The sequence below is a fragment of the Rothia sp. HMSC065B04 genome (assembly GCF_001812285.1).
Taxonomy (GTDB): Bacteria; Actinomycetota; Actinomycetes; order Actinomycetales; family Micrococcaceae; genus Rothia; species Rothia mucilaginosa.
The window spans coordinates 482,867-598,209 of record NZ_KV808406.1; the positions used below are offsets into that span (position 1 = coordinate 482,867).

The 115,343-nt window shown below is 58.3% G+C and carries 99 protein-coding genes (1 of these 99 cut by a window edge); 81 read left to right on the top strand and 18 right to left on the bottom strand.

Features of this window, described 5'->3' with window-relative positions; translation table 11 throughout:
* Positions 1 to 50: 50 nt before the first annotated feature.
* The 7 genes from HMPREF2845_RS02085 (at position 51) to HMPREF2845_RS02115 (ending at position 8,745) form a co-directional block, all read left to right on the top strand.
* Positions 51 to 1,025, top strand: a complete 975-nt coding sequence (locus HMPREF2845_RS02085; protein WP_070633770.1) for a TDT family transporter — start codon at positions 51 to 53, stop codon at positions 1,023 to 1,025.
* A gap of 100 nt (positions 1,026 to 1,125) precedes the next feature.
* Positions 1,126 to 2,241 (top strand): ABC transporter ATP-binding protein, encoded by a 1,116-nt coding sequence (locus HMPREF2845_RS02090; protein ID WP_070633771.1) that lies wholly within the window; start codon positions 1,126 to 1,128, stop codon positions 2,239 to 2,241.
* Between the two features lie 410 nt (positions 2,242 to 2,651).
* Positions 2,652 to 3,182 carry a 50S ribosomal protein L10 gene (gene rplJ, locus HMPREF2845_RS02095; RefSeq protein WP_005504882.1) on the top strand — a complete coding sequence of 177 codons (531 nt, stop codon included), beginning with the start codon at positions 2,652 to 2,654 and terminating at the stop codon, positions 3,180 to 3,182.
* A gap of 156 nt (positions 3,183 to 3,338) precedes the next feature.
* Complete coding sequence (gene rplL, locus HMPREF2845_RS02100; protein WP_005508362.1) at positions 3,339 to 3,713, top strand: 50S ribosomal protein L7/L12; 375 nt, start codon at positions 3,339 to 3,341, stop codon at positions 3,711 to 3,713.
* A gap of 322 nt (positions 3,714 to 4,035) precedes the next feature.
* Positions 4,036 to 5,577, top strand: coding sequence for a glycoside hydrolase family 32 protein (locus HMPREF2845_RS02105; RefSeq protein ID WP_070633772.1), 1,542 nt, complete (start codon positions 4,036 to 4,038; stop codon positions 5,575 to 5,577).
* Positions 5,578 to 5,819: 242 nt separating this feature from the next.
* Positions 5,820 to 7,817 (top strand): PTS sucrose transporter subunit IIABC, encoded by a 1,998-nt coding sequence (locus HMPREF2845_RS02110; protein WP_070633773.1) that lies wholly within the window; start codon positions 5,820 to 5,822, stop codon positions 7,815 to 7,817.
* Positions 7,818 to 8,091: 274 nt separating this feature from the next.
* Entirely contained in the window at positions 8,092 to 8,745 is a 654-nt protein-coding gene (locus tag HMPREF2845_RS02115) for a GNAT family N-acetyltransferase (protein ID WP_070506953.1), read from the top strand.
* A gap of 102 nt (positions 8,746 to 8,847) precedes the next feature.
* Here HMPREF2845_RS02115 and HMPREF2845_RS02120 read toward each other — a convergent pair whose 3' ends face one another.
* The 5 genes from HMPREF2845_RS02120 to moaA all read right to left on the bottom strand — a co-directional run bounded on the left by HMPREF2845_RS02120 (position 8,848) and on the right by moaA (position 13,805).
* The gene (locus HMPREF2845_RS02120) at positions 8,848 to 9,939 is read right to left on the bottom strand and encodes a LacI family DNA-binding transcriptional regulator (protein ID WP_049353358.1); all 1,092 of its coding nucleotides are present in this window, start codon (positions 9,937 to 9,939) and stop codon (positions 8,848 to 8,850) included.
* Positions 9,940 to 10,075: 136 nt separating this feature from the next.
* A complete protein-coding gene (locus tag HMPREF2845_RS02125) occupies positions 10,076 to 11,389 on the bottom strand; it encodes a molybdopterin molybdotransferase MoeA (protein ID WP_070633774.1) in 1,314 nt (437 codons plus the stop codon).
* Between the two features lie 141 nt (positions 11,390 to 11,530).
* On the bottom strand, positions 11,531 to 12,223 hold the full coding sequence (locus tag HMPREF2845_RS02130) for a molybdenum cofactor guanylyltransferase (RefSeq protein WP_049353356.1): 693 nt from the start codon (positions 12,221 to 12,223) through the stop codon (positions 11,531 to 11,533).
* Complete coding sequence (locus tag HMPREF2845_RS02135) at positions 12,223 to 12,489, bottom strand: MoaD/ThiS family protein (protein WP_049353355.1); 267 nt, start codon at positions 12,487 to 12,489, stop codon at positions 12,223 to 12,225. Before HMPREF2845_RS02135 ends, HMPREF2845_RS02130 begins: the two co-directional genes overlap by 1 nt.
* A 104-nt stretch (positions 12,490 to 12,593) precedes the next feature.
* Complete coding sequence (moaA, locus tag HMPREF2845_RS02140) at positions 12,594 to 13,805, bottom strand: GTP 3',8-cyclase MoaA (protein ID WP_049353354.1); 1,212 nt, start codon at positions 13,803 to 13,805, stop codon at positions 12,594 to 12,596.
* A 227-nt stretch (positions 13,806 to 14,032) separates the two neighbouring features.
* Here moaA and modA point away from each other — a divergent pair, with 227 nt between their 5' ends.
* The 23 genes from modA (at position 14,033) to tuf (ending at position 50,169) form a co-directional block, all read left to right on the top strand.
* Positions 14,033 to 14,839, top strand: coding sequence for a molybdate ABC transporter substrate-binding protein (gene modA / locus HMPREF2845_RS02145; RefSeq protein WP_049353353.1), 807 nt, complete (start codon positions 14,033 to 14,035; stop codon positions 14,837 to 14,839).
* Positions 14,840 to 14,882: 43 nt separating this feature from the next.
* Positions 14,883 to 15,755: an ABC transporter permease gene (locus tag HMPREF2845_RS02150; protein WP_049353352.1), complete on the top strand. Its 873-nt coding sequence runs from the start codon at positions 14,883 to 14,885 to the stop codon at positions 15,753 to 15,755.
* Positions 15,756 to 15,879: 124 nt separating this feature from the next.
* Positions 15,880 to 17,259, top strand: a complete 1,380-nt coding sequence (locus HMPREF2845_RS02155) for a molybdopterin molybdotransferase MoeA (protein WP_044150194.1) — start codon at positions 15,880 to 15,882, stop codon at positions 17,257 to 17,259.
* Positions 17,260 to 17,367: 108 nt separating this feature from the next.
* A complete protein-coding gene (moaC, locus tag HMPREF2845_RS02160; RefSeq protein WP_049353351.1) occupies positions 17,368 to 17,868 on the top strand; it encodes a cyclic pyranopterin monophosphate synthase MoaC in 501 nt (166 codons plus the stop codon).
* A gap of 52 nt (positions 17,869 to 17,920) precedes the next feature.
* Positions 17,921 to 18,439: a MogA/MoaB family molybdenum cofactor biosynthesis protein gene (locus HMPREF2845_RS02165; RefSeq protein WP_005508377.1), complete on the top strand. Its 519-nt coding sequence runs from the start codon at positions 17,921 to 17,923 to the stop codon at positions 18,437 to 18,439.
* Positions 18,429 to 18,935, top strand: coding sequence for a molybdenum cofactor biosynthesis protein MoaE (locus tag HMPREF2845_RS02170; protein ID WP_049353350.1), 507 nt, complete (start codon positions 18,429 to 18,431; stop codon positions 18,933 to 18,935). The genes HMPREF2845_RS02165 and HMPREF2845_RS02170 overlap by 11 nt, the downstream gene beginning before the upstream one ends.
* A gap of 120 nt (positions 18,936 to 19,055) precedes the next feature.
* The gene (locus HMPREF2845_RS02175; RefSeq protein WP_070633775.1) at positions 19,056 to 20,249 is read left to right on the top strand and encodes a ThiF family adenylyltransferase; all 1,194 of its coding nucleotides are present in this window, start codon (positions 19,056 to 19,058) and stop codon (positions 20,247 to 20,249) included.
* A gap of 78 nt (positions 20,250 to 20,327) precedes the next feature.
* Positions 20,328 to 24,047: a nitrate reductase subunit alpha gene (locus HMPREF2845_RS02180; protein ID WP_049353783.1), complete on the top strand. Its 3,720-nt coding sequence runs from the start codon at positions 20,328 to 20,330 to the stop codon at positions 24,045 to 24,047.
* Positions 24,047 to 25,660, top strand: coding sequence for a nitrate reductase subunit beta (narH, locus tag HMPREF2845_RS02185; protein WP_005504921.1), 1,614 nt, complete (start codon positions 24,047 to 24,049; stop codon positions 25,658 to 25,660). The genes HMPREF2845_RS02180 and narH overlap by 1 nt, the downstream gene beginning before the upstream one ends.
* 3 nt (positions 25,661 to 25,663) lie before the next feature.
* Entirely contained in the window at positions 25,664 to 26,404 is a 741-nt protein-coding gene (narJ, locus tag HMPREF2845_RS02190; RefSeq protein WP_005504922.1) for a nitrate reductase molybdenum cofactor assembly chaperone, read from the top strand.
* A 26-nt stretch (positions 26,405 to 26,430) separates the two neighbouring features.
* Positions 26,431 to 27,264 carry a respiratory nitrate reductase subunit gamma gene (gene narI / locus HMPREF2845_RS02195; protein WP_049347293.1) on the top strand — a complete coding sequence of 278 codons (834 nt, stop codon included), beginning with the start codon at positions 26,431 to 26,433 and terminating at the stop codon, positions 27,262 to 27,264.
* Positions 27,265 to 27,294: 30 nt separating this feature from the next.
* On the top strand, positions 27,295 to 28,515 hold the full coding sequence (locus HMPREF2845_RS02200; RefSeq protein ID WP_049353781.1) for an MFS transporter: 1,221 nt from the start codon (positions 27,295 to 27,297) through the stop codon (positions 28,513 to 28,515).
* Between the two features lie 286 nt (positions 28,516 to 28,801).
* A complete protein-coding gene (gene gcvP / locus HMPREF2845_RS02205; RefSeq protein WP_070633776.1) occupies positions 28,802 to 31,642 on the top strand; it encodes an aminomethyl-transferring glycine dehydrogenase in 2,841 nt (946 codons plus the stop codon).
* A gap of 172 nt (positions 31,643 to 31,814) precedes the next feature.
* Positions 31,815 to 32,933 carry a glycine cleavage system aminomethyltransferase GcvT gene (gene gcvT, locus HMPREF2845_RS02210; RefSeq protein WP_049338079.1) on the top strand — a complete coding sequence of 373 codons (1,119 nt, stop codon included), beginning with the start codon at positions 31,815 to 31,817 and terminating at the stop codon, positions 32,931 to 32,933.
* 275 nt (positions 32,934 to 33,208) lie between these two features.
* Positions 33,209 to 34,705: an L-serine ammonia-lyase gene (locus HMPREF2845_RS02215; RefSeq protein WP_070633777.1), complete on the top strand. Its 1,497-nt coding sequence runs from the start codon at positions 33,209 to 33,211 to the stop codon at positions 34,703 to 34,705.
* Positions 34,706 to 34,962: 257 nt separating this feature from the next.
* On the top strand, positions 34,963 to 38,469 hold the full coding sequence (rpoB, locus tag HMPREF2845_RS02220) for a DNA-directed RNA polymerase subunit beta (RefSeq protein ID WP_005504932.1): 3,507 nt from the start codon (positions 34,963 to 34,965) through the stop codon (positions 38,467 to 38,469).
* A gap of 110 nt (positions 38,470 to 38,579) precedes the next feature.
* Positions 38,580 to 42,482 (top strand): DNA-directed RNA polymerase subunit beta', encoded by a 3,903-nt coding sequence (locus HMPREF2845_RS02225; protein WP_070633778.1) that lies wholly within the window; start codon positions 38,580 to 38,582, stop codon positions 42,480 to 42,482.
* A 196-nt stretch (positions 42,483 to 42,678) separates the two neighbouring features.
* A complete protein-coding gene (locus HMPREF2845_RS09340; RefSeq protein ID WP_168165466.1) occupies positions 42,679 to 42,876 on the top strand; it encodes a hypothetical protein in 198 nt (65 codons plus the stop codon).
* 127 nt (positions 42,877 to 43,003) lie between these two features.
* Positions 43,004 to 45,109, top strand: coding sequence for a neutral/alkaline non-lysosomal ceramidase N-terminal domain-containing protein (locus HMPREF2845_RS02230; RefSeq protein WP_083308720.1), 2,106 nt, complete (start codon positions 43,004 to 43,006; stop codon positions 45,107 to 45,109).
* Positions 45,110 to 45,746: 637 nt separating this feature from the next.
* Positions 45,747 to 46,121 (top strand): 30S ribosomal protein S12, encoded by a 375-nt coding sequence (gene rpsL / locus HMPREF2845_RS02235; RefSeq protein ID WP_005504939.1) that lies wholly within the window; start codon positions 45,747 to 45,749, stop codon positions 46,119 to 46,121.
* Entirely contained in the window at positions 46,121 to 46,591 is a 471-nt protein-coding gene (gene rpsG / locus HMPREF2845_RS02240) for a 30S ribosomal protein S7 (RefSeq protein WP_005504941.1), read from the top strand. Before rpsL ends, rpsG begins: the two co-directional genes overlap by 1 nt.
* Positions 46,592 to 46,663: 72 nt before the next feature.
* Positions 46,664 to 48,778: an elongation factor G gene (fusA, locus tag HMPREF2845_RS02245; protein WP_049347282.1), complete on the top strand. Its 2,115-nt coding sequence runs from the start codon at positions 46,664 to 46,666 to the stop codon at positions 48,776 to 48,778.
* A gap of 200 nt (positions 48,779 to 48,978) precedes the next feature.
* Positions 48,979 to 50,169 carry an elongation factor Tu gene (gene tuf, locus HMPREF2845_RS02250; protein WP_005508397.1) on the top strand — a complete coding sequence of 397 codons (1,191 nt, stop codon included), beginning with the start codon at positions 48,979 to 48,981 and terminating at the stop codon, positions 50,167 to 50,169.
* A gap of 629 nt (positions 50,170 to 50,798) precedes the next feature.
* Here tuf and HMPREF2845_RS02255 read toward each other — a convergent pair.
* Entirely contained in the window at positions 50,799 to 54,128 is a 3,330-nt protein-coding gene (locus HMPREF2845_RS02255) for a Fe2+/Zn2+ uptake regulation protein (RefSeq protein ID WP_246823185.1), read from the bottom strand.
* 576 nt (positions 54,129 to 54,704) lie between these two features.
* On the opposite strand from HMPREF2845_RS02255, the gene rpsJ reads away from it, so the two are divergent.
* From rpsJ to glmM, 36 genes are all read left to right on the top strand, one after another.
* Positions 54,705 to 55,013 (top strand): 30S ribosomal protein S10, encoded by a 309-nt coding sequence (rpsJ, locus tag HMPREF2845_RS02260; RefSeq protein WP_004005287.1) that lies wholly within the window; start codon positions 54,705 to 54,707, stop codon positions 55,011 to 55,013.
* A gap of 13 nt (positions 55,014 to 55,026) precedes the next feature.
* On the top strand, positions 55,027 to 55,683 hold the full coding sequence (gene rplC, locus HMPREF2845_RS02265) for a 50S ribosomal protein L3 (RefSeq protein ID WP_005504955.1): 657 nt from the start codon (positions 55,027 to 55,029) through the stop codon (positions 55,681 to 55,683).
* 6 nt (positions 55,684 to 55,689) lie between these two features.
* The gene (gene rplD, locus HMPREF2845_RS02270; RefSeq protein ID WP_005504957.1) at positions 55,690 to 56,307 is read left to right on the top strand and encodes a 50S ribosomal protein L4; all 618 of its coding nucleotides are present in this window, start codon (positions 55,690 to 55,692) and stop codon (positions 56,305 to 56,307) included.
* Positions 56,307 to 56,609 (top strand): 50S ribosomal protein L23, encoded by a 303-nt coding sequence (gene rplW, locus HMPREF2845_RS02275; protein WP_005504959.1) that lies wholly within the window; start codon positions 56,307 to 56,309, stop codon positions 56,607 to 56,609. The genes rplD and rplW overlap by 1 nt, the downstream gene beginning before the upstream one ends.
* Positions 56,610 to 56,649: 40 nt before the next feature.
* Positions 56,650 to 57,486: a 50S ribosomal protein L2 gene (rplB, locus tag HMPREF2845_RS02280; RefSeq protein WP_005504961.1), complete on the top strand. Its 837-nt coding sequence runs from the start codon at positions 56,650 to 56,652 to the stop codon at positions 57,484 to 57,486.
* 12 nt (positions 57,487 to 57,498) lie between these two features.
* Positions 57,499 to 57,780, top strand: a complete 282-nt coding sequence (rpsS, locus tag HMPREF2845_RS02285) for a 30S ribosomal protein S19 (RefSeq protein ID WP_004005282.1) — start codon at positions 57,499 to 57,501, stop codon at positions 57,778 to 57,780.
* Positions 57,781 to 57,840: 60 nt separating this feature from the next.
* A complete protein-coding gene (gene rplV, locus HMPREF2845_RS02290; RefSeq protein WP_005504964.1) occupies positions 57,841 to 58,206 on the top strand; it encodes a 50S ribosomal protein L22 in 366 nt (121 codons plus the stop codon).
* The gene (rpsC, locus tag HMPREF2845_RS02295; RefSeq protein WP_005504966.1) at positions 58,207 to 59,004 is read left to right on the top strand and encodes a 30S ribosomal protein S3; all 798 of its coding nucleotides are present in this window, start codon (positions 58,207 to 58,209) and stop codon (positions 59,002 to 59,004) included.
* A complete protein-coding gene (rplP, locus tag HMPREF2845_RS02300; RefSeq protein WP_005504968.1) occupies positions 59,005 to 59,424 on the top strand; it encodes a 50S ribosomal protein L16 in 420 nt (139 codons plus the stop codon).
* A gap of 5 nt (positions 59,425 to 59,429) precedes the next feature.
* Positions 59,430 to 59,669: a 50S ribosomal protein L29 gene (rpmC, locus tag HMPREF2845_RS02305; RefSeq protein ID WP_005504969.1), complete on the top strand. Its 240-nt coding sequence runs from the start codon at positions 59,430 to 59,432 to the stop codon at positions 59,667 to 59,669.
* Positions 59,666 to 59,938 (top strand): 30S ribosomal protein S17, encoded by a 273-nt coding sequence (gene rpsQ / locus HMPREF2845_RS02310; RefSeq protein ID WP_005508401.1) that lies wholly within the window; start codon positions 59,666 to 59,668, stop codon positions 59,936 to 59,938. The genes rpmC and rpsQ overlap by 4 nt, the downstream gene beginning before the upstream one ends.
* A gap of 473 nt (positions 59,939 to 60,411) precedes the next feature.
* Positions 60,412 to 63,144, top strand: coding sequence for an LPXTG cell wall anchor domain-containing protein (locus tag HMPREF2845_RS02315; RefSeq protein ID WP_070633780.1), 2,733 nt, complete (start codon positions 60,412 to 60,414; stop codon positions 63,142 to 63,144).
* Between the two features lie 1,454 nt (positions 63,145 to 64,598).
* The gene (gene rplN / locus HMPREF2845_RS02320) at positions 64,599 to 64,970 is read left to right on the top strand and encodes a 50S ribosomal protein L14 (RefSeq protein ID WP_005504986.1); all 372 of its coding nucleotides are present in this window, start codon (positions 64,599 to 64,601) and stop codon (positions 64,968 to 64,970) included.
* A gap of 3 nt (positions 64,971 to 64,973) precedes the next feature.
* Positions 64,974 to 65,309, top strand: coding sequence for a 50S ribosomal protein L24 (rplX, locus tag HMPREF2845_RS02325; RefSeq protein WP_005504988.1), 336 nt, complete (start codon positions 64,974 to 64,976; stop codon positions 65,307 to 65,309).
* Positions 65,309 to 65,869: a 50S ribosomal protein L5 gene (gene rplE / locus HMPREF2845_RS02330; protein WP_005505001.1), complete on the top strand. Its 561-nt coding sequence runs from the start codon at positions 65,309 to 65,311 to the stop codon at positions 65,867 to 65,869. Before rplX ends, rplE begins: the two co-directional genes overlap by 1 nt.
* A 73-nt stretch (positions 65,870 to 65,942) precedes the next feature.
* Complete coding sequence (gene rpsH / locus HMPREF2845_RS02335; protein ID WP_005505003.1) at positions 65,943 to 66,341, top strand: 30S ribosomal protein S8; 399 nt, start codon at positions 65,943 to 65,945, stop codon at positions 66,339 to 66,341.
* A 27-nt stretch (positions 66,342 to 66,368) separates the two neighbouring features.
* Positions 66,369 to 66,905 (top strand): 50S ribosomal protein L6, encoded by a 537-nt coding sequence (gene rplF / locus HMPREF2845_RS02340; protein ID WP_049338084.1) that lies wholly within the window; start codon positions 66,369 to 66,371, stop codon positions 66,903 to 66,905.
* 2 nt (positions 66,906 to 66,907) lie between these two features.
* A complete protein-coding gene (rplR, locus tag HMPREF2845_RS02345) occupies positions 66,908 to 67,267 on the top strand; it encodes a 50S ribosomal protein L18 (RefSeq protein WP_005505006.1) in 360 nt (119 codons plus the stop codon).
* A gap of 29 nt (positions 67,268 to 67,296) precedes the next feature.
* Entirely contained in the window at positions 67,297 to 67,941 is a 645-nt protein-coding gene (gene rpsE, locus HMPREF2845_RS02350) for a 30S ribosomal protein S5 (RefSeq protein ID WP_171840195.1), read from the top strand.
* A 2-nt stretch (positions 67,942 to 67,943) separates the two neighbouring features.
* Positions 67,944 to 68,150 carry a 50S ribosomal protein L30 gene (gene rpmD / locus HMPREF2845_RS02355; RefSeq protein ID WP_004005265.1) on the top strand — a complete coding sequence of 69 codons (207 nt, stop codon included), beginning with the start codon at positions 67,944 to 67,946 and terminating at the stop codon, positions 68,148 to 68,150.
* A 2-nt stretch (positions 68,151 to 68,152) separates the two neighbouring features.
* A complete protein-coding gene (gene rplO, locus HMPREF2845_RS02360; protein WP_005505008.1) occupies positions 68,153 to 68,599 on the top strand; it encodes a 50S ribosomal protein L15 in 447 nt (148 codons plus the stop codon).
* A 281-nt stretch (positions 68,600 to 68,880) separates the two neighbouring features.
* Complete coding sequence (secY, locus tag HMPREF2845_RS02365; RefSeq protein ID WP_070633781.1) at positions 68,881 to 70,188, top strand: preprotein translocase subunit SecY; 1,308 nt, start codon at positions 68,881 to 68,883, stop codon at positions 70,186 to 70,188.
* On the top strand, positions 70,185 to 70,748 hold the full coding sequence (locus HMPREF2845_RS02370; RefSeq protein ID WP_070633782.1) for an adenylate kinase: 564 nt from the start codon (positions 70,185 to 70,187) through the stop codon (positions 70,746 to 70,748). Before secY ends, HMPREF2845_RS02370 begins: the two co-directional genes overlap by 4 nt.
* A gap of 120 nt (positions 70,749 to 70,868) precedes the next feature.
* Positions 70,869 to 71,708: a type I methionyl aminopeptidase gene (gene map / locus HMPREF2845_RS02375; protein WP_070633783.1), complete on the top strand. Its 840-nt coding sequence runs from the start codon at positions 70,869 to 70,871 to the stop codon at positions 71,706 to 71,708.
* Positions 71,709 to 71,830: 122 nt separating this feature from the next.
* Positions 71,831 to 73,045: a dual-specificity RNA methyltransferase RlmN gene (rlmN, locus tag HMPREF2845_RS02380; protein ID WP_044150213.1), complete on the top strand. Its 1,215-nt coding sequence runs from the start codon at positions 71,831 to 71,833 to the stop codon at positions 73,043 to 73,045.
* Positions 73,046 to 73,331: 286 nt separating this feature from the next.
* Complete coding sequence (infA, locus tag HMPREF2845_RS02385; protein WP_005505018.1) at positions 73,332 to 73,553, top strand: translation initiation factor IF-1; 222 nt, start codon at positions 73,332 to 73,334, stop codon at positions 73,551 to 73,553.
* A gap of 124 nt (positions 73,554 to 73,677) precedes the next feature.
* Entirely contained in the window at positions 73,678 to 73,791 is a 114-nt protein-coding gene (rpmJ, locus tag HMPREF2845_RS02390; RefSeq protein WP_004005257.1) for a 50S ribosomal protein L36, read from the top strand.
* Positions 73,792 to 73,970: 179 nt separating this feature from the next.
* Complete coding sequence (rpsM, locus tag HMPREF2845_RS02395) at positions 73,971 to 74,339, top strand: 30S ribosomal protein S13 (protein WP_005505026.1); 369 nt, start codon at positions 73,971 to 73,973, stop codon at positions 74,337 to 74,339.
* A 68-nt stretch (positions 74,340 to 74,407) separates the two neighbouring features.
* On the top strand, positions 74,408 to 74,815 hold the full coding sequence (gene rpsK / locus HMPREF2845_RS02400; RefSeq protein WP_005505028.1) for a 30S ribosomal protein S11: 408 nt from the start codon (positions 74,408 to 74,410) through the stop codon (positions 74,813 to 74,815).
* A gap of 138 nt (positions 74,816 to 74,953) precedes the next feature.
* The gene (locus tag HMPREF2845_RS02405) at positions 74,954 to 75,946 is read left to right on the top strand and encodes a DNA-directed RNA polymerase subunit alpha (protein WP_005505031.1); all 993 of its coding nucleotides are present in this window, start codon (positions 74,954 to 74,956) and stop codon (positions 75,944 to 75,946) included.
* Positions 75,947 to 76,051: 105 nt separating this feature from the next.
* On the top strand, positions 76,052 to 76,705 hold the full coding sequence (gene rplQ / locus HMPREF2845_RS02410; protein WP_070633784.1) for a 50S ribosomal protein L17: 654 nt from the start codon (positions 76,052 to 76,054) through the stop codon (positions 76,703 to 76,705).
* Between the two features lie 171 nt (positions 76,706 to 76,876).
* Positions 76,877 to 77,842 (top strand): tRNA pseudouridine(38-40) synthase TruA, encoded by a 966-nt coding sequence (gene truA, locus HMPREF2845_RS02415; RefSeq protein WP_070633785.1) that lies wholly within the window; start codon positions 76,877 to 76,879, stop codon positions 77,840 to 77,842.
* Between the two features lie 364 nt (positions 77,843 to 78,206).
* The gene (rplM, locus tag HMPREF2845_RS02420; protein WP_005505035.1) at positions 78,207 to 78,650 is read left to right on the top strand and encodes a 50S ribosomal protein L13; all 444 of its coding nucleotides are present in this window, start codon (positions 78,207 to 78,209) and stop codon (positions 78,648 to 78,650) included.
* A 32-nt stretch (positions 78,651 to 78,682) separates the two neighbouring features.
* Positions 78,683 to 79,174, top strand: coding sequence for a 30S ribosomal protein S9 (gene rpsI / locus HMPREF2845_RS02425; protein WP_005505036.1), 492 nt, complete (start codon positions 78,683 to 78,685; stop codon positions 79,172 to 79,174).
* Positions 79,175 to 79,353: 179 nt separating this feature from the next.
* Positions 79,354 to 80,421: a polyphosphate kinase 2 gene (gene ppk2, locus HMPREF2845_RS02430; RefSeq protein WP_070541458.1), complete on the top strand. Its 1,068-nt coding sequence runs from the start codon at positions 79,354 to 79,356 to the stop codon at positions 80,419 to 80,421.
* Between the two features lie 242 nt (positions 80,422 to 80,663).
* The gene (gene glmM / locus HMPREF2845_RS02435) at positions 80,664 to 82,022 is read left to right on the top strand and encodes a phosphoglucosamine mutase (protein WP_070633786.1); all 1,359 of its coding nucleotides are present in this window, start codon (positions 80,664 to 80,666) and stop codon (positions 82,020 to 82,022) included.
* Positions 82,023 to 82,194: 172 nt separating this feature from the next.
* On the opposite strand, the gene mscL is transcribed toward glmM, so the two are convergent.
* From mscL to coaA, 3 genes are all read right to left on the bottom strand, one after another.
* Positions 82,195 to 82,578 (bottom strand): large conductance mechanosensitive channel protein MscL, encoded by a 384-nt coding sequence (gene mscL, locus HMPREF2845_RS02440; protein ID WP_049349266.1) that lies wholly within the window; start codon positions 82,576 to 82,578, stop codon positions 82,195 to 82,197.
* Between the two features lie 292 nt (positions 82,579 to 82,870).
* On the bottom strand, positions 82,871 to 83,779 hold the full coding sequence (locus HMPREF2845_RS02445) for a M15 family metallopeptidase (RefSeq protein ID WP_070633787.1): 909 nt from the start codon (positions 83,777 to 83,779) through the stop codon (positions 82,871 to 82,873).
* Between the two features lie 168 nt (positions 83,780 to 83,947).
* Positions 83,948 to 84,904, bottom strand: a complete 957-nt coding sequence (coaA, locus tag HMPREF2845_RS02450; RefSeq protein ID WP_070633788.1) for a type I pantothenate kinase — start codon at positions 84,902 to 84,904, stop codon at positions 83,948 to 83,950.
* Between the two features lie 183 nt (positions 84,905 to 85,087).
* On the opposite strand from coaA, the gene glmS reads away from it, so the two are divergent.
* From glmS to HMPREF2845_RS02465, 3 genes are all read left to right on the top strand, one after another.
* The gene (gene glmS / locus HMPREF2845_RS02455) at positions 85,088 to 86,971 is read left to right on the top strand and encodes a glutamine--fructose-6-phosphate transaminase (isomerizing) (protein ID WP_070633789.1); all 1,884 of its coding nucleotides are present in this window, start codon (positions 85,088 to 85,090) and stop codon (positions 86,969 to 86,971) included.
* A gap of 265 nt (positions 86,972 to 87,236) precedes the next feature.
* Positions 87,237 to 87,677 (top strand): holo-ACP synthase, encoded by a 441-nt coding sequence (locus HMPREF2845_RS02460; RefSeq protein WP_049341794.1) that lies wholly within the window; start codon positions 87,237 to 87,239, stop codon positions 87,675 to 87,677.
* An 89-nt stretch (positions 87,678 to 87,766) separates the two neighbouring features.
* The gene (locus tag HMPREF2845_RS02465) at positions 87,767 to 89,353 is read left to right on the top strand and encodes a bifunctional ADP-dependent NAD(P)H-hydrate dehydratase/NAD(P)H-hydrate epimerase (protein WP_070633790.1); all 1,587 of its coding nucleotides are present in this window, start codon (positions 87,767 to 87,769) and stop codon (positions 89,351 to 89,353) included.
* Between the two features lie 223 nt (positions 89,354 to 89,576).
* Here HMPREF2845_RS02465 and HMPREF2845_RS02470 read toward each other — a convergent pair whose 3' ends face one another.
* The 3 genes from HMPREF2845_RS02470 to HMPREF2845_RS02485 all read right to left on the bottom strand — a co-directional run bounded on the left by HMPREF2845_RS02470 (position 89,577) and on the right by HMPREF2845_RS02485 (position 93,630).
* Positions 89,577 to 91,058, bottom strand: coding sequence for a sugar transferase (locus HMPREF2845_RS02470; protein ID WP_070633791.1), 1,482 nt, complete (start codon positions 91,056 to 91,058; stop codon positions 89,577 to 89,579).
* Positions 91,059 to 91,556: 498 nt separating this feature from the next.
* Complete coding sequence (locus tag HMPREF2845_RS02480) at positions 91,557 to 92,339, bottom strand: phosphatase (protein WP_070633793.1); 783 nt, start codon at positions 92,337 to 92,339, stop codon at positions 91,557 to 91,559.
* A 28-nt stretch (positions 92,340 to 92,367) separates the two neighbouring features.
* Complete coding sequence (locus HMPREF2845_RS02485; RefSeq protein WP_070633794.1) at positions 92,368 to 93,630, bottom strand: glycosyltransferase; 1,263 nt, start codon at positions 93,628 to 93,630, stop codon at positions 92,368 to 92,370.
* Positions 93,631 to 93,773: 143 nt separating this feature from the next.
* On the opposite strand from HMPREF2845_RS02485, the gene alr reads away from it, so the two are divergent.
* The 5 genes from alr (at position 93,774) to tsaD (ending at position 98,331) form a co-directional block, all read left to right on the top strand.
* Positions 93,774 to 95,087: an alanine racemase gene (alr, locus tag HMPREF2845_RS02490; protein ID WP_070633795.1), complete on the top strand. Its 1,314-nt coding sequence runs from the start codon at positions 93,774 to 93,776 to the stop codon at positions 95,085 to 95,087.
* On the top strand, positions 95,087 to 95,692 hold the full coding sequence (gene tsaE, locus HMPREF2845_RS02495) for a tRNA (adenosine(37)-N6)-threonylcarbamoyltransferase complex ATPase subunit type 1 TsaE (RefSeq protein WP_060824446.1): 606 nt from the start codon (positions 95,087 to 95,089) through the stop codon (positions 95,690 to 95,692). Before alr ends, tsaE begins: the two co-directional genes overlap by 1 nt.
* Positions 95,693 to 95,715: 23 nt before the next feature.
* The gene (gene tsaB, locus HMPREF2845_RS02500; RefSeq protein ID WP_070633796.1) at positions 95,716 to 96,567 is read left to right on the top strand and encodes a tRNA (adenosine(37)-N6)-threonylcarbamoyltransferase complex dimerization subunit type 1 TsaB; all 852 of its coding nucleotides are present in this window, start codon (positions 95,716 to 95,718) and stop codon (positions 96,565 to 96,567) included.
* Entirely contained in the window at positions 96,568 to 97,086 is a 519-nt protein-coding gene (gene rimI / locus HMPREF2845_RS02505; protein WP_070633797.1) for a ribosomal protein S18-alanine N-acetyltransferase, read from the top strand.
* Positions 97,087 to 97,230: 144 nt separating this feature from the next.
* Entirely contained in the window at positions 97,231 to 98,331 is a 1,101-nt protein-coding gene (tsaD, locus tag HMPREF2845_RS02510) for a tRNA (adenosine(37)-N6)-threonylcarbamoyltransferase complex transferase subunit TsaD (RefSeq protein ID WP_049356377.1), read from the top strand.
* Between the two features lie 157 nt (positions 98,332 to 98,488).
* Here tsaD and HMPREF2845_RS02515 read toward each other — a convergent pair whose 3' ends face one another.
* Both HMPREF2845_RS02515 and HMPREF2845_RS02520 read right to left on the bottom strand, forming a co-directional pair.
* Entirely contained in the window at positions 98,489 to 99,637 is a 1,149-nt protein-coding gene (locus tag HMPREF2845_RS02515) for a glutamate--cysteine ligase (protein WP_070633798.1), read from the bottom strand.
* Between the two features lie 298 nt (positions 99,638 to 99,935).
* On the bottom strand, positions 99,936 to 101,399 hold the full coding sequence (locus HMPREF2845_RS02520; RefSeq protein WP_246824586.1) for a class I SAM-dependent methyltransferase: 1,464 nt from the start codon (positions 101,397 to 101,399) through the stop codon (positions 99,936 to 99,938).
* Positions 101,400 to 101,625: 226 nt separating this feature from the next.
* Here HMPREF2845_RS02520 and groES point away from each other — a divergent pair, with 226 nt between their 5' ends.
* The 6 genes from groES (at position 101,626) to HMPREF2845_RS09295 (ending at position 108,902) form a co-directional block, all read left to right on the top strand.
* Positions 101,626 to 101,913, top strand: coding sequence for a co-chaperone GroES (groES, locus tag HMPREF2845_RS02525; protein ID WP_005505066.1), 288 nt, complete (start codon positions 101,626 to 101,628; stop codon positions 101,911 to 101,913).
* Between the two features lie 106 nt (positions 101,914 to 102,019).
* Positions 102,020 to 103,606: a chaperonin GroEL gene (gene groL, locus HMPREF2845_RS02530; RefSeq protein ID WP_049341811.1), complete on the top strand. Its 1,587-nt coding sequence runs from the start codon at positions 102,020 to 102,022 to the stop codon at positions 103,604 to 103,606.
* Positions 103,607 to 103,914: 308 nt separating this feature from the next.
* Complete coding sequence (guaB, locus tag HMPREF2845_RS02535; protein ID WP_049341812.1) at positions 103,915 to 105,432, top strand: IMP dehydrogenase; 1,518 nt, start codon at positions 103,915 to 103,917, stop codon at positions 105,430 to 105,432.
* Positions 105,433 to 105,577: 145 nt separating this feature from the next.
* The gene (locus tag HMPREF2845_RS02540) at positions 105,578 to 106,708 is read left to right on the top strand and encodes a GuaB3 family IMP dehydrogenase-related protein (RefSeq protein WP_049356381.1); all 1,131 of its coding nucleotides are present in this window, start codon (positions 105,578 to 105,580) and stop codon (positions 106,706 to 106,708) included.
* A gap of 220 nt (positions 106,709 to 106,928) precedes the next feature.
* On the top strand, positions 106,929 to 108,521 hold the full coding sequence (guaA, locus tag HMPREF2845_RS02545; RefSeq protein WP_049331985.1) for a glutamine-hydrolyzing GMP synthase: 1,593 nt from the start codon (positions 106,929 to 106,931) through the stop codon (positions 108,519 to 108,521).
* A gap of 219 nt (positions 108,522 to 108,740) precedes the next feature.
* Complete coding sequence (locus tag HMPREF2845_RS09295; protein ID WP_168163710.1) at positions 108,741 to 108,902, top strand: hypothetical protein; 162 nt, start codon at positions 108,741 to 108,743, stop codon at positions 108,900 to 108,902.
* 194 nt (positions 108,903 to 109,096) lie between these two features.
* Here HMPREF2845_RS09295 and HMPREF2845_RS02550 read toward each other — a convergent pair whose 3' ends face one another.
* Positions 109,097 to 109,582: a hypothetical protein gene (locus HMPREF2845_RS02550; protein WP_070633800.1), complete on the bottom strand. Its 486-nt coding sequence runs from the start codon at positions 109,580 to 109,582 to the stop codon at positions 109,097 to 109,099.
* 302 nt (positions 109,583 to 109,884) lie between these two features.
* Between HMPREF2845_RS02550 and HMPREF2845_RS02555 the strand changes: the two genes are divergently transcribed.
* Positions 109,885 to 110,859 (top strand): AEC family transporter, encoded by a 975-nt coding sequence (locus HMPREF2845_RS02555; protein ID WP_070633801.1) that lies wholly within the window; start codon positions 109,885 to 109,887, stop codon positions 110,857 to 110,859.
* A gap of 140 nt (positions 110,860 to 110,999) precedes the next feature.
* Here the strand turns inward: HMPREF2845_RS02555 and HMPREF2845_RS02560 are convergent, their stop codons facing one another.
* From HMPREF2845_RS02560 to HMPREF2845_RS02570, 3 genes are all read right to left on the bottom strand, one after another.
* Positions 111,000 to 112,805, bottom strand: coding sequence for a glycoside hydrolase family 13 protein (locus tag HMPREF2845_RS02560; RefSeq protein WP_070633802.1), 1,806 nt, complete (start codon positions 112,803 to 112,805; stop codon positions 111,000 to 111,002).
* A gap of 129 nt (positions 112,806 to 112,934) precedes the next feature.
* Positions 112,935 to 114,749 (bottom strand): alpha-glucosidase, encoded by a 1,815-nt coding sequence (locus HMPREF2845_RS02565; RefSeq protein ID WP_070633803.1) that lies wholly within the window; start codon positions 114,747 to 114,749, stop codon positions 112,935 to 112,937.
* Between the two features lie 73 nt (positions 114,750 to 114,822).
* Positions 114,823 to 115,343: the 3' portion of an endonuclease/exonuclease/phosphatase family protein gene (locus HMPREF2845_RS02570; protein ID WP_070633804.1), read on the bottom strand. It continues 358 nt past the right edge of the window; 521 of the gene's 879 nt are visible here — the last part of the coding sequence; the start codon falls outside the window, past its right edge — the gene reads right to left on this strand; its stop codon occupies positions 114,823 to 114,825.

The window sequence follows — 115,343 nt, forward strand, 5'->3', positions numbered from 1 at the left end:
CCCCCCCCCCCCCCCCCAACCTGCCCTACAACCATGAGAGGTAAAACCCAATGCCTTCTTCCCTTCAGAGCGAGCGGAGTGCCCGTCGAGGCCTCAGCGTGCCGGTCAATTATTTTGCGGTAGCGCTGGGTACCGGTGCATTGGGTGCTGCCTGGCGTACTGGTGCCTCGAAGGGAATGGCACCTGAATGGGTGGGCGAGAGCATCCTGGCTTTTAACGCTGTGGTGTGGTTGCTCCTTGTGGGTTTCCTGGTTCACTCGGTGGTGAAATACCGTGCGTGGGTGCGCAGTTTTTGGGAGCATCCGGCACGTACTTGCTTCTTTTCGTTGGTTCCGGCAACGACAGAGCAGGTGGGGGCGGCTCTCTACCCCTATGCTCAGGTTTCGGCTCTGGCCTTGGTTGTGTTGGGAGCTGTGGGCCAGCTGTATTTTGCGTCTCATCGTATCGCTGGTACGTGGCGTGGTGGGTATGCGCCTGAGGCAGTCTCGCCTGTGCTGTATCTGCCGACTGTGGCGACGAATTTTGCGACTGCTACGGCGATGGGATTTGTGGGCTGGCACGATATGGCGATGCTCTTCTTTGGCGCGGGTCTGATTTCGTGGTTTAGCATTGAGGGCGCGATTCTGAGCCGCCTGCGAACCCTGACCCCGCTACCTCAGGGGGAGCGCGGCATTATTGGTATTCAGATGGCGCCGCCTTTTGTGGGTGGTAACGCGTACCTGGCGGCTAATGGCGGCACGGTGGACTGGTTCTTCCTGGTGCTGACCGGTTATGGCATTCTGCAGTTGTTCTTCTTGATGCGTTTGCTCCCGTGGACTCTTGAGGGTGGTTTCTCGATGAGCATGTGGGGTTTCTCGTTCGGTATGGCTTCCATGGCAGCGAGCGGTATTCGCTTGACGGCTGCTGGTTCGCTGGGGTTGGTGGGTCCTGCGCTAACGGTGGCGGGTACGGCTTTCCTCATTTTCCTGTGGGTGGGTACGCTGCATTTGGTGTTGAAGGGGCGTTTGCTGGTACGACCGAGCTAGGGTGCTCAATGAGATTCTGGCGCGAGGCTCGCGCGCTGTTTTATGACGGTGCTTATCTTCTGCACCCGTGCCGGGCACAAGTTTCGGCGATAATGGGGGAATGACTTCTGCATCCTATTCTTCTGCCGCGGCGGAGCCTTTTGAAGGCCTGCGTATTCGAGGTGTCGCTAAGACCTTTGGCACTGATACGACGGTTCTGAATGAGATTGACCTGGATGTGCACCCCGGCGAGCTGATTTCCCTCGTGGGTTCTTCCGGTACGGGTAAGTCCACTCTGCTGCGTATTATTGCCGGTTTGGAGGAGCCGAGCGCCGGTCGGGTGACTTATGCCGGTCAGCCTCTGGAGCGCGGCTCGGTGGGTGTGGTGTTTCAGCGCCCTATTCTGTACCCGCATCTGAGCGTGAAGGACAATATTCTGTTCCCGACCCGGCTGGGCGCGTTCGCCGGTCGGGTTGACGCGGACTACTACCGTGAGTTGCTGGAGGCTCTGAAGCTTGAGGGGTTGGAGTCTCGTAAGCCCTCGCAGCTATCGGGTGGTCAGGCGCAGCGTGTGGGTATTGCGCGTGCTTTGATTCGTCGTGCCCCGGTGGTTCTTTTTGATGAGCCGCTGGCGAGTGTGGATGAGCAGATGAGCGCGAGTATCCGCGCCGATATTGTGCGCCTGCATGAGCGTTACGGTTTTACGGGCCTGTACGTGACCCATGATCAGAACGAGGCGCTCATGCTGGGGCAGCGTGTGGCGGTGATGGATGCTGGCTACCTGGTGCAGGTGGACACTCCGGGGCGGTTGCTGGCGCATCCGCATACTCTGCAGGTGGCGAAGCTTTTGGCGGCGCCCGCGCTGAACCTTTTGGCTCTTGAGGATTCGGAGTCGCTTCCTGCCGGGTGTGAGCTGGCGATTCGTGCGACCGCGCTGTGCCCTGTGGCAGCAGACGCTGCTCATGCTCTGCCGGTGCAGGTGCTTGGCAGCCGCCATCTGGTGGGTGGCATGCTGTACCGTGCGCGTCTGTTAGAGGCGGTGTCCCTACCTCTGGAATCTCGACGGGCTTCGGCGGATTCTGAGTTGAGTGCCCGAGTGCGTGCCGGTCAGGAGCTTGAGTTCTTTATCTCGGATGCGCAGGGCGGCTCCTCCCTAAGTATTGGGGAGCGGGTGCACCTGGGTGTGGCGGCGGAGCGTTGCTTCTTGTTCTCAGGCGGAAAGCGTTTTTACCTCTAGAACACGGTTTCTGGGTTTTTCAGCCGGGCCTTTTAGGTGGGAGAAAGTGCGGGTTAATCGGCTTAAGGAGGGGCTTTAAGTGATTAACCCCGCTTAATCTCATTAATTTCTTGTTTTAACTTGCGACTCGGGCTTTAACCTGAGATGATGAATGAACCAAAGACCGCCGGTCTAGAACTATGTCCTTTATCGCCACCTCGATGGAGACGAAGAACAGAGTTCTGATAAGAGCAGATTTCACTAGAAATCGCCGCCCGCGTAGGTAACTCGAAGTGAATAGTCGTTACCCTGATTTAGGGTGCCGTCTATCGTGCCTCGTACGCCTACGCGTCGGGGCATTTTTTATTGCTTGCAATAAATGCTTCGAGGCTCTACCGGCGACCTTACAAGAATCGGAAGAAGGAACTACCATGGCGACTCAGGAAAAGATCGCTGCAGTATCCGAGCTGAAGGAACTCTTCGAAGCTTCGAACGCAGTCATCCTGACCGAATACCGCGGTCTCACTGTTGCACAGCTCAAGGAGCTGCGCCGCGCACTCGGTGCAGAGACCGAATACGCCGTGGTGAAGAACACGCTGGCTGCTATCGCAGCTAAGGAAGCTGGCATCGACGCATTCGAAGGCCACCTCCAGGGTCCCTCCGCACTGGCATTCATCAAGGGCGACCTGATCGATGCTGCTAAGGGCCTGCGTGACTTTGCCAAGGCTAACCCCCAGCTGATTGTGAAGAACGGTTACTACGAAGGTGCCGCTCTGACCGAGGACGACGTCAAGCGCTACGCTGACCTGGAATCCCGCGAGGTTCTGCTGTCCAAGGTTGCAGGTGGTGCAAAGGCTACCATCGCACGCATCGCACAGGTTGTGGACGCACTGCGCGTCAAGCTGGAGGAGCAGGAAGGCGCAGCTCCCGCTGCTGCCGAGGAGGCTTCGGAAGAGGCATAAGCCCCTTTCGTGCTACTGCACCAGCGCTGAGATACTCAGCAGCGTGAACGCGAATAGCGTGTAACGCACCCTAAATTTGACCGACCCTTTCGGGGTAGGTACTGAAGATTTACACCGCGGGCGTCAGCCCGCACCAGATAGTGAAGGAGCCAAACAATGGCTAAGCTGTCCATCGAAGAACTCATTGCAGCATTCAAGGAACTGTCCCTCGTTGAGGTTTCCGAGTTCGTCAAGGCATTCGAGGAAGAGTTCGACGTCACCGCAGCTGCTCCCGTTGCAGTTGTAGCAGGCGGCGCAGCAGGCGAGGCTGCTGAAGAGAAGTCCGAGTTCGACGTTGTCCTGGAGTCCGCTGGCGACAAGAAGATCGCAGTGATCAAGGAAGTTCGTGCCCTGACCTCCCTCGGCCTGAAGGAAGCAAAGGACCTGGTTGACAGCGCTCCCAAGGCTCTGCTCGAGGGCGTTTCCAAGGAAGACGCTGAGAAGGCTAAGGAGCAGCTCGAGGCTGCTGGCGCAACCATCACCCTCAAGTAATCGACTTCTTCTCGATTCTTACGCGGGCGGTGCATCCATCGGATGTGCCGCCTCGCGGCATTTAACGGCCCCGAACCCGCCCGGTATGAAGACTGGGGAGGTTCAGGGCTTTGCCGTGTCCGCTCTTTTCTCCTGTAGCAAACGGGGTATGCGCTACATATTCGGCAGGTGGCGGTATAAGCCGCTGTGACCACCCTGTGCCCCGGGTGAGAGAGGCTGAGAGCACTGTGGTGCCACTCTCCTAGAGCCCGGCAACGGGTCAGAGGTGCCGTATGATGGGATGAGACAACCCAGACATTCCTTTGCACGAAAGCTGATAGACATGAGCGAGCAGAAGAAAAAGAAGAAGAGCGCAACCGAGCGACCCGCCCGCGACTTGGCGGCTGAAGCACAGCAGGTCCTGGACGCTTTCGGTGCCGGTGTTCGTGAAGACCGCGATTACCCGGCTCTACACCTGGCGCCTCCCGTGGGCCGTCTGAATGACCCGAACGGCCTGGTCTTCGATGGTAAGCGTTATCACGCCTTCTACCAGTACTCGCCCCTGCACCCGGAGCGTATGGTCTACTGGCGTCATGCGGTGAGCGAGGACCTGACCCACTGGACCGATGAGGGTACCGCGCTGGTTCCCGATAGCCGCTACGACTCGCACGGCTGCTACTCCGGCTCCGGTATTAAGGTTCCCGGCGGTTTCGAGTTCTTCTATACCGGTAACGTGAAGGACGAAAAGGGCAACCGCGAAACCTACCAGATTCTCGCAACTGCGGGTGAGGACGCGAAGCCGACCCGTCAGCTGCCCCCGCTGATTTCCGGCCCCGCAAAGGGCTACACTGCACACTACCGCGATCCGCACGTCTTTGAGCGTAACGGCGAATGGTGGATGGTTATTGGTGCTCAGCGTGAGGACCTGACCGGTGCCGTGGTCGTGTACACCTCCAAGGATCGCCGCGAGTGGACCTTCCGCGGCGAGCTGGGCATCAAGGACAAGACCCTCAAGGGCACCTACATGTACGAGTGCCCCTCCCTGCTGAGCATGCGCGATGAGCTGACCGGCGAAATCCGCGACGTGCTGATTTTCAGCCCGCAGGGCATGGAGCCCCTCGGCGAGAAGTACAACAACATTTTCCAGAGCGGCTACATTGTTGGTTCGCTGGATAACGAGACCCTCAAGTTCACCGTGGAGACCCCCTTCACCGAGCTGGATGCAGGTTTCGAGTTCTACGCTTCGCAGACCATTTCCGGTACCGGCCTGACTGCTGACCCGAAGGCACCCCACACCGTGAGCGGCGATGCCCCGGTGATGATTGCGTGGCTGGGTAACGCAGCCCAGGACGACCTGCCCTCGTGGAGTCACCGCTGGGTGCACATGTTCACCTACCCGCGTGAGTTGCACCTGCGTAACGGCAAGATTTTCCAGCGTCCGGTTCCGCAGCTGAATGACGCGATGGAGATGAAGCCTCTGTACCGTGAGGAGGAGAAGGGCAAGCTCGTGGAGCTGAAGAACGCCCTGACCTTCCGTCTGCGTGGCCGCGTGAACGTCTCTGATGAGCGCGTGAAGCTGAAGATTAAGGACACTCACGGCGTGGCTCTGAGCATTGTGCTGGATAAGGACTTTGTGCAGATGGACCGTGGCGGTACCCGCTACACCGAGGGCGGTAGCCTGCGCCGCCGTACCCTGAAGCGTTCGAAGATTCGCGAGTTTGACCTGCTCGTGGACGGCTCGGCTACCGAACTGTACGTGGGTGGCAAGCTGGTCGCATCCATGGGCGCTGAGGTCATGACCGCTCGCACCTTCTTCAAGGGCGATAAACGCCGCGTCCGCCTGACCGGTGGCGAGGTGCTGTCCCTGGAGTATGGCCGTCTCTAAGCCGTTTTCTAAGCGTTAGGAGCCGCCCGCACGGGTGGTTTCCGGTAATTTCTGAATATGTCTGAGGGCTCACTTTCCGTGTGGAGGGTGGGCCCTCGCTTTTAAGAACTTTCCCGTGATACCATGTTTTACATCCGATATGTCAAACGTATGACATATGCATGACATGCACACACAGACATGTCACCCCACCCCATTCACAAAGCATCATACGGTGGTGCTCCAAACAAAGGAGAGCGAGCGTGGACCACAAGTCAGTGGCACAGCGCGTGCTGAAGGACGTCGGTGGCACCGGCAACATCGTTGCAGCCGCACACTGCGCAACCCGCCTTCGCCTCGTCCTGAAGAGCCAGGACAAGGTCGACCAGGTAGCAATCGACAACGACGAAGACCTCAAGGGTAGCTTCCTCAATGCTGGCCAGTTCCAGATCATCGTCGGCCCCGGCGACGTCAACGAGGTGCACAAGCACCTTATCGCCGCTGGCGCACCCGAGGCGTCCAAGGACGACCTCAAGAGCATCGCCGCGAAGCAGGGCAACATTGTCTCCCGCTTCATCAAGACCATTGCTGACATCTTCGTTCCGCTGATTCCGGTGCTGGTCGGTGGCGGTATGCTGATGGCGCTCAATAGCCTCCTGACTTCCAAGGGTATCTTTGGTCCCCAGGCAGTTATTGAACTTTACCCGGAATGGGCTGACTTCGCGGACATCGTCAACCTGCTCTCCGCAGCTCCCTTCGCTTTCCTGCCCGTGCTGGTTGGCTTCTCCGCAACCAAGGTCTTCGGCGGTAATCCTTACCTGGGCATGACCATGGGTGCCGCAATGGTCTCCCCGGCACTGATGAACGGCTACAATGTCGCTGCCTCTCTGGCAGGTGCCGAGGGTAGCGAACCGATGAAGTACTGGAACCTCTTCGGCCTGCAGGTCCAGCAGGCGGGCTACCAGGGTACCGTGCTGCCCATCATGCTGGTTGCCTTCATCCTGTCCCACATTGAGAAGTTCTTCCACAAGGTCCTCAAGGGCACCATCGACTTCATCTTCACCCCGACCCTCACCATCCTTATCACCGGCTTCCTGACCTTCATCTTGGTCGGCCCGCCGATGTTCCAGCTGGGTACCTGGCTGGGTGAAGGTATTAACTGGCTCTACACCGTTGCCGGCCCGCTCGGTGGTCTGATCTTCGGTACCTTCTACGCATTCATCGTGATGACCGGTATGCACCAGGCATTCCCGCCCATCGAGATGAGCCTGTGGGCAACCGGCGGTTCCTTCATCTTCGTTGTTGCCTCCATGTCTAACGTGGCTCAGGGCGCTGCCGCAGCCGGTGTCGCACTGACCACCAAGAACAAGAAGATCAAGGGTATTGCTTCGGCATCTGCACCCTCCGCATTCCTCGGCATTACCGAGCCCGCAATGTTTGGTGTGAACCTGGCTCTGCGCTGGCCCTTCTACATTGCAATCGTCTCCGCGGGTATTGGTTCGATGTTTACTTCTATTCTTGGAATTAAGGCGGGTAAGCTTGGCGCCGCTGGTTACCTTGGCTTCCCCTCGATTGAACCGACTGTTGGCGCTGGTATTCCTGGCTTCTTCGGCTGCCTCATCCTGACCACCGTCATCGCTTTCGTTGCCTCCTTCATCTGGGGTAAGAAGGTTGAGGCTGGCAACACTGAGGAGGCTGAGGCACCCGCCGCTCCTGTTCCCGCTACTCCCGCAGCAGCTGCTGCAGCTCCCGCTGCCGCTGTAGCAACTGAGGCTGGCGAGAGCGTCGAAATCGGCTCCCATATGGTCGGTTCCGTGGTTCTGCTGGCTGACGTCAAGGATCCCACCTTCTCCTCCGGCGCACTGGGTGCAGGCACCGCAGTGGAGCCCACCGAAGGTAAGCTCTACGCGCCGGCTGACGGCAAGATTACCGTTGCATTCCCCACCGGCCACGCATACGGTCTGCGCACCGAGGATGGCCTGGATCTGCTGATGCACATCGGCATGGACACCGTTGAGCTCGACGGCAAGCACTTCGAGCCCAAGGTTGCTAAGGGCGACACCGTTAAGCGCGGCGACGTCATCGCCGAGTTCGATATTCCCGCCATCAAGGCGGCAGGCTACCCGCTGGCAACCCCCATGGTGATTACCAATGCCAAGAAGGCAGCTGCCTCGGTTGAGGATGTCCAGGCTTCGGGCACATCTGTCACCAGCGCAGATTCACTCCTGAAGGTTGCACTGAAGGCAAAGGCTAACGCATAGTCTGCACTCTTAGTGAGTAGATAACCTCAACGTGATGTACACCCCGTACCGCTCTTCCTAGAGCTGGTGCGGGGTGTTCAAATTTTCCTGCAAAGTAATGCAAAAATAACATGAATAAATATTCGTAAAATTTATGCATATTGGTGCAATATAAGCTGGCACACATTCGATGCATGGCTATGAAAAATGTCTTGATAAGGCAGAATTTATTAGCCAGGAGTGAATAATCCAGCTAATATTTATGTATAGTTTCAAGCTTTTGTAAAGGGTGAATATGACCTCAGCTTCCTATACCGTCCGCACCGCCGAGTCTCATGAATATGCAGATGCGCTCGAGGTGCTGATTGCCGCATTCGACGGAGATCCCGCCATGATGGCAGTCATCGCAGGCGGTAGCCGCCGACAGGAACTTGCCAAGCTCCGCGCAATCATGACCCTGCAGGTCTACGGCAACTTCCAGGGCCGCGGACGTATCGACATCGCTATTGATAACTCCACCGGCAAGATTGTGGGTGTCTGCCTCTGGAACACCCCCGAATCTCACGAAGGTTCCTTTGCTAACGAGCTCAAGCAGTTTGGTGCCTACTACAAGGCTCTCGGTTGCAAGACTCTGCTGAAGGCAATCCTGATGGAGCTACACCTGCTCAAGTACCGCCCCGCGTACAAGCACTGGTACCTCTTCAACATTGGTGTTCTTGAAGAGTACCGAGGCCGCGGCATCGGCTCGCAGCTACTCGATTACGGTACCGAACGCATCGGCGACTACCCCGCCTACCTCGAAGCATCGACCTACGATAGTGCCCGTCTCTATGAGCGCCGCGGATTCTTCTCCCTCGGCCCGCTCCACGGAATCTTCTCCAAGGCACACGCCGTTGGTATGGTCTACCCCGGCACCGGTCCCACCGAGATTGTGCAGCGCACCTCCTAAACTTCCGGACGCGCACAAAACCGATAAATGTATATGCAAAATCCGCCCCACCGTGAGCACTCGCACGGTGGGGCGGATTTTTATTCTCAGAAGACGAGATTCTTATTGGAGCTCATCCGGGGCAGACATATCAGGCTGAATCTGATCCAGATCTGGGATGGAACGCACCGTAGCCCCCAGATGGAGCTCAACGGGGAGTACATCCTCAGGCTGGCTTATCGGGGGCTGGCTGTTTGGGGGAGCATCTTCCTCAGTAGATTCTCCCTGCTGCATCTCAATCAACTCCAGCAGGCGCTGCGCGGTACGCTTCGCTATACCCTCAATCGGCTGAACCACGGTCGCCAGTTCCGGCATGAGCAACTGAACGCTCTGCGTGCCGTCATAGCCAATCACCTGGAAATCCTCAGGAACACGGATGCCTCGAGCACGCGCCCAGCCCAGGGTGAGTGCGGCGTAATTATCGTTGGAGGCGAAGACCGCGTCCACCGGCTCGGGGCTATCGGCACGCTCATCCAGGTAGCGGTAGAGCACCTCACGCTTAATGCCCAGCGAAGGGCGGAAGCCCAGCTCCACGAACTCCGGTATGAGCCCCGCCTCAAGCATTGCCTCACGGTAGCCTCGCTGACGCTCATTGTGCTCACCCAGGGTAGAAGTTACGTGCACAATATTCTGCGCACCCGTGGCGATGAGGTGCTCCGTGGCGGCGCGGGCACCTCCGTAGTTATCGGAGCGAATATTCGGGTAGAAACCGCTTTCGAGACGGTCTACGGTCACCAGGGGAGCCTGTGCATGCGGAATGTTAACCAGCGCGTCTGAGTGGGCGCCACTGATGATGCCGTCCACCTGATTGGAGAAGAGCATCTCCAGGTAGCGCTTCTCTTGCTCGGGATGATCGTCGCTATTGCAGAGAATGACCCGGTAGCCCTCTTCGGCAAGGTAGCTTTCGAGGCGGTACACCATCTCCCCGTAGAAGGGGTTCGCAACCGTGGGGAAGATGAGGCCCACCATCTGCGAGCGCTGACCCTGCAGGCTGCGGGCGATGGCATTGGGTCGATAGCCGAGTTCCCGCATCGCGTCGTGGACCTTGGTGCGGGTATTTTCGCTCAGGTAGCCGCGGTTATTGAGTACGCGGGAGACTGTGGTCGGGGAGACGCCCGCTAGGGCTGCAACGTCGCTGAGTTTGGGCTTTGCCATGGGGGCTCCCTTCGTTATGCTAAACGATTGACATATCTCTCTACTATACCTTCTTCACGGGGGCTAACGTGGCCTCAAAAACCAGAAAAAACGCTTTTCCCCTGTGCTGTCAAACGCACCGATTTATCGTACCGGTCTACAGCACCGGAATAATCGGAACGCGAGCCCCCACCTCATGGGCAGAACCCCGCACCGAAGAATCATCCAACACCGCGCAGTGAGTAGCCGCCGCCAACGAGGACAACATATGCGACGCCGACTTCGGCAGAGGATACGCCACGCCATCACGCACCGACACCGGAAGCAGACGAGCCCCCGCCGGCTTACGCAAAGTATCCACCGGATCACCCAGAACCGCTGAATCCAGCTCAGGAAGAGGCATATCCCTCATACCAGCCAAAAGCGGCGGCAAATACGAATACAAAGCCGTGTACGCAGCCAAAGGATTACCCGGAAGACCCAACACAAAACGCTCACGACCCGAATTCGGGCCCGTCTCCGGAACCGGCAAACGCGCAGCCAACGCAGGATGACCCGGACGCACATCCACCGACTCAAACAGATAGGTTGCGCCCATATCGTTGAGCACTTTACGCACCAAATCAACACCCGAGGTGCTTGACCCGCCCGTAAACACCAGCACACGAGCCGTCGACGTAGACAAGAATGTGCGGAACTCGGACTCAACATCCGCCAGACGAATTGAAGGGCGCGCCTCGCAGCCCGCAGAAATAATCGCATGCTCCATAAAGCCGCCAAACGCATCACGCACCTGACCCGGCGCAGGCACACCAAACGTAATGACCTCATTACCCGTAAACGCGCAACGCACCGGAATCGGAGCATACACCGGCAACTCATCAAAACCATTCGTGCCCAAAAACGCAGCCATACGAGCAGACACACGGTCACCGTGGCGCGCCAACAGCTCGCCACGCTCCAGCTCAGCACCAGCATGGCGAATATCAGCACCCGGTGCCGGAGGCTCAAAACCTTCCGCCATATCCAAGTAATGAATGCTCGCCTGAGTCTCCAAATGGGAACCCATGCCCGGACGCGAAGAACCCTCCGCACCCTCATACAGGCGGGAATGCTCCTCACGCACAATCGCCTCGGCACCCTCCGGGATTAAACCGCCCGTCAGAATCGGGGTCGCCTCACCCGGAACAATCGGCACCGTCAGACGGTGAATATTAGCGCGAGAATCCTCCGGATACGCCGGAGTCACCAGACGCCACGGAGGTGCACCCGCCACAGCGTAACCGTCCATCGCCGAGGAGCTATAGTGGGGCACCGGCATCATCGAATAAACATCATCCGCCAAATAGTGGTCAATTGTCGCCAGCAGCGGCAAAGACTCCGTCTTCACATGGTGTGCAATCTCCAGGCCCTGCTCATGCAAAATCTGGCGGGCCTGCTGCCACGAAACAGAAGGAATATGGTGAGACATCGTACCTCGTAAAAGTGTGTGCGGGACGCGCAACAGCGCGCGAGCTCAAAAACGCTACATGTACACGGTATCTAAAGCCAAGACTTATCACCTAGGGTACTCGTAGTCAGGCCCTAATATCACACTGCGGTAGCTCAGCTACTAATAGCTTGACCAAAGCGACGTCGTATAACCCAGCGCCTGCGCCTGCTCCCACGTATCAACATCGGCGGTATCAGCGGCAGACATCTGAACCGCAGTAGGGTTCAGACGACGCAAAAAAGAACGAACAGAAGCGTTGGTGGTGCCGGCCGAAAAGACCGAACGGATCGCCTCAAAACGGTAGATACCAACCAGCGGCTGATAGATGCCCTCAGAGACCCCCCAGAAACCTGCAGAAGCTTCAGAACCAGCGGGGGCTGACTGCCCTACAGAAGCCTGATCGGCAGCCCGCGCGGCGGCAATCAGCTGTTGAACCGCCGGGGCAATACGCGGAGTATCCACACCCAAAATCAGGCACCAGTCGGGCACAGGAATCTGCGAGCGCTCGCAATCGGCCGCAATGCACTCCAAACCGGCATGAATCGCCGCGGCAGGACCCGAAAACGGCGGATCCTCACGAGTACGCAACACCCCCGACGGCAAGGGTAGGCTCTCAGGACCCACCACCACGCGCGGGGATGCGGCGGCCACCGCCTCCAGAGCACAATCCAGCAGAGTATTCGTACCATCAGACAGGGACGCCTTCGGCACGTGGTTCAGGCGGCGAGAAGCACCTCCGGCAACAACGACCGCGGCGCACGAAAAATCGCCCTCAGTAGGGGGCACGGAACCGGGCATTTTATCCGCCCGCATTATCCACCCGCAAAGGGAGGCAGAACGTCCACACGGTCGGCATCCTGCAGGGGCGCCTGCGTATCCGAGCGGGCACCATTGACCAGGAACGAGCACTGCTCCATGACCTGCGCAAGAGTCAGACCCGACGGGGTCGTACCCTCCAAGCTCTGACCCAGATGCTCAACGAGCGCGCCAAGAGTTGTCGACGGTAACTCAGCCAAAGGTACCGACAGCTGCGTGGTGCCCGCCGCAGAACGTGCGGCAGCGAAAAAATGAACCTGCATAATGCTCCTCAATCCTAAGTCAGGGGACAGCCGAAAATCACGGGCGCAAGATGCCAATAAAAAGCCTTATCCGCGCACCTTCGGCTGATGAATCAGCGGCTTTCCTAGCCACCAATAGCGCTCATCGAGCGGCTCGCCTTAGCGAACTCCTCAATATCGAAGTCAGCGTCTTCCTTACCGTGGGCGCGCGGCTTAAACCACATGCCCTCACGCCAGCGCAGAGCCAGCTGCTTATCGTCAGCACCGGAACGCAGAAGCTGCATCAAATCAGTCTCGGTGTCGGAGAACAAGCAGGAACGAATCTTACCGTCCGCCGTCAGGCGGGTGCGGGTGCATGCATTGCAGAACGACTCCGTGACCGAGGCGATAATACCCACACGGCCCAGCGACTCGGTACCGTCAGCAGGGAAGCCCGCCTCATCCAGGGCAGTACCGAGCGGGTACACCTCCCACAGCTGAGCGGGGGAGTCGCCGCGCGCCTCCGCCACCGAACCCAGAACATACTCAGCCGACAGTTTCTCGCGAATCTCAGCGGCGGTAATCGTGCCCTCACGGGTCCAACGGTTATCAGCATCCAGCGGCATCTGCTCAATGAAACGCAGCTGATAGCCGCCCGCCAACGCCCAACGCAGAAGCTCCGGAGCCTGATCATCATTCAGACCCGGCATCAGCACAGCATTAATCTTGATCGGCCACAGGCCAGCCTCCGCTGCACCATCGATGCCCTTGAGCACGGCGTCGAGCTTATCGCGGCGGGTCAACTCGGCAAAGGTTTCACGGCAAATCGTATCCAGAGAAACATTGATGCGGGTCAGGCCAGCCTCCGCCAGGGCGGTGGCACGTTTCTCCAAACCAATACCGTTCGTTGTAATAGCAAGCGGAACATCCGGATGCGCCTGATGGATACGGGCAATAATGTCCACCAAATCGGCGCGCACCAGCGGCTCGCCACCGGTAAAGCGGATCTCCTCAACGCCCAGTTCAGTAATCGCAATATCGGCAAGGCGCGCGATCTCCTCGGCGGAGAGCAGATTCTCCTTCGGGAGCCACTGCAAACCATCCGCCGGCATGCAATAAATGCAACGAAGATTACATTTATCGGTCAGAGAGATACGCAGATCCGTCGCCACGCGACCCCAACGGTCCAAGAGCGGACCGCTGTTCGTAATATTCGGGAGTTTACGCTGGGCCTTTACGCCACTCTCAGATTTTTGGGGCGTCACAAAAGCAGCCCCGTTACCCTCCGCAGAAGATAAGGTGCTTAACATTGGGCCCGCAATGAGCTCAGAAGAAGCTGAATTTGCCGTGTACGCCATGTAAAACCTATGTGGAAAATTTGCATATTTCAGGTGACAATATGATTATTCCATGTTCCGGCGCCCCGCACATAGTGTGTGCAGGGTAAGTTACAACTGCGCCACCGCAGACCACGTGACGAAAACAACGTGTACAAGCTAGGGGTGTACACAAAACTTCACACAGAGCCCGAACAGGAAAACACCTCACCACCGCAAGAGTACGAACCACCAAGGAAACAAATTTCATGAAGACCCCCCTCGCAGCCCTCAGCGCGCTCGCCGCCGCAACCCTCGCCCTCACCGGATGCGGCGCCACCCAGAGCTCCTCTTCGTCCACTGCCTCCGCATCGAGTAGCCAGGCTGGCTCCGGCAAGGTCGAAGTCTTTGCCGCCGCCTCCCTGAACAACGCAGGTGCAGACCTTGAAAAGGCATACGAAGCCGCCAACCCCGGCGTGGACGTCACCTTCGTCTACGAAGGCTCCGCAAAGCTCGTCAACCAGATTGAGCAGGGCGCAACCCCCGACCTGCTCATCACCGCAGACACCAAGAACATGGACAAGGCAAAGAAACTCGACCAGTTCTCCGACTCCGAAACCAACGTTCTGGTCACCAACAAGCTCGTTCTCGTCACCGCCGAAGGCAACCCCGGCAAGATCAACAGCCTCGACGACCTCAAGACCACCGACGGCGTCGTCGCAGTCTGCAAAGAAGACGTCCCCTGCGGCACCATCGCCCACCAGGAACTGAAGAAGCACGACATCACCCTCAAGAACGCAACCACCGAAAGCAAGGTCACCGACGTAGCCACCAAGGTCACCACCGGTAACGCCGATGCGGGCTTCATCTACACCACCGACCTCGCCGCCGCCAAGAAGAAGGGCGTCAACCTCGGCTCCGTCGAGCTGACCGATGTGGAACGCAACGAATACCCCGCGGCGCTCAGCAAGACCGGCTCTTCTTCCGAAACCGCGAAGAAGTTCAACGAATGGCTGAAGAACTCCGACGAGGCGAAGAAGATCCTCACCGAGTACGGCTTCAACACCGCACAGTAATTCAACACCGCCACAGTAGGGAACAACCCGCGTCTCATCACCCATGACAGACACTACCGCTACCCATCGCAACGCCGGAACCTCACGCACACCCGGAAGCAGGCTCTTCGCCTCCGTGCCCGTGCTCTTCCTGGTTCCGGCGTCGCTGGGTGTTTTCCTCATCGCCGGGCCGCTCCTCGGGCTCTTCCTCAATATCCCCTGGAACCAGCTCGGCAGCATCTTCACCCCGCAGGTGCTCGGGGCGGCAAACCTCTCCCTCAGTACTGCCGCCGCCTCCACCCTCATCTGCGGGCTTCTCGGTGCACCCCTGGCGCTCGTGCTCTCCAAAGTGCTCAACCGCTCGCGGCTGCACCGATTCGGGTCAGTTCTCTACGCCATCATCTACACCCCGGTGATTCTCTCGCCGGTTGTTTCCGGCCTCGGGCTGCTCTTCTTCTGGGGACGCAAGGGAATGATCGGCACCTACCTCTACCAGGCAGGAATCTCCATCCCCTTCACCCCCAACGCGGTGATTATCGCCCAGGTCTTCGTCGCCCTACCCTTCTTCGTTGCCACCGCAGTCACCACCCTGCAGGCTATTCCCCGCGAATACGAAGAAATCGCCCTCGTCGAAGGCGCTAAACCCGCAGAAATCACCTTCAAAGTGCTCCTGCCCCTCGCCGCGCCCGGCCTCGCCACCGCCTTCCTTCTCTCCTTCGCCCGAGCGCTTGGTGAATACGGCGCAACCGTCACCTTCGCCGGCAACGTCCAAGGAAAAACCCAAACCATACCCCTCGCCATCGACCTAGCCATCAACAGCAGCGACATCCCCAGCGCCCTCGGAAGCGCCCTGATACTCATCAGCCTCTACTTAGGAATCTTCGGGGTCCTCGGCCTGATCCGTGCCCTCAAAAAACTACGCGAAAGCACCCGATAAGCCGCTTCGTCACTTGCCCCACATACCGGCCGGCACATACCGGTCCTTAGGCGAAACTGCATTTACCAGCCCACAAAAACACACCTACACTAGTCATAACCGCCGCCGCACGATTGGAACCGCCATGATTGCCCCCGAATTCAACGGAACCCCCAGCACCGAGGAATACCGCGCCTACCTGGCGCTACTGCTGCGCGAAGTCTTCATCGGCACCGCAGAAACGGTTCCCCTCTACCACGCGGCAGGACGCATCCTCGCCCAAGACGTCACCGCACGCATGGACGTACCCAGCTTCGACAACTCCCAAATGGACGGCTACGCCCTCACCGCCGAAGCCGCAGAACGCGAAGACCGCATCTTCACCGTCGGACGCGAAATCCCCGCTGGCCGCCCCCTCCAACGTTCCCGCTCCTCTGACGACCTGACCTACCCCATCATGACCGGCGCGCCCATGCCTAAGGGCTACGACGCCGTCATCCCCGTCGAACAGTCTGAACGCATCGAATATCCCGACCTACCCGAGTCCTTCGGCCGCCCCAGCGAAAAGGTCAAACTCGCCCCCGGCAAGCCCGGACAATTCGTGCGCCGCCGCGGCGAAGACGTCGTCACCGGCCAGGTCCTCGCACGCGCCGGTGAACGCATCACCCCCGCCATGCTTGGTGCGCTCGCATCCCAGGGCTACGCACGCCTGACCGTTGCGGCTGGTCCTCGCGTGCTCGTGTGCACCGGCGGCGACGAGATCCTCTCCGGCGTTGAAGAAGATGGAAGCGCCACCACTCAGGAACTTGGCCAGGGCCAGATTTTTGACGCCAACGGACCCATGCTCACCGCCATGCTCCGCGAAGACGGAGCGGAGGTGCGCCGCATCGCTATCGGTGACGACCCGGTAGAGCTGGTGCACCGCCTCGTAGCAGAGTACGAGAGCTTCAAACCGGACATCATCATCACCTCGGGTGGTATTAGCCACGGCAAATACGAGGTGGTCCGTAACGCCATCGCCAAGGCACACGAAGCCGATATTCTGGTGCCCGTCTCCTGGTTTGGCCACGTCAGCCAGCAGCCCGGCGGCCCCCAGGGCGTGAACCTGCTCGACTTCAAGGGCCACCGCGTGCCCATGATCTCCTTCCCCGGAAACCCAGTGAGCACGCTCATCTCGTACGCGCTGATTCTGCGCCCCTACCTGCGTGCTGGCGGTCCCTACGGTGTGCCCTACGCGGTCGCCTCCGAACAAGCGACCTTGAATAACGCACCGCGAGGCGTGCTCGTCACCGAAACCCCGCTCACCGCACCGGCGGCCAAACGCCAGTTCCTGCGCGGCACCCTCGCCATGGTCGAGGTGGAACCCGGAACCTACCGGGTGGAGCTCTACCCGGACGTCCTCTCAGGCTCGCACCTGCTGCACCGCGCCGCCCAGGCGGACGTGCTCATCGAGCTGGCGCCCGGAACCACCTACACCGGGGGAGAGGCAGTGCCCTACCACCGCATTCGCCTCACCGATAACTAAGCGAAACACACCCGCGTTCTTCCTTGCGTGAACGACAAGGAATAATTGAGACTCATACTAAGTAACGATTCGCGGCAGAAGAATACCGCGCTGAAGCCAGGAGAAACGATGACCTCTACCTCGCAGCCCAACCAGGAACTGACCCACGTGCGCGCCGACGGCTCGGCGCACATGGTGGACGTTACGGAGAAGTCGGTCACCACCCGCACCGCTCTGGCTGAGGCGACCGTGCGCACCCGCGAAGATGTTATCGCCATGATTTTTGACGCTGACCTGCCCAAGGGTGACGCGCTTCCGGTTGCACGTGTTGCCGGCATCATGGGCGCTAAGCGCACCCCGGAAATCATTCCCCTCTGTCACCCGCTGCCCCTGGGCAAAATCACGGTGGACTTTGAGCGCGGCACTGATTTCGTGCGTATTGAGGCTTCCGTGAAGACCCGCGGCGTCACCGGCGTAGAGATGGAGGCGCTCACCGCCGTCTCCTCGGCAGCGCTGACCGTTTTCGACATGATTAAGGCAGTCGATAAGCACGCCGTCATCACCGATATCCGTGTTCTGGAGAAGAGCGGCGGCAAGTCCGGCGACTGGTCCGTCCGCGATAACTCCTAAGCTACGGCGGCACACCCCCTCGTCACCTGATAGATACAGAAAAGGAATTCCAATGAGTAGCGAAGACTACACCATGCCGGAGAACCTCACCGGCCTGGTCATTGTCGCCTCCACCCGCGCAGCCCGCGGCGTGTACGAGGATAAGTCCGGTCCCATCGCCGTGGAGTGGTTGCGCTCGCGCGGCTTTGACACCCCGGACGCCGTGGTCATTGAAGATCGCGATATTGTCGAGTACTTCAACACCCTGGTGGCCGAGGGCAAGAAGAACGGTAACCTGCCGACGTTCATCCTGACCAGCGGCGGTACCGGTCTGAACTCTGATGACCAGACCGTGGAGGCGGTTCGCCCTCACCTGGATAAGGAAGTTCCCGGCATTATGCATGCCTTCTGGATGAACGGTTTGAAGAACGTTCCTGCGGCGGTGCTTTCACGCGGCGTGGCGGGCGTCATTGACCGTACCTTCGTGATGACCCTGCCCGGTTCGCGCGGTGGCGTGAAGGACGGCGTGGCGACCCTCGACCCGCTTGTTGAGCACATTTGCCGTCAGATGGAGGACTACCATGACCACTAAGCCGCAGAAGGAAGAATCCCTGGACCACTCGGGCGCGCACGGTGCTGAGCCGAGCGGCTCGACCGTGGTGTTCACCGATATTACGGAGGCGCCCCTCGAGCCGCTGTACGCGGCGGCTAAGGCTGAGGTCATGACCGACGCTATGGGTGCCCTGGTAATTTTCGACGGCATTGTGCGCAACCACGATCACGGTAGTGCGGTACGCGGGCTGTCCTATAGCGAGCATCCGCAGGCTCGTGAGTATATTGCCGAGGTTGCCGCTGAGGTTGCCGCCGAGCTGGATGGCGTGCGTCTGTGGGCTGTGCACCGCGTGGGTCCGATTGCTATTGGCGAGTCGGCTCTGACCGTGATGGCGGCGGCTGCTCACCGTGGTCGCGCGTTTGATGCCTGCGAGCTGGTGGCTGACCGGGTGAAGGCTCGCGTGCCGATTTGGAAGGAACAGGAACTGCTCGATGGAAGCATCGAGTGGGTTGGCGTGGATACTTCGTCCGTCTAGCCTTCTGAATATTCTGAATATAAGCCTGTCAGGGGGATTTCTCTCGGGCAGGCTTATTCTCCTTGAAGCTTGGACCCCTAAAATTCAAACCATCTCTACTATTTGATGCGAGGAACCCCTATGTCTTCTCACACCTCTCGTAGCGCGAGCGAGCTCTCTGCCGCTGAGCGTGCGTTCTATTCTCGTCAGCTGATTCTGCCCGAAATGGGCTACGAGGCTCAGCTGGCGCTCAAACGCGCACGCGTGGTGGTGCTGGGTGCTGGCGGTTTGGGTGCTCCCGCGCTGCTGTACCTGGCGGGTGCCGGGGTCGGTCAGATTGTGGTGGTTGATGATGACGTCGTGGATGCCTCGAATCTGCACCGCCAGGTGATTCATACGCACGCCAGAGTGGGTAATTCTAAGGCTGAGTCTGCCGCAGAGTCTTTGCGCTCGCTGAATCCTTTTATTGAGGTTGTGCCTGTGTGTGAGCGTTTGACGGAGGTGAATGTTGATGAGCTTCTGTCTGGTGCTGACCTGGTGCTGGATGGTAGCGATAATTTCGAGTCGCGTTATGTGGTGTCGGCGGCGGCTGCGCGTGCTGGAATTGCGCATGTATGGGCTGCGATTCTTGGTTTTGATGCGCAGCTGAGTGTGTTTTGGGCTGGTCGCGGTCCGGTGTATGAGGATTTGTACCCTCATGCTCCTGCTGCCGGTAGCGTGCCGTCGTGTAGTACTGCTGGCGTGGTGGGTGCTATGGCTGGCGTGGTGGGTGCTGCGATGGCCATGGAGGCAGTGAAGCTGCTGACCGGGGTGGGGGAGCCGCTCATGGGTGAGGTTGGCCTATATTCGGCATTAAGCGGAAGGTGGGAATATATACCTCTTGTAGCTAGCGTGCAAGCTGTACCTAAGAAAAGCGCTGTTTTGCCCCAAGAAACGAGTCATAAGCCCAAAAATCATGTAACAATTCGTAATATTTCTCAGGATTTTACAAGCTCTTCTGCTGACTCGAAACCCCGCTCGATGAGCGCTCAGGACCTTAAAAAGATGTCATCGGGTGAAAATATTGCCCTTTTGGATGTCCGTGAGCAGGTGGAGTTCAATGCCTTTGCGATTGACGGTGCCATTAACCTGCCCCTCACTGAATTGCTTGAAGCGGCTCGAAATGACTCTCTCAAAGCCCTGATTGAGCGTAAAATCCCCGCAAATGCCCAGAAAATCGTTATTTACTGCACCGGATACACCCGAACGGTTGAAGCGGCTCGTGAAATAGCGCCTCTGGAGGAGCGTTCTGTGTACATGCTTGAGGGGGGAATTTCCGCCTGGCTTACGGTCTAAAACACCCTTATTTCGCATGAATTAGGCAAGGTTTTTATCTCGTATTTTCTATGCCAAATTTCCGATATATTGGGCAGTATGGAACAAGCATCACAGATTAAGGGCCCGGATGGCCCCCTTACCGATCAGCTGATCAAGTTCGGTAAGTTCTTCTCCCGCTGGGATGAGACTGAAGACGGCCGCGCCGTCTTCCGTGAAGGCGGCCGCGAAGGTGACGCCTTCTACCGCGACCGTTGGAGCCACGATAAGGAAGTTCGCTCTACCCACGGCGTGAACTGCACCGGCTCCTGCTCCTGGAAGGTGTACGTCAAGGACGGCATTATCACCTGGGAAGCACAGGAAACCGATTACCCCTCGGTTGGTCCCGACCGCCCCGAGTACGAGCCCCGCGGTTGCCCCCGCGGTGCAGCATTCTCGTGGTACACCTACTCTCCCACTCGCGTTAAGTACCCCTACGTTCGCGGTCTCCTGCTGGAGATGTACCGCGAAGCGAAGGCAATCCACAACGATCCCGTGGACGCCTTCCACTCCATCGTGTCCGACCCCGCCAAGCGTGCACGCTACGTGAACGCACGTGGTAAGGGTGGTCTGGTGCGCTCGACCTGGGCTGAGGCTCTCGAGCTGATGGCTGCTGCTCACGTGCACACCATCAAGTACTACGGCCCCGACCGTAACACCGGCTTCACCCCGATTCCGGCAATGTCCATGGCGTCCTTCAGCGCGGGTGTTCGCTACATCCAGCTGGCCGGTGGCGTCATGACCAGCTTCTACGACTGGTACGCTGACCTCCCCGTGGCTTCCCCGCAGGTCTTCGGCGACCAGACCGACGTTCCCGAGTCCGGCGACTGGTGGGACGCTGCATACCTCATCATGTGGGGTGCAAACGTTCCGCTGACCCGTACCCCGGATGCTCACTGGGTCTCCGAGGTCCGCTACCGCGGTACCAAGGTTGTCACCGTGAGCCCCGACTACGCCGACAACACCAAGTTCGCTGACGAGTGGCTGCCCGCCCAGGCAGGTACCGACGCGGCACTGGCAATGGCGATGGGCCACGTCATCCTCAAGGAGAACTACGTCGACCAGCGTGTCGAGTTCTTCGAGGACTTCTCCCTGACCTACACCGACCTTCCCTTCCTGGTCACCCTGGAAACCCGTGAAGACGGCATTAAGGTTCCCTCCAAGTTCCTGACTGCAGCTAAGCTCGCTGGCGAGGCTGAGCAGCCGAACGCTGACTTCAAGCCCGTTCTGATGGACCGCGAGACCGGCGAGGTCTTCGTGCCCAACGGCACCATGGGTCACCGTTACGCTCAGGAAGACCAGGGCAAGTGGAACCTGGATTTGCAGGGTCGTAAGCCGATTCTGTCGATTCGCGACCTGCCTCAGGGCCAGACTGCAGCTGCAGAGATCAAGATGCCGACCTTCGACAACCCGAAGGGCCACGGCGACGTCATTACCCGCGGCGTGCCCGTAACCTACGTTGATGGTCACGAAGTTACTACCGTCTTCGACATCATGCTGGCACAGTACGGTGTGGGCCGTGAGGGTCTGCCCGGTACCTGGGCTAAGGACTATGAGGACTGGAACGTTCAGAACACCCCGGCATGGCAGGAGCAGATTACTTCTGTCCCCGCCGAGGCTGTTATTCGCGTTGCCCGCGAGTTCGCCAAGAGCGCCCTTGATTCCGGCGGTCGCTCCATGGTCATCTTCGGTGCAGGTATTTGCCAGTGGTACCACGCTGACACCACCTACCGCGCTATCCTCGCTCTGCTGAACCTGACCGGTTGCCAGGGCCGTAACGGTGGCGGTTGGGCTCACTACGTGGGCCAGGAGAAGGCACGTCCTCTGACCGGTCTGACCAACATTGCGAACGCTCTGGACTGGAGCCGCCCGCCGCGTCACATGATCGGTACCGGCTTCTGGTACATGCACACTGACCAGTTCCGTCAGGACGCATACTCCACCGACTACCTGCAGTCCCCGCTGGCTAAGGGCGAGCTGCGCGACGTTCACACTGCTGACGTTGTGGCACGTTCTACCCGTATGGGCTGGATGCCGTTCTACCCGCAGTTCCCCGAGAACTCGCTGGATCTGGCAGACAAGGCAGAGCAGGCAGTGGCACGCGGCGAGGCTTCCTCGAACGCGGACTACATTGCACAGCGCCTGAACTCCGGTGACCTGGAGTTCTCCGTTGAGGACGTTGACAACCCCGTCAACTGGCCTCGTACCCTGACCCTGTGGCGTTCGAACCTGTTCGGTTCCTCCGCTAAGGGTGAGAGCTACTTCCTGAAGCACCTGGTCGGTAGCATGGACAACGTCCAGGGCTCCGACTCGGAGAAGCTGCCGAACGAAGTGAAGTGGGTTGAGGACGCGCCTCAGGGCAAGCTGGATCTGCTGGTCACCTCGGACTTCCGTATGACCTCCACGACCCTGCTGTCTGACATCGTTCTGCCGACTGCTACCTGGTACGAGAAGCACGATATCTCCTCGACCGATATGCACCCGTTCCTGCACGCGTTCTCCCCGGCAATTGACCCGCCGTGGGAGGCAAAGACCGACCACGAGACCTTCAAGGCACTGGCGTTTGAGTTCAGCCGCCTGGCTAAGAAGCACCTCGGCGTCCGTAAGGACATCGTTTCGGTCCCGCTGTTGCACGACACCCCCGGCCAGATTGCTCAGCCCGGCGGTCACGCACCCGACTGGAAGAACACCCCCGGTATGGTGGGCGTACCCGGCAAGAACATGCCGAACTTCGTCACCGTCGAGCGCGACTACGGCGCACTGTACGACATGTACACCACCGTTGGCCCGCTGTTCGATAAGCTCGGTGCAACCACCAAGTTCATCACTTACGACCTGAAGGACGAAGTCGCGAAGATGGCTAAGGAATTCGGTGTGATGGACTCCGGTAAGGGCGCAGGCCGTCCGGCACTGGATACCGACGTGAAGATTTCTGAAGCAATCCTCATGATTTCCGGTACCTCCAACGGTGAGGTCGCTGTCAAGGGCTTCAAGGAGCTTGAGAAGCAGACCGGTCTGCACCTGATGGACCTGGCAGAAGGTAACGAGGAACGTCGTATCACCTTCCCCATGACCCAGGCCGCACCGCAGCCCGTGATGACCTCCCCCGAGTGGTCCGGTTCGGAGACCGGTGGTCGCCGTTACGCTCCGTTCACCGTCAACATCGAGAAGAAGAAGCCGTTCCACACCCTGACCGGCCGTATGCACTTCTTCCTCGACCACGACTGGATGCACGAAATGGGCGAGGCTCTGCCGATTTACCGTCCGCCGCTGGATATGACCGGCCTGTACAACGAGCCTGAGCTCGGTACTACCGATGGTGTTTCGGTTGCTGTTCGCTACCTGACCCCGCACAACAAGTGGGCAATTCACTCGCAGTACTTCGATAACCACTACATGCTGAGCATGTTCCGTGGCGGTCCGACTGCATGGATGAGCCCGCAGGACGCTGAGAAGATTGGCGTCAAGGATGGCGAGTGGATTGAGTGTGTGAACACCAATGGTGTCTTCGTCGGCCGTGCGGTTGTTTCGCACCGTATGCCCGAGGGCGTTTGCTACGTCTACCACGCTCAGGAGCGTATGGTTAGCCCGAAGTCTGAAGTCACCGGTAAGCGCGGTGGTATTCACAACTCGGTGACCCGTATTCTTCTGAAGCCCACCCACATGATTGGTGGCTACGCTCACCAGGCGTTCGCCTTCAACTATCTTGGACCGACCGGTAACCAGCGAGACATCGTCTCGTACATCCGTCGCCGTAAGTCCCAGGAGGTAACTTTCTAATGCGCGTTATGGCACAAGTTGCTATGGTGATGGCGCTCGATAAGTGCATCGGCTGCCACACCTGCTCCGTGACCTGTAAGCAGGCATGGACGAACCGAGCCGGTACCGAGTACGTCTGGTTCAACAACGTTGAGACTCGTCCCGGTCAGGGTTACCCCCGCCGTTACGAGGATCAGGAGAAGTGGAAGGGCGGCTGGGTGCTGAACAAGCGCGGTCGTCTGGAGCTCAAGAGCGGTAACCGCTTCCAGAAGCTCTTCACGATCTTCGCTTCCCCGATTCAGCCCGAGCTGAACGACTACTACGAGCCCTGGACCTACGATTACCAGAACCTGACCAGTGCTCCTCTGGGTGATGACTTCCCGGCTGCTAAGCCGGTCTCCCTCATCACCGGTGAGGACACCAAGGTCGAGTGGGGTATGAACTGGGACGACAACCTGGCTGGTGCGACCGAGTACGGTCACCTGGACCCGCTGGTTGAGAAGGTTCGCAAGAAGGCAGAGGACAAGATTAAGTTCGAGTTCGAGCAGACCTTCATGTTCTACCTGCCTCGTATTTGTGAGCACTGCTTGAACCCCTCCTGCATGGCTTCTTGCCCCTCCGGCGCTATCTACAAGCGCGCTGAGGACGGTATCGTTCTGGTTGACCAGGACCGTTGCCGCGGTTGGCGTCAGTGCATCACCGGCTGCCCCTACAAGAAGGTGTACTTCAACCACAAGACGGGTAAGGCTGAGAAGTGTACCTTCTGCTACCCCCGTATTGAGGCTGGTATTCCGACCGTGTGTGCTGAGACCTGTGTTGGTCGTATGCGCTACATCGGTATCTTCCTCTACGATGCAGACCGCGTGACTGAGGCTGCTTCGGTCGAGGATGAGAAGGATCTCTACGAGGCTCAGCTGTCGCTGATGCTTGATCCTTCGGATCCGGCTGTGATTGAGCAGGCTCGTAAGAACGACATCCCCGATGCGTGGATTACTGCAGCTCAGAAGTCGCCCGTGTACAAGCTGGCGAAGGAGTGGAAGGTGGCTCTGCCCCTGCACCCCGAGTACCGCACCATGCCCATGGTTTGGTACGTGCCGCCGCTGTCGCCGATCGTTGACCTGCTCAAGGAGCAGGGCCACGATGCAGAGAACAGCAACAACCTGTTCGGCGCTATTGAGTCTCTCCGTATTCCGGTTGAGTACCTGGCTGAGCTGTTCACCGCTGGTGACACTGAGGTTGTTACTAACGTTCTGCGCCGCCTGGCTGCGATGCGTTCGTACATGCGTGACATCAACCTCGGTGGCGAAGGCAACGAGGAGATTGCTCAGGCAGTTGGCATGACCGGTCAGCAGGTGTACGAGATGTACCGCCTGATGGCTATCGCTAAGTACAACGAGCGTTACGTCATTCCGAAGGCTCACATGGAGGACGCCCACAACCTTGAGGAAATGGGTTGCTCCCTGAGCGTGGATGGCGGACCCGGCATGTACGGCGATGCGTTCAACGACATGGAGGGTCGCCCGACCCCCGTGTCCACCGGTGTCTACGAGGCTAACAACAAGGTCAGCTTGTTCAGCTGGGACGGTTCTTCCCGTCCTGACGGCCTCTTCCCGAATACCACCGGAAAGAAGTAATAAGTGGCTGGATTCTTTTCCAAGCTCATGGGCAAGGCCGGTTCCGAGGCTACTGTCTCGGAACCGGCTCAGCCGGAGAATCCGTTCGATATCGATTACGGTCCCGGCGAGGATAAGGACTCGGTGATTTACCAGGTGAGCGGTATGCTCCTGGGCTACCCCGATGAGGAAACTCTGAAGGTTCTGCCTGAACTGGTGGAGATTACCGCTTCCACCCAGGATGAGGCTTTCATTGCTGCCGTTGATGCGGTTCAACAGTGGCTGACTTCTAAGGACCTGGAGGATGTGCAGTCCGAGTACGTGCAGGAGTACGACCTTTCGCGTCGTCATTCTCTGCATCTGTCCTACTGGACCGATGGCGATACCCGCCGCCGTGGTGAGACTCTTCTGCGTTTTAAGCAGATGTACCGCGACTCCGGTATGTTGACCGTTTTGAATGGTGAGCTTCCGGACTACCTGCCGCTGGTGCTGGAGTTCTGTGCGTTGGTGGATCGCCGTAAGGGCCGTTCCGCTTTGCAGGCGTACCGTCCGTCCCTTGAGCTTCTTCGTCTGTCCATGAAGGACGGAAATCTGCCCCACTACGGGTTGTTGCAGAGCATCTGCGATACCCTTCCTGGCGTCTCTCCGCAGACTCAGGAGGAGGTCCAGAAGATGGCTGGCTACGGCCCTCCCGTCGAGACTGTTGGCCTGAATGGCTACGCTGATCATCAGCTGCTCCAGCAGGCTTCGGCTCGTTCTAACTAGTTTTATCCCTTGTGAGGAGACAACACGTGTACGTACTTGCTTCTGAGAACGCAGGACATGCTGCACAGGCTGTAGCCGATCCGGGTATTGTTGACATCCTGCTGTGGGGCGTTCTGCCCTATGTTGCACTGGTCATTCTGATTGGTGGCACCATTTGGCGTTACCGTACTGACCAGTTCGGATGGACTACCCGCTCGTCCCAGGTCTATGAATCGAAGCTGTTGCGCATCGCTTCGCCCCTGTTCCATTACGGTCTTGCGGCCGTTTTCCTTGGCCACGTTGGTGGTCTGGTGGTGCCTAAGGCATTCACCGACCTGGTCGTTTCGGATGACACTTACCACATTGTGGCGCTGGTCGGCGGTTCTGTTGCTGCGGTCGCAACCATTGTTGGTATGTTCGTTCTGATTGGTCGCCGTGTTTCGAACTCTCGTGTGCGTTCGGCTACCACTCGTAATGACGTTTTCATGTATGTCGTTTTGGTTCTGGTGATTCTCGCCGGTACTGCGGCTACTCTGATTTCGGCAGTGAACCCCTCGGGCGGTTTGCCTCCGGTGAATGGTCACGAGGTTCACTTCAACTACCGTGAGACCATTTCTGTGTGGTTCCGTTCGCTGTTCTACTTCCACCCTGAGGTAGCTTTGATGGTGAATATTCCCGTGGCTTTCAAGATTCACATCGTGGTGGCTATGGTTCTGTTCATCATTTGGCCCTTTACCCGCCTGGTGCACGCACTGACTGTGCCCCTGCACTACCTCTTCCGCCCCTACACCGTGTACCGCTCTCGTGGCGGCCAGCGTGTTGGTGCACGTCGAGGTTGGGATCCGGTAGGTACTCTCCCGCGTGAGCGCGCCGACCGCTAATACACATATCCATATTGCAAAAGAGGAAATATGAGCACCCCTGTTGCACCGAGCTACGACCTGAAGAATGGTCAGCTCCGTAACGTTCTGCTGGCAACGTTCATCTCGACCATCGGCTTCTGGGCTTGGACTATTGTTGGTCCGCTGGCCAAGCTGTACGCCAAGCAGATGCACTTGGACGCTGGTATGACCAGTGTTCTGGTGGCTATGCCGATTTTCATCGGCGCTATCGGCCGTATTCCCGTTGGTGGTCTGACTGACCGCTACGGTGGTCGTATTATGTTCACCGCTGTTCTGGCGATTAGCGCACCCCTGGTCTTCCTGGTTGGTGTTGCTGGTCAGATGAACTCGCTGCCCATGCTGCTTGTTGTGGCGTTCTTCCTGGGTATTGCGGGTACCGTGTTCGCTGTGGGTATTCCCTTCAGTTCCGCATGGTATGACGCTTCCAAGAAGGGTTTTGCGACCGGTGTGTTCGGTGCCGGCATGGTGGGTACTGCAATTTCTGCATTCGCTACCCCCCGCCTGGTGCAGGGTATTGGTTACTTCCAGACTCACGTTCTGATTGCTGTTATCTGTGCTGTAACCGCTGCTATCTCTTTCTTCTTCTTGAAGGATTCTCCGGCAACCATCGGCCGTGAGGTTACTCCGCTGATGCCGAAGATTGTTCAGGCATTCAAGGTGAAGACCACTTGGCAGCTGTGCTTCCTCTACGCTGTTGTGTTCGGTGCGTTCGTGGCATTCTCGAACTACCTGCCCACTTACCTGAGCAACATCTACAACTTCAACGCTAACGACGCTGGTATGCGTGCGGCTGGCTTCGCGGCTGCTGCCGTGATTGCTCGTCCCTTCGGTGGTGTGCTGGCTGATAAGTTCGGTCCGAAGATTATCACCCTCATCTCCCTGGGTGGTGTGGTGATCCTGGCAGTTATTACCGCGTTCCAGCCTGATGCTGAGCACGTGTATGGTGCTGTTTTCATCCTGATGGCTGCTCTTCTGGGTCTGGGCCACGGCTCGGTCTTCGGCTGGGTGGCTCGTGCGGCTGATCCGAAGAACGTTGGTGCGGTGTCCGGTGTGGTTGCTGCTGCTGGCGCTCTGGGTGGTTTCTTCCCGCCGCTGGTGATGGGTGCAACCTACAACCAGGCTGAGAACAACTACTTCATCGGTCTGATGCTGCTGGCTGTGACTGCGGCTCTGGCTTTCCTGTCGGCATTCCTGGTGCCGCACGGTGGCAAGCCCAACCACGCTAAGTAGGTTCTTCTAGTACATCCTTCTGCAGGATGTATGCGAAGTTTGCTTTGACTGAGTCCGGCTCGTTTTCTCTTCGGAGGGAACGAGCCGGACTTTGTGCTTTTTTGCTGTTTTGTCGTCTGACAGGGGTGGGCTTTGGCGGGGCAGAAGAGTTTGATGTTTGGGCATGTCGAATGTTGGTAAAGCTAGCGAAACTTTGTGGAGATGTGGGACACTTTAAAGTGTTCGACTCGTCGCAATAGCGCGACGTGACCCCTCTACGGTTTGCGCCGACCAATAGGAGAATCCTATGTCCTTTATTGATCGTCATCTCGGCCCCCGTTCCGCAGACGCAGAGCAGATGCTCGAAACCCTGGGATACTCTTCCCTGGATGCGCTGATGGACGCTGTCGTCCCCTCCCAGATTCGCCTTGACGGCGAATTGCAGTTGCCTGCTCCGCTGTCGGAGCATGAGGCTCAGGCAAAGATCGCCGGCTATGCTGCGAAGAATAAGGTTCTCGCCCAGATGATTGGTGCCGGATACTACGATGCAGTAACTCCCGCAGTTCTGCGCCGTAACATTCTGGAAAACCCCGGTTTCTACACTTCTTACACCCCGTACCAGGCTGAGATTTCTCAGGGTCGTCTGGAGGCTCTGCTGAACTTCCAGAACACCGTGATGGAGCTGACCGGCCTGGAGATTGCAAACTCCTCCCTGCTGGATGAGGCGTCAGCAGTGGCTGAAGCAGCTGTCATGATGTACCGTGCAAACCGCAAGGTGAAGAATGGCTTCTTCGCGATTGACTCCCGTTGCCTGCCTCAGGTTATTTCGGTGACTCGCGGCCGTGCAGAGATGCTCGGCATTCCCTTCGTCATTACTGATTTCTCTGAGGGTCTGCCTGAGGGCGACCTGTACGGTATCGTCCTGGCGTACCCCGGCAATGAAGGCGATATTCGCGATATTGAGCCGCTGATTAAGGCCGCTAAGGAGCGTAACGCCCTGGTCACTGTGGTCGCTGACCTGTTGGCTCTGACCCTGCTGAAGTCTCCGGGTGAGCTGGGTGCTGATATCGCAGTTGGTAACACTCAGCGTTTCGGTCTGCCCTTCTTCTTCGGTGGCCCCCACGCTGCGTACATGGCTGTTCACAAGGGCATGGAGCGTACCATGCCTGGCCGTCTGGTGGGTGTTTCTAAGGATTCGGCTGGTAAGCCTGCGTACCGTCTGGCTCTGCAGACTCGTGAGCAGCACATTCGCCGTGAGAAGGCTACTTCCAATATTTGTACTGCTCAGGCTCTGCTGGCGATTGTTGCTGGTGCTTACGCGATGTACCACGGTCCTGAGGGTCTGCGCGCTATCGCGAACCGCCTGCACACTAATGCCGCTCGTGTTGCTACCGCGCTGAAGGCTGCGGGTTACGGTATCGCTCACGATACTTTCTTCGACACCGTTGTGGTGGAGGCTGCTGGCCGTGCTGACGAGCTGGTTGCGAAGGCTCTGGACGCTGGCGTGAACATCCGCCGCTTCGACGAGAACCGTGTTGGTATTTCCGTGGGTGAGTCTCACGGTGAGGAACTGCTCAAGGGTCTGGTCGAGGCTCTGGGCGGCACCCTGGGCGAGGCAGATGCACAGTACGATCTGCCCGCTGAGCTGCTGCGTACCGATGACTACATGCAGCACCCGATTTTCCACAAGTACCGTTCCGAGACCGAGATGATGCGCTACCTGCGTCACCTCGCTGACAAGGATCTGGCACTTGACCGCACCATGATTCCGCTGGGTTCGTGCACTATGAAGCTGAACGCGGCCGCTGAGATGGAGCCCATCTCCTGGCCTGAGTTCGCGAACATTCACCCGCTGGTCCCGGAGGATCAGGCTGAGGGCTGGCACGAGCTGATTAAGGACCTGACTGAGTGGCTGGTTGCTATTACCGGTTACGATGCTGTGTCCCTGCAGCCGAACTCGGGTGCAACCGGTGAGTACGCTGGTCTGCGCGCTATCCGTTCCTTCCACGAGGCTAACGGTGACCACGAGCGCGATACCGTCCTGATTCCGCTGTCTGCTCACGGCACCAACGCGGCATCTGCTGCTCTGGCTGGTCTGAAGGTTGCCGGTGTGGCAACTGCGGCTGACGGCTCGATTGATGTTGATGACCTGAAGGTCAAGATCGAGAAGTACGGTCCCAAGGTTGCCGGCATCATGATTACCTACCCCTCCACCCACGGTGTGTTTGAGGAGCAGGTTGCTGAGGTTTGCCAGCTGGTTCACGAGGCTGGCGGCCAGGTGTACGTGGATGGCGCGAACCTGAACGCTCAGATGGGCTTCGCTCAGCCCGGTAAGTTCGGCGGCGACGTTTCGCACCTGAACCTGCACAAGACCTTCTCCATTCCTCACGGTGGTGGCGGCCCCGGTGTTGGCCCGCTGGCTGTTCGTGAGCACCTGGCGAAGTTCCTGCCCGGCGACGCATACCGCGCTGACTCTGAGGGTAAGCTCCCCAACGATGCTGCACTGCCGATTTCGCAGGCGTTCTTCGGTTCTGCCGGCGTTCTGCCGATCAGCTGGATGTACATTGCGATGACTGGTGCTCAGGGTCTGAAGGACTCTTCGCAGTACGCGGTTCTGAACGCTAACTACATTGCGAAGAAGCTCAACGACAAGTACCCGGTGCTGTACACCGGCCCCGGCGGTCTGGTCGCTCACGAGTGCATCCTGGACCTGCGTCAGCTGACCGATCAGTCTCACGTGACTGCTGAGGACGTCTGCAAGCGTCTGATGGACTTCGGCTTCCACGCTCCGACTCTGGCGTTCCCGGTTCCGGGCACCCTGATGGTTGAGCCGACTGAGTCTGAGTCGAAGGAAGAGCTGGACCGCTTCATTGAGGCAATGGAGACCATCTACGACGAGATTATCGAGGTGGCTGAGGGCAAGGTCGCTGTGGATGATTCGGTTCTGCGCAACGCACCGCACACCGTTGATGTGGTGAGCGCTGATGAGTGGGATCGCCCCTACAGCCGTACTCAGGCAGCTTTCCCTGTCCCGAGCCTGCGCGCTAACAAGTACTTCACCTCGGTGGGTCGTATTGATGGCGCTGGCGGTGACCGTAACTTCGTGTGCGAATGCCCCCCGATGGAGGCTTTCGACCTGGAAGCATAAGGAGCCTGTAACGCTCCTGGGTAGGCTGTAGCGGTCTACCTGCCTCACCCGTCCTCAGGTTTCTGGGGGCGGGTGGGGGTCGCCTCCGCAGCGTATCTCGTGTCTGTGGGGGTGAACTAAATCTACGACGATTGAACGATAACAGCACAAGGCTGTGCGTGAGGAGAACCTAATGTCCCCCAAGAAGACCTCCCTGTACCCGGTTCACGAGAAGCTGGGCGCTTCTTTCACCGACTTTGGTGGCTGGGATATGCCCCTGAAGTATGCTAACGACGTTGCTGAGCACGAGGCTGTCCGTACTCGTGCCGGTATTTTCGACCTGTCTCACATGGGTGAGTTCCGTGTGACCGGCCCGGATGCGGGTGCGTTCCTGGATTACGCTCTGGTGTCGAACATGTCCATCCTGAAGGTTGGTAAGGCGAAGTACTCGATCCTGGTCAACGATAAGGGCGGCGTGATTGACGACCTGATTACTTACCGTCTGGGCGATGAGGAATTCATGGTCGTTCCGAACGCTTCGAACATTGACACTGACTTCGCGGCGATGAGCGAGCGCCTGGGCGATTTTAACGTTGAGTTTGTGAATGAGTCGGATCAGACTTCTCTGGTGGCTGTTCAGGGTCCTCGTGCTGAGGAGATTCTGCTGGCTGCTGGTGTTTCTGATGAGGAGGCTGTCCGCGAGCTGAAGTACTACGCTTCGGTGCCGCTGACTGTTGCCGGTGTTGATGTTCTGCTGGCTCGTACCGGTTACACCGGTGAGGACGGCTTCGAGCTGTTCGTTCCGAATGAGAACGCTGTTGAGCTGTGGGATAAGCTGGCTGCTGCTGGTGAGCCTTTCGGTATGATTCCTGCCGGCCTGGCCTCTCGTGACTCCCTGCGTCTTGAGGCTGGTATGCCGCTGTACGGTCATGAGCTGGGTCTTGAGATTACTCCGTTTGAGTCCGGTCTGGGCCGTCTGGTCGAGATTGCTCTGGAGAAGAAGGCGGCTGACTTCGTTGGTCGTGAGGCTCTGACTGAGCTGGCTAAGAGCGAGTCGAAGCGCATCCTGGTTGGTTTGAAGGCTCAGGCGAAGCGTCCTGCTCGTGCCGGTTCTAAGCTGGTGGATGCTGAGGGCAATGAGATTGGTGAGGTTACCTCCGGTATTCCTTCCCCGACTCTGGGCTTCCCGATTGCTATGGCGCTGGTGAACCGTGAATTCTCTGAGGTTGGTTCTACTGTGGATGTTGATATCCGCGGTAAGCGTGCTCCGTTTGATGTTGTGGCTCTGCCGTTCTACAAGCGTGAGAAGTAAGAGTTTTTCTGCAGGTAATCTGTAGGGTAGAGGCGTCGTGTCCTGTGTGGGCACGGCGCCTTTTCTGCGCCGTGAGGTGGGCATTGAACGGTGGGGGAGAGCGCGAGGTGTTCTGAGCCTTAGTTTGTGCTGGTTCTGAAGTGCGTTAGGATTAGAGCGGCCAGTCAAGGGTGATTGTCCGCACTTATAGACCGCAGATTGATGTGTGGTTCCTCCGTTGAGGGGCGCGTATCTTTTGGTGCGGTGCACAGACATTTTTATTTGAAGGACAGAACGTGGCTATTAACCAGAGCGCGCCCAGTAGCGTGCAGAAGAAGGCAGAGGCTCTGCCGTATGACATCAGTGTTTTTGAGATGTTCAGCATTGGCGTGGGTCCTTCGAGCTCGCATACGGTCGGTCCGATGCGTGCTTCGAATCGTTTTGTGGCGGAGCTGATTGATGAGGGCCTGCTGAATCGTGTGACGGGTGTGCACGTGGATCTTTATGGTTCGTTGGCGGCTACGGGTGCTGGTCACGGTACGATGAGTGCTGCGTTGAAGGGCCTGTGCGGTTTTGTTCCGGAGACTATCAATATCGCTGATTCTGAGGCGATGATTGAGCGCAATAGCGTGGATGGTACTTTGCCGCTTGCTGGTTACCCGTCCTCTGCGTACGGTGTGACTGCACCCGGTGGTGAGGAGCAGAAGGTGTACGGCCCGGTGGTGAATTACCGTGAGCTGGATATGACCCTGCGTCCGTTGACGGTTCTTCCGCGTCATACGAACGGTATGAAGATTGCGGCGTTTGCGGGTGAGCAGCTGCTGTTGGAGCGCACTTACTATTCGATTGGTGGCGGCTTCATTGTTGAGGGTGATGAGGAGGCGACCGGTTGTGCGTCGCTGATGAACCCTCCGTATCCGTTTGGTTCGGCTGCTGAGCTGCTGGAGATGGCGAATGAGTCTGGTCTGTCGATTGCGCAGTTGAAGATGGCGAATGAGTGTTCTCTGCGTTCTGAGCAGGAGGTCCGTGATGGTATCTTGCATATTTACCGTGTGATGAAGGAGTGTATCGGTTCTTCGTTGGCGCGTGTGGGTTATTTGCCGGGGCCGCTGAAGGTGCGTTGCCGTGCGGGTGCGTGGCATCGCGATTTGATGGTGGAGGATCCTTCGAAGTCTCCTGAGTTCGCTATTGACTGGGTGAATCTGATTGCTTTGGCGGTCAATGAGGAGAACGCTTTTGGTGGTCGTGTGGTGACTGCTCCGACGAATGGTGCTGCGGGTATTATTCCTGCGGTGCTGCATTACGCGATGAATTACACGCAGGGTATCCGCCATTGCGGTCAGGCTGCCCGTGATCAGGCGGTTATTGATTTCTTCTTGGCGTCTTCTGCTGTGGGTGTGCTGTATAAGAAGCGTGCTTCGATTTCTGGTGCTGAGGTGGGTTGCCAGGGTGAGGTGGGTAGTGCCTCTTCGATGGCTGCTGCTGGTTTGGCACAGGTGATGGGTGGTACCCCTGAGCAGGTTGAGAATGCTGCTGAGATTGCGATGGAACACAACCTGGGTCTGACGTGTGACCCGGTGGGTGGTTTGGTGCAGATTCCGTGTATTGAGCGTAATGCGATGGCGGCGTCGAATGCTGTGACGGCTGCTCGTATGGCGTTGCGTGGCGATGGTACGCACCGTGTGTCGTTGGATCAGGTGATTGAGACGATGCGTCAGACCGGTTTGGATATGTCTCACCGTTATAAGGAGACGTCCATGGGTGGTTTGGCTGTGAATGTGGTGGAATGCTAGGTGCACGCTGCGGCAGGTTTGCACTCCTGATGAGGGTGTGGTAGACAGAAGGGCTTTCTTCCTGTATCGTTAGTATTTACGCTTTCCCTAACCTTTGTGCCTTCATATAGCGGTGGGCACGGGCTGAAGGTGACGTTTTTCCGTCCGACTCTATAGCTTCGAGCACCGTTTTATTCGGGGGCTGAGGTTGTCGTGTCGCCGGTAATGTCGCCGGGAGGCTGATTGCTAACAGACATGTCTGTGGAAGGATCCCCATTTTGGTCGCTTCGAGCACCTCTAACCATGACGCCGCTAACGGCGCAGAGAACGTCTCGCGCCGAATTTCATTCGCGAAGATTAACGAACCGCTGAAGGTTCCCAACCTGCTTGCTATCCAGACCGATAGCTTCGACCGCCTCGTTGGTAACGAGCGCTGGGCGGAGCGTCTGGAGAAGGCGCAGGCTGCTGGTGACACTTCTGTCCCCGCTCAGTCCGGTCTGGCTGAGATTTTTGAAGAAATCTCCCCGATTCGTGACTTCCAGGAGACTATGCAGCTCTCCTTCTCTGAGCCTGAGTTTGCTGACCCCAAGTACTCTGTTGAGGAGTGCAAGGACCGCGACGCAACCTACTCGGCTCCGCTGTACATTAAGGCTGAATTCATGAACCTCGCTACCGGCGAGGTCAAGCAGCAGACCCTGTTCATGGGTGACTTCCCCCTGATGACCGAGGCCGGTACCTTCGTTATTAACGGTACTGAGCGTGTGGTCGTTTCTCAGCTGGTGCGTTCCCCCGGTGCTTACTTCGAGAAGGCTCCGGACCGTACCTCCGATAAGGACATTTACTCTGCCCGCGTGATTCCTTCCCGCGGTGCATGGTTCGAGCTTGAGATTGATAAGCGCGACCAGGTTGGCGTGCGTCTGGACCGCAAGCGTAAGCAGTCCGTGACTGTTCTGCTGAAGGCTCTGGGCTGGACCGAGTCCAAGATTCTGGCTGAGTTCGGTCAGTACGACTCCATCCGCGCAACCCTGGAGAAGGACTCCGTCAAGGATCGCGACGAGGCTCTGCTGGACATCTACCGCAAGTTGCGTCCGGGCGAACCCCCGACGGTTGAAGCTGCCCAGGCTCTGCTGGACAACATGTACTTCACCCCGCGCCGCTACGACCTGGCGAAGGTTGGCCGTTACAAGCTGAACCGTAAGCTCGGTGTGGACGTTCCCATGGATTCCCCTGAGGCTTCCGTTCTGAGCCAGGACGACATCGCTCAGATGATTCGTTACCTCTGCGCTCTGCACGCAGGCGAGACCAGCATCCCCGGCGTCCGTGACGGCGAGGAGATCTCCCTCAAGATCGATATCGACGATATCGACCACTTCGGTAACCGTCGTATCCGCACCGTGGGCGAGCTGATTGAGAACCAGATCCGTACCGGTCTGTCCCGTATGGAGCGCGTGGTTCGCGAGCGCATGACCACCCAGGACGTGGACGCTATCACCCCGCAGTCCCTGGTGAACATCCGCCCCGTCGTGGCGGCTATCAAGGAGTTCTTCGGTACTTCTCAGCTGTCGCAGTTCATGGACCAGAACAACCCGCTGGCAGGTCTGACCCACAAGCGTCGTCTGTCCGCACTGGGTCCGGGCGGTCTGTCCCGTGACCGTGCGGGCATGGAAGTTCGAGACGTCCACCCCTCGCACTACGGTCGTATGTGCCCCATTGAAACCCCTGAAGGCCCGAACATTGGTCTGATTGGTTCGCTGGCAACCTACGGTCGCATCAACTCCTTCGGTTTCATTGAGACCCCCTACCGCGTGGTGACTGATGGCCGCGTGACCGATGAGGTCCGCTACCTGACTGCTGACGACGAGAAGTCTGTTGTTATCGCACAGGCAAACGCACCGCTGAACGCTGACCGCACCTTCGCTGAGAACGAGGTTCTCTGCCGTGCGGGCGATGGTTCTGGCGAAGCTGTTCTGGTTGCTCCCGGCGCCGTTCAGTACATGGACGTCTCCCCGCGCCAGATGGTGTCTGTTGCTACCGCTCTGATTCCTTACCTGGAGCACGACGATGCTAACCGAGCACTGATGGGTGCTAACATGCAGCGTCAGGCTGTGCCCCTGCTGGAGTCTGAGGCTCCCGTGGTTGGTACCGGTATGGAGAAGTACGCAGCACTGGACTCCGGTGACTCCGTGCTCGCGAAGAAGCCCGGTGTGGTTTCCTCCGTGGATGCTAAGACCGTTATCGTCCGTAACGACGACGGCTCTGTCTCCACCTACCCGATCATGAAGTTCTCCCGCTCGAACCCGGGTAACTGCTACAACCAGCGCGTTGTGGTGAAGGAAGGCCAGCGCGTCGAGTACCGCGACGTTATTGCTGATGGCCCCTCCACCGACGGCGGCGAGCTGGCGCTGGGTAAGAACCTGCTCGTGGCATACATGCCGTGGGAAGGCCTGAACTACGAGGATGCGATCATCCTCTCCCAGCGCATGGTTTCTGAGGACGTGCTGACCTCGATTCACATTGAGGAGCACGAGATTGACGCCCGCGACACCAAGCTGGGCCCCGAGGAGATTACCCGCGATATTCCGAACGTGTCCGAGGATGTTCTCTCGGCTCTGGACGAGCGCGGCATCATCCATATCGGTGCTGAGGTTGAGGCTGGCGACATCCTCGTCGGTAAGGTTACCCCCAAGGGCGAGACCGAGCTGACCCCCGAGGAGCGCCTGCTGCGCGCAATCTTCGGTGAGAAGTCTCGCGAGGTTCGCGACACCTCCCTGAAGGTTCCTCACGGCGAGTCCGGTACCGTCATCGGTATCCGTATCTTCGACCGCGAGAACAACGATGAGGACGATCTGCCCCCGGGCGTGAACCAGCTGGTCCGCGTGTACGTGGCTCAGAAGCGTAAGATTACCGACGGCGACAAGCTTGCAGGCCGCCACGGTAACAAGGGTGTTATTTCTAAGATCCTGCCGATCGAGGATATGCCCTTCCTGGAAGACGGTACCCCCGTGGATGTCATCCTGAACCCGCTGGGCGTGCCCGGTCGTATGAACATTGGTCAGGTTCTGGAAGTCCACACCGGTTGGCTGGCTAAGCAGGGTTGGAAGATTGAGGGCGAGCCCGAGTGGCTTAAGCACATGCCGAACTTCCCGAAGGAATCCGGCCCGACCCGCCTGGCAACCCCGGTGTTCGACGGTGCCCACGAGGACGAACTGTTCGACCTTATGGACCACTCGAACCCGAACCGCGATGGTGACCGTCTGATCAACCGTTCCGGTAAGGCACGTCTGATTGACGGCCGTTCCGGTGAACCGTTCCCGGACCCGATTTCGGTTGGTTACCAGTACATCCTGAAGCTGCACCACCTGGTGGATGACAAGATTCACGCTCGTTCCACCGGTCCGTACTCGATGATTACCCAGCAGCCTCTGGGTGGTAAGGCGCAGTTCGGTGGTCAGCGCTTCGGCGAGATGGAAGTGTGGGCGCTGGAAGCATACGGCGCCGCATACACCCTGCAGGAAATCCTGACCGTCAAGTCCGATGACGTGGCGGGCCGTGTGAAGGTTTACGAGGCTATCGTGAAGGGCGAGAACATCCCCGAGCCGGGTATCCCCGAATCCTTCAAGGTTCTTATCAAGGAAATGCAGTCTCTGTGCCTGAACGTCGAGGTGCTCTCCACCGACGGCAAGATTATTGAGATGAGCGACTCGGAGGAAGAAGGCTTCCGGGCAGCAGAAGATATGGGCGTGAGCCTGACCCACGACGAGCCTAGCTCCGTCGACGAGGCATAAGCACCGCCTCCTTCTAGGGTGGGGAGCCCCGCATGCGCTCGCGTGCGTTGTGGGGTTCCCGCCCGCTAACCCAAGTCTTCAGAAACTTACAGAAAGAGATTAGGACCGATATGTCCAACGAATCTTCGCTTGGTTTGATGCGAATTGGCCTCGCCACCGCCGACGACATCCGTCGTTGGTCTTTTGGTGAGGTTAAGAAGCCCGAGACCATCAACTACCGTACCCTGAAGCCCGAGAAGGACGGCCTCTTCGACGAGCGTATCTTCGGCCCCACCAAGGACTGGGAGTGCTACTGCGGTAAGTACAAGCGCGTGCGCTTCAAGGGCATTGTGTGTGAGCGCTGTGGTGTTGAGGTGACCCGCTCTAAGGTACGTCGTGAGCGTATGGGCCACATTGAGCTGGCTGCTCCTGTTACCCACATTTGGTACTTCAAGGGTGTTCCTTCCCGCCTGGGTTACCTGCTGGATCTGGCTCCGAAGGACCTGGAGAAGGTCATTTACTTCGCTGCGTACATGATCACTAAGGTTGACGAGGAGGCTCGTCACGAGGATCTGCCGATGCTGCAGGCTGCTCACGATCGTGAGAAGCAGGAGCTTGAGGCTGCTCTGAACGCTGACGTGAACGCTATCAGCCGTGAGGTTGAGGCGGAGCTGGCTCGTATTGAGGCTGAGGGCGGCAAGGCTGCTGAGAAGCGTAAGCTGCGCGATAACGCTGAGCGTCAGCTCGCGTCGGTGCGTAAGCGCTACGAGCGTGAGGCTGAGCACCTGGATCGTGTGTGGGATCGCTTTAAGAACCTGAAGGTCGCTGACCTTGAGGGTGATGAGGCTCTGTACCGTTCCATGATTGATAAGTACGGCCTGTACTTTGAGGGCGCGATGGGCGCAGAGGCCATTAAGAAGCGTCTGGAGTCCTTCGACCTGGAGGCTGAGGCTGAGGCTCTCAAGGAGATTATTCAGACCGGTAAGGGTCAGAAGAAGACCCGCGCCCTGAAGCGTCTGAAGGTTGTTAACGCCTTCCTGACCACTAACAACTCTCCGCTGGGTATGGTCCTGGATGTCGTTCCGGTTATTCCGCCGGAACTGCGTCCGATGGTTCAGCTGGACGGTGGCCGTTTCGCGACCTCCGACCTGAACGACCTGTACCGTCGTGTGATTAACCGTAACAACCGTTTGAAGCGTCTGCTGGAGCTGGGTGCTCCGGAGATTATCGTGAACAACGAGAAGCGTATGCTGCAGGAAGCTGTGGACTCGCTGTTCGATAACGGTCGTCGCGGTCGCCCGGTGACTGGCCCCGGTAACCGCCCCCTGAAGTCTCTGTCTGACATGCTGAAGGGTAAGCAGGGTCGTTTCCGTCAGAACCTGCTGGGTAAGCGTGTTGACTACTCGGGTCGTTCCGTGATTGTGGTTGGTCCCCAGCTGCAGATGCACCAGTGTGGTCTGCCCAAGCAGATGGCTCTGGAGCTGTTCAAGCCCTTCGTTATGAAGCGTCTGGTGGAGCTGAGCCACGCTCAGAACATTAAGAGCGCTAAGCGTATGGTTGAGCGTTTCCGCCCGCAGGTTTGGGACGTTCTGGAAGAGGTCATTGCTGAGCACCCGGTTCTGCTGAACCGTGCACCTACTCTGCACCGCCTCGGTATTCAGGCGTTTGAGCCGAAGCTGGTTGAGGGTAAGGCTATTCAGCTGCACCCGCTGGTTTGCTCCGCGTTCAACGCTGACTTCGATGGTGACCAGATGGCAGTTCACCTGCCGCTGTCTCCCGAGGCTCAGGCTGAGGCTCGTATCCTCATGCTGTCCTCGAACAACATCCTGAAGCCGTCGGATGGCCGCCCTGTGGCTGTTCCTTCGCAGGATATGATCATTGGTCTGTACCACCTGACTACTCCTCGCGATGGTCAGAAGAACGAGGGTCACGCATTCTCCTCGGTGTCTGAGGCTCTGATGGCGATGGATCGTCACGAGATTGAGCTGTACACCAAGGTGAAGATTCGCCTTGATGGTGACCAGTTTGTTGCTCCTGAGGGCTGGGAAGCTCCCGAGGGTTACAAGCCTGGCGACCCTGTCCTGCTGGACTGCACCGTTGGTCAGGTTCTGTTCAACCAGGCTCTGCCGAAGGATTACCCCTGGTTCTCCGGCGTGGCAGATAAGAAGGGCCTGGGTAGCCTGATTAACGATCTGGCTGAGCGTTACCCGATGGATGTTGTGGCTCGTGCTCTGGATAACCTGAAGAACTCCGGTTTCTACTGGGCTTCTCGTTCGGGCGTGACCGTGGCTGTTTCCGATATTGCTACTCCCGCTGAGAAGCCGGCAATTATGGAGCGCTACGAGAAGCAGGCTGCTGCAATTCAGGACGACTTCGAGATCGGTACCATCGATGACGAAGAGCGTCGTCAGGAGCTGATTAAGGTTTGGACTGAGGCTACCGACGTGGTTGCTGAGGCTATGCGTGAGAACCTGAGCTCTCACGGTGGTCTGAACACCATTTACCGTATGGTGACCTCCGGTGCACGTGGTAACTGGATGCAGGTCCGTCAGATTGCGGGTATCCGCGGTCTGGTGTCGAACCCGAAGGGTGAGATTATGCCTCGCCCGATTAAGTCCTCGTACCGTGAGGGCCTGTCGGTTCTGGAGTACTTCATCGCGACCCACGGTGCACGTAAGGGTCTGGCGGATACCGCACTGCGTACCGCTAACTCGGGTTACCTGACTCGTCGTCTGGTGGACGTTTCGCAGGACGTTATCGTTCGCGAGCACGACTGTGGCACTCGCCGCGGTCTGGTTCTGCCTCTGATTGATGAGGATGGCGGTCTGCACCAGGATGTCGAGACTTCGATTCACGGTCGTACCCTTGCGGTTGACGTGAAGGACGAGGCTGGCAACGTTCTGGCTGCTGCTGGTTCCGATGTCTCTGATGAGCTCATTGAGAAGCTCTTCAAGGCAGGCGTGAAGGATGTTCGCGTCCGTTCGGTTCTGACCTGTGAGTCCGCTATTGGTGTGTGTGCACTGTGCTACGGCCGTTCGATGGCTTCGAATGTGCTGGTGGACATTGGTGAGGCTGTTGGTATTATTGCGGCTCAGTCGATTGGTGAGCCCGGTACCCAGCTGACCATGCGTACCTTCCACACCGGTGGTGTGGCTTCGGCTGACGATATTACTCAGGGTCTGCCCCGTATTCAGGAGCTGTTCGAGGCTCGTACCCCCAAGGGTGTTGCCCCGATTTCTGAGGTGTCCGGTCGCGTGACCATTGAGGATACCGAGAAGTCCTACAAGATTGTGGTGACCCCGGACGATGGTTCCGAGCCCCAGTCCTACACTGTTCTGCGTCGTGCAGCTTCTAAGCTGCAGAACGGCGATCACGTTCAGGTTGGCGATCAGCTGGCTACCGGTTCTGTTGATCCGAAGGAGGTTCTGCGTATTCGTGGTCCTCGTGAGGCTCAGAAGCACCTGGTGAGCGAGGTTCAGGGCGTGTACAAGTCGCAGGGTGTGGAAATCCACGACAAGCATGTTGAGGTTATTGTTCGCCAGATGCTGCGTCGCGTGACCGTGATTGAGTCCGGCGATACCGATCTGCTGCCTGGTGAGCTGGTTGATAACATTGCTTTCCAGACTGCTAACCGCAAGGCACTGGTTGAGGGTAAGAAGCCCGCAGCTGGCCGTCCGGAAATGATGGGTATTACCAAGGCTTCGCTGGCTACCGAGTCCTGGCTGTCGGCGGCCTCCTTCCAGGAGACCACCCGCGTCCTGACTCAGGCTGCTATGGAGGCGAAGACTGACCCGCTGCTCGGCCTGAAGGAGAACGTGATCATCGGTAAGCTGGTTCCCGCCGGTACCGGTCTGGCACGTTACAACGATATTGAGGTTGAGCCCAGCGCTCAGGCTACCGCGGAGCGTATGCAGGCTCTGGACACTTTCGGTGGTTACCCGAGCGCATTCCAGATGGATAACGAGGTGTACACTTACGGCAACGGCGGCTTTATGGCTGTTTCGCTGGATGAGTACGGTCGTGGTCTGGACTAAGGCTTCTGCCGTGAGGGGCAGGTTGGAGGTTTAGAGACCCGGCTTGGTCCTTGATAAAGAACGCGGATATTCGAGTTTGTCTCGGGTATCCGCGTTCTTTGTTGTTTAACGAATAGGTGGGGGAGAGGCGACTTTCTTTTAACCGGTACTTTAATATTCTTTATCCTTCAGGGGAAGGTTGCATATTTTTTGCCTAGTGGACGGATTTATTTATGAAAAAATTATTGGAGTGCATGATTTTTCAAACTGGGAAAATTTCTTGAATGGGCAAGAAATTAGATGGCGGTCAAATATTGTGAGACCCCTTGTGATTCGCCCTAATAATGCCATATATAGAATACTTGCTCGTTTTTCTTTGGGTTATATAAAGAATAAATATTCTATATTTGAATAATGCTAATTCAACTTGGAAAGCCCTTTGACTAGGTTCTATTCTTGAAAGCATGCATATCACTCCATTCTCTTCCGGACGGGTGACGAATCAGGGTACCCGACTGTCTTCCGGAGCATCTCGACCTCAGATGTCTGAACAGAATTCCTCCTTGTCTGCAGGGGAGCAAAAGCGCTCCTCTGTTTTTTCGCGTTTTAAGGCACCCACCCACTCTCTTGCTCGCATTGGTGCAGCATGCCTTATTGCGGCGTCCGCAATTCTTCCCGCCGGTCAGGTTGCAACCGCAGCCCCTGCTTCTCAGAGCGCTAGCGCTACCCCCTACCTGGTAGGTGCGGGTGCGGCGGATATTACCGGCGAGCCCGGTGAAGTCGGCTTCATGGGCTACGGCGACTCTTCCCAGAAGGGTAGCGGTGTGCATACTCGTCAGTACGCACGTGCTTTCATTGCGGTGGACCGCGCCTCGGGTAAGCGCAACCTCATCGTTGTGCTTGATACGCTGACCAGTTGGCAGTCGTTGCGTGATGAACTGGTGAAGCGCATCCGTGCAGAGTTTGGCTCCGCGTATGACGAGTCGAACATTATGATTACCGCGACTCACACTCACGCAACTCCGGGTGGTATTACGCACCAGAGCCTGTACAACATTACAACTCTGGGTTTCCATCAGGACACGTTTAATGCACAGGTAGATGGGTCACTGAAGGCGATTCGCCAGGCGACGAAGGACCTTGCGCCCGGTAACCTGACGATTTCTTCTTCAAAGCTGACTGGTGTCGGTGTTAACCGTTCTCGCGAGGCGTTCAACCTGGACTCTCCTGAGATTCGCTCTAAGCTGCCCGGCGGTACCGATCCGACCAATATGACTCTGCGTCTGGAGCGCAACGGTAAGACTCGTGCGGTGTTGAACTGGTATGCGATTCATCCGACGTCTTTGACCTCGAAGAATACTCTGATTTCGAGCGATAACAAGGGGTATGCGGAGTACCTGCTGGAGACTCAGGATCACGGTGTTGACCGCAATGTTCCCGGTAGTGGCGATGGTTTCGTGGCGGCGTTTGCGAATGCTAATGCTGGTGACGTTTCCCCGAATACTTGGTTGAAGCCCGGCCAGGGGCCGACCAATGACCAGTTCAAGAACGTGAAGATTCAGGGTGAGAAGCAGGCTAACGCCGTGCGTTCTCAGCTGAAGAGCTCGGGTACTCCGGTTGGTAAGGGTCTGGATTCGCGCATTTCGTACTTCAACTTCTCGGGTATGAACGTGGATGCCAAGTACACCGGTAGCGGCCAGAATGAGCGCACCTGTCAGGGCTTCCTGGGTACTCCGTTCGGTGCGGGTTCCACTGAGGATGGCGGCGGCGGTTGGGCTGTCTATAAGGAAGGCTCGGGTCGCCCCTCTATTCTGGGTACTTTGGTGTTCACTCCGAGTGCGGCGCAGACGCGTTGTCAGCAGCCGAAGGGCATTCTCTTCTCTGCAAAAAATGGAACGATCATTCAGGAAAAGTATCCGGTGCAGATTATGCGCTTCGGTGACTACTATCTGCTGGGTATGCCCGGCGAGTTTACCGGTGCAGTAGGTGTGCAGTACCGCCAGGATGCTGCCAAGCTCTTCGGCGTTCCTGAATCGCACATCATTCTGCAGGGCTACACCAATGCCTACGACCACTACGTCACGACTCCTGAGGAATACGACTCGCAGCAGTACGAAGGCGGTGCGACCCTCTTTGGCCGTTACACCTCCAGTGCCTTCCGCCAGACTATTAACGTTGTTGGAACTTCCCTGAAGAACGGCACCCCTCTGGGTATCGGTAATCGTCCGAATGATCGTCGCCCGGTAGCTAGCCTGCAGGGTAAGGTCGTCTACGACACTCCGATGTTTGGTACGCGCTACGGTCAGGTGACCCAGCAGCCCCAGGATGCTATTGCCGGCCGTCAGGAGGTGTCGGCTCGTTTCGTGGGTGCACACCCGAACAACAATATGCATCACGATGGTAGCTACTTCGTGATTGAGCGTCGTGTGGGTAATACCTGGAAGTACTACACCGCGGATAACAACCCGGACACCTTCTTTGAGTGGAAGCGCATTGGCGTGTCTGCGTCTCAGGTGACGGTGCGTTGGAACGTTCCGGCAAATACCCCTAAGGGCCAGTACCGCATCCGTTACTACGGCAATGCCAAGAAGAACTCGAAGACTATTACCCCGTTTGAGGGGCAGACTCGAGTCTTCCAGGTGGTGTAGTTCGGCAGTCGCTACGGTGAACCTATAACTGAATACTCTCTTGCGGGAGGTGGGTGCAGTTTTGCGCTCGCCTCCCGCAGTTGTTGAGGCCGTCAGGAATCATTGAGATGGTTCTTGGCGGCTTTCTGCTTTAAAGTGCGTCAAGAAGGTGGCGAGGGAGGGGTGAATCCCAACAATGTAATTTAAGTGAGGCAAATCATCAGCTTTTACCCTTGGATGGGGGCTTAAAAGCAAAGAATCTCCGCTCTGGCGCTAGATTAAGCGGGATTTAACCTGTATAGTCTTATCCGAAGTACTTGAGCTCGGTGCACAAGGATCCACCCCCGGTGGGTTTACGCGGGATATTTCCCGAGGGCACGGGCATGATGAATCAATGGCAGTATGGATACCGTCCTTTGGCGTTGCTTTTTGCTGACGCCTAAATGCCATTTTTAAGCGTGCCCAAAAACTTTTTCACCTCTGATGGTGGGGAATTTTAGCCCTGAGAACTCGCCGAGATGTCGAGGAACCTATAGAAACCAACCGGATATGCATCCGAGCGTTTCTGATAACCGAGAGCACCCATCCAACGTGATGGGGGCCAGTAAGTTTATACGGGCTTCTCTAACGAGAAACCTGATCAAGCAACGGAGAAAACGTGCCTACTATTCAGCAGCTGGTCCGCAAGGGCCGGACTCCCAAGGTCGTTAAGACCAAGGCGCCCGCACTGAAGGGCAACCCCATGAAGCGTGGCGTGTGCACCCGTGTGTACACCACCACCCCGAAGAAGCCGAACTCGGCACTGCGTAAGGTCGCTCGTGTCAAGCTCAACGGCGGCGTCGAGGTTACCGCATACATCCCCGGTGAGGGTCACAACCTGCAGGAGCACTCGATTGTGCTCGTTCGCGGTGGTCGTGTGAAGGACCTCCCCGGTGTTCGCTACAAGATCGTTCGTGGCGCTCTGGATACCCAGGGTGTTAAGGGTCGCGGCCAGGCTCGCTCCCGCTACGGCGCTAAGAAGGAGAAGAAGTAATGCCTCGTAAGGGTCCCGCTCCCAAGCGTCCCCTCGTAAACGATCCTGTTTACGGTTCCGCTCTGGTCACCCAGCTGATCAACAAGGTTCTGCTGGACGGCAAGAAGTCCGTCGCAGAGCGCATCGTCTACGGTGCCCTGGAGGGTGTCGAGAAGAAGACCGGTTCTGACCCGGTCGCAACCCTGAAGAAGGCTATGGACAACATTAAGCCTTCTCTCGAGGTTCGCTCCCGCCGCGTTGGCGGTGCAACCTACCAGGTTCCGGTTGAGGTTCGCCCCGGCCGTTCCACCGCTCTGGCTCTTCGCTGGCTCGTTGGCTTCTCCAAGCAGCGCCGCGAGAAGACCATGACTGAGCGTCTGATGAACGAGATCCTGGATGCATCCAATGGTCTCGGTGCCGCTGTGAAGCGTCGCGAGGACACTCACAAGATGGCCGAGTCCAACAAGGCCTTCGCACACTACCGCTGGTAATTCTCCGTTTAGAGCCTGCCGAGTCGATTCGAGTCGGCAGGCTTTCGGAGTATCTCATTTAGGGAGAATAACGTGGCACTTGACGTGTTCACCGACCTTAACAAGGTCCGCAACATCGGTATTATGGCGCACATCGACGCCGGTAAGACCACCACCACTGAGCGCATTCTGTTCTACACCGGTATTAACCACAAGATTGGTGAGACTCACGACGGCGCTTCCACCATGGACTGGATGGCTCAGGAGCAGGAGCGAGGTATTACCATTACCTCCGCAGCAACCACCTGCTTCTGGAAGGACAACCAGATCAACATTATCGACACCCCCGGTCACGTCGACTTCACCGTTGAGGTTGAGCGCTCCCTGCGCGTCCTCGACGGCGCAGTTGCTGTGTTCGACGGCAAGGAAGGTGTTGAGCCCCAGTCTGAGACCGTTTGGCGCCAGGCTGACAAGTACGATGTCCCCCGTATCTGCTTCGTCAACAAGATGGACAAGATGGGTGCTGACTTCTACTTCACCGTTCAGACCATCATCGACCGCCTGGGCGCACGCCCGCTGGTTGTTCAGCTCCCCATCGGCGCTGAGAGCGACTTCCTCGGTGTTGTTGACCTGCTCGAAATGAAGGCATACGTCTGGCCCGGCGACGCCAAGGGTGACGTGACCATGGGCTCCTCTTACGAGGTTCAGGACATTCCTGCTGACCTGGTTGAGAAGGCTGAACAGTACCGCGCTGAGCTGGTTGAGGCTGTTGCTGAGGCTAGCGAAGAGCTCATGGAGAAGTACCTCGAAGAGGGCGAGCTGACCATCCCCGAGATTAAGGCTGGTATCCGTCAGCTGGTTATCTCCGGTGAGGCATTCCCCGTTCTCTGTGGTTCTGCATTCAAGAACCGCGGTGTTCAGCCCATGCTGGACGCTGTGATCGAGTACCTGCCCTCCCCGCTGGACGTTCCGGACGTTGTCGGCTCCAACCCCTCCAACGAGGAAGAGAAGCTGACCCGTAAGGCATCCGCTGAGGAGCCCTTCGCAGCACTGGCGTTCAAGGTTGCAGCTCACCCGTTCTATGGTCAGCTGACCTACACCCGTGTGTACTCCGGTACCGCAGCTCAGGGCCAGCAGGTTCTGAACTCCACCAAGGGTAAGAAGGAGCGCATCGGTAAGCTCTTCCAGATGCACTCCAACAAGGAGAACCCTGTTGAGGAGATCACCGCAGGTCACATTTACGCTGCAATCGGTCTGAAGGACACCACCACCGGTGACACCCTGTGCGACCCCGCACACCCGATTGTTCTCGAGTCGATGACCTTCCCCGATCCCGTGATCTTCGTGGCTATCGAGCCCAAGACCAAGGGTGACCAGGAGAAGATGTCCACCGCTATCCAGAAGCTCTCCGCTGAGGACCCCACCTTCACCGTTTCGCTGAACGAAGAAACCGGTCAGACCGAAATTGGTGGTATGGGTGAGCTGCACCTGGACATCATCGTTGACCGTATGAAGCGTGAGTTCAAGGTTGAGGCTAACGTTGGTAAGCCTCAGGTTGCTTACCGCGAGACCATCAAGAAGGCAGTCGAGAAGGTCGACTACACCCACAAGAAGCAGACCGGTGGTTCCGGTCAATTCGCAAAGGTGCAGGTCTCCTTCGAGCCCCTGCCCCTGGATGGCGAAGAGCTGTACGAGTTCGAGGACAAGGTCACCGGTGGCCGCGTTCCTCGCGAGTACATCCCCTCGGTCGACGCTGGTATCCAGGACGCTATGAAGTTCGGTGTCCTCGCTGGCTACCCGATGGTGGGCGTGAAGGCAACCCTGATCGACGGTGCTTACCACGACGTCGACTCCTCCGAAATGGCGTTCAAGATCGCTGGTTCGATGGTCTTCAAGGAAGGCGCTAAGCGCGCTAACCCGGTCCTGCTCGAGCCGCTGATGGACGTTGAGGTTCGTACCCCCGAGGAGTACATGGGCGACGTTATCGGCGACCTGAACTCCCGCCGTGGCCAGGTTCGTTCCATGGAGGACGCATCCGGCGTTAAGATCATCAAGGCTATCGTGCCCCTGACCGAAATGTTCGGTTACATTGGCGACCTGCGTGGCAAGACCCAGGGTCGTGCAGTGTTCTCGATGGCATTCGACAGCTACGGCGAGGTTCCCAAGAACGTCGCTGACGAGATCATTCAGAAGAGCCGCGGCGAGTAATTTTCGCGTCTCACCCGTGGGCCACGGGCTAAAAACCTGTGGCCCACGCTAAAATTTTCAATTAAATCCATTATTGAGAGCATGAACAGTTTCATCTCTGCGGCGTAATCCGCTATTGTAGACGCTAGACCGTTTTATAACGGGATGCGCCGGAGCGAAGATCCGCGTGCATGTTTTCAATCGTTCTAGGAGGAACACTCTTGGCTAAGGCTAAGTTCGAGCGCTCCAAGCCTCACGTTAACGTCGGTACCATTGGTCACGTTGACCACGGTAAGACCACCCTGACCGCAGCAATCTCCAAGGTTCTGGCTGACAAGTACCCGGACCTGAACGAGAAGCGCGACTTCGGTATGATCGACTCCGCTCCCGAGGAGCGCCAGCGCGGTATTACCATTAACATTGCTCACATCGAGTACCAGACCGAGAAGCGCCACTACGCACACGTTGACGCTCCCGGCCACGCTGACTACGTCAAGAACATGATTACCGGTGCGGCTCAGATGGACGGCGCAATCCTCGTGGTTGCTGCTACCGACGGCCCCATGGCACAGACCCGCGAGCACGTTCTGCTCGCTCGCCAGGTTGGCGTCCCCACCCTGCTGGTTGCACTGAACAAGGCAGACATGGTTGACGACGAAGAGCTCCTCGACCTCGTCGAGATGGAGGTCCGTGACCTCCTCTCCTCGCAGGAGTTCGACGGCGACAACGCTCCCGTTGTTCGCGTTTCCGCACTGAAGGCTCTCGAAGGCGACCCCGAGTGGGTTGCTAAGGTCGAGGAGCTCATGGACGCAGTCGACACCTACATTCCGGACCCCGTGCGTGAGAAGGACAAGCCCTTCCTCATGCCCATCGAGGACGTCTTCACCATTACCGGTCGTGGCACCGTTGTTACCGGTCGTGCAGAGCGCGGTACCCTGAAGATCAACTCCGAGGTCGAGATTGTCGGTATCCGTCCGATCCAGAAGACCACCGTTACCGGTATCGAGATGTTCCACAAGCAGCTCGACGAAGCATGGGCAGGCGAGAACTGTGGTCTGCTGCTGCGTGGTCTGAAGCGTGACGATGTTGAGCGTGGTCAGGTTGTCGTGGAGCCGGGCTCCATCACCCCCCACACCGAGTTCGAGGCAAACGTCTACATCCTCTCCAAGGATGAGGGTGGCCGTCACAACCCCTTCTACTCCAACTACCGTCCTCAGTTCTACTTCCGTACCACTGACGTGACCGGCGTTATCACCCTCCCCGAGGGCACCGAGATGGTTATGCCCGGTGACAACACCGAGATGACCGTTACCCTGATCCAGCCCATCGCAATGGAAGAGGGCCTCGGCTTCGCTATCCGTGAGGGTGGCCGCACCGTTGGTTCGGGTCGCGTTACCAAGATCATCAAGTAATTGCCGTAAATTTACGACAATTCGCTAAAAATCTGCCGGAGGGGAGACTCTCCATCAGGTAGCGATACTCAAGGACCCCCGCATCTGCGGGGGTCCTTTTGTTATGCCCTTTTGCGGGTTGCTGAAGGCTCTGGCAAAGGAGAGAACGGCATTATCTGCTGGACTGTACGAAACCGCTCTGAGCGTTATCAGTTCGTCCTAGTAGCCGCTCAAGGCTTCTGAGGGGGTATGCGTGGCTGATAGTGGAGTTTACGGTGAATCTGTAACGGCAGGGAACACCCTCCCCGGCGGCGGTATGACATATCCGTACCCTCTAGCCGTAGATTCTGAACTCCTGGATATGGAAAGAAGCTGGATGTGGAAAGCCCTGGGGCAGGGGAGCAGAGGAACGACTGCCTACTCCGTTCAGAGATCTGCTGGCTCGGAGACAGAAGCTGGGTCATGCGGACCGGCTTACGGCGGGGGAGCGTCTAAAGACCCTGCAGATAGGAATATAAAATCTTCGGACAAAGAAAAACGGTTCCCAGCCCGAAGGCTGGGAACCGCAATTCGAATGACTGCCCCTCGGAAGGGACATAGGTAATCCTACTACAGAATGCCGTAGGAATAGAACCTATACGTGCTGATAGCTAGATGTTTTCCTCATGACGAGGCTCGTAGCCTTGCTGAGGAGCCGGGGGCTGCTGCATCTGGACATTGCTCTGAGGGTACATACCCGGCTGATTCTGAGACGGCGGGAAGTCCTCGAGCTGCTCAGAACCCTGGTGCGGAGCTACCACATCCTGCTTATTCTGTCGCGCCAGCAGACGCCAGATAACGCCGGCAATAAGCAAAATCGAGATGATTAGCAGGGTCAGCGGGTTCAGACCGTTGAGCAAAATTGCCAGGTCGAGGGTGACCAGAGCAGTTGCGATATAGGTCCAGACTCGGTCGAGCAGCAGAGCGCTCAGGAGAGTCAGGGCAATACCGAGTACCAACACCACGATATCCGGACCATCAGCGGGAACTGCCCACGTTACCAGGGTGAGGAACACCTGCAGACCCAAAGCCCAGTACAGAGGAGAATCCGATACCTGCGTATCTACAGGCCTCTTTGCGATGAAGTTCTTGAGAACCTTGGCTGCCACAACAGCCAGCAGAATCAGGAGAGCAACCTCAAGAATGACGCTCAGGGGGTTGGACTTCGAGTAATCAATGACCAGACGGGCGATGAAGAGGCTGAACGCCGTGGTGCAGACAATCGGCAGGTTCTTCGCCTTGGTGACAGATACGAAGGACAGAGCACCCAGACCCCAGAGAAGTGCGTTGAGCTCCACCTGCCTGGGCTCAAAAACCAACCCAACGAAGGTGTAGAATCCCAGCACCGCCAGAGCGGGAATCATCAGCAGCGTATTGACCGGTGCATAGATACCCTGGCTCAGGGGACGGCGAGACATGAAACGCGCGTAGGGGGCACCCAGCGGGCCGTGCATCGGCAAATCAACCATCGTATTACCGGCCGGAACAGCGATGCGAGGACGAACATTTGCCCTCACACCGAAGACCTCAACCGGGAGCGTGACCTTCAGAACGAACAGGATGATGACGGCAATCAGAGCGTAGTAGCCCAGAAGAGTCATCTCCATTGTGCTTTCCCTCGTGTTGAAGAGATTCCACAGAGCACCGATGCAGAAAGTCGTGATGCTGATGGAGGCACCAATCTGCATGCGGGAGACCCTGAAGATAAGGGCAAGCACCCATACAGAGATGAAGATAGCAGGAGTTGCTACCGCGAACAGAAGATTATCAAAATCGCCAATGAAACGGCCTGCGCTCAGGACAGAACCGAGCGTGAAGAAAATCGCCGCCGCGTATGCTTCGTAGTTTCGCTTGGAGTACGCGTAGAGTAGCACGCTGCACAGAGCCTGAACCGCCAGCAGCGCAAGTACGAGGAAGTCTACGAGCGATTCCTTCATATTGCCGGTGATCGCGAGCAGAATGACCGACCAGCAGATGGGGAACCGCGCAACGGTGAGTAGCTCCGAACGAATCGAAGAGCCAACCGGCATAAAGAAACCAAGCGCACCATAAACGACGGTCAGGAGCGCCGGCAATGCTACAGCAATGTACTCCTTCTGCAAGTCGTACAGCAGGTAGTGTCGCGAGCCAATCGTCGCGATAAGCAGAGTCGCGTAGAACGCGATACGGACAAACATGACAAGCGTGGAGCGGAAGGAACCAACATCCGAAAGTCGTAGCGCGCGGGCCAGAATAAGAGCGCTCAGGACGCTCAAGAAGAGGACGGCACCCGAGAAGAGAGGGAAACCAACCCAGAATCGGCCATGTGCTCCGCCATCAGCATGGTTAGCTACGTACCCCACGAAGAGAGCAAAAACGCCCAAGAAGAGGTACGTCGACATCTCTACAAGACGGTAGCTTGCGTTCTGCGCTGCAACGCCCTGAGAGAGGACAAAAGTCAGTAGCGCAATAGCGGCGCAGACCAACGCAAACATCAAAAGTGACTCAGAAGTCTGCATCTCAGGAATGAGAGCGAGGAAGAGCTGAATCATACCAATGGCATAACCGATGTTGCTCAGTACCGCTCCAGCAGTACGTGCCTCGGGAGCCTTAGCAGTGACCAGATAGATGACTACAGCCGCGGCAAAGAAGAGGTAGAACGTTCCCTGGTTGCCAGGGGAAGCATACATGCCAATGACCGGGATGAGCGCTACAAAACTCATGAGCACCAGAGGCTGAATTGCCTTGCGGTACAGCAAGAAACTGACAATGCAGAGGACACCAATAACCCAGGGCGCGGGGAAGACACCTTGATTACCCTCTGCATAGGGAAGGAAAGTGCTCCAGCGCGTTGCGTAGGTAACGCTATCAGCGACGTGAGCAGTGTAGAAGGCATCAAGGAGAGCAAAGAAGGAGAAGAATACGCCGACGCATGCGTCAATTGCCGGCAACCACTCTATCTTGCGAGCGGGTTGGTGAAGAGCTTCCTTCGCCCAGGGGATAGCCGGGGTGCTTTGCACCTGCTCGGACTGTTCAGCGGCAGCAGGAGCGGAACCAGCAATAGTCTTCTGCAGACGAGGAATAAATACGTAGGCAGAAATCAGGTTAACAACCAGAACAGAGACGAAGAAGATACTGGGGAACCACGGGCCGTGATCCGAGTCCATGATGAAGGAGAGAATAGACGCAATTGGGTAGATGCGTGCCTGGGCGTAGTAATCTGCCGTGCCGTTCAGCCACGTGAAAAGAATGGCATGCACAGACATGACTGCAAACGCAATACCCGCATCCGTGTAGCTCAGATCGTTGGTGAAGAAGAAAATAGCGATGGCAGTAGCCGGAACAAAAATGCGGGAAGAATCAACAAGACCTTCCCGGATGCCCTTCGGGGCCGCATTCGGGGCAAAGTGCAGAACCAAACCCAGAACAGTGGCAACGGCAGTCAGAGAAACGAAATACCAAACGAAAGGCAGAGCCGACACCTTTGTAGCTGCCAGCGAGTCCGAAACGATGAACGAAATCAGCAGGTACGCCATCACACGATTACGCATGAGGGCGCAGGCTCCAACAATGGCTGCAGTGCCAACCAGAGACGTGAGGAGCCAGATGTAGCGTCCTTCAGTCCAAATCTTGAGGACATAGATAGCAACGCCGGTCAGAGGAATAAATGCAAGACCCGTTGCTGCAAAAGAGTAGGAGGCAATACGCAGGCGCTCTACGAAACGGTAGGTGAGCAGACCGGCTCCGTAGAAGACAATTGCTCCAAGCGCCATTGCGAGGACACGGAAGATAGCCGTTTCATCCTGAGAAGAAGTCACCGAGGTGACAAAAAGGCCCGCAGCACCAATGAGCAGGAGCGAACCAATGTACAGAACAATATTGAGGAAGATATCCTCGTTGACTCGGCGTCGCTGCGCAGGAGGCTGAGGATACGGACCCGACAGGGACGGGGGAACGTACAAGCCGAGACCTTGCGGCTGAACATACTGAGGGCTCTGAGATGAAGAGTGAGAGCTAGAGGATGCCTGATGAGGTTGTGTCGGCTGAGACATGGTTTCTCCTTAGGCTGTAGTGATACTTCTACGATACGAGAGTCTTTAGACCTAAAAGCTTTATTACGAGCAATAAAGCGCATGGAACTTACTGAAAATAGATTGAAAGCTCCCTGAGAGTTACATCGCGGGAGTATCCTCAGATTGACAGAGGCAGTTAAGTGTTCTTAAGCACTTAACTCGTGTTTGTATTGCGTAAGAGCTCTATCTCTGAGAGAATTGACGACGTTGTCAAAGCGTCTACCTGCACTAAAGGTAGGCCCACGTATGACCCGGTCCGAAGGATGACGGGATGAGTCTGTCTAGAAAATAGGCGACACGCCCGAGTTCGGGGGTCGGTACTCAGGCGGGGTGAGGAACCCGGCAAAGCCGGATTCAGTCCGTTCTGAGTGGCGCACGTGATGAATATATCGCGTTCCTTAAGCGCTATAACAAAGGGGCAAAAGCTCCGATACAGGGAATACATCAAGAAAGAGAGTCCGACAGATGGCGGGACAGAAAATCCGCATCCGTCTGAAGTCCTATGACCACGAGGTCATCGATTCTTCGGCACGGAAAATCGTCGAAACGGTAAAGGGCGCAGGCGCAACTGTAGTTGGCCCCGTGCCGCTGCCGACCGAGAAGAACGTTTACTGTGTTATCCGTTCTCCCCACAAGTACAAGGACAGCCGCGAGCACTTCGAGATGCGTACGCACAAGCGTCTGATCGACGTTGTTGATCCGACCCCCAAGGCTGTTGATGCCCTCATGCGTCTCGACCTGCCGGCAGACGTAAACATCGAGATCAAGCTGTAGAGGATCGCATCTAATGACTAACAAATTCGAGCGCCAGGTGAAGGGCCTGCTGGGCACCAAGCTCGGCATGACCCAGGTCTGGGACGAGGACGGCAAGTTCGTGCCTGTCACCGTCGTCAAGGCTGATTCTAACGTTGTTACCCAGATCCGTAACCAGGAAACTGACGGCTACGAAGCTGTTCAGATCGGTTTCGGTGCAATCGACTCTCGCAAGGTTACCAAGCCCCTGGCTGGTCACTTCGAGAAGGCCGGTGTTACCCCCCGTCGCCACATCGTCGAGCTGCGTACCGCAGATGCTTCTGAGTATTCCCTCGGTCAGGAACTGACCGTTGAGCTCTTCGAAGCAGGCCAGAAGGTCGACGTCGTTGGTAAGACCAAGGGTAAGGGCTTCGCAGGTGTTATGAAGCGTCACGGCTTCAAGGGTGTTGGCGCGTCTCACGGTCAGCACAAGAACCACCGTAAGCCCGGTTCCATCGGTGGCGCATCCTACCCCGCACGCGTGTTCAAGGGTATGCGCATGGCTGGCCGTATGGGCGCAGCACGTCACACTACCTTGAACCTGACTATCCAGGGTGTGGACGCAGAGAACAATGTCCTGCTGATCAAGGGCGCAATCCCCGGTCCCAAGGGCGGCGTTGTTCTGGTTCGTACCGCTGTGAAGGGAGCCTAATACATCATGGCTGTTAAGACCCTTAAGGTAGACCTGCCCGCAGAGATTTTCGACGCGCAGGCATCCGTGCCCCTGCTGCACCAGGTTGTCGTTGCACAGCTCGCTGCTGCACGCCAGGGCACCCACAAGACCAAGAACCGCGGCGAGGTTTCCGGTGCAGGCCGTAAGCCCTTCAAGCAGAAGGGTACCGGTAACGCACGTCAGGGCTCCATCCGTGCACCGCACATGACCGGCGGTGGCGTTGTTCACGGTCCGACCCCGCGTAACTACGCACAGCGCACCCCCAAGAAGATGATCGCCGCTGCACTGCGCGGTGCTCTCTCCGACCGCGCTCGTCACGACCGCGTCCACGTTGTCGAGAACTTCATCTCCGGTGAAACCCCCTCGACCAAGGCTGCAAAGGCTGCATTCGCAGCTATCACCGAGCGCAAGAACATCCTTCTTGTGATTGCTCGTGCAGAGGACGTTGTGGCTCTGTCCGCACGTAACCTGGAGAACGTCCACGTTCTGTACGCAGATCAGCTCAACACCTACGATGTGCTGGTTTCTGACGACGTGGTCTTCACCAAGGCAGCATTCGACGCATTCGTTGCTGCAGCTCAGAAGAAGGAGGGCGCTAAGTAATGAGCGTTTCCACCAAGTCTGTATACGACGTGATCATCGCTCCCGTCGTTTCCGAGAAGAGCTACGGTCAGCTCGACGAAGGTAAGTACACCTTCGAGGTCGCTACCGATTCCAACAAGCTGGAAATCAAGCAGGCCATCGAGAAGATCTTTGACGTCAAGGTTGCTTCCGTCAACACCATCAACCGTCAGGGCAAGCGCAAGCGCACCCGTTTCGGTTGGGGCGCTCGCAAGAACACCAAGCGTGCGATTGTGACCCTCAAGGAAGGCACCATCGACATCTTCGGCGGTCCGCAGGCATAAGCCCCGCGGAGACCACTTTAACGAAGGAAGAAATATCTAAATGGGTATTCGTAAGTACAAGCCGACGACCCCGGGTCGCCGCGGTTCGAGCGTTGCTGATTTCTCCGAGATCACCCGCTCCACCCCGGAAAAGTCCCTGCTTCGTCCGCTTCACAAGACCGGCGGCCGTAACAACACCGGCCGCATCACCACCCGTCACAAGGGTGGCGGCCACAAGCGCCAGTACCGTCTGATCGACTTCCGTCGTCACGACAAGGACGGCGTTAACGCACGCGTTGCACACATCGAGTACGATCCCAACCGTACCGCTCGCATCGCGCTGCTGCACTACTTCGATGGTTCCAAGCGCTACATCATCGCTCCGAACAAGCTCGCTCAGGGCGACATCGTCGAGTCCGGCCCCGCAGCTGACATCAAGCCCGGTAACAACCTGCCCCTGCGCAACATCCCCGTTGGTACCGTGATTCACTGTGTCGAGCTCCGCCCCGGTGGCGGCGCAAAGCTGGCTCGTTCCGCAGGTGCTTCTGTACAGCTGGTTGCTAAGGAAGGTAAGTACGGTCAGCTCCGTCTGCCCTCCGGCGAAATCCGCAACGTGGATGTTCGCTGCCGCGCAACCGTTGGTGAAGTTGGCAACGCTGAGCAGTCCAACATCAACTGGGGTAAGGCAGGCCGTAACCGCTGGAAGGGCATCCGCCCGACCGTTCGTGGTGTGGTCATGAACCCGGTTGACCACCCGCACGGTGGTGGTGAAGGTAAGACCTCCGGTGGTCGTCACCCGGTTAACCCCAACGGTAAGCCCGAGGGTCGTACCCGCCGTCCCAACAAGGAAAGCGACAAGCTCATCGTTCGTCGCCGTCGTACTGGCAAGAAGCGCTAAGGAGCCTGAAACATGCCTCGTAGTTTGAAGAAGGGCCCTTTCGTTGATCAGCACCTCTACCTGAAGGTTGCAGCTCAGAACGAGAAGGGCACCAAGAACGTAATCAAGACTTGGTCGCGTCGCTCGATGATTATCCCCGACATGCTCGGTCACACCATCGCAGTGTACGACGGTCGCAAGCACGTGCCGGTGTTCATCACCGAGTCGATGGTTGGTCACAAGCTCGGTGAGTTTGCTCCGACCCGCACTTTCCGCAGCCACGTGAAGGACGACCGTAAGGGCAAGCGTCGCTAATCGGTTCACACCGATAAGCTAACGTTTCCCTTTCGGCAATAGACGAAAGAGAGATAGGCAATGGAAGCCAAGGCATCAGCGCGTTTCGTTCGCGTTACGCCTATGAAGGCCCGCCGTGTCGTCAACCTGATCCGTGGTAAGCAGGCGGAAGAGGCTCTGGCGATTCTGAAGTTCGCCCCCCAGGCAGCTTCGGAACCGGTATACAAGATCGTTGCTTCGGCAGTAGCTAACGCTCGTCAGAAGGCAACCCAGCAGGGTCTGCCCTTCCGCGAGGAAGAGCTGTTCATCAGCGAAGCATTCGTGAACGAGGGCCCGACCATGAAGCGCATTCAGCCCCGCGCTCAGGGTCGCGCATACCGAATCAACAAGCGCACCAGCCACATCACCGTGGTAGTTGCTACCCCGGAGAAGGAGGAGGACCGCTAAATGGGTCAGAAAATTCACCCGAACGGTTTCCGACTGGGCATCACCACTGACCACGTCTCCAAGTGGTTCGCTGATTCCAACAAGCCCGGCGAGCGTTACGCTGACTTCGTCCGCGAGGACGTAAAGATCCGCGAGCTGCTGGCTAAGAACCTGGATCGCGCAGGCGTTGCAAAGGTCGAGATCGAGCGTACCCGTGACCGCGTGCGTGTGGACATCCACACCGCTCGTCCCGGTATCGTGATTGGCCGCCGTGGCGCAGAAGCAGACCGCATCCGCGGCGAGCTCGAGAAGCTCACCAACAAGCAGATTCAGCTGAACATCCTCGAGGTTGCTAACCCCGACCTCTCCGCTCAGCTGGTTGCACAGAGCATCGCAGAGCAGCTCGCATCGCGTGTTGCATTCCGCCGTGCAATGAAGAAGGCAATCCAGTCCGCACAGCGTGCAGGCGCAAAGGGTATCCGTATCCAGTGCTCCGGCCGTCTGGGTGGCGCTGAAATGTCCCGTTCCGAGTTCTACCGCGAAGGCCGTGTGCCCCTGCACACCCTGCGTGCGAACATCGACTACGGCTTCTTCGAGGCTAAGACCACCTTCGGTCGCATCGGCGTGAAGGTCTGGATCTACAAGGGCGACCTGACCGACAAGGAGCTGGCAGCTCAGCAGGCAGCAAACAACCGCCGTGGCAACCGCCGCGATGGTGACCGCCGCCGCCAGGGCAACCGTGGTCCTCGTCGCGAGCGCCGCAACGAGAACGCTTCGGCAAAGGTCGAGGCCAAGACTGCAGAGAACGGTGAGGCATAAATGCTTATTCCCCGTCGAGTAAAGTACCGCAAGCAGCACCACCCCAAGCGTAGTGGTCTCGCAAAGGGCGGCACCGAGGTTAGCTTCGGTGAGTGGGGCATTCAGGCCCTGTCGCCCGCATACGTGACCAACCGCCAGATTGAGGCTGCACGTATCGCAATGACCCGTCACATCAAGCGTGGCGGTAAGGTCTGGATCAACATTTATCCCGACCGTCCGCTGACCAAGAAGCCCGCTGAAACCCGTATGGGTTCCGGTAAGGGTTCGCCCGAGTGGTGGGTCGCAAATGTCAAGCCGGGTCGAGTCATGTTTGAACTCTCCGGTGTGTCCGAAGAAGTGGCTCGCGAGGCAATGCGCCTGGCAATCCACAAGCTCCCGATGAAGGCACGTGTTGTGCGTCGCCGCGAAGGTGGTGAATAAGCGAGATGGCAGTAGGATCCAAGGACCTGAGCATCGATAAGCTCGCAGAGCTCTCCAACGAAGAGCTGGCTGCAAAGCTGAGCGAAGCGAAGAAGGAACTCTTCAACATCCGCTTCCAGGAAGTCACCGGTCAGGCTAACGCAGGTCGTCGCCGCACTATCAAGCGCGACATCGCACGTATCTACACCGTGCTGCGTGAGCGCGAGCTCGGTATTCGTCCCGCAACTGAAGGTGAGTCCAAGTGAGTGAAGTAAAGAACGAAGAGCGCGGCTACCGCAAGACCCGCCGCGGCTACGTTGTCTCCGACAAGATGGACAAGACCGTTGTCGTCGAGGTCGAGGACCACGTGAAGCACGCACTGTACGGCAAGGTCGTTCGCCGTAGCTCCAAGATCAAGGCACACGATGAGCAGAACGCTGCTGGCATCGGTGACCTCGTTCTGATTGCAGAGACCCGTCCGCTGTCCGCTTCCAAGCGCTGGCGTATCGTGGAGATCATCGAGAAGGCTAAGTAAGCTCTCTTCATGACTCTCTGCTAGAGCAGTAAAAGAGCCCCTCTCCTACTTCGGTAGGAGAGGGGCTCTTTGCTTTTAACCTTTGTACGGGAAAAACCGGGGCAGGCGCCCTATGGCACGGGCTAATAACAGGCGCTAAGACAACATTTGTCATAAATGTCTTGATATGTCATACGAGAAAGCAATATTTTTCTCTCGCGTTGATGGCGCAATCCATGAGTAGACGCTGCTAGAGAAGAAAACGCATGTGGAGGCGGAATTAGGGCGAAAAAATGAAAAGTAATACGTGAGTAAGGCGCCTGGGGACTGCGGAATCCGATGAGCAACACTTGAAAACAACCTGATTAGGGACTTATTATCAACTTTATAGTTGCTTAGCGTAACCTTGCCTAATAATCAGTCGGGTGGCTTTGCACCTTCCGGAGGTTGCACGACCTTTGGAGAAGTACCACTACACATCATCGAGGATCATCATGACTTCTTCGCCCAAGCCCTCACGTAAGCTGCTCGCCATTGCTGGCGCACTTTCCGTTGTTGCAGGCTCTTTCGCTGCCGTTCCTGCTACCTTTGCGGCAAACGTCTCCGCATCCGTTCCCGGCGGGAACTCCCAGAACTCCACTGAGGAATGCCGCCACATTGCAGTGAGCGCTACCCAGTACCAGGGCCTGCCCGGCCAGTACCAGCTGGCATACTCGGCCGCAACCTCCTCCCTCTACACTTCCTTCTCCTCCGGACGCCCGCCGATTCTGACCGGTGGCGTCGGCACCTGGAACGTTGCATCCACCCCGAGCCTTGCTACTGTCTACCAGTTCCCGACCACGGACTTTATTGCACGTGGCGCTACCGCACCGACCGGCAAGCAGATTGAATCTCCCTACGGTATTGCCTACGACGAAGCAACCGGATACGTATGGGTGACCCAGACCCGCGTCAACAAGGTATCTGTCTTCGATCCCGCGACCAACAAGATTATCTGGAGTAGCGCAGAAGGCGACGTTAACCACCCCCGCGAGGTACGCATCGACCCCTCTAGCGGCAAGGTCTTTGTATCTGGCTCGGGCGGCATTAGTGTCTTCGACACCACCCTGCACGCCCTGGTCAAGAAGATTGAATTCACCGACGCCAAGGGCGAATCTGACATCGCAATGAACATGCACGTAGACTCCGCTGATGGCAAGCTCTACGTACCCTCCTTGAGTGCCGGCACCGTGAAGGTGATTGACACCAAGAGCTACGAGGTTGAGAAGACCATTCAGCTGCACAAGGAAAATGCTGAAGCTACTCTGAACCCCTCGGACGTCACTATCGACAAGTCCCTGAAGGAAATCTACGTCAGCACCCAGGGTGACCGTAAGGGCACTAACTCCGGTATCACCGTCTACGACCTGGAAACTGGTGCCTACAAGAAGACCATTCCTTTCGGCAACCAGGCCCTCGCTCTCGCCTCCGACGAAGCCCGTGACCTGCTGTACGTGACCGATTACGGTACCGGCAACGTCGGTGTTGTTGATGCACGAACCGGCACCGTTGTTTCTCAGGTGTCTACCGGTGCGACCAGCGGCGCAAATGATGTTCTGGTCACCGCAGACGGCAGTGCATACGCTGTAGCACGCAGCATTGAAGGCGCTTCCGCTATCGAAACCGACTACACCATCGATAAGACCACCGGCGAATACCGCACCTCTAGCACCGAGCCCAAGGGCAAGGACAACGCAGACTCCCCGATTACTCCCGGCGTCATGGTGAAGATCAACACCACCGTTGAAACCACCGCGAAGCCTGCTGCACAGGCTTCTTCTGAAGAACTGGTGAAGACCTACGCTGACGGCGCTAAGCTCTACGCCGTGAAGGACTGGACCACCGGTGAAACCCTGAAGCTGCGTGGCGAAGGTTTCAAGACTCAGGACGGTTCAAAGGGCTCCGTACTCGCAGTCAAGCTGAACAAGGGCCGCATCTCCGCGAAGGAAGAGCCGAAGCTCAACGGTGCTGAGGGCAACAGCGCCGGCGTCTGGGCGTACATCCAGGCAGATGAGAATGGTAACTTCACCGCTGAGCTGCCGTACCCGACTACTGAAAACTCCAACCTGACGGAAAACCTGAAGAGCGGCGATAAGGTATCTGTCTTCCTGCTCTCTGGCTCCATGGTTGAAGGCGATACCGCACGTGGCGGTGAAGCGCTCTCCGCAACTGTTGCAGAGAAGAAGGCAGACACCGCTGCGACCTGCGCACCGGCAGAAACTACCCAGGTCTCTGCTGCTCCCTCTGGCGTGACTACCACTTACCCCGCGGGCACTAAGCTGAGCCTGCCTGATAGTGATGCGCCCACTCCTGCTCCGAGCGAGTCTGCTAAGCCTGAGCCGACCACCCCGGCTCCGAGCGAGTCCGCAAAGCCCGAACCCAGCACCCCGGCACCCTCCGAAAGCGCAAATTCCAATGAGGTTGTGCACGAGTACAAGGACGGCGCTAAGGTCTACTTCCCCAAGACCTGGGACGGCCAGAAGCTGACCTTCCGCGGTGAAGGCTTCAAGACTCTGGACGGTAAGGGCTCTGTTATCGCCGTCAAGCTGAACAAGGGCGCTATTTCCGCGAAGGAAGAGCCCAAGCTCGAAGGCGTTGAAGGCAATAGCGCAGGCATCTGGGCATACATCAAGGCGGACGAAAACGGTAACTTCACCGCAACCATCGACCGCCCCACCGTGGCAAACTCTAACCTGACTGAAGAACTGAAGACCGGCGATAGCGTTGCTATCTACCTGCTCTCCGGTTCCCTGACCGAGAACGATAACGTGCGCGGTGGCGTTGCCGTAGAGTACACCTTCAGCGTTGAAAACAAGGCACCTGCGCCGAAGGTTTCGGAACCGAAGACCTCCGAGCCGGCTACCGCACCTGTAACTGATCCTTCTGCATCGCCTTCCGCACCGGCAGAATCCAAGGAACAGGTAAAGGAAAACGCTAAGGACCAGTCCAAGGCTCCCATGGACTCTATGAATTCCGAGACCCAGAAGAAGGACAACACCGCCCCGAAGACCTCCGGATCTTCGTCGCAGAACGTCACCTCTTCCAGCAATGGCTCGACCTCTTCGAACTCCTCGAAGTCTTCACTGGCTAACACCGGTGCTTCGGGCGTCGTCATTGCAGCCGGAATTGGTGTTCTTGCACTGGTTGTTGGCGCAACTGTGCTGGTAGCACGTCGCCGCAAGGCATAGTCCGTACCCCACGGCAGCCCACGATACTACCGCACGGTAGTAGCTAAAGAGGCAGAGCGGGATCTACTAGATATTCAAGAACCCGATTGACTCTCTGAAACTGCCGATACACATTGAAAGGGGCGGTACCCATCGAAGCGATGGGTACCGCCCCTTTCAGTTTGCATATATGCCTGTTATATAGGCGGAAGGTCTAGACCAGGGTTAGAAGTAGCAGCTGGGGATGGGGAAGGGAATGAATGAGAGAAAAGGGGAGGCGCCCCCTCTGCACTCGCTCGCCCATATTTGACGAGTTAACAGCCCCAAAGAATGAAATGTAGGGTTCTAGCGCCTCAGATATAAAGAAAACCCGCACCGAAGTGCGGGTTTAGTGTCAAAGCGAGGTTCGGTCCCTAGACAAACGGATTAGCGAGGAAAAAGGGACCCAAGAAATCTGTCCGATAAGGACCGAACCTCTTATTTGACGCATGCGTCTCTTCTATTATGGTACATCTCGCTGATTTTCGCACCTTGAAGCGTGTTTATTACCAAAAAACTTGATTTTTGAAAAAACAACCCTTAATTTCTAAATTTTTAAGCAGATTTTTTCAGAGCACTGCTTTGGGGGGGCAGGGGTGACAAAATATAGCGTCATTGCTATGGACAAGGTCGGGGACTATACCCTGCCGTTAAGGTTCCCCGCGTGCTGGATGCACGCTCTGGCGAATACTATGAGGCTGCGGAAGAAAGCCGTCCGGGAGAAGCACCTCGTCCTATCGTTCGTGATGGTATCGCGAAAGTATATATGTCATAGCTGCAGAGTGAAGAGCAGTTGGCATACCCAAAATAGTCACTGTCGCCCTCTAGCTCTGTGCGCGCACTAGCGGGATGGGGGAGTAGGACTGGGGTGATCCTATCACTAGGCCGCGGCAAGTCTGTCGTGGAGGGGCATTAAAGCGTAGTAAAATATAAATATCTACCATCCTTGTTTGACACATTGTTGGGTAGATTTCTCGAGGCCCCTTCAGTTTCTTATGCGTCAGGAACTATACGAAGGGGCCTCCTGCTTTAAATAAATAAGCCACCTTCTCGCTCGGTGTTGATGTGGGGTATGGGGTTTTTGACATCCGATACATGCATTGTCTTGGTGGATAGGGTAGTGGAGACCGAAATCATAGTTAACAAGCCCTTGCGCTAGATACCTGTTTCCTGTACAGTGTTAAGACTGTGTGGCTGTATCCAAATAGCTGCACAACCACGGGCTTCTCGTGCCAGTGCATAATGCCGCTACTTACGGGTGGGATACGCCCGCTTCACGCGGGTCCAAATGCTTCTGGCATGGGTTTGCCCCAGGCGTTTCCGCTAACCCCTTCCACAGAGATGGGGCCCGGGGCGTCAACCAATCCCGTAAAAATGTTCCGCAAGGCTGGCTCGCGCCTAAAGCGAGTCGGAACCGGCGAGACGACAGGAGAAATATGATTCAGCAGGAGTCGCGACTGAAGGTCGCCGACAACACTGGTGCGAAGGAAATCCTGACCATCCGTGTTCTCGGTGGTTCCTCGCGTCGCTACGCAGGCATTGGCGACATCATTGTCGCAACCGTCAAGGATGCAATCCCCGGCGGTACCGTAAAGAAGGGTGACGTTGTCAAGGCAGTCGTCGTCCGCACCAAGAAGGAAACCCGTCGCCCCGACGGCTCCTACATCAAGTTCGACGAGAACTCCGCAGTGATCCTGAAGAACACTGATGGTGATCCCCGTGGTACCCGTATCTTCGGCCCCGTGGGTCGTGAACTTCGCGACAAGAAGTTCATGAAGATCGTTTCGCTGGCTCCGGAGGTGCTCTAATTCATGGCTAAGATCAAGTCCGGCGACCTGGTTCAGGTTATTTCCGGTGCAGATAAGGGCAAGCAGGGCAAGGTTCTGAAGGTTCTCCCCAAGGAAAACCGCGTGATTGTTGAGGGCGTCAAGGTCGTCACCAAGCACACCAAGGCTAACCCCCTGACCGGCGCAGCAGGCGGCATTCAGAAGGTTGAGGCACCGATCCACGTTTCTAACGTTGCGATTGTTGACCCCGAGACCAAGAAGCCGACCCGTGTTGGTTTCCGCCTCGAGACTGTAGAGCGTGACGGCAAGGAGCGCACCGTTCGCGTGCGCGTTGCTAAGCGTTCGGGTAAGGACATCTAATGACCGAAACCAAGATCACCCCCCGCTTCAAGACCAAGTACGCTGAGGTCGTCGTTCCCGCTCTGCAGGAAGAGTTCAAGTACGAGAACGTCATGCAGACCCCGAAGATCGTTAAGGTCGTCGTAAACATGGGTGTCGGCGAGGCAGCTCGCGACGCAAAGCTCATGGACGGCGCAATCCGCGATCTCACCGCAATCACCGGTCAGAAGCCGATTGTTACCCGCGCTAAGAAGTCCATCGCACAGTTCAAGCTGCGCGAAGGTATGCCCATTGGTGCACACGTCACCCTGCGTGGCGACCGCATGTGGGAATTCCTGGACCGCCTCGTCACCCTGGCACTGCCCCGAATCCGCGACTTCCGCGGCCTCTCGGACCGCCAGTTCGACGGTAACGGTAACTACACCTTCGGTCTGACCGAGCAGTCCATGTTCCACGAAATCGATCAGGACTCGATTGACCGCGTGCGTGGTATGGACATCACCGTGGTGACCTCCGCGAAGACCGACGAAGAAGGCCGTGCAATCCTGAAGGCACTGGGCTTCCCGTTCAAGACCAACTAACGACTACGTTGTAGGTCCAGACCCCGTTACCGCGGGGTAGGGAAACCACAACGAGGAAGGGCTAAAGCCCACAATGACTATGACTGATCCGGTCGCAGATATGCTGACCCGTTTGCGTAACGCAAACTCCGCATACCACGACACCGTATCCATGCCCTACTCCAAGCTGAAGGCTCGCATTGCAGAGATCCTGAAGGCTGAGGGCTACATCGCCGACGTGAAGGTTGAGGATGCAAAGGTCGGCAAGACCCTGACCCTCGTCCTCAAGTACGGTCCGTCCCGCGAGCGTTCCATCGCTGGCGTGCGTCGTATTTCCAAGCCGGGCCTGCGTACCTACGCAAAGTCCACCAACCTGCCCCAGGTTCTGGGTGGCCTCGGCATCGCAATCCTGTCCACCTCTTCGGGTCTGCTCACTGACAAGCAGGCAGCGAAGAAGGGCGTGGGCGGCGAAGTCATCGCTTACATCTGGTAGTCGGTTAGAAGAGAAAGGAAGAGAATAATGTCACGTATTGGACGTCTCCCCATCTCGGTTCCCGCCGGCGTTGAGGTTAAGGTCGATGGCAACCTGGTCACCGTTAAGGGCCCGAAGGGCGAGCTCTCCCACAAGGTAGCTTCCCCCATCACCGTGGCTCTGAACGAAAACGAGATCCTTGTATCTCGTCCGAACGACGAGCGCCTGTCTCGCTCGCTGCACGGTCTGACTCGTACCCTGATTCAGAACCTGATTATCGGCGTTACCTCCGGCTACGAAAAGAAGCTGGAAATCGTTGGTACCGGTTACCGTGTGACCCCGAAGGGTAACGACCTGGAGTTCGCTCTGGGCTACTCCCACCCGATCAACATCACCGCTCCCGAGGGTATTACCTTCGCAGTGGAGGGTGCTAACAAGCTGACCGTGTCGGGCATCGACAAGCAGCTCGTTGGTCAGGTTGCAGCAAACATTCGTGGTCTGCGTAAGCCCGATCCCTACAAGGGTAAGGGTGTTCGCTACGCAGGTGAGCACATCCGCCGCAAGGTCGGAAAGGCTGGTAAGTAAACATGGCTATCAAGTCGAAGGCAGCGCAGCGTGCACGTCGTCACGCTCGCATCCGCAAGTACGTTTCGGGTACCGCTGCGCGTCCGCGCCTGTGCGTCACCCGTTCGACCCGTCACATGTTCGTTCAGGTTATCGACGATGTCAAGGGCGTAACCCTGGCATCCGCTTCCACCATGGAAGCAGAGCTGCGTGCAGCTGACCTGGACAAGACCGCTAAGGCAAAGCGCGTTGGTGAGCTCGTTGCAGAGCGCGCCAAGGCAGCTGGTGTTGAGGCAGTCGTGTTCGACCGCGGTGGTAACAAGTACCACGGCCGTGTTGCAGCCGTTGCTGACGGTGCACGCGAGGGAGGTCTTGCACTCTAATGAGCGAGCAGAACGTAAAGGAAACTCAGGTGAGCGAAGCAGTAGTAGCTGAAACCGCTGAGACCTCCAACCAGCGCGAGGAGCGCCGCAACAACCGCGGCGAGCGTCGTGGCCGTGGTGAGCGCCGTAACAACCGCGCTCGCGAGGAGGAGAAGGACAAGTACATCGAGCGCGTTGTGACCATCAACCGCGTTTCCAAGGTCGTCAAGGGTGGTCGTCGCTTCAGCTTCACCGCACTGGTCGTCGTTGGTGACGGTAACGGCCTGGTCGGCGTTGGCTACGGTAAGGCTAAGGAAGTTCCCGCAGCAATCTCCAAGGGTGTCGAGGAAGCAAAGAAGAACTTCTTCCGCGTTCCCCGCATCGAAGGCCGCACCATCCCGCACCGCGTGCAGGGTGAAGCAGCTGCAGGCGTTGTGATGCTCCGTCCGGCAACCGCTGGTACCGGTGTTATCGCAGGTGGCCCCGTGCGTGCAGTACTCGAGTGCGCAGGCATTCACGATGTGCTGTCCAAGTCGCTCGGTTCCTCGAACCAGATCAACATCGTTCACGCAACTGTTGCAGCACTCAAGGAGCTCGAGGAGCCCCTGGCAGTGGCAGCCCGCCGTGGCCTGCCCACCGATGAGGTTATCCCCAGCTACCTGCGCAACACCAAGTCTGAAAAGGCAGGTGCGTAGTAATGGCCAAGCGTATTCAGCCCAGCGACGCAAAGCTGGAAATCACCCAGGTCAAGTCCTATGTTGGTCAGAAGCAGAACATGCGCGACACCCTGCGTTCCCTGGGCCTCAAGCGCCCCGGCAACAAGGTAGTCCGCACTGCTGACCCCGTCACCGTTGGCATGGTTAACACCGTTGCTCACCTGGTGAAGGTTGAGGAGGTCAAGTAAAGATGGCAGAAGCTATCAAGATTCACGATCTGCGCCCGGCACCGGGTGCCCACAAGGCAAAGACCCGCGTTGGCCGCGGTGAAGGCTCCAAGGGTAAGACCGCAGGTCGCGGTACCAAGGGTACCAAGGCACGTTACCAGGTTCGTGCAGGCTTCGAAGGCGGCCAGCTGCCGCTGCACATGCGCCTGCCGAAGCTGCGCGGCTTCAAGAACCCCTTCCGCACCGAGTACCAGGTTGTTAACCTGGACCGCATCCAGGAACTGTTCCCCAACGGTGGCGACGTCACCGTCGAGGCACTGGTTGCTAAGGGTGCCGTTCGTAAGAACGAGCTCGTGAAGGTTCTGGGCAACGGCGAAATCTCCGTCAAGGTGAACGTTGTTGTCGACAAGGCATCGGCTTCCGCTATCGAGAAGATCGAGGCCGCTGGCGGTTCTGTAACCGTTAAGTAGTCTTCAAGACGAGAAAGCCCCTGTCCGTACGCTGTACGGCAGGGGCTTTTTGCTGCTTGAAAAGATTCACAACAGGACTATATTCCTGTATTCGCATATTTGAACGCTTGGTGTGCGCCACATTTTGTGTTCAAAAATCACGCTAAGAGAATATAAAAGCTACATAATCTGCTAGGGAGTTATCGTTACCCGCTCCAAACACGATAGACTGGAAGATGTGTTTACTGCGCCCTAAAACTCTTTGAGAGGGATGGGCGCCCCATAGACTTACAGGAGGACATGTGCTGAGCGCATTCGGGCGAGTCGTTAAGACCGCCGATTTGCGGCGTAAGCTGCTGTTTACCCTGGCAATGATTGTGCTGTACCGCGTGGGCACTTTCATCCCCGCGCCAGGCGTTTCCTACGGAAATGTACAGCAGTGTCTGAACGCCAATGTTACAAGCGGTGGCGTCTACGATATCGTCAACCTTTTCAGTGGTGGCGCACTGCTGCAGCTTTCGATCTTTGCCCTCGGCGTGATGCCGTACATTACCGCGTCCATTATCATCCAGCTGCTACGCGTGGTCATCCCGCGATTCCAGGAGCTGCACGATGAGGGCGCGCAGGGTCAGGCAAAGCTCACCCAGTACACCCGCTACCTGACCATCGCTCTTGCTCTGCTGAATGCAACCACCATCGTCTCGATGGCACGCTCTGGCGTTCTGCTGGGTAACTGCCCGGGCATCATCCCCCAGGACGACGTACTGCACATCCTGCTGATTATCGTCACCCTGTGTGCGGGTACCACCGTCATCATGTGGATGGGCGAGCAGATTACCGAGCGTGGCGTCGGCAACGGCATGTCCCTGCTGATCTTCACCTCCATTGCGTCCTCCTTCCCGAGCGCTCTGGGCTCCATCCAGCGCACCCACGGTTGGGGTATCTTCGCGGCTGTCTGCGGTATTGGCCTGCTGGTCATGCTCGCCGTGGTCTACGTGGAACAGTCCGTTCGCCGTATTCCCGTGCAGTACGCAAAGCGCATGATTGGTCGACGCACCATTGGTGGCACCAGCACCTACATCCCGCTGAAGGTCAACATGGCCGGCGTGATTCCGCTGATCTTCGCCTCCTCCCTGCTGACCCTGCCCGGTCTGATTGCCCAGTTCAACACCCCCACCAACGGCTCCACCCCGCCGGACTGGGTTAACTGGATTAACGCATACCTGGTGCGTGGCGACCACCCGCTGTACATTGCTCTCTACTTCTTCATGATTATTGGCTTCGCCTACTTCTACGTGGCGGTCACCTTCGACCCGGTGGAAGTAGCGGACAATATGAAGAAGTACGGTGGCTTCATCCCCGGTATTCGTGCCGGTAAGCCGACCGAGCGTTACCTCAGCTACGTACTCAACCGAATTACGTTGCCTGGCGCACTTTACCTGGGTGTAATTTCCATGATTCCCCTGGTAGCGCTTATCCTATTCAACGCAAACCAGAATTTCCCGTTCGGCGGCGCCTCGCTGCTGATCGTGGTGGGTGTTGGTCTTGATACTCTCAAGCAGATCAACGCTCAGCTCCAACAACGAAACTACGAAGGACTGCTCCGATGAACCGTCTGCTCATCGTCGGCCCTCCCGGTGCAGGTAAGGGCACCCAGGCCGTCAAGATCGCTGAAGCGCTGAAGATTCCCGCAATTTCTACCGGCGATATCTTCCGTAAGAACATCAAGGAAGAGACCGAACTCGGTAAGGAAGCGAAGTCGTACATCGACTCCGGTAACCTGGTTCCCGACTCTGTCACCAACAACATGGTGCGTGCACGCCTGGACGAAGGCGACGTCGTCAACGGCTTCCTGCTCGACGGCTACCCCCGCAACACTGCACAGGTGCACGAGCTGGACTCCATCCTTGAAGCTAAGGGCGAGAAGATCGACCGCGTTCTGCTGCTCGTTGCAGATAACGACGAACTCGTCGAGCGTCTGCTCAACCGTGCAGCTGAGCAGGGTCGTACCGATGACAACGAAGAAGTCATCCGTCACCGCCTGAAGGTCTACGAAGAGGAGACCGCGCCGCTGATCGCAATCTACCGCGAACGCGGCATCGTCAAGGAAGTTAACGGCCTCGGCGAGATTGCTGAAGTCACCGAGCGCATCCTCGACGCTCTGAAGTAATCTTCTGCTGTACCCCCGCAATTTGAGGTGCATGATGCATCACAAAAACTTGCGGGGGTACAGTGCTGTCTGTAGAGTTCTAAGCTTGGGCATACCGCCCCATACACCTAAGGAGCCAGAATGGCACGAGTCGAAATCAAAACCAATGCACAGCTTCAGCAGATGGCTCGTGCAGGTGTTATCACCAGCCGCGCACTTGACGCGGCCGTAGCGGCAGCCCGCCCCGGCGTAACTACCGCAGAGGTGAATGCCGCCTTTGAACGCACCCTGCTGGAACTGGGCGGTACCTCCAACTTCTACGGCTACTACGACTACCCGGCAACCGTATGCACCTCCGTCAACCACGAGGTCGTTCACGGTATCCCCGGCGACTACGTTCTCAAGGACGGCGATATCCTCTCCATCGACGGTGGTGCATACGTGATTGACCCCGCCACCAACCGCCAGTGGCACGGCGACTCGGCACGTACCGTTCTGGTCGGTGACAACGTAAGCGAAGCGCGCGCGGAGCTCTCTGCCGTGACCCGCGAGGCGATGTGGCACGGTATCGCGGCTCTCGCGACCGCAAAGAAGGTCGGTGAAATCGGTCTGGCTATCGAAGCATACGTGACCGAAGAATACGGCGATAAGTACGGCATCATTGAAGACTATGTGGGCCATGGCATCGGCTCGCAGATGCACATGGCTCCGGATGTGCTGAACTACGCTGTGCGTGACATGGGCCCGAAGATTAAGCCCGGTATGGCTTTCGCTATCGAACCGATGCTCGTCACCGGTTCCATCGAGACCAAGGTGCTCTCCGATGACTGGACCGTTGTGACCGTTGACGGCTCCGATGCATGCCAGTGGGAGCACTCCGTTGCTGTGCACAGCGACGGCATCTGGGTTCTGACCGCAGAAGACGGCGGCGCCAGCGAACTTGCTCGCTTCGGCGTAACCCCGGTTCCGATTCCCGCCTAAGCCCCACCACTGGGGGAGGGGAACACCTTTAGTTGCCCCACCTCCACCCGAAGAAACCGGCGAATCCGGTCCGGTGCGTGATAGCGCATCCGAAAGCATCCACATCACAAGGAAGAAGCTCCATGAGCGAAACTCTCAATAGCGGCGAGGCAACCGCGCCCGCTGCGACCAAGGTGCCGGTTGAAATCTCGAACGTTCGCCCCGCACCCGGCCAGATTGCCCTGAAAGCACCGCGCCGTGCGAAGCCGCCCAAGCACATCGCTGACTTCGATATGGCTGGCCGCCGCGAATTTCTGAAGGAACTGGGCTACCAGTCGTTCCGTGCGTCCCAGCTGTCCAAGCACTATTTTGAGCGTCTGGTCACTGATCCCGCCGAGATGACTGACCTGCCGGCTAAGGATCGCGAGCAGATGGTTGCTCAGGCGATGCCCCAGCTTCTGACTCCGGTCCGTACCCTCGAGGCTGACGGTGGCGACACCCTGAAGGTTGTGCACCGCCTCTTTGATGGTGCGCTCATTGAGTCCGTCATCATGCGCTATGACAACCGCGTGACCATGTGCATTTCTTCGCAGGCTGGCTGCGGTATGAACTGCCCCTTCTGTGCAACCGGTCAGCAGGGTTTGACCCGTAACCTCTCTACTGCAGAAATTGTGGAGCAGGTCGTAGCTGGTGCCCGCTACCTGAAGCAGATGAAGGGTTTGGAAGAAGCAGAAGGCGGTTCTGAGGATACTCGTCCTCTGCGTGTTTCCAATATTGTCTTCATGGGTATGGGTGAGGCGCTCGCTAACTACAAGGCAACTATGGGTGCTGTGCACCGCCTGATTGACCCTTCGCCCGAGGGCCTCGGTATTTCTGCTCGTGGTCTGACCATGTCGACCGTGGGTCTGGTACCCGGTATTCGTAAGTTTGAGCTGGAGAAGCTGCCCATTACTTTGGCGCTGTCTCTGCATGCTCCGGATGATGAGCTGCGTGATGAGCTAATCCCGATTAACCAGCGTTGGAAGGTTGACGAGACTCTGGACGCTGCGTACGACTACTACCGTACGACCGGCCGCCGCGTCTCTATTGAGTACGCGCTGATTCGCGATATTAACGATCAGGGCTGGCGTGCGGATTTGCTCGGTAAGAAGCTGGCTCAGCGCGGCCGCGGCTGGGTGCACGTGAACCCGATTCCGCTGAACCCGACCCCGGGTTCGAAGTGGACAGCATCCCGTAAGGGCGTTGAGCAGAACTTTGTGGAGCGTCTGCGTGCCCACGGTATTCCGACGACTATTCGTGATACTCGCGGTTCCGATATTGATGGTGCATGCGGTCAGCTGGCTGCTAAGGAAGACTAAGTAGTTGAGCTGTGACCGGTGAACGGTGCCCCTTTCCTGCGGAGGGAAGTCATGAAGACTTTCAGGAACGTGGGGGAGGGGCTTCTTCCTTTTAAACATTAAGTGCCTGATGTCATAAAAATCACGGTTGTTTTTCCATGGTCTTTGCCGTAGAGTTAACAGTTGGTTGTTTGTGCCAGTGTTAAGTGCGCCTTAAAACGCCCTAGCACCTCACCGAGGTGAGCTCACAAACAGAAGATACAATTGCCCGCCGCACCTGCGACGGGCACCGACGTTAGCGGAGGATATGGCTAAGAAAGACGGCGTCATCGAGATTGAAGGCTCTGTGGTTGAAGCTCTGCCCAACGCGATGTTCCGTGTTGAGCTGGATAACGGCCACAAGGTTCTCGCACACATCTCGGGCAAGATGCGTCAGCACTACATTCGCATCCTGCCTGAGGACCGAGTAGTAGTGGAACTGAGCCCCTACGACCTTTCCCGAGGTCGTATCGTCTACCGTTACAAGTAAACCCGAGATAAACGTCGCCCCTGGCGGCGTTTAAATCGTGTTCAAAGGGATAACGCAGTTCCCCAACGTAAGTGAGGGAACCTCTTATCTCGCCAGTAATCAAGTTGCAATCAAAAGGAATGCGATGAAGGTCAAGCCGAGCGTTAAGCCGATCTGCGATAAGTGCAAGGTGATCCGCCGTCACGGTGTGGTCATGGTGATCTGCGAAAACCCGCGCCACAAGCAGCGCCAGGGCTAATCCCTAGTAGCTGACTTCATAACCGCTCCAACAGAGGGCGGAATTGTCATAGGCACCGCTCCGAAGCAACGCCCACGAGGCGACTTCGGATACCTCCGGACTCAGAGGCCGGGGACCGGGTCAGAACAACCCGGGCAGTGATGCTATAGACCTCTGGAAAACAACAAGGAGAAGCCAGTATGGCACGTCTCGCTGGAGTTGATATTCCCCGCGAAAAGCGCGTGGAAGTTGCTCTCACTTACATCTACGGCGTGGGTAAGACCCGTGCACACGAAACCCTCGCTGCTACCGGCGTCAACCCTGACACCCGCGTCAAGGACCTGACCGACCAGGAGCTCGTGGCACTTCGTGACTTCATCGAAGGCAACTACAAGGTTGAAGGTGATCTTCGCCGCGAGGTTGCAGCTGACATCCGCCGTAAGGTTGAAATCGGTTCCTACCAGGGCCTGCGCCACCGCCGCGGCCTGCCGGTTCACGGTCAGCGCACCAAGACTAACGCACGTACCCGTAAGGGCCCGAAGCGTACCGTCGCAGGTAAGAAGAAGTAAGACACGTTGCTCTGTTGGATATCTCTATCCGACCAACGTATAAGTAAACCTTTGTAGGAGAATCAAAAATGCCTCCCAAGACTCGCGCTGCGGCAGCTCGTAAGACCAACCGCCGCAAGGTTAGCAAGAACATCGTTGCTGGTCAGGCTCACATCAAGTCGACCTTCAACAACACCATCGTCTCCATCACCGATCCCACCGGTGCAGTGATCTCCTGGTCCTCCGCTGGCGACATGGGCTTCAAGGGCTCCCGTAAGTCCACCCCCTACGCCGCACAGCTGGCTGCTGAGGCTGCTGCAAACCGCGCCAAGGAGCACGGCGTCCGCAAGGTTGACGTGTTCGTCAAGGGCCCCGGTTCCGGTCGCGAAACCGCAATCCGCTCCCTGCAGGCTGCAGGCCTCGAGGTCGGTTCGATCCAGGACGTTACCCCCGTTGCTCACAACGGTTGCCGTCCCCCGAAGCGCCGCCGCGTCTAATTAGGTCTCTGACCTAATCCCTCGAAGGGTACACTCCACGGAGTTGTACCCGGAGAGCACAGACACCCGTCTGCTTCCTAAGATATGTTTTCCCCAACCTGTGGGCTCATATAGCGGAGCTCACCGAAAGGAAACAAAGTGCTTATTGCACAGCGCCCCACTCTGACTGAAGAGGTCGTAGCGCCCAACCGCTCGCGCTTCACCATCGAGCCTCTGGAGCCCGGTTTCGGCTACACCATGGGTAACTCCCTCCGCCGTACTCTGCTGTCCTCCATCCCCGGCGCCGCTGTTACCAGCGTCCGCATTGATGGCGTACTGCATGAGTTCAGCACCGTTCCCGGCGTGACCGAGGACGTCACTGAGATCATCTTGAACATCAAGAAGCTCTCCATCTCTTCTGAGAACGACGAGCCCGTCGTGGCCTACCTGCGCAAGCAGGGCGAAGGTGAACTGACCGCAGGCGACATCGAGGTTCCCGCTGGCGTGGAGATCCACAACCCGGAACTGCACCTGGCAACCCTGAACGCCTCGGCAAACTTCAACGCTGAGCTGGTTATCGAGCGCGGTCGCGGCTACGTGACTGCAGCTCAGAACAAGGTCGGCGATGGCGAGATTGGCCGTATTCCGGTTGACTCCATCTACTCCCCGGTTCTGAAGGTTACCTTCAGCGTGAACGCGACCCGTGTTGAGCAGCGCACCGACTTCGACAGCCTGACCCTGGACGTCGAAACCAAGGAAGCCATCGCACCGCGTGACGCCGTTGCTTCTGCAGGCAGCACCCTGGTCGAGCTCTTCGGCCTGGCACGTGAGCTGAACATTGCAGCTGAGGGTATCGAAGTTGGCCCGTCGCCCGCCGACGAGTCCATGGCCGCCGATCTGGCACTGCCGATCGAGGACCTGAACATGTCCGTCCGCTCCTACAACTGCCTCAAGCGCGAGGGCATCCACACCGTGGGTGAGCTCGTGACCCGCAGTGAAGCTGACCTGATGGACATCCGTAACTTCGGTGCTAAGTCCATTGACGAGGTCAAGGCAAAGCTCATCGAGCTCGGCCTGGCTCTGAAGGACTCCCCTCCCGGTTTCGAGCCTGCTGCACGCCCGCTTGATGACGAAGACGGTTCCGGCGAATAATTTCGACCGAATAGTTCACCCGGTTCCACCGGGATCAGTCAAACTTGATTCCCTAAGAGGCTCCGCTGCTGGGGCGTTAGGGAACGCAACTATGGAGATTTAACTATGCCTACTCCCACTAAGGGTCCCCGCCTCGGCGGTTCCCCGACCCACGAGCGCCACATGCTCAACAACCTGTCGGCGCAGCTGTTCCAGCACAAGCGCATCACCACCACCCTGACCAAGGCAAAGCGCCTGCGTCCGGTGGCAGAGCGCTTCATCACCTTCGGTAAGAAGGGCGACCTGGCTGCTCGCCGTCGCGTGCTGCGTTCCATCACCGACAAGTCCGTCGTGCACGAGCTCTTCACCGTTATTGCTCCGGCAATGGCAGAGCGCCCCGGTGGTTACACCCGCATCATCAAGATCGGTAACCGTAAGGGTGACAACGCTCCCATGGCAGTCATCGAGCTCGTCATGGAGCCCGTTGCAACCAAGGGTGCAGTTGCTGAGGCAACCAAGGTTGCTGAGAAGGCAGCTGAGGCTCCCAAGGCTGAAGCAGCTGAGGGCCTGCCCGCAGGTTCCCACGCACCCCTGGAGTCCGGCGAGGCTCCCGAGGGCTTCGAGGTTAAGGGTAACGCCGATTCCATGAAGTACCACGTGCCCGGTTCCCGCTGGTACACCAGCACCAAGGCTGAAATCTGGTTCGACTCCGCTGAGTCGGCAGAGGCTGCAGGTTACGCCCCCGCAGGTGGCGCAGCAGCACAGAAGGTTTCCGAGTAATACGGATCCCAGCTGATCTAGGCTAAGCCTAAATATGTCAATCCGCCGTCCACTGCTGTGGGCGGCGGATTGGTGTATCTGCATACTTAAGAGGACACGGTTCTTTGCGTATTCGCTATCCAAGAGCCGGTCCGTATTCTTCAACCGTCCGCTACTGCTGAAAGGCACACAATGCATAACGCTACTGCTTTAGAGAATCACGAAGAGCCGCTCTTCATCGCTACGCACCGCGTGCGCATTGATTGCGCTTACGACGGTTCCCTTTTCAGTGGATGGGCTGCCCAGCCGAACCTGGTCACCGTGCAGGGAGTCATTGAGAACGCCCTTGAACTGATTTTGCGTGTACCTCACCGCGTGGTGGTCGCGGGTCGAACCGATGCCGGTGTGCATGCGGAAGCCCAGACCCTACATTGCGATCTGAGTGATGAGGACTGGACTCGCCTGCAGGGGCGAACCGGGGAAGATGACCCGACGGCTGCACTGGGGCGCCGCCTCACCGGCGCTCTTCAGCGTTGTCTTTACGATGCGGAAGAGCAGTTGAACTTGCCGAAGAATGTCCGCGGTATTCTGCAGGGCGCTATTCAGATTCACCGCGTGAGCGAAGTTTCTTTTGAATTTGATGCGCGCTTCTCGGCTACCGGTCGCCGCTACGTATATCGCATTGCAGATGGCGCGGCGGACGGTCTTAATCCTCTGCACCGTACCTACACCTGGGCGGTACCTGAGCACCTGGATTGTGCTGATCTTAACCAGTCGGCGCAGCAGCTACTCGGTCTGCGCGATTTCCTCTCCTTCTGCAAGCCGCGTGAAGGCGCGACCACGATTCGTGAGCTGCGAGAGCTTAGCTTCACTCGTACTGAAAGTGGCCTTATTGAGGTGCGTGTGGTGGCTGATGCTTTCTGCCATCACATGGTGCGTTCACTTGTGGGCGCGTTGGTGCTCTACGGCACGGGTAAACGTGACGCCGCCTGGTTGCGTGAGCGGATCGAGAACCCGGGACGCGAGGCTTCGCTGACTCTGGCGCCTCCGCATGCGCTCGCTCTGGCTGAGATTTACTACCCTGCTCCGGAGTTGTATGGAGAGCAAGCGGAACGTGCTCGAGCAAAGCGTGAAGACCACGAAGCACAGAGCGCTTAACGCCCTGTATATATTGAGCCCCGTCACGTTGCTCATGCACCGTGAACCATCGCGGGGGAGCGCAACTACCTCAGATGAATTACACGGATGGAATTTAAAATGTGTTTAAGGCAAAAAAGCCCTATTTTTAAGGCTTTGGCGGTGGATTAAGCACTCGACGTCCTGTATAGTCTTGATATGTTGTGCGTGTTCTACCCGAGCGCGCTCTAAATCGCTGTCTAGTTGCAGGACGTTAAGGCGGTCTAGAGTACGGGCAGAACGGGCGGCAGCTCGGTCCTCACCCGGGTGTTCGTCATGCACGTAAGTAAAAGGCGCGATACCCAACTAAGCGCCGTATGTACATTTCGAGACAAAGGCCAATATTTTGCGCACTTATACTCCCAAGCCCGGCGAAGTCGAGCGCCAGTGGCACGTCATTGACGCCACCGACGTTGTTCTCGGCCGCCTCGCAAGCCAGACCGCTATCCTGCTGCGCGGTAAGCACAAGCCGACTTTTGCTCCCCACGTTGACACCGGTGACTTCGTTATCATCGTGAACGCTGAGAAGGTCGCCCTGACCGGTGCAAAGCTCGAGCAGAAGCGTGCATACCGCCACTCGGGTTACCCCGGCGGTCTGAAGTCCGTGAACTACGCAGAGCTGCTTGAGACCAACCCCGTTCGCGCGGTTGAGAAGGCTGTTAAGGGCATGTTGCCCAAGAACAAGCTTGCTGCACAGCAGCTCAAGAAGCTGAAGGTCTACGCTGGCCCCGAGCACCCGCACGCGGCACAGCAGCCCAAGACCTACGAATTCAACCAGGTCGCCCAGTAATTCGGGCCTACGAAGAAACAATAGGAGAAATCGTGGCTCAGAACGAAGAGCAGATCGTAGTCGAGGAAGAGCTGACCAGCTACACCTCGGAGTCCGCTGCCCCCGCAGCGGCTAAGGCAGCACGTCCGGCACTGACCGTTGCAGGCGCAGCAGTTGGTCGCCGCAAGGAAGCAGTGGCACGCGTTCGCGTTGTGCCGGGTTCCGGCAACTGGACCATCAACGGTCGTAGCCTGGAAGACTACTTCCCCAACAAGCTGCACCAGCAGGACGTCAACCAGCCCTTCAAGCTCCTGGAGCTCGAGGGTGCATACGACGTCATCGCACGCATCAACGGTGGTGGCCCCTCCGGTCAGGCAGGTGCTCTGCGCCTGGGTATCGCTCGTGCACTGAACGAGATCGACCGCGAGAACAACCGCCCCGCACTGAAGAAGGCTGGCTACCTGACCCGTGACGCACGCGTCATCGAGCGTAAGAAGGCTGGTCTTAAGAAGGCACGCAAGGCTTCGCAGTTCTCCAAGCGTTAATCGCTGGTTTTTACGAAGCGTTACGCCCCGCTTCTCCTTCGGGAGAATCGGGGCGTTTTGCGTATCTATCCACCGTGAGCGTTACAAGGTTATAGGTGCATATAACTGTTACGTTTGTTCATCGAAGAGCACACCGGTAGAGTTAAAGAGTCAAAGCAGACAGGAAGAAAAGAGTACTCATGGCAGAGCAGAATCCCTCCACCCAGCCCGAAGAGAAGGCAGTGGAGGCTCCTCAGGCTGAAGCCCACCAGCACGCCGCTGAAGGCGCACACGCACACACCGGTTCTGAGAAGAAACAAGCCATCAAGGAAGCCCTGAAGCCCCAGGCGCGCCGTACCTCCGTTGTCGAGGACTACTCGGCAGAGCTGGACGAAATGGCTTCCCTCACCCGCGCCCTCGGCAAGGACAAGAAGGACGACGAAACCTCGCAGGCATGGAAGAAGGGTTACCCCTACGACACCAAGCTCAGCCGTAAGGCATACGAGAAGGAAAAGCGTGCCCTGCAGATTGAGCTGCTGAAGCTGCAGCTCTGGGCTAAGTCCACCGGTCAGAAGATCCTCATCATCTTCGAAGGCCGTGACGCAGCAGGTAAGGGTGGCTCCATCAAGCGCTTCACCGAGCACCTGAACCCCCGTGGCGCTCGCGTTGTGGCACTGGAGAAGCCGACCGATATCGAGCAGACTCAGTGGTACTTCCAGCGTTACATCAAGCACCTGCCCTCCGGCGGCGAAATCGTTCTGATGGACCGCTCCTGGTACAACCGTGCCGGCGTTGAGCGCGTTATGGGCTACTGCACCCAGGCACAGTACTTCGAGTTCATGCGCGAAGTTCCGGACCTGGAGCGCATGCTGGTGAACTCCGGTATCCACATCATCAAGTTCTGGTTCTCCGTCACCCGCGAAGAGCAGCTTGCACGCTTCACCTCCCGCCGTACCGACCCGGTTCGCCAGTGGAAGCTTTCCCCCACCGACCTGGCATCCCTGGACAAGTGGGACGACTACACCGCGGCGAAGGAAGCAATGTTCTTCTACACCCACACCGGTGATGCCCCCTGGACCGTTATCAAGTCCAACGACAAGAAGCGCGCACGTCTGGAAGCAATGCGTTACGTGCTCTCCCAGTTCGACTACCCCTCCAAGGATGAGGCAGTCGTGGGCGAGCTCGACTCGCTGATCGTCCGCTCTGCATCGCACGTTTTCGAGGATGAGTCCGGTGACTCTCCCGACGGCTTCCCGGTCGTCAAGTAAGCGTTGATAGATAGGGGAGAGCAATAACTCAACCCTGCGGCGATAGAACCGCCAAACAGCTTGCACTATGAAGGTGCCTGCCTCTCTTTTCCCTCTCTGGGAACTGAGAGCAGGCACCTTTGCGTGTCTATAGAAACATTAGCTATGAAGCAGATATATAGCCGCTGAAAATCACTTTCTGATTATGAAGAATTTACGGTGTATGCGCCTAAGCAGAGTTACGCACAACGTAAAATAAAAGGGTGACTGAACGACTTTTTGGAACCGACGGCGTACGCGGTCTGGCAAACGATGTAATTACTCCCGCTCTGGCTATGGAGCTCGCACAGGCGGCTTCTATTGTGCTGGGCTTTGACACGGTAGAAGAGGGCATACGCCCCCGTGCCGTGATTGCAAATGACTCCCGATCCTCTGCAGACTTTATTGTTTCTGCGATGAAGGCTGGCTTCGCTAGCGCAGGTGTTGACGTGCTGGACGCCGGCATTGTCCCCACCCCCGCAGCAGCTTACCTGGTGGCACACACCGGTGCTGACTTCGGCGTGATGATTTCTGCATCGCACAACCCGGCAGCGGACAACGGTATTAAGTTCCTGGCCCGAGGCGGCCAGAAGCTGGAAGACTCCGTTGAGGACGCCATTGAGTGCGTTTACCGTGAGAAGTCCTTCCGCTACCCGACCGGTGGTGCTGTGGGTACCGTCAAGCCCCTGGAGAACGGTACCGAGGCTTACGTGAAGCACCTGGTCTCCACCCTGCCTGAAGGCAAGCCCCTCGCAGGCAAGAAGATTGTTCTGGACTGCGCAAACGGTGCGGCATACGCAGCATCTCCCGCAGCTTTCGAAGCGTTGGGTGCAGAGGTTGTCGCACTGGCTGTAGAGCCCAACGGCACCAACATCAACGACGGCGTGGGGTCCACCCACCCCGAGAAGCTGCAGGCAGCAGTCGTTGAGCACGGCGCGGACCTCGGCATCGCCCACGACGGCGACTCGGACCGTTGCCAGGCAGTTGACGAAAAGGGCAATCTGGTAGACGGTGACCAGATTATGGCTATCCTGGCTGTTGCCGCTAAGCGCGAAGGCAAGCTCGCAAAGGACACCCTCGTCGCAACCGTAATGAGCAGCCTGGGCCTGGAGCTGTACCTGCGCGAGCACGGCATTACCCTCGGCCGCACCGCTGTGGGCGACCGCTACGTCCTCGAGTCTATGCGCGAGCACGGCTACAACCTCGGTGGCGAGCAGTCCGGCCACGTTATCATGAGCGACTACGCAACCACCGGTGACGGCGTTCTGACCGGCATCCAGCTGGCTGCAGAGGTGGCACGTAGCGGTCAGACCCTCTCGGAGCTGGCATCCCGCATGCAGCCCACCCCGCAGCGCCTAATCAATGTCAAGGGCGTTGACCGTGCGGCGGTCAAGACCAACGAGGCGCTCGCTACCGCTGTGAGCGAGGCTGAAGGAGTACTGGGTGAGAGCGGCCGTGTGTTGCTGCGTGCATCCGGCACTGAGCCTCTGGTCCGCGTGATGGTTGAGGCTGCAACCCAGGAGCAGGCTGATGAGGTTGCTCAGCAGCTGGCTGACGTTGTGGCTAAGGAATTGGCACTCTAAACGTATTCTTCCGGTGTGAAGACCGCAGTGGAGGATAGAGAAGGGCTGGGAAGGTGTTACCTTCCCAGCCCTTCTTCGTTATCTTGGGTGGTCGTAGGGGATGTGGATACGGAAAACCCCCGTATCCACAGGGATACGGGGGTTCGAAAGTTAGTGTTAGAGAGCAGAGAAATTACTTCTTTGCCAGAGCGTCGCGGATCTCCTTCAGGAGGGCAATCTCGGTCTCTTCCTCTTCTTCAGCAGCCTCGTCTTCAGCCTTCTTCTTAGCCAGTGCGATTTCAGTCAGCTTCTGAGTGGGGACAACAACTGCGAAGTACACAGCAACTGCAATCAGGATGAAGTTGACAACAGCGGTCAGGAACACGCCAACCTTGATCTGGCCGAAGACCAGGAACTCATCGAAGTTGGGGGACTTAACCAGCATCGAGATAGCGGGCATCAGGACGGCCTGGACAAGCGAGGTCACCACAGCGGTGAAGGCGGTACCCATAATCAGACCAACTGCGAGGTCGATGACGTTACCGCGGATCAGAAAATCTTTAAAACCCTTAAGCATGAGATATAGAATAGCGCCTTTTAGGTGTTCAAAATGCCATATTCTGAGAAAATTTTCACTGTAAAGCATGTGTTTTTCTTCACAGTGGTTCTGTGGTACCCAATACTTAAGGTCTAGGTCACATAAAGGTGAGTAAAAATCTCTGAAACCTGCGAAAAACCGCGGATTTACGCGGCGTGTACGCGAAAAAATATGCATCTACTGTGCCTATTTATTTCCGACACGGAAGCTAGAAATACGATGCACATCACCACTCGACGCACCGGGCAAAGCCGAAAGCTTAGCCCAGACCCTAGTTCGCATTTGCATAATCGGGTGCCGCACCCGTACCGATGAACTCCTCAAAAGTCTTCGCACCCGAAGACATATACTCCTGAGCAATCTGCACACCCACGTAACGGTAATGCCACGGCTCAAAACGATAACCGGTCACCGACTGACGACCATCGGGGAAACGCAAAATATATCCGTAACGCGGAGCATTCTTCACCAACCACTGACCAGCCAGCGTATCGCGGTAACACTCCTCCAGACGGCAACCCTCAGGAGAAGCAAAATCAATCGCCAAACCCGTCTGATGCTCGGAATAGCCGGGACGAGCCGACAATTGATCCGCCACCTGCTGACCGTTCACCGAAACCCAATACTGATAGGTCTGCTGCTGCACCGCATACGAACGATACGCGCTGGAAACAAGCAGAGTCACGCCGTCGGTCGCCGCCGCATCAATCATCGTGTCCGCCGCCTTAGCCGCCTCCGCGCGCAATTGATGACCGTAGAACTCCACCAGGTCACTCGGCTCCCAATCCTGCTGCGCAAAGGGGCGCATCTTATTCACGAGGCAACGCAACGAGTCCGGCTGCGACTCAACACTGGGCTGAGCAAGAGCCAGTGGGGAAGAAGAGGCGCTCGCAGAAGCACTGGTAGCAGAAGTAGCAGGGGAGGGTGCGGCAGAAGAAGTCGCCGCAGTGGAAGAGGCGCTAGACGAAGCCGCCGGAGCCGCCGCAGACTCAGAAGCAGAAGCGCTCGCTGCAGAAGATGAAGAAGACGCCCCTTGACCCTGTGAACCACTCTGCGAGCCACAAGCCGCCAATAGTGCAGTGCCACCAACGCTCAAAGCGGCACCCAAGAGAGTGCGGCGGTTCACCACAGAACTATCAAAAGACTCCTGAGCGGTAGGCGTACGGTGCAGAGACTTCACAATAACTCCTCATCACGGTGTAGGTTCATACAAAAGTAGGTGCATACAAAAGCGCCGAAGGCCTAAAACCCACCCCGAAAGGGGAGCAGAGCCTCCGGCGCCTTCTACTAGAATGCACCACAATACCGGCTAAAAGCCGCACACGAACACTAAAAACCTAAAGAACCTCTAGTTCTTACGCAGAAGAACCTGCTCCACGGTATGCTCGGCGCCCTTCTGCAGAATCAAATGCGCACGAGCACGAGTCGGCAAAACATTCTGCAGCAGATTCGGCTCATTCACGCTCTTCCAAATGCCGGTCGCCACCTCAACCGCCTGCTCATCGCTCAGTTCCGCATAACGCTTGAAATATGATTCCGGATTCGCAAAAGCCGAAGAGCGTAGCGTCAAGAAACGATTCACATACCAGCGCTCAATATCCTCAGTGCGGGCATCCACATAAATAGAGAAATCAAAGAAATCGCTCAGCGTCAGATCAGAAGTTTCCGGACCCTCAGCCTGAGAAGGTGCCAAAACATTCAAACCCTCAAGAATCAGTACATCCGGTGCAGTGACCTCAATATGCTCATCCGGCATGATGTCGTAATACAGGTGCGAATACTTCGGCGCCACCACATGCTCGGCACCGGACTTCACCTGCGACACAAAATTCAACAGAGCACGGCGATCATAAGACTCCGGGAAACCCTTACGGTGCATAATGCCGCGACGCTGAAGCTCCGCGTTCGGGTACAAGAAACCATCCGTCGTCACCAGCTGAACATTAGGAGTAGACGGCCAACGACTCAAAAGAGCCTGCAAAATACGCGCCGTCGTCGACTTGCCCACCGCAACAGAACCCGCCACACCAATAATGAACGGGACACGCCGCTGAGACACATGCAGAAAATCATTTGTCATATGGTTCAACGAAGAAGCAGCAGTCACATACAGATTCAGAAGACGAGAAACCGGCAGATAAATACGCTGCACCTCTTCAAGGTCGACAGTTTCACCCAGGCCTCGAAGAGACTCAATTTCCTCAGCGCTGAGGGGAACAGAAATCTCATCGGCTAGGTGCGACCAGCGGGAACGGTCAAGATGCATGAAGCGGTCATCGCCAGAAAAATACGGTGCGGTGCTCATTTATCTAAGTGTACGAACTTTCAGCCCGCGGGGAAAATACCCGCCCCACGGTTTGTTTCGAGAAATAAATGTATGAGAAGAAAAGGGTAAAACCTGAAAAAGCTAGGAAAGCCACAATAAACGTGACGCATAACGGTATTTCACCGTGCGCATATTCGGATACTTGTGGGATAAACTTATAGCATGTGTGGAATCGTAGGATATGTAGGTCTGGACACTGCTCCGGACGGTAACAAGTTTGACCACAACGCATACGATGTGGTCCTCGAAGGTCTGCGCCGTCAGGAATACCGCGGCTATGACTCTGCTGGCGTGGCACTCGTGTGCCCCGACGGTATCGTATTCCGTAAGAAGGCAGGCAAGCTCCTGAACCTCGAGAACGAGGTTAAGGAACACCCCCTGCCGGAAACCCAGATTGGTATCGGTCACACCCGTTGGGCAACCCACGGTGGACCCACCGACAATAACGCTCACCCCCACGTTGTCGACAACGGCCGCCTCGCCGTCGTACACAACGGTATTATCGAAAACTTCGCAGAACTGCGTGCCGAACTGCTCGCCGAAGGCGTAGAGTTCGCATCTCAGACCGACACCGAGGTAGCTGCAGCAACCATCGCAAGCATCTACAACAAGCTCGGTACCGGTGACCTCACCGAGGCAGTACGCGTCGCATCCAACCGCCTCGAAGGTGCATTCACCATCCTGGCTATCCACGCCGACCACCCGGACCGCGTCGTGGCAACCCGCCGCAACTCCCCGCTGGTCATCGGCCTGGGCGAGAACGAGAACTTCCTCGGCTCTGACGTCTCCGCGTTCATTGACTACACCAAGGAAGCCGTCGAGATGGGTCAGGACCAGATCGTGACCATCACCGGCACCGACTACTCCATCATTGACTTCGAAGGTAACCCCGCAGAGGGCAAGCCCTTCCACATCGAATGGGACGCAGCAGCAGCTGAAAAGGGCGGCTTCAACTCCTTCATGGAGAAGGAAATCCACGAGCAGCCCGCAGCCGTCGAGCAGACCCTCATGGGCCGCCTCGACGAAAACGGCAACCTCACCCTCGACGAACTGAACATTGACGACTCGGTGCTGCGCTCGATTGACAAGATCATCGTTGTTGCATGTGGTACCGCAGCATACGCAGGCCAGGTGGCACGCTACGCCATCGAGCACTGGTGCCGCATCCCCACCGAGGTTGAGCTCGCACACGAGTTCCGCTACCGCGACCCCATCGTGAACGAGAAGACCCTCATCGTGGCACTCTCGCAGTCCGGCGAAACCATGGACACCCTGATGGCAGTGCGCCACGCACGCGAACAGGGCGCAAAGGTTATCTCCATCTGCAACACCCACGGCTCGACCCTGCCCCGCGAATCCGACGCTGCGCTGTACACCCACGCAGGCCCCGAAATCGCAGTGGCATCCACCAAGGCATTCCTGGCACAGATCACCGCAGCATACCTGCTCGGCCTGTACCTGGCACAGTTGCGCGGCAACAAGTACAAGGACGAAATTGCTTCGATCCTTGCCGAGCTGCAGAACATGCCCGCAAAGATCCAGAAGGTCCTCGACAACGACACCCAGGTCAAGGAACTGGGCGTCGAAATGAAGGATGCCTCCTCCGTGATCTTCCTCGGCCGCCACGTGGGCTTCCCCGTCGCAATGGAAGGCGCACTCAAGCTCAAGGAAATCACCTACATCCACGCTGAAGGCTTCGCAGCAGGCGAGCTCAAGCACGGCCCCATCGCACTGATCGATGAAGGCCAGCCGGTCATCGTAGTGGTTCCCTCCGCAAACGGTCGCGACTCCCTGCACGGCAAGGTCGTCTCCAACATCCAGGAAGTGCGCGCTCGCGGCGCCTTCACCATCGTCATCGCCGAGGAAGGCGACGAGGCCGTCAAGCCCTACGCAGACCGCCTCATCACCGTCCCGGCATGCCCCTCGCTGCTGCAGCCCCTGCTGGCAACTGTGCCCCTGCAGATCTTCGCATGCGCACTGGCAGAAGCTAAGGGCCTGGACGTTGACCAGCCGCGTAACCTCGCAAAGTCCGTGACCGTGGAGTAATCCTCTGGAGTAATCCTCGGAAATCGCCTCAGCGATAACGACAAGGGCGGTGGTTGAGTTCTTAGAGAACTTGACCACCGCCCTTGTCGTTTAACCTGGTGGTTATTCGTGGATGACCCAACAAAAATAGACGCTGTGAAACAGATATCAACTATGCGTCATATTTGCCGCTATCCCATCTAAAAGAAACGAATCTCGCTAGACTTAAAACAAGAGAAACCGCAAACAGGACGCGGCACCACCCCTAGCCCAGAAGGTGAAGCTCATGATCATGGGAATCGGCGTAGATACCGTCAACATCGAACGATTCGAACGAATCGTCGCCGAAACACCAGCCTTCGTCCGCCGCGTCTTCACCCCCAACGAACGTACCCGGAATGTACGCTCCCAAGCCGTACGATTTGCCGCCAAAGAAGCCGTCGCAAAAGTACTCGGAGCACCCGCCGGACTCAACTGGCAAGACTGCGAAGTCGCCACCGCCGAAAGCGGCCAACCCTACCTCATCATTCAGGGCACCATCGCCCGCCGTGCTAAAGAACTCGGCATCAACCGCATCCACCTCTCGCTGACCCACGATGAACCCATCGCCATCGCCATCGCAACCGCCGAATACCTCAGCGATGCAGAACTGGCGCACCTGCAAAAGTTCAACCCCGAAAGCTACCGACTCAGCGTCATCACCGGCGACGACACCGACGAAAACTAACGCCACCGACGATTAAAACGCAGAGCCACATCAACACCACCCCCGGTGACCCCCCTAAGGCCCGCACGGTGCCACCCAAGGAGACAGCAATGAAGCTCATCTACACTGCTTCCCAGGTACGCGAAGCAGAAAAGCCCTACATTGAAGCCGCCGACTACGACGGCTACCTCATGCAACGCGCCGCAGACGCCGTTGCAGCCGAAGCGCAGGAGCTGCTCCACGGCAAAGACAAAGCAAAAATCCTGCTGCTCATCGGCCCGGGCAACAATGGTGCAGACACCATCTACGCCGGCGCCCGCCTCAGCGCCAAGGGGCACAGCGTTGATGCAGTCATCTTCGACTCCAGCGAAAAGAACCTCGAACTCATCGCCCGCGAAGGCGGCGAAGGCACCCGCGTGCTTGACCCCGAACACGCCCTCGAACAGCTTGCCGGCTACGACCTGACCATCGACGGCATCCTGGGTACCGGCTCCAGCGGTGCCGTACGCGGTAGCGCCGGTGAATACCTGGGCGTACTCCGCGCCGCGCAGCTCGACGGTAAGCTCGGCGCAGTCCTCGCCGTCGACACCCCCTCCGGAGTCGACAACAACCGCGGAACCGTGCATGAACCCTCCCTGCGCGCCGACCGCACCGTCACCTTCATCGGTCACAAGCTGCCGGCAGGCACCAGCCACAGCGTCCACTCCGGAGACATCAAACTCTACGACCTGGGCGTGCCCGAAGCCCTCGACGCCCACAAGCCCGCCCTGCGTGTTCTCGACCGCGAAGACTACCGCGAACTCATCGAAATCCCCGACGAGCACTCCCACAAGTACACTCGCGGCGTACTCGGCATGCTCACTGGAAGCCTCGAATACCCCGGCGCAGCCCTCATGAGTGTGCGTGCTGCCCTCAACACCGGCGTTGGTATGGTTCGCTTCGGTGCCAACTCCCACGAGCTCCGCCAGCTCATGATCGCCCACAACCCCGAAACCGTCTACTTCAGCGGCGCACCCGCCCTGCAGAGGGTCACCGTCTGGGCCGGCGGCTCCGGCTCCAGCTACGACTCGCTGGACAAGAACCGCTACCTGCTCAACTCGCCCGAACCCGCCATCCTCGACGCGGGCGCCTGCGACCTGGCGGCAGAATACCTGGCAACCGGCAAGCCCCTCGGCTCCCACAAGATCCTCACTCCGCATGCCGCAGAGCTCGAACGCTTCCTGCGTATCGTGCACGAGCTCGCCCCCGAAACCTGGAAGAAGCACCTGGGTGACGCCATCGTACCCAGCCGCAAGGATATCGACGCAGAACCCTTCCGCTGGGTACGCGCCGCCTCCGAACTTTCCGGCGCCACCGTGATGCTCAAGGGTGGCTACACGCTCATTGCTGCACCCAACGGCGCCACCTACAGCGTCGCCGGAGGAAGCCCCTGGCTCGCCACCGCAGGCAGCGGCGACACCCTCACCGGCATCTACGGCGCCCTGCTCGCCCAAACCGTAGCCGCCTTCGACGCCCGCGGAGAAGCCCTAGAAGGCTGCACCTTCGCCTCCATCGGCGCGCTCGCAGTCTACCTGCACGGTGAAGCAGCACGCGCCAGCGCCACCGGAAGCGTCAAGGACGCTCTGCCCGGCCCGGCACCCGCAACCCGCGTCGCGCAGATGCTCCCCGAAGTCATTGCGCGACTCATCGCCGAATAGGGGAGAGGCGCCCAGTACGCCTCCAATCTATCGCTCTCAAGAGACAAACTAGAGCGTCTCTCAAAGAACTAGGCAAAAGGCACATAGAAGGGGCGTGAATCCACCGGAAACGGATTCACGCCCCTTCAACGCGCTTATATCAATGTACGATACCGAGCTGCCTGTGCCGGGACAGCATCATAAAAACCGGCATACGCACCAGCGGGAGAAACCCCAACTCTTCTTAGTACGCGCCTTCCTTAGCGAAAACCGCACGGACAGTACGCAGAAGAATAATAAGGTCACCGGTAAGCGACCAGTTCTCAACATAGTAGAGATCCAGACGAACCGACTCTTCCCAGGAGAGATCACTACGACCCGAAACCTGCCACAGACCGGTAATACCCGGCTTCACCAGCAAGCGGCGGTACGCAATGTCCTCGTACTGCTCAACTTCCTCAACCAGCGGAGGGCGCGGACCCACCAGCGACATATCGCCAATGAACACGTTCCACAGCTGAGGCAGCTCATCAATCGAGTACTTACGAATGAACTTACCAATGGGGGTAATACGCGGGTCGTCCTTCATCTTGAAGAGCACGCCGTTACCCTCGTTCTGCTCCATGAGGCGCTTCTTGACCTCTTCAGCGTCAGTACGCATCGAACGGAACTTCACCATCTTGAAAAGCTCACCGTTCAGACCCACACGACTCTGCAGGAAGAAGACCGGGCCACCATCACGCTTCACCAGCAGTGCCACCACCAGGAATAGCGGAGAGAGCAGAATCAAACCCAGACCCGAAGACACAACATCCACGGTGCGCTTGAAGAACGCCGACAGGCCGGTAATACGCGGAGTCGACACGTGCACCAGCGGCAGACCGTTCAACGGCTGCATGTGCATACGCGGACCAGCAATATCGGTCGTCGCAGGAGCCATAATCAGCGAAATATGCGCATCAGCCAGCTTCCAACCCAGCAGGCGAACCTGATCCGGGCTCAAGTGGTGACCATTCGTAACAGCAACCATGTGAATATCGTTCTCGCGGATAGCATCCATAATGTCAGCCGGAGAAGTGCTGTAACCAAGCACCGGAATCGGTGCTCCAGCAACAGTGGTACCCGGGGTGAAACCGGGCAGATAGAACGCAGCGGGGGACAGGCCGGAAGCGAGCACGCCCTCCAGGTTCTTATACAGGTGCTGACCGGTCGTCACATCAGAAATAATCATGACGCGAGTGAGCGCACGACCGCGGGTACGCGAACGCACCAGACCCTGACGAATCAGCCAACGCTCAACGAGCAGAAGGAACAGACCCAGCGGGTAAGCAATCAACAAGTACATGCGGGTGACGTCAACCTTGAGGAAGAACGCCAGAATAATCAGCAGGCAGAAGAAGTAAGTAGTACCGCGAGTAATCAGGCGATACTCCTCGTTGCCGAAACCCATGATGCGCAGGCTACGGGAGCCGTTCACCTGGAGGATAAACCACCAGCCGACGACCATACCGACGCCCAGGAAAATGTAATCAATAGCGGGAATACGACCATCCAGGGCGTTAATAGGCCAAACGTTTACATAGGGCAGGTCAGCATTCTCCCACCCGAAACGAATCAGATGCGCAGCGATAACCGCAATAGCAATGGCGAGAAAATCGCCAAAGTAAAGGGCACGCTGAACCTTGGGATGCCAGCTTCGCTTGACGACGAAGTCTGAACCCCACATTTTTTTAAGACGATCTTGTACTTTCAACGGTGTAATCTTCCCCGGAAATTTGTCCTGTGTCGTGGACTGAGAGCGGCGAATAGGCACATTTACCCCTAATTATCGGTGAATAGGGAATCGTGTCCTAGTCAGTGTTCTGAATGAATGAGTGAACCAGTAATCTTGCTGAGTGAATAGTGGCAGAGACTACGGTAAAGGCGCTGGTAAGGCGCCTAGTGGAACGCTATATGAAGCTAAAGAGCGCATAAACGTGTTCCGTAAACTATTCTACGGGGTCGGGGGTCTTGTGGCGCGAAGAATGAAGGCACAAAGCCTCTTGGGTGTGATGAAATCAATCACAGACAAAGAAGGAAAAAAGGGCCTTCGGGAAGAATGCCTAGTGGAGCTAAGAAACCCCAAAACCATCGGCATGTTTCACGCACCTGCAGGAAAATAACCGACAAATAAAAGACAAACCCCGAAGACCCCACACCCTAAACGCAGGGTGCACAAGAGACATTAAGGACGCTCAAGCCCCGCACGATCCAAAATAAAATCAATCATCGGCTCATAACGACGCGGCGGAACGTTATCGTCCATCGGCACGCACACCGGCAGGTCCCCCTGCTCAGCCGCCACAAACAGACCCGGATCATTACAATCCGCAATACCAATCGTCAGCAACTTACAGGTCGAGGAAGCATAACCAGCCATACCGTGATCCGAAACCACCAGATCCGGAGTCACACCGCGCGCCTTCAACTGATCCAGTGCGATGCGCATCGGGCCGGGGAAATGCGTATGCTGCAGATTACCGTACTGCTCAAACATCACGACATCCATAATCTGACGGACATCGCCGTCCAGGAAGCGCTCGCCCTCCTCAATCTGGAGAACCTCAGCACCGGCAGCCTTCGCAGCCGCAGCCATCACCGCATAGATGGGGAACAGACCCGCCGGGTGACCGGTCGCAAACAAAATACGAGAACTCGCACGCACCGCCTCACCGAAGATGCGGGCGTATTCCTCCAGAGCGCTGATGCACTGCTCAGCACCAATAGTGTCCTGACCGTGAGTATGCGAACGATCCGGGTTCAGACCCGCGCGGCGAACCATCACCTCAAACACCGAATCGTAATCCCATTCGCGGGTCCACTGCACACCAAACTCAAGGTGCTCATTACCATCCAGGAAACCCTGAATATGGTCCAGGTTATTCTCTCGGGCGGTTGCCACCTCGCCGGTAATACGCACAGAATCCAGGTACGCGGCGAACTCATCGCGGCTCATCGAGAAAGACATTAAAACTCCTCACAACGTGAAAAATACATTACTGCGAGATACCCTCACGTACCTCGGCATAAGCTTCCAGGGTCTTACGCGCCGTCTGCTCCCAACCCATCGTGCGGGCACGCGCCGCGGCGTTCGCACCCAACGAATGACGCAGATACGGGGCACGCACCAGACGCTCAATAGCTGCAGCCCAACGCTGCGGAGTACGAGGCGCCACCAGCAGGCCCGTACGGTGGTTCTCCACCGCAAAGCGCAGACCGTCAGCATCCGTAGCGAGCACCGCCGCGCCGCACGCCTGCGCCTCCAGAGCCACCAACCCGAACGTCTCAGACGACGACGGGGACGCCACGATATCGGCAGCACGGAAAATATTCGCCAACTCAGATGCCGGAACCGGATCCTTCAAATGCACCCGATCTGCCACACCCAGCTCAGCTGCACGCTGCAACAGGCGGCGCTCATAATCCGAATCGGAACGACCAATAATGTCCACATCCACCTGCAGATCGGAGGGGAGCAGCGCGAGCGCCTCCACCAGCAGATGCGGGCCCTTCAACGGCTGAGGCCTACCGGCAAACACAATGCGGCAACGAGTCTCCGAGGTGTCATTGAGCGGATGCACGCCAGGAATCGTATGGAAAATCGAGGTGTCAACACCCGGCGGGATAGTGGCAAGCTTCTGCGCGTCCGTACCGTAATACTCGCCCATCTGCTGCGCCTCCAGGGGAGTATTCACAATCACCCGGCTCGCGGAGCTACTCATCAGGCGCTCGGCGGCATAGCGCTCCTCGGGTTCGGGCGCCTCACCTTCGCCGCGGCGCGCATCCTTGGCAGCAGCCGTCGTATGTGGAGTAAAAAGAACAGGAACCGGGAAGCCAACGCCCTGAGCCGACCACAGCTCGGATGCACGAGCCGCAGCCTGACCCGACAGCCAATAGTGGGCGTGAATAATATCCGGGGTGTACAGTGCCTGCTCGACGCACGCCTGCGCAAAATCATCGGTGACCGCAGCCAGCTCATTCTTCGAAAGACCACGGGCGGAGGGCAGATCAAGACTGTGGCGCACAAGGCGCTCGCCGGGCTGAGGAGGCTGACGGAACGGCGAATCGGTCGGAAGCGCCTCACCGCGATCCAGGGTGAAAACCTCAACCCGCAGCTCCGGATCCAGTTCCAGCATGGCATGCACCGACCGGGCAATATAGACGTTCATGCCGCCTGCATCTCCGCTACCGGGCTGCGCAAAAGGGTCGGTGTGCATGGAATACACGTGAACCGTCCGAACCGGCGGCAGAGTGCTCATCGATGCTTTCCTCTCTCAAAGGTGTACCTTACCTAGTGTAGCGCGATAGGACTTTCGCACACCGGGAGGTCTAGAATTTAGTAGAAGAGAGGCTGTCCAAGCGCAGCCTGTAGTACCCGCCGTCAGAAGGACCGTGAAGGACCATGACTCACCCTCAGCAGCCTGCCGAACCGCTCTACTGCCCGCCCTGCACTCCCGGCCAGGTGGAACGTAGCGCCACGATTGACCTTGACGCGCTGGAACATAACGTGCGCCGCCTCAAGGAACTCATTGGTGACCGCATGCTCATTGCCGTGATTAAGGCGGATGCGTACGGTCACGGCGCGTACCCGGTGGCACGTTCAGCTATTGCTGCCGGTGCCGACCTGCTGGGCGTGGTGCACGTGAACGAGGCCCTGGAACTGCGTGCTGACGGTATTGACGCGCCGCTCATGGCGTGGCTGCACACCCCCTCCACCGACTTTGATGCGGCACTGCAGGAGAAGATTCGTCTGGGCGTTTCCGGCTGGGACCTGGAGGCGGTAGCCGCCGCCGCTGAACGCACCGGCGAGCGCGCTATCGTGCATCTGAAGGCTGATACCGGTCTGGGTCGTAACGGCGCCACCGCGGCGGATTGGCCTGCGCTGGTCGCTCGTGCCGCTTCTCTCGAGGAGTCCGGTCTGATTACGGTTGAAGGTATTTTTAGCCACCTGGCGGTTGCTGATGAGCCGACCCGCGCCGAGACTGCGCAGCAGCTCGACACCCTGGATACTTTTGTGGCTCAGGCTCGTGAGGCTGGCCTGGCCCCGAAGATCGTGCATTTGGCGAACTCGCCTGCGACCCTGACCGCCTCGCTGGAGGGCTGGGACACGGAGGAGCGTCTGCTCGGTGACGGCGTGCGTTGCGGTTTGGCTCTCTACGGTCTTTCCCCGCTGCCGGAGGTGACCGCTGAGGACCTGGGGTTGAGGCCCGTCATGACGGTGAGCAGCTACATTGCCGCCGTGAAGGAAGTTCCTGCAGGTCAGGGCGTTTCCTACGGTCTGCGCTACCACACTCCCAAAGCAACCACCCTGGCGCTGGTGCCGCTCGGCTACGCTGACGGCGTGCCGCGCATTGCGGAGAACGCGCCGGTGCGCATCTACCCGGGCGCGCAGAACGCGGAGAACGGCTCCGTGCCTAACAATACGGAAGGTAAGACCTACCGCGTGGTCGGCCGCATCGCCATGGACCAGATGGTCGTTGACCTGGGCGAACCCGGCCTGAGCGACCCCGCCCTGGGCTACCTGGGTGCGCCCGCCATCCTTTTTGGTGCCGGTGAGAACCCGCCCGTGGAAGAGTGGGCGGATGCCGCGCAGACCATTAACTACGAAATCGTGACCCGCATTTCGTCCCGCGTGGAGCGCCTCTACGTTGGCGGCTCCTGGGTTGAAGCTGAGCTGAACGAGCTGTGGGGTACCGGGCAGGAGCAGGAGGGCTAATGAGCGCTGAGTACATTTCTGCCGCACTCGATCTGGATGTGACCGGCCCCGACCATACCCGCCGCCTGGCGCTCACCCTGGCGCAGCACCTGAACGCCGGGGACGTACTGTTGCTCTCGGGCGAGCTTGGTGCGGGTAAGACCACGTTCACCCGCTCCCTGGGTGAAGGCCTGGGCGTGCGCGAAGGCGTTATCTCACCGACCTTCGTGCTCTCGCGCGTGCACCCGAACCTGCCGGACGGCCCCCGCCCCGGCGGCCCCGACCTGGTGCACGTGGACGCCTACCGCCTCTCCAGCGCCGAAGAGCTCGACGACCTGGATCTGGAGTTCTCCCTGCCGCGCTCTGTGACCGTCATTGAGTGGGGCCGCGATAAAGCTGAGCACCTGAGCGATTCCCGCCTGGAGCTGGACTTCACCCGCCTGACCGGCGCGGATGCACGCTTCGCCTACTCGGGCGCCGAAGAGTTCAGCTGGGACGACGAAGACGAGGACGAAAGCGACGAGGACGCGGACACCCCCGAACCTCGCCTGCTGCGGGTGCGCGCCTTCGGCCCCCGCTGGGAGCACGCTTTTGACGCCCTGAAAGAGGCCCTGCAGAGCGCCTAGAGCCCGCGCGTTAGAATGATAGGGTGCTAGTACTTGCCCTTGATTCATCCGCCACCGCATCTGTGGCGCTCGCCCGTGTGCACGGCTCCGAAGCCGGTGCGTCCTTCGAAATCCTTGCCCACTACGAGAGTGAAGATACCCGCTCCCACGCCGAGGTGATGGGCCCCTACGCGCAGGCGGCCCTGCAGGACGCTGGCGTGCGCGGCGAAGATTTGGATGCGATTCTGACCGGTACCGGTCCGGGACCTTTTACGGGTCTTCGCGCCGGTATCGTTACTGCGCGCGCTCTGGGTTTTGCCTGGTCGGTGCCGGTGTACGGCATGATGAGCCTGACCGCCCTGGCTGAGCGTGCTGTGTCTGGCGTGGTTGCCGGGGAAAGTGCTGAGGGTACTGCCGGGGAAGAGAATGCAGAACGAGCGTTCGCTTCTGCTGAAGGTTTTGAGCCCGCAGAAGGTGCCGAGCTGCTCGTACTCTCCGACGCGCGCCGCCGCGAAGTCTACTCAGCACGCTACCGCGTGGAGACCGACGGCTACACCCTGGTGGACGGCCCGAACGTATGCCCCGCCTCCGAAATTCTGCCCGGTGAAGGCCCCTCCTACGCCTACGGTTACGGTGCCGGCCTGTACTCCGAGACCCTCGAAGAGCACGGCTGGACCATTGTCGATTCTGCCCGCGAGGTGCACCCGCACGCCGAGTACCTGGTCGCCGCCGCGGCACGCCTGGGCGTAGAGAACCTGAGCGAGGACACCTCCGCCCAGTACCTGCGCGACTCGGACGCGAAGGTCCCCGCCGCAATGCTCGCCCGCCAGCAGAAGCAGGCGGCACAGGCTGCCGGTCAGGCCACTGCACAGACTGTCGCGCAGAAGGAAAGCTAAATGAGCGCTGCTGAAAACTCTGAAAATATCGTGCGAGACGACCTAGCTCTGGGCGCTCGCCTGCGCGTTGCCGAACTCGCGGACGTGCAGGCTATGCACCGCATGGAAACCACCCTGTTCCCCGCCGACGCCTGGCACATCGACATGTTCCTTGAGGAACTGACCCACCCGACCCGCACCTACTACATGCTGGAACTGCCCGCAGAAGGTTCGGAAGATAACGAAGGCGGCTGGCGCGCTATCGGCTACTGCGGAACCATGGTCGTAGCCGACACCGCCGACGTTCAAACCATCGGCGTGCTCCCCGAGTACGAGGGCCACGGCTTCGGTCGCGCCATGCTTGAGCAGATGCACGAGCGTGCCCGCGAGCAGGGTGCCGAGCGCATCCTGCTGGAGGTGCGTGCCGACAACCCGCGCGCCCAGCGTCTCTACGAACGCAACGGCTACCGTGCGATTCACGTACGCCGCGGCTACTACGATGACGGAACCGACGCCATCATTATGGAATGCACGTTCTAAATAATCCGTTGAACTAAACGGCAATCCCCGCGATAGAGGCGAGTATCCGCCACCCTCTACGCCGCTGCATCCCTATATCACTGCATCCTTCCATTACTGCAACTAGAAGCACTACGCGCAGACAGCGCAACAGAAAGATAGACTATGAGCACTCGCGAACCCCTCGTTCTGGGCATCGAATCCTCCTGCGATGAGACCGGTATCGGCATTGTGCGCGGTGCACAGCTGCTCAGCAACACCATCTCCTCCTCCATGGAAGAGCACGTGCGCTTTGGCGGCGTGATCCCCGAAATCGCCTCCCGCGCCCACCTGGACGCCATGATCCCCGCCCTCAAAGCGGCACTCGCCGAAGCGGACATCACTCTCGATCAGGTGGATGCTATTGCCGTCACCGCCGGCCCCGGCCTGGCGGGCGCACTCATGGTGGGTGTCTCCGCGGCGAAGGCGCTCGCTATTGCCACCGGCAAGCCCCTCTACGGCATTAACCACCTGGTCGCACACGTTGGCGTTGGCCTGCTGGAGGACAACGGCACCGAAGACGGCTCCGACCTGCTGGCGAATGCCGGATCCGGTGGCCTGGGTGCGCTACTAGTCTCTGGCGGTCATACCGAAATCCTGCAGGTGCGCGATATTACCTCCGATGTGCGTCTGCTCGGCGCGACCCTCGACGATGCCGCAGGCGAGGCCTACGACAAGGTCGCCCGACTGCTCGGCCTGGACTACCCGGGCGGCCCCGCGATTGATCTCGCCGCCGCCGAGGGTAACCGCAACGCCTTCGTGTTCCCGCGCGGCCTGTCGAACCGCAAGTTCATGGGCACCGCCGAGGAGCCCGGCGCACACCGCTACGATTTCTCCTTCTCCGGCCTGAAGACCGCCGTGGCGCGCGTGATCGAAAGCTTTGAAGCAGCCGGTGAAGAGGTCCCGGTTGCCGATATTGCCGCGTCCTTCCAGGAGGCGGTCGTGGACGTTATCACCAAGAAGGCGATGCTCGCCTGCCGAGAGCAGGGCATGAAGACCCTGCTGCTCGGCGGTGGCGTGGCGGCTAACTCGCGCCTGCGTGAGCTGCTTGCCGCCCGATGCGCCTCCGAGGGGGTGCGCCTGATTATCCCGAAGTTCACCCTGTGCACCGATAACGGCGCGATGGTTGCGGCGCTGGGTGCCCGCCTGGTCGCTGCCGGTCGTGAGCCCTCGGGTGTGGACTTCACGACGGATTCCTCGCTGCCGGTGACCACGGTCTGTTTCTAAACGGGCTGCCTCTGAAATAGCTACTTCCGCAGGGATTATGAGCGCGAGCCCGTTGATGCGGCTCGCCTCGAAAATACTCATAGAAATGCCTCGGCACAGTCTCACAAAGGACTGCGCCGAGGCATTTTCTGTATTCAAACTTTAGCTGGGGGCGGCTCTAACGCAGCGCTCGCGCACGAGACTGCGCGGCAACATCCAGCGCCACCTCACGCAGAGAGCCGGTCTTCTCAAAGACCGCACGCTGACGATCCGCACCCGTACCCTCGGCGAGGATGCGGCGTACCTGCGCCAGCTCTACCTCGCAGTCAAGGTCGCGTGCCACCGGCTCCAGCTTGGGCAGAAGCAGCTCAAAATCTTCACGCAGGGTACGCTGCACCGGCTCGTTAGAGACCACGATCTTAGCCTCCAGGCCGTAGCGGGCGACGCGCCACTTATTCTCCTGAGCGTGCCAGGGGGCGAGCACCTCAACGCTTTCACCCGCCTCAATGCGGCGGGAGAAGTACTCCACCAGGCACTGCGTGAACGCCACGATTGCCGCAACATCCGGCAGGGACGCGAGGCCATCGCAATAGCGCATCTCAATAGTGCCGTAACGCGGAACCGGGCGAACATCCCAACGGTCCTCGCTCGGGTCGTTGATCACGTCGGTCGCCACGAGTGACTCCAGGTACTCGCTGTACTGCTCCCAGGTGTCAAAGTGGAAGGGCAGGCCGTTCGTGGGCAGCTGCTGGTAAAGCTGGGTGCGGTGCGAAGCGTAACCGGTATCGACTCCATCCCAGTACGGGGAAGAGCACGAAAGCGCCAGCAGATGCGGTCCGTAGTTGGTCAGCGCGTCAATAAGCGGCAGAACCTTATCGCGGGAGTCAACGCCCACGTGTACGTGCACACCGTAAATGACCATGTGGCGGCCCCAATACTGGGCGCGCTCGACCACGCGCTGGTAGCGTTCCTTCGCCACAACCGGCTGGTCAGCCCAGTGGGAGAAGGGGTGAGTGCCGGCGGGGTAGAACTCAATGCCCAGGTCATCGGTGATGTCGCGCAGAGTATCCGTTAAATCCTGCAGCTGACGGCACGCCTCAGCGACGGTGCGGCAGATGCCGGTCACCACCTCGACGGTGTTCTCCAGGAACTCGCCGGTCACATGCGCCCGGTCGGAGGCGGGCTCGAGCAGTTCGGGGTGGCGTTCGCGCAGGATGGATAGCACCTCGCTGGCGCGCTGGGTCAGTGCGCCGCTTTCACGGTCGATGAGCGCAATCTCCCATTCCACGCCGAGAGTGGACTGCGGGGAGGTAGCAAAGTCGATCATATTGCCTTTCCTGCGTCTGGAAATAGGGTCGTGCATGGTGCCGACTGTGGAAGTTATTATCGGTGGGCTCTGCCCGGCTGTGCGCTAGCCGGTGAGAGCTAGCTCCTTGGGGGAGTACCTCTACTAAGCACCGTATCTAGTGTACGGTCTTGCGGTGCCCGGTGCTCTGTCGAGTGCAGAATCCGGAACGGGAAACGTCATGAATCGTCACGAACGGTAACCCGTCCTCGGGTCTGGGCAGTCGGGTCTGGGCCGTCAGTGCTGGGTAGTTAGGGATGGGTGGCCGGGGCTGGCGAGGTTAGAGTGGGCGCACATGCCAGCCGATGCGGCGTGAATCCCTACCCGAACCGATGCGGGTAAAGACCAGCGTCGCCGGACGGTACGAGGGCTCCTGCACACCCGAAGAAGAATTAGCGTTCTTTTTCTGTTTCTTCTTGGAAGGCTTAGAACCCGCAGAACCCAGCAGACGCGCACGCAATTGCTCCGGAACAATATCCACGCCACGCTTCTTAATCGTCAGCGCCGTAAAGCCCTGCTCGCGCACCCAACGCTTCAGCTGCTTCTCCTGCAGGGGAATCTCCTCCAGCACCTCGTAGCAGGCAACCAGCGGATGCTCCACCGGCTCGGCAGAACATAGGTACGCCAGGTGCTCATCCAGCAGATGCGCGCCAATACTCTGCGCAAACTCAGCGACCAGATGCGAGCGCACAATCGCCGGGGCAGGCTCCAGCAGGTAATCACCGGGCTGCGGTAGGGACACCGGAACTTCAGCGCTCTGCTGCGCCTCTTCCGCCGTCAAGGGGCTACGGAAGCTCACCGTCTCGTAATGCGGCAGCAGAGCACTGGTTTCGGCGGAGCCTCCGGTGGAACCTTCGTTGGGGGTAGTCTCTTCCGCAGGCAGCTCGCGCGCAGGGGTTTCATGCACAGAGGTTGCCGTGCGAGCCACCCCCTCCTGAGCTAGCGCGTTAAACCAGAGCACCAACTCGGCGAGGGAACCCTCCGATTGGATCCACTCCGCCTCAACGCGCGGGTTGGGGTTTGCCTCCGACGCAATATCTCCGGGCGCGGGAATGCCCTCATGCGGAAAACCGGGACCCAACTTCACGCCCATCGGCACCCCAGTGCGTGCCAGATTCAGCACGAACGAGAACGGGGGAGAGAACGCCTCCGGATCAAAAAGACGCTCCGTCTGAGCCTTCTTAGCACCGCGCAACTCGCGGCGTGCCGGGTCCATCCACACAATGCCCACCGGCTCACCGGCAGCGTCCAGAAGTTCACCGTGCACATAATCGGTCACATCCCCCGAATACACGCGCGCCTGCGGGCAAAACTCAAGGTTCTTCGCCGCAAAAGAAGCCGTCAACGGGTCCAACTCCACCGCAACCACGGCACCGCGATCGGCCGCATACACGGCAGAATCCGACGCGATACCGCAACCCAAATCAGCCACCGTGCCGGCAACCGGGCGCAGACGCTGAGTACGATAGTGCGCAATCACCGGGCGGGTCGCCTGTTCCGCCGCCTCCTGAGTCAGCATGAGCGTGCGGGTGCGCTCGCCGAACTTGGCGCGCGCACGGGTACGAGCCTGCGCCAGCGAAATAATCTGTGCAGACTCCTCGGGGCTAAAACCTCGCGAACGCAAAGAAGTAACGGCGCTGAGCGTATCTGAACCCAGCGGGTAGAGCTCGTCGGCTGCCGCGAGTGCTTCGGCGCTGAACGGAAGCTCGGCGGCGGGTGTAAAAGGGGATGCGGGAATAGGCATGCTCCTCATTTTACGGGGTGCCGGTTTTGAGAGGTGGGGAGCCCGATTTGCCCAGCTTTTTGCTCAGCGTTCGCCTTGCGGTGAAACACCCCGGCAGAGGGGTGCTTTTCTTGACCGAAAGCACAGGTGAAACTAGAGTTGAGGTAGCACTCGAGACAGTCATCGGGCGCGCCACTGCGCCGCTGTCTCGCATCAAACGTAAATCCACAACCCGGAGGAACCGATTATGGCTATCAAGCCCCTGGAAGACCGCGTCGTTATCAAGATCGAGCAGGCTGAGCAGACCACCGCATCCGGTCTGGTCATCCCCGAAACTGCGAAGGAAAAGCCGCAGGAAGCACGCGTTGTCGCCGTTGGCCCGGGCCGCGTGGATGAGAAGGGCAACCGCATTCCCGTAGACATCAAGGAAGGCGACGTTGTCGTGTTCTCCCGCTACGGTGGCACCGAGGTCAAGTACCAGGGCGAAGAGTACCTGATTCTCTCCGCGCGCGACGTTCTGGCAATCGTCGACTAATACTTTCAGATGCTCATGCGCCGTACCGCTCATCCGGTACGGCGCATGAGCTATCATCTGCCCCTTAAAAATTTCCTTTCTGTGACGCACTAGGAGTAGCGAACACATGGCTAAGCAGCTTGAATTCAACGATGCCGCCCGCAAGTCCCTGCAGGCTGGCGTCGATAAGCTGGCAAACGCGGTCAAGGTAACCCTCGGCCCGCGCGGGCGCAACGTTGTGCTCGACAAGCAGTGGGGTGCACCCGTCATCACCAACGACGGCGTGTCCATTGCTCGCGAAATTGAACTGGACGACCCGTACGAAAATCTGGGCGCCCAGCTGGCGAAGGAAGTCGCCACCAAGACCAACGACGTAGCCGGTGACGGCACCACCACCGCAACCGTGCTCGCACAGGCACTGGTCAACGAGGGCCTGCGCAATGTTACCAGCGGCGCGGCACCCGCCGACGTCAAGCGCGGCATTGAGGCTGCTGTGGAGGCTGTTTCCGCACGCCTGCTCGAGAACGCACGCCCCGTGCAGGGCCCCGAGGTGGCGCACGTTGCCGCTATCTCCGCCCAGTCCGAGCAGATCGGTGAGCTGCTGGCTCGCGCCTTCGAGAAGGTCGGCCAGGACGGCGTCATCACCATCGAAGACGGCTCCTCCACCGAAATCGAACTGGACATCACCGAAGGTATGCAGTTCGACAAAGGCTACCTCTCGCCCTCCTTCGTCACCGACGCTGAGCGCGGCGAAGCAGTGCTGGAGAACAGCCTCGTGCTGCTCTACCAGGGCAAGATTTCCACCATCGCAGAAATCATGCCCGTGCTCGAGAAGATCGTTCAGGCGAAGAAGCCGCTGACCATCATCGCAGAAGACGTTGACGGTGAGGCGCTCTCCGCACTGGTCGTGAACAAGCTGCGCGGCACCATCAATGTGGTCGCTCTGAAGGCTCCCGGTTTCGGTGACCGCCGCAAGGCAATCATGCAGGATTTGGCAATTCTGACCGGCGGCACCGTCGTGACCGGTGAGCTCGGCATTGACCTGCCGCAGGTCACCCTGGAGCACCTGGGCTCGGCACGCCGCGTGACCGTCACCAAGTCCCACACCACCATCGTGGACGGTGGCGGCGACCCCGAGGCAATCGAGGACCGCGTGCAGCAGCTGCGCCGTGAAATTGAGCGTGTGGATTCCGAATGGGACCGCGAGAAGCTCAAGGAGCGCCTGGCTAAGCTCGCCGGTGGCGTGGGCGTCATCAAGGTCGGTGCCGCAACCGAGGTTGAGGCGAAGGAACGCAAGCACCGCATCGAGGATGCTGTGTCCTCCACCCGTGCAGCCCTGGAAGAGGGCATCGTCTCCGGTGGCGGTTCCGCACTGGTTCACGCGCTGAAGGCACTGGACGGCATGGACCTGGGCAACCACGACGCAAACGTGGGTGTACAGATTGTTCGCCGTGCCCTGGTTCAGCCGCTGCGCTGGATCGCTGAGAACGCGGGCGAAGACGGCTACGTCATCGTCTCCAAGGTCTCCGAGCTGCCCGTGGGCCACGGCTTCAACGCCAAGACCGGCGAGTACGTGGACCTCATCGAAGCCGGCGTGATTGACCCGGTGAAGGTGACCCGTTCGGCTCTGCAGAACGCATCCTCCATCGCGGCTCTGGTGCTGACCACCGAGACCCTGGTGGTTGAGAAGCCCGAAGAAACTGAAGAAGCCTAAATAGTGTGTGTGCCCGGTGCCGCCCCTCCACCATGGAGGCGGTACCGGGCACTCGCTGTCGGTAGGCTCGGATGCGCTCGCGTTCGCGGGGGCGTTAGAACCTGCCGACAGCCTCCCGCTGAGGAATGCTTACTCTGAGTGCTTCTCAGCAAAGAAACCTCTAGCGGTTTACTATAGAAGGTAAGCTGCTCCCGTTTGCGCTCAAACCACCTTGTGGGGTGCGAGCAGACGGGTCGTACCGCATCTTGACATACGCAACGTATAGGCTGAGCTTCTCACCGATGAAGCCAGCATCCGAAAGGTAGACAATGACCATTCCCACCGCTCTGTCCGAGGATCCCTTCGGCTTCACCGGCCTGACCTACGATGACGTGCTGCTGCTGCCCGGCAACACCGACGTCATCCCCTCCGATGCGGACACCTCCACCCGCCTGTCCAAGCGCATCACCCTGAACACCCCCATTATTTCCGCGGCAATGGACACCGTGACCGACTCCGCTATGGCAATCGCTATGGCACGTCTGGGCGGTATGGGCGTTATCCACCGCAACCTCTCCATCGAGGATCAGGCTGCACACGTTGACCGCGTGAAGCGCTCCGAGTCCGGCATGATCATTAACCCCGTCACCATCGGCGCTGACGCAACCATCGCCGAGTACGATGAGGTCTGCGGCTACTACAAGGTCTCCGGTCTGCCCGTCGTCAGCGAAGAGGGCGTGTTGGAAGGCATCATCACCAACCGCGATATCCGCTACATCTCCCGCTCCGACTACGACGGCATTCGCGTTCGCGACATCATGACCCCCATGCCGCTGGTCACCGCACACCCCAGCGTCACCAAGGACGAAGCATTCGCGCTGCTGTCCCACAACAAGATTGAGCGTCTGCCCCTGGTCGACGACGCAGGCAAGCTCGCCGGTCTGATTACCCTCAAGGACTTCGTCAAGACTGAGCAGTACCCCAACGCCACCAAGGACGAGGACGGCCGCCTGCGTGCCGGCGCCGCTATCGGCTTCTTCGGTGACGGCTACGAGCGCGCAATGACCCTGGTCGAGGCTGGCGTCGACGCACTGTTCGTGGACACCGCAAACGGTCACTCCCAGGGCGTGCTCGACATGATTGCCCGCCTGAAGAAGGACCCCGCCGCAGCACACGTGGACGTCATCGGTGGCCAGGCTGCAACCCGCCTGGGCGCACAGGCTATCATCGACGCTGGCGCTGACGGCGTGAAGGTTGGCGTTGGCCCCGGCTCCATCTGCACCACCCGCATCATCGCCGGTGTTGGTGTTCCCCAGGTGACCGCTATCAACGAGTCCGCTAAGGCAGCTATCCCGGCAGGTGTGCCGCTGATTGCTGACGGCGGTATGCAGCACTCCGGCGAGATTGGCAAGGCACTGGTTGCCGGCGCTGACTCCGTGATGCTCGGCTCCCTGCTTGCCGGCACCACCGAGTCCCCCGGTGAGCTGATCTTCATGAACGGTAAGCAGTACAAGGCATACCGCGGCATGGGTTCGCTCGGCGCGATGCAGACTCGTGGCCGTCACAAGTCCTTCTCCAAGGACCGCTACTTCCAGGCTGACGTCTCCAGCGAAGAGAAGCTGATCCCCGAGGGTATTGAGGGTCAGGTTCCCTTCCGCGGCCCGCTCTCCGCAGTGATTCACCAGCTCGAAGGTGGCCTGCGCCAGACCATGTTCTACGTCGGTTCCCGCACCATCGAGGAGCTTAAGTACAAGGGTCAGTTCGTGCGCATCACCCCCGCAGGTCTGAAGGAATCGCACCCGCACGACATCATGATGACCGTTGAGGCACCGAACTACCGCCGCTAAAACGCCTCACCAACGATGATTCGCCGCATGGTGTGCACACCATGCGCCGTTGAGCCCGCCCCATACCCGTTCAGGTATCGGGCGGGCATCGGCGCGAATAACGCCCAGCGGCACCCCTCAAACCGAATTCGAAAGGATTCACCCCATGTCTGAAATTCAGATTGGCCTCTCTAAGAACGCCCGCCCCACCTACTCCCTGGACGATGTGGCGCTCATCCCCACCCGCCGTACCCGCGACCGCCGCGATGTCGATACCTCCTGGCAGATTGACGCCTTCAAGTTCGACACCCCCATCATTGGTGCGCCCATGGACTCGGTCATGTCCCCGGCGACCGCTATTGCCCTGGGCAAGCTGGGTGGCCTGGGCGTGCTGAACCTTGAGGGCCTGTGGACCCGCTACGAGGACCCGCAGCCGCTGCTCGACGAGATTGTTGAGCTGCCCGAGGCGGACCCCGCCTCCGCAACCACCCGCATGCAGCAGATTTACTCCGAGCCGATCAAGCCGGAACTGATTACTGCACGCCTGGAAGAGATTCGTGACTCCGGCGTGGTTGTTGCCGGCTCCCTGAGCCCGCAGAACACCCAGGAGCACTACGAGACCGTGGTGAAGGCTGGCGTTGAGCTGTTCGTCATCCGCGGCGCATCCGTCTCCGCTGAGCACATTTCGACCTCGCACGAGCCGCTGAACCTGAAGAAGTTCATCTACGAGCTCGACGTTCCGGTCATTGTTGGTGGCGTGGCTGGCTACTCGCAGGCTAAGCACCTGATGCGTACCGGCGCAGCCGGTGTGCTGGTGGGCTTCGGTGGCGGTTCTGCACAGACCACCCGCCAGGGCCTGGGTATTTCTGCACCGATGGCAACCGCTATCGCCGACGTGGCAGCGGCACGTTCCGACTACCTGGACGAGTCCGGCGGCCGCTACGTACACGTGATTGCTGACGGCTCCCTGGGTCGCTCCGGCGACATGGTGAAGGCGCTCGCACTGGGCGCTGACGCTGTCATGCTGGGTGCTCCGCTGGCTCGCGCCTCCGAGGCTCCCGGCCAGGGCTGGTACTGGGGCAACGAGGCGCACTCGCTGGACTTCCCGCGCGGCGTGCGCACCCCGCTGGGTGTTGTCGGCTCCCTGGAGGAGGTCCTGTACGGCCCTTCGCATCACGTGAACGGCACCAGCAACATTGTCGGTGCGCTCAAGCGCGCAATGGCTAACTGCGGTTACCTGGACCTGAAGAAGTTCCAGAAGGCTGACCTGACCGTGGTTCCCGCGTACCGCGGCTAAGGTAGCTTCATGAATCACCGCTTGGCGGTTGGCAGGTTTGTGGTCTGCCGGTCGCCGGGCGGTGCTTTCTATACGCACGCTCTACTCCCGTTAGAGCATGTAGCGGCACCCCGGGATGGGGGAGCGGCTACGTACCGTCGGCGGCGTACAGCGATAGCGTAAAATAGATATATCCCCGCGCAAGTGCGCGGATTAGTACCAACACGTTGAGGTAATTTTCGTGACCAACTCTGTGAACCTGGACCAGCTCGAAGAGCGTCCCGTCCTGGTGGTAGATTACGGTGCACAGTACGCGCAGCTCATCGCTCGTCGCGTGCGTGAAGCCGGCATCTACTCCGAAATCGTCCCCCACTCCATGAGCACCGAGAAGATGCTCGCCAAGAACCCGGCAGCCATCGTGCTCTCCGGTGGCCCCTCCTCGGTCTACGCCGATGGCGCACCCAAGGGCGACAAGGCCCTCTTCGAAGCTGGCGTGCCGATCTTCGGTATCTGCTACGGCTTCCAGGTGATGGCCCAGACCCTCGGCGGCACCGTCGCCCAGACCGGTCTGCGCGAATACGGCGCAACCGACGCTGTGGTCTGCGCTGAGAACTCCTCCTTCCTCACCGGCACCCCCACCACCCAGAACGTGTGGATGTCTCACGGTGACTCCGTGACCGAAGCCCCCGAAGGCTTTGAGGTGCTGGCAAAGACCCCCGGCGCATCCGTGGCAGCATTCGTGGACGAGTCCCGTAAGCTCGGCGGCGTGCAGTGGCACCCCGAGGTGAAGCACTCCGACTACGGCCAGGTCGCCCTGGAGAACTTCCTCTACAATGTGGCAGGCCTGAAGCCCACCTGGTCCACCAACAACATTATTGAGGAGCAGGTCGCAAAGATCCGCGAGCAGGTCGGTAGCGACCGCGTCATCTGCGCGCTCTCCGGCGGCGTTGACTCCTCCGTGGCAGCTGCACTCGTGCACAAGGCTGTCGGAGACCAGCTCACCTGCTTCTTCATCGACCACGGTCTGCTCCGTGAAGGCGAGCGCGAACAGGTCGAGCAGGACTACGCAGCATCCATGGGCATTAAGGTCATCACCATTGACGAGTCGGAGCGTTTCCTCTCCGCACTCGAGGGTGTCACCGAGCCTGAGGCGAAGCGTAAGGCTATCGGCCGCGAGTTCATCCGCTCCTTCGAAGAGGCACAGCGTAAGCTGATCGCCGAAGCTGGCGAAGAGGGCGCAGACATCAAGTTCCTGGTTCAGGGCACCCTGTACCCGGACGTTGTCGAGTCCGGCGGCGGCGACGGCACCGCAAACATTAAGAGCCACCACAACGTTGGCGGCCTTCCCGACGACCTGACCTTCGAACTGGTTGAGCCGCTGCGCACCCTGTTCAAGGACGAGGTCCGCGCTATCGGTCGTGAGCTCGGCGTTCCCGAGAAGATCGTGGCACGTCAGCCCTTCCCCGGCCCCGGCCTGGGCATCCGCATTGTCGGCGAGGTTAACCGCGAGAACCTGGAGACCCTGCGTGCCGCTGACGCTATCGTGCGTGAAGAGCTGACCGCAGCTGGCCAGGACGAGCACATCTGGCAGTGCCCCGTGGTTCTGCTGGCTGGCGTTCGCTCCGTGGGCGTTCAGGGCGACGGCCGTACCTACGGTCACCCGATTGTTCTGCGCCCGGTCTCTTCGGAAGACGCAATGACCGCTGACTGGTCGCGCCTGCCGTACGACCTGCTGGCTAAGATCTCGAACCGTATTACCAACGAGGTCAAGGACGTTAACCGAGTGGTGCTGGACGTTACCTCCAAGCCCCCGGGAACCATTGAGTGGGAGTAATAATCCCTGTGGGAGTAATCCCTACTTTGGGCTGCGTAGCTTTGTAGCTGAGAGCCCGTGAAGAAGCCGCCCGGTGCATCCTGTTGTGGATGCGCCGGGCGGCTTCTTTGTGTGTATGTACGTTGCGGATACCGGGGAAGAACGAAATATAATGTGCTTATATATGCTTCGTCTGATATGCGCAGAGTACTAACCTAACGTCATAAGGAGGAGCTAAAGATGTCAAAAGCTGATAATGAGCACGCTCAAAAACAAGAGCTTGAATCCTTCGTCTATGAGTTTTTCGTCAGTTTTCTTACCCCTGCAGATGCCGCAAACTGTTCTGAAGAATTCCCAGTGGCGGAACGCTCTGCTTCGCAGCGCCCAACCCCAGACTTTTAACGTATAAGTAAGCCGCCCGGTGCATCCGTTTTGTGGATGCGCCGGGCGGCTTCTTGTATGAGACTATGTAGAAAATTCTGAGCGGATATTTTTTTGAATTTATAAAAAATCGTCTATTTATTTAAACTGCGAGTCTAAATAAAAACGCACTCCAAATAAATGCCCTAAAAAACTACACCAAGAAATAAACCTTTTTAGTGCGGGTGATGCGGGTGACGAATCGAATCACGCCAATGCGCGCTCGAGCCCAGGCCAAAATGCAGAGCAAAAAACGTGCCAAAACAGCAGAACCCAAATGCGCACGCCATGTACACGCCGTAGGTCAGCATCATAAACTCAGAATCGTGACTCACACCCGAGGCGACATTCAACGCCAACGAGACGCCCAGAATCACAAGCCATGCAGCGCTCGCGGCCGCAATCAGCCATGAGATAGCACTCAGCACCGGGTGCGGGACCCTAAACGTACGCTCAGGACCGCTCACAGGCGCTACGGTCGCGGCGGAAGCAACGGTAGCCTCAACCACCATGCTCGAAGTATTAGGGGCTGAGGGGGCCGCAGAAGAGCGCCACGGAATATGCACACCGGCGTGCTGCCCCTGTGCCTCCGCGGGGTTCTTTGCAGAGCGGTGGGGGACGCCTCCAGATTCGGGAGGAGAAGAAAGATACGGTTGCTGCATTGCGGGCTCCTGAGCGTTAACCCTCGCATGAGAAGAAACAACAGCGCGTCTAATGATGCGAGAAAATGAGTGTCGGCGATAGATTGAAAGAATACGGTGAGGACATATTCTTTCTATATTTCAAGACTAGAAGCGAACCGCATAAAAAACGAGGGTTTAGCGGAATATGATGCAATATGACGCGAAAAAACCGAAAACCACAGAGAAAAAATAGTCAACCTCAACCTGAAGGTTCAGGGTAGGGTTATTAGACACACCCCATCGCGGCGAAAAACAGCAGAGCTACAGCGAAAGGAACGAGCATGGGAATTATCCTCCCACTCATCTACCTAGGCATAGGTCTGGGGCTCGCGCTATTGCTACCCGAACGCTGGAGCACCCGCCTCAAAGAAGGCGCCTCAACCCTGCTGACCCGCTGGATTATCCCCGCCGTCATCATCTACACCGTCGCCACCAGCCGCCCCGAACTGTTCTTTGTCGCCGCCTCCACCATGGTATTGATGGTTCTCGGCGTGCTCTGCGCCGGGCGCATCACCGGCGACCCCGTGCAGAAGCTCGCCTTCGTCTACCTGAACGCGGGGCTCTTCGGCATCCCCGTGGTTGCCGGATTCTGGGGTGAAGAAGCCGTGCGCGTGTACATTGGCGCGTACATCGGCAACTCCATCATGGGCAATATCCTGGGCACCTCGCTACTACGCAGTGGATTCAAGACAGATGCCGAGGCAGGGGAGGGCAATGCACCGGATACACGAGCCACTAGGAGCCGTGGCGGAACCCTCCGCACGGTGCTGCGGGGTCTGCGTACCAGCCCGCCCGTTATCGCCGTGGCAGTGGGTCTGCTCTGCCTACCCGCCGGCCCCTTCCTGAGCCAGCACGGGGCGGGCTTCTACCGGGTACTGACCTGGGTTTTCAGCTTTATCGGAATGATCGTTCTGGGCATGTGGCTCGGTGCCGCCAAACTGCACCGCACCGATTTGACCCGAGCTACCGGATGGGCTCTCCTCCGCGCTGTACTCGTGAGCGTCTACAGCGTCGGCGTGCTCGCGTTCGCCCGCTGGGCACACGATACGGCGGGCGTGCACTTCGACCAGCTGCTGGCGCATCCGCAGGTGCTCTTCATCCTTGCGGTCCTGCCGCCAGCCGCCAACATCGTAATCCTCGAAACACACTACCGGCACGAAGGCACCGCAGCCCCCGTCATTGCCGCCGGGGCGGTCGTCAGCGTGGGAATGATTGCGCTCGCCGTGCCAATCCTGCAGCTCGTGTTCGCCAGATAATTAGAGCCAAGAAAGCACGCTGGGACAACCAAGAAGACAACAAGAAAGACAGCAAAAGGAGGGCGGGGCATAAGCCTCACCCTCCTTCTACTGTCTATTCACCTTATCGGCACGCGGTAGCACTCAACGAGCTACAGCGCTTAGCGTACGATGTGGTACACCTTCGCCTCGTAGGGGCGCAGGGTCGAACCCGCATCGTCCTTGTAGTTCGAGCTCACCAGCTCAACACGAGCGCCAGCCTCACGAGCCTCAGCAAGCACAGCGAAGTCACGCTCCTGCTCCTGGTCGGTGAAGTTCGAAATCACCAGCAGAGACTCATTCGCGGGGGAACCGTCCGCGCCACCGGTACGGGTGTACGCGTACACGGCCTCATCCTCGTTGTGCGGAACCTGCACCGAATCCACCGGAGCGAAGGACGCGTAAACCATCAGGTCCTTCAGCTCGCCGCGGCGCAGAGCCACCAGCTGCTGGTAGTGGTAGAAGATCGAATCCTCATCCGCCAGAACAGCCTCAGCGTTAATCGCCGGGTAGTTCGGGTTCACAGCAATCCACGGGGTCACGCCCTCGGGGCTGAAACCACCGTTAGCGGAAGCATCCCATTGAACCGGAGTACGAGCGTTGTCGCGACCCTTGATGTAGATAGCCTGCATTGCCTCTTCGTGGCTCAGACGCTTGTGGTCCACGTGCATGTCCTCGTAGAAGCGGATCGAGTCACCGTCGCGGTAATCCTCAATCGAATCAAACTTCACATTGGTCATGCCGATCTCTTCACCCTGGTAAATGTACGGGGTGCCCTGCATGAAGTGCAGAGTGGTCGCCAGCTGCTTAGCGGACAGGGTGCGGAACTCATCCGAATCGTTACCGAAACGGGAAACTACACGCGGCTGGTCGTGGTTGTTCCAGTACAGCGAACCCCAGGCATTACCCTCCAGGGTGGTCTGCCAGTCGTTCAGGATGCGCTTGAGCTCGGTCAGCTTGTACGGCGCGTAGGACCACTTACCGCCCAGGGAGCCGTTCGGGTCGTTATCCACGCCCATGTGATCGAAGTGGAAGATCATGTTCAGCTCACCGGTGTGGTATCCAGCCCACAGCTTAGCGTCCTCGGGGCTGGTTGCACTAGTTTCGCCCACGGTCATTACATCGTAGCGGCTGAAGGTCTCGCGGGTGAGCTCCTTCATCCACGGGTGCACCATGGTGCCGTTGGAGATAACGAACGGAATCGAGGAGGTGTGCTTCTCAAAGTCGGTGGAGGGGTCATCCGGGAAGCCCTCGGGCTTGGAGATGATGTTGATAGCGTCCAGGCGGAAGCCGTCAACGCCCTTGTCCAGCCACCAGCGAACCATGGAGTACAGGTCCTCGCGAACCTTCTCGTTCTCCCAGTTCAGGTCGGGCTGTTCCTTGAAGAAGATGTGCAGGTAGAACTGGCCGGTCGCCTCGTCCCACTCCCACGCCGGGCCACCGAACTCGGACGCCCAGTTGTTCGGAGGAATCGGGTTGCCGTCCTCGTCGAAGCCCTTCGGATCCTTCCAAATGTAGTAATCGCGGTAGGGGTTGTCCTTGGAGGAACGGGACTCCTTGAACCAGGGGTGCTGGTCGGAGGTGTGGTTTGCGACCAGGTCCATGAGGATCTTGATGCCATGCTTGTGAGCGGTCTCGAGCATCTCGTCGAAGTCTTCCATGGTGCCGAAGTCACTCATGATGGCGAAGTAGTCAGAGATGTCGTAGCCGTTATCCACGTTCGGCGAGTCGAACACGGGGGAGAGCCAAATGACGTTGATGCCCAACTTAGCCAGGTAGGGCAGCTTCTCAGTGATGCCCTTCAGGTCACCGATACCGTCGCCGTTAGCGTCGTTGAAGGAGCGGGGGTACACCTGGTACACCACGGCTTCCTTCCACCACTGGCGGCCTTCGTAGGAGGGAACCTCGTATGCCTCGGAGTTGCTCATAATTGCCTTTCTATACCGGCCATCCAGCCGAAAAGAGGAACAAATTTTGTCTGTGATTGAAGTATAGGGCGAAGAGGGACCGGAATGTCTGTATCTGGTCCCCCTTCTCACAGTATGAGTGGGGTACGGCTACTTGGCGTTACCGAAGAGGTACACCTTCGCCTCGTAGGGGCGCAGCAGGGTGCCCTCGTCGGTGAACTCGCGGTTCTCATCGCGATAGTTCGAGCTAATCAGCTTCGGGGTGTTCTCGATTGCCTTCAGCTCAGTCGGAGAGAGTGCCTGCGAGTTGGTCAGCACCACCGAATCCAGGTTGCCGCCCGCGTAGTTCAGCTGAACGGTGTCATCGGTGAAGTTCGCAACGACCAGCAGGGCGCGCTCGCCGGTTGCGGCGGCGTCCTCATCGGAGTTCACGCGCAGGTAGGCGTAAACCTGGTCATCCTCTTCATCCAGCAGGCGGTACTCGCCGGTCAGGACAATCGGGTGCTCGCGGCGCAGGCTAATCAGGTCACGGTAGTGGTAGAACACCGAATCCTGGTCAGCGAGCTCTGCCTCCGCGTTGATTTCGGTGTAGCGCGGGTTCAGCTTCAGCCACGGGGTGCCGGAGGTGAAGCCTGCGTTCTCGCCAGCGGTCCACTGCATGGGGGTGCGGGCGTTATCGCGGCCGGAGGCGCTGATGTAGCGAAGCATGTCCTCCGCGGAGACGCGGCCCGACTCTTCAACGTACTTGCGCCAGGAGTCGTGAATCTCCAGGTCGTTGTAGTCCTTCACATCGTCGAAGAAGACGTTGGTCATGCCCAGCTCTTCACCCTGGTAGATGTAGGGGGTGCCCTGCATCAGGTGCAGCACGGTGCCGAGCATCTTGGCGCTGACGGTGCGGTACTCGGGGGAGTCGTTACCGAAGCGGGAGACGGTGCGCGGCTGGTCGTGGTTGTTCCAGTACAGGGAGTTCCAGCCGCGGCCGTGCAGGCCTTCCTGCCAGTGGGTGAGGACCTTCTTGAGGTCAACCAGGTTGAAGCGGCGGTCGGACCACTTGCCGGTCACGCCACCTTCGGAGGCGTCTACGTCCATGTGCTCGAACTGGAACACCATCTGCAGCTCGTTGCGGTCGAAACCGGTGTAGAGTGCGGCGTCGTCCACGGTCACGCAGGGGGTTTCGCCCACGGTCATGACCGGGTACTTGCTCAAGACCTCGCGGTTCATCTCCTGCAGGAATTCGTGCACGCGCGGGCCGTTCGCTGCGACAGCCAGGGAGTTGTCGAGGCCGCCAGCGAGGACTGCCGGGTCCTCGGGGAAGGAGAGGTCCTTAGAAATTAGGTTGATGACGTCCATGCGGAAGCCGTCCACGCCCTTGTCCAGCCAGAAGCGCATGATGTCGTAGACCTCTTCGCGGACCTTCGGGTTCTCCCAGTTCAGGTCGGGCTGCTTGACGGAGAAGTAGTGCAGGTAGAACTGGCCGGTCGCCTCGTCCCATTCCCACACGGAGGGGCTGAAACAGGAAATCCAGTTGTTCGGCGGAATCGGCTTGCCATCCTCATCGAAGCCCTTGGGGCCGCGCCAGATGTAGTAGTCGCGGTAGGGGTTGTCCTTGGAGGAGCGTGCCTGCTTGAACCATTCGTGCTCGTCGGAGCTGTGGTTGACGACCAGGTCCATCATGAGCTTGATGCCGTGCTTGTGCGCGGTTTCGAGCAGCTCATCGAAGTCTTCCATGGTGCCGAACTCGGTCATGATGGCGCGGTAGTCGGAGATGTCGTAGCCGTTGTCATCGTTCGGGGAAGCGTAGATGGGGGAGAGCCACAGCACCTGAATACCGAGCTTGGCGAGGTACGGAATCTTCTCGGTAATGCCGGGCAGATCGCCGATGCCGTCGCCGTTGGAGTCGTTGAAGGAGCGGGGGTAAATCTGATAGACCACCGGTTCCTGCCACCACTGGGTCTGGGTCGTCATTGTTCTTCCTTCCCTTGGTATGGATGAGTGTTGTGTGGGGCCGCTCTGTGGGCGGCTAAAGTCTGATGCCCTTTTAGGACTGGGTGGTGAGGGGCGTCAGGAGGCTCTGGGGTGCCCAGCTGGAGGGGTCAATTTCCAGGAGTAGACCGCTGTGGTCGGAGATGGCTTCGGGGGAGTTGTCGCGGAAGACTACCGCGTGCGAGTTCACCGTGAGCAGTCGGTCAGCGAAGACAAAGTCGATGCGCTTGGCATCCGTGCTACCTTCCCAGCCGGCGATTTCGCGGTGGACGGTGTTCTCGCCGTCGGTGTGCTCCGCTAGGGATCGGGTATCCACCATGCCGCTGGAGGTGACCAGCGCGTAGCCTTCATTGCTCAGATGTGCTGCGGAGTTGAAGTCGCCGCCGAGCAGTACCGGTGCGGTGCGGGCGCACTCGGCAAGCTCCTGCGAGAGGTGTGCGTATTCCTGCGCGAAGAGGGGCTCGCCGTCGAAGTCCCACCAGGACATGTGGGTGGTAGCGCACCAGAAGGTGCCCGTCTCAGTTTCGATGAGCGTTGCCTGTGCTGCGCGGCGCTGCACCTGGTGGTAGCCGTAGC

What these genes read in the sequence shown, in the direction of transcription:
- HMPREF2845_RS02200 (WP_049353781.1), top strand. Translation starts at nt 27,295, where the DNA reads ATGAGCACCCCTGTTGCACCGAGCTACGACCTGAAGAATGGTCAGCTC.
- alr (WP_070633795.1), top strand. Translation starts at nt 93,774, where the DNA reads ATGACTCACCCTCAGCAGCCTGCCGAACCGCTCTACTGCCCGCCCTGC.
- HMPREF2845_RS02550 (WP_070633800.1), bottom strand. Translation starts at nt 109,582, where the DNA reads ATGCAGCAACCGTATCTTTCTTCTCCTCCCGAATCTGGAGGCGTCCCC.
- HMPREF2845_RS02105 (WP_070633772.1), top strand. Translation starts at nt 4,036, where the DNA reads ATGAGCGAGCAGAAGAAAAAGAAGAAGAGCGCAACCGAGCGACCCGCC.
- HMPREF2845_RS02230 (WP_083308720.1), top strand. Translation starts at nt 43,004, where the DNA reads ATGTCTGAACAGAATTCCTCCTTGTCTGCAGGGGAGCAAAAGCGCTCC.
- infA (WP_005505018.1), top strand. Translation starts at nt 73,332, where the DNA reads ATGGCTAAGAAAGACGGCGTCATCGAGATTGAAGGCTCTGTGGTTGAA.
- HMPREF2845_RS02090 (WP_070633771.1), top strand. Translation starts at nt 1,126, where the DNA reads ATGACTTCTGCATCCTATTCTTCTGCCGCGGCGGAGCCTTTTGAAGGC.
- HMPREF2845_RS02540 (WP_049356381.1), top strand. Translation starts at nt 105,578, where the DNA reads ATGTCTGAAATTCAGATTGGCCTCTCTAAGAACGCCCGCCCCACCTAC.
- HMPREF2845_RS02315 (WP_070633780.1), top strand. Translation starts at nt 60,412, where the DNA reads ATGACTTCTTCGCCCAAGCCCTCACGTAAGCTGCTCGCCATTGCTGGC.
- glmS (WP_070633789.1), top strand. Translation starts at nt 85,088, where the DNA reads ATGTGTGGAATCGTAGGATATGTAGGTCTGGACACTGCTCCGGACGGT.
- moaA (WP_049353354.1), bottom strand. Translation starts at nt 13,805, where the DNA reads ATGGCGTACACGGCAAATTCAGCTTCTTCTGAGCTCATTGCGGGCCCA.
- rplQ (WP_070633784.1), top strand. Translation starts at nt 76,052, where the DNA reads ATGCCTACTCCCACTAAGGGTCCCCGCCTCGGCGGTTCCCCGACCCAC.
- HMPREF2845_RS02180 (WP_049353783.1), top strand. Translation starts at nt 20,328, where the DNA reads ATGGAACAAGCATCACAGATTAAGGGCCCGGATGGCCCCCTTACCGAT.
- rpsC (WP_005504966.1), top strand. Translation starts at nt 58,207, where the DNA reads ATGGGTCAGAAAATTCACCCGAACGGTTTCCGACTGGGCATCACCACT.
- HMPREF2845_RS02155 (WP_044150194.1), top strand. Translation starts at nt 15,880, where the DNA reads ATGATTGCCCCCGAATTCAACGGAACCCCCAGCACCGAGGAATACCGC.
- coaA (WP_070633788.1), bottom strand. Translation starts at nt 84,904, where the DNA reads ATGAGCACCGCACCGTATTTTTCTGGCGATGACCGCTTCATGCATCTT.
- gcvT (WP_049338079.1), top strand. Translation starts at nt 31,815, where the DNA reads ATGTCCCCCAAGAAGACCTCCCTGTACCCGGTTCACGAGAAGCTGGGC.
- groL (WP_049341811.1), top strand. Translation starts at nt 102,020, where the DNA reads ATGGCTAAGCAGCTTGAATTCAACGATGCCGCCCGCAAGTCCCTGCAG.
- moaC (WP_049353351.1), top strand. Translation starts at nt 17,368, where the DNA reads ATGACCTCTACCTCGCAGCCCAACCAGGAACTGACCCACGTGCGCGCC.
- rpmC (WP_005504969.1), top strand. Translation starts at nt 59,430, where the DNA reads ATGGCAGTAGGATCCAAGGACCTGAGCATCGATAAGCTCGCAGAGCTC.
- HMPREF2845_RS02465 (WP_070633790.1), top strand. Translation starts at nt 87,767, where the DNA reads ATGAAGCTCATCTACACTGCTTCCCAGGTACGCGAAGCAGAAAAGCCC.
- rplO (WP_005505008.1), top strand. Translation starts at nt 68,153, where the DNA reads ATGGCAGAAGCTATCAAGATTCACGATCTGCGCCCGGCACCGGGTGCC.
- rplV (WP_005504964.1), top strand. Translation starts at nt 57,841, where the DNA reads ATGGAAGCCAAGGCATCAGCGCGTTTCGTTCGCGTTACGCCTATGAAG.
- HMPREF2845_RS02225 (WP_070633778.1), top strand. Translation starts at nt 38,580, where the DNA reads ATGTCCAACGAATCTTCGCTTGGTTTGATGCGAATTGGCCTCGCCACC.
- tsaE (WP_060824446.1), top strand. Translation starts at nt 95,087, where the DNA reads ATGAGCGCTGAGTACATTTCTGCCGCACTCGATCTGGATGTGACCGGC.
- rplF (WP_049338084.1), top strand. Translation starts at nt 66,369, where the DNA reads ATGTCACGTATTGGACGTCTCCCCATCTCGGTTCCCGCCGGCGTTGAG.
- modA (WP_049353353.1), top strand. Translation starts at nt 14,033, where the DNA reads ATGAAGACCCCCCTCGCAGCCCTCAGCGCGCTCGCCGCCGCAACCCTC.
- HMPREF2845_RS02520 (WP_246824586.1), bottom strand. Translation starts at nt 101,399, where the DNA reads ATGCCTATTCCCGCATCCCCTTTTACACCCGCCGCCGAGCTTCCGTTC.
- HMPREF2845_RS02565 (WP_070633803.1), bottom strand. Translation starts at nt 114,749, where the DNA reads ATGACGACCCAGACCCAGTGGTGGCAGGAACCGGTGGTCTATCAGATT.
- HMPREF2845_RS02480 (WP_070633793.1), bottom strand. Translation starts at nt 92,339, where the DNA reads ATGTCTTTCTCGATGAGCCGCGATGAGTTCGCCGCGTACCTGGATTCT.
- rplD (WP_005504957.1), top strand. Translation starts at nt 55,690, where the DNA reads ATGGCTGTTAAGACCCTTAAGGTAGACCTGCCCGCAGAGATTTTCGAC.
- rimI (WP_070633797.1), top strand. Translation starts at nt 96,568, where the DNA reads ATGAGCGCTGCTGAAAACTCTGAAAATATCGTGCGAGACGACCTAGCT.
- gcvP (WP_070633776.1), top strand. Translation starts at nt 28,802, where the DNA reads ATGTCCTTTATTGATCGTCATCTCGGCCCCCGTTCCGCAGACGCAGAG.
- HMPREF2845_RS02150 (WP_049353352.1), top strand. Translation starts at nt 14,883, where the DNA reads ATGACAGACACTACCGCTACCCATCGCAACGCCGGAACCTCACGCACA.
- HMPREF2845_RS02560 (WP_070633802.1), bottom strand. Translation starts at nt 112,805, where the DNA reads ATGAGCAACTCCGAGGCATACGAGGTTCCCTCCTACGAAGGCCGCCAG.
- truA (WP_070633785.1), top strand. Translation starts at nt 76,877, where the DNA reads ATGCATAACGCTACTGCTTTAGAGAATCACGAAGAGCCGCTCTTCATC.
- rpsJ (WP_004005287.1), top strand. Translation starts at nt 54,705, where the DNA reads ATGGCGGGACAGAAAATCCGCATCCGTCTGAAGTCCTATGACCACGAG.
- rpsH (WP_005505003.1), top strand. Translation starts at nt 65,943, where the DNA reads ATGACTATGACTGATCCGGTCGCAGATATGCTGACCCGTTTGCGTAAC.
- HMPREF2845_RS02555 (WP_070633801.1), top strand. Translation starts at nt 109,885, where the DNA reads ATGGGAATTATCCTCCCACTCATCTACCTAGGCATAGGTCTGGGGCTC.
- tsaD (WP_049356377.1), top strand. Translation starts at nt 97,231, where the DNA reads ATGAGCACTCGCGAACCCCTCGTTCTGGGCATCGAATCCTCCTGCGAT.
- rpmJ (WP_004005257.1), top strand. Translation starts at nt 73,678, where the DNA reads ATGAAGGTCAAGCCGAGCGTTAAGCCGATCTGCGATAAGTGCAAGGTG.
- rplE (WP_005505001.1), top strand. Translation starts at nt 65,309, where the DNA reads ATGACCGAAACCAAGATCACCCCCCGCTTCAAGACCAAGTACGCTGAG.
- rpsM (WP_005505026.1), top strand. Translation starts at nt 73,971, where the DNA reads ATGGCACGTCTCGCTGGAGTTGATATTCCCCGCGAAAAGCGCGTGGAA.
- HMPREF2845_RS02485 (WP_070633794.1), bottom strand. Translation starts at nt 93,630, where the DNA reads ATGAGCACTCTGCCGCCGGTTCGGACGGTTCACGTGTATTCCATGCAC.
- groES (WP_005505066.1), top strand. Translation starts at nt 101,626, where the DNA reads ATGGCTATCAAGCCCCTGGAAGACCGCGTCGTTATCAAGATCGAGCAG.
- rlmN (WP_044150213.1), top strand. Translation starts at nt 71,831, where the DNA reads ATGAGCGAAACTCTCAATAGCGGCGAGGCAACCGCGCCCGCTGCGACC.
- narH (WP_005504921.1), top strand. Translation starts at nt 24,047, where the DNA reads ATGCGCGTTATGGCACAAGTTGCTATGGTGATGGCGCTCGATAAGTGC.
- rpsS (WP_004005282.1), top strand. Translation starts at nt 57,499, where the DNA reads ATGCCTCGTAGTTTGAAGAAGGGCCCTTTCGTTGATCAGCACCTCTAC.
- rplX (WP_005504988.1), top strand. Translation starts at nt 64,974, where the DNA reads ATGGCTAAGATCAAGTCCGGCGACCTGGTTCAGGTTATTTCCGGTGCA.
- map (WP_070633783.1), top strand. Translation starts at nt 70,869, where the DNA reads ATGGCACGAGTCGAAATCAAAACCAATGCACAGCTTCAGCAGATGGCT.
- rpmD (WP_004005265.1), top strand. Translation starts at nt 67,944, where the DNA reads ATGGCCAAGCGTATTCAGCCCAGCGACGCAAAGCTGGAAATCACCCAG.
- rpsK (WP_005505028.1), top strand. Translation starts at nt 74,408, where the DNA reads ATGCCTCCCAAGACTCGCGCTGCGGCAGCTCGTAAGACCAACCGCCGC.
- ppk2 (WP_070541458.1), top strand. Translation starts at nt 79,354, where the DNA reads ATGGCAGAGCAGAATCCCTCCACCCAGCCCGAAGAGAAGGCAGTGGAG.
- rplJ (WP_005504882.1), top strand. Translation starts at nt 2,652, where the DNA reads ATGGCGACTCAGGAAAAGATCGCTGCAGTATCCGAGCTGAAGGAACTC.
- guaB (WP_049341812.1), top strand. Translation starts at nt 103,915, where the DNA reads ATGACCATTCCCACCGCTCTGTCCGAGGATCCCTTCGGCTTCACCGGC.
- HMPREF2845_RS02515 (WP_070633798.1), bottom strand. Translation starts at nt 99,637, where the DNA reads ATGATCGACTTTGCTACCTCCCCGCAGTCCACTCTCGGCGTGGAATGG.
- HMPREF2845_RS02130 (WP_049353356.1), bottom strand. Translation starts at nt 12,223, where the DNA reads ATGCGGGCGGATAAAATGCCCGGTTCCGTGCCCCCTACTGAGGGCGAT.
- HMPREF2845_RS02460 (WP_049341794.1), top strand. Translation starts at nt 87,237, where the DNA reads ATGATCATGGGAATCGGCGTAGATACCGTCAACATCGAACGATTCGAA.
- HMPREF2845_RS09295 (WP_168163710.1), top strand. Translation starts at nt 108,741, where the DNA reads ATGTCAAAAGCTGATAATGAGCACGCTCAAAAACAAGAGCTTGAATCC.
- rpsG (WP_005504941.1), top strand. Translation starts at nt 46,121, where the DNA reads ATGCCTCGTAAGGGTCCCGCTCCCAAGCGTCCCCTCGTAAACGATCCT.
- HMPREF2845_RS02170 (WP_049353350.1), top strand. Translation starts at nt 18,429, where the DNA reads ATGACCACTAAGCCGCAGAAGGAAGAATCCCTGGACCACTCGGGCGCG.
- HMPREF2845_RS02135 (WP_049353355.1), bottom strand. Translation starts at nt 12,489, where the DNA reads ATGCAGGTTCATTTTTTCGCTGCCGCACGTTCTGCGGCGGGCACCACG.
- mscL (WP_049349266.1), bottom strand. Translation starts at nt 82,578, where the DNA reads ATGCTTAAGGGTTTTAAAGATTTTCTGATCCGCGGTAACGTCATCGAC.
- HMPREF2845_RS02125 (WP_070633774.1), bottom strand. Translation starts at nt 11,389, where the DNA reads ATGTCTCACCATATTCCTTCTGTTTCGTGGCAGCAGGCCCGCCAGATT.
- rplC (WP_005504955.1), top strand. Translation starts at nt 55,027, where the DNA reads ATGACTAACAAATTCGAGCGCCAGGTGAAGGGCCTGCTGGGCACCAAG.
- rplB (WP_005504961.1), top strand. Translation starts at nt 56,650, where the DNA reads ATGGGTATTCGTAAGTACAAGCCGACGACCCCGGGTCGCCGCGGTTCG.
- HMPREF2845_RS02115 (WP_070506953.1), top strand. Translation starts at nt 8,092, where the DNA reads ATGACCTCAGCTTCCTATACCGTCCGCACCGCCGAGTCTCATGAATAT.
- HMPREF2845_RS02470 (WP_070633791.1), bottom strand. Translation starts at nt 91,058, where the DNA reads ATGTGGGGTTCAGACTTCGTCGTCAAGCGAAGCTGGCATCCCAAGGTT.
- rplN (WP_005504986.1), top strand. Translation starts at nt 64,599, where the DNA reads ATGATTCAGCAGGAGTCGCGACTGAAGGTCGCCGACAACACTGGTGCG.
- HMPREF2845_RS02120 (WP_049353358.1), bottom strand. Translation starts at nt 9,939, where the DNA reads ATGGCAAAGCCCAAACTCAGCGACGTTGCAGCCCTAGCGGGCGTCTCC.
- rplR (WP_005505006.1), top strand. Translation starts at nt 66,908, where the DNA reads ATGGCTATCAAGTCGAAGGCAGCGCAGCGTGCACGTCGTCACGCTCGC.
- HMPREF2845_RS02085 (WP_070633770.1), top strand. Translation starts at nt 51, where the DNA reads ATGCCTTCTTCCCTTCAGAGCGAGCGGAGTGCCCGTCGAGGCCTCAGC.
- rplL (WP_005508362.1), top strand. Translation starts at nt 3,339, where the DNA reads ATGGCTAAGCTGTCCATCGAAGAACTCATTGCAGCATTCAAGGAACTG.
- HMPREF2845_RS02175 (WP_070633775.1), top strand. Translation starts at nt 19,056, where the DNA reads ATGTCTTCTCACACCTCTCGTAGCGCGAGCGAGCTCTCTGCCGCTGAG.
- rplP (WP_005504968.1), top strand. Translation starts at nt 59,005, where the DNA reads ATGCTTATTCCCCGTCGAGTAAAGTACCGCAAGCAGCACCACCCCAAG.
- HMPREF2845_RS02370 (WP_070633782.1), top strand. Translation starts at nt 70,185, where the DNA reads ATGAACCGTCTGCTCATCGTCGGCCCTCCCGGTGCAGGTAAGGGCACC.
- HMPREF2845_RS02165 (WP_005508377.1), top strand. Translation starts at nt 17,921, where the DNA reads ATGAGTAGCGAAGACTACACCATGCCGGAGAACCTCACCGGCCTGGTC.
- rplW (WP_005504959.1), top strand. Translation starts at nt 56,307, where the DNA reads ATGAGCGTTTCCACCAAGTCTGTATACGACGTGATCATCGCTCCCGTC.